Annotated in this window: 103 protein-coding genes, 4 tRNA genes and 2 pseudogenes (2 of these 109 only partly in view); 55 read left to right on the plus strand and 54 right to left on the minus strand. The window is 70.4% G+C overall.

Annotated elements, in window-relative coordinates; translation table 11 throughout:
- A protein-coding gene (lxmK, locus tag ACWENQ_RS09925) for a class V lanthionine synthetase subunit LxmK (protein WP_452413643.1) crosses the window boundary here: on the minus strand, positions 1-327 show its 5' portion. 762 nt of this gene lie to the left of the window's left edge; the window shows 327 of its 1089 coding nt (coding positions 1-327); it begins with the start codon at positions 325-327; the stop codon falls past the left edge of the window.
- 443 nt (positions 328-770) lie between these two features.
- Between lxmK and ACWENQ_RS09930 the strand changes: the two genes are divergently transcribed.
- A complete protein-coding gene (locus tag ACWENQ_RS09930; RefSeq protein WP_452413645.1) occupies positions 771-2114 on the plus strand; it encodes a carotenoid oxygenase family protein in 1344 nt (447 codons plus the stop codon).
- A 33-nt stretch (positions 2115-2147) separates the two neighbouring features.
- Positions 2148-2660: an SRPBCC family protein gene (locus tag ACWENQ_RS09935; RefSeq protein WP_452413647.1), complete on the plus strand. Its 513-nt coding sequence runs from the start codon at positions 2148-2150 to the stop codon at positions 2658-2660.
- Between the two features lie 7 nt (positions 2661-2667).
- Here the strand turns inward: ACWENQ_RS09935 and ACWENQ_RS09940 are convergent, their stop codons facing one another.
- Positions 2668-3135: an HPP family protein gene (locus tag ACWENQ_RS09940; RefSeq protein WP_452413649.1), complete on the minus strand. Its 468-nt coding sequence runs from the start codon at positions 3133-3135 to the stop codon at positions 2668-2670.
- A complete protein-coding gene (locus ACWENQ_RS09945) occupies positions 3132-3998 on the minus strand; it encodes an alpha/beta fold hydrolase (RefSeq protein ID WP_452413651.1) in 867 nt (288 codons plus the stop codon). The genes ACWENQ_RS09940 and ACWENQ_RS09945 overlap by 4 nt, the downstream gene beginning before the upstream one ends.
- Before the next feature lie 82 nt (positions 3999-4080).
- Between ACWENQ_RS09945 and ACWENQ_RS09950 the strand changes: the two genes are divergently transcribed.
- The 4 genes from ACWENQ_RS09950 to ACWENQ_RS09965 all read left to right on the plus strand — a co-directional run bounded on the left by ACWENQ_RS09950 (position 4081) and on the right by ACWENQ_RS09965 (position 8278).
- Positions 4081-4608 (plus strand): CGNR zinc finger domain-containing protein, encoded by a 528-nt coding sequence (locus tag ACWENQ_RS09950; RefSeq protein WP_452413653.1) that lies wholly within the window; start codon positions 4081-4083, stop codon positions 4606-4608.
- A gap of 155 nt (positions 4609-4763) precedes the next feature.
- Positions 4764-5930 carry a low temperature requirement protein A gene (locus ACWENQ_RS09955; RefSeq protein WP_452413654.1) on the plus strand — a complete coding sequence of 389 codons (1167 nt, stop codon included), beginning with the start codon at positions 4764-4766 and terminating at the stop codon, positions 5928-5930.
- Between the two features lie 197 nt (positions 5931-6127).
- Complete coding sequence (locus ACWENQ_RS09960) at positions 6128-7225, plus strand: VanZ family protein (protein ID WP_452413656.1); 1098 nt, start codon at positions 6128-6130, stop codon at positions 7223-7225.
- Positions 7226-7459: 234 nt separating this feature from the next.
- On the plus strand, positions 7460-8278 hold the full coding sequence (locus ACWENQ_RS09965) for a phosphotransferase family protein (protein WP_452413657.1): 819 nt from the start codon (positions 7460-7462) through the stop codon (positions 8276-8278).
- Positions 8279-8324: 46 nt separating this feature from the next.
- On the opposite strand, the gene ACWENQ_RS09970 is transcribed toward ACWENQ_RS09965, so the two are convergent.
- On the minus strand, positions 8325-8609 hold the full coding sequence (locus ACWENQ_RS09970) for a hypothetical protein (protein ID WP_452413658.1): 285 nt from the start codon (positions 8607-8609) through the stop codon (positions 8325-8327).
- Positions 8610-8883: 274 nt separating this feature from the next.
- Between ACWENQ_RS09970 and ACWENQ_RS09975 the strand changes: the two genes are divergently transcribed.
- Complete coding sequence (locus tag ACWENQ_RS09975; protein ID WP_452413660.1) at positions 8884-9249, plus strand: hypothetical protein; 366 nt, start codon at positions 8884-8886, stop codon at positions 9247-9249.
- A gap of 63 nt (positions 9250-9312) precedes the next feature.
- Here ACWENQ_RS09975 and ACWENQ_RS09980 read toward each other — a convergent pair whose 3' ends face one another.
- Complete coding sequence (locus ACWENQ_RS09980; RefSeq protein WP_452413662.1) at positions 9313-9879, minus strand: DUF6461 domain-containing protein; 567 nt, start codon at positions 9877-9879, stop codon at positions 9313-9315.
- 167 nt (positions 9880-10046) lie between these two features.
- On the minus strand, positions 10047-11249 hold the full coding sequence (locus ACWENQ_RS09985; RefSeq protein ID WP_452413663.1) for a hypothetical protein: 1203 nt from the start codon (positions 11247-11249) through the stop codon (positions 10047-10049).
- Between the two features lie 262 nt (positions 11250-11511).
- Here ACWENQ_RS09985 and ACWENQ_RS09990 point away from each other — a divergent pair, with 262 nt between their 5' ends.
- On the plus strand, positions 11512-12033 hold the full coding sequence (locus ACWENQ_RS09990; protein WP_449921745.1) for a hypothetical protein: 522 nt from the start codon (positions 11512-11514) through the stop codon (positions 12031-12033).
- 250 nt (positions 12034-12283) lie between these two features.
- Positions 12284-13096 (plus strand): hypothetical protein, encoded by an 813-nt coding sequence (locus ACWENQ_RS09995; protein ID WP_452413665.1) that lies wholly within the window; start codon positions 12284-12286, stop codon positions 13094-13096.
- A gap of 81 nt (positions 13097-13177) precedes the next feature.
- Here ACWENQ_RS09995 and ACWENQ_RS10000 read toward each other — a convergent pair whose 3' ends face one another.
- The 3 genes from ACWENQ_RS10000 to ACWENQ_RS10010 form a co-directional block, all read right to left on the minus strand.
- On the minus strand, positions 13178-15331 hold the full coding sequence (locus ACWENQ_RS10000; RefSeq protein ID WP_449921742.1) for a peptidase domain-containing ABC transporter: 2154 nt from the start codon (positions 15329-15331) through the stop codon (positions 13178-13180).
- Positions 15328-15498: a hypothetical protein gene (locus ACWENQ_RS10005; RefSeq protein WP_354915855.1), complete on the minus strand. Its 171-nt coding sequence runs from the start codon at positions 15496-15498 to the stop codon at positions 15328-15330. The genes ACWENQ_RS10000 and ACWENQ_RS10005 overlap by 4 nt, the downstream gene beginning before the upstream one ends.
- A gap of 146 nt (positions 15499-15644) precedes the next feature.
- A complete protein-coding gene (locus ACWENQ_RS10010; protein ID WP_354915858.1) occupies positions 15645-15791 on the minus strand; it encodes a hypothetical protein in 147 nt (48 codons plus the stop codon).
- Positions 15792-15950: 159 nt separating this feature from the next.
- On the opposite strand from ACWENQ_RS10010, the gene ACWENQ_RS10015 reads away from it, so the two are divergent.
- Both ACWENQ_RS10015 and ACWENQ_RS10020 read left to right on the plus strand, forming a co-directional pair.
- Positions 15951-18626 carry a BTAD domain-containing putative transcriptional regulator gene (locus tag ACWENQ_RS10015; RefSeq protein WP_452413666.1) on the plus strand — a complete coding sequence of 892 codons (2676 nt, stop codon included), beginning with the start codon at positions 15951-15953 and terminating at the stop codon, positions 18624-18626.
- Positions 18627-18704: 78 nt separating this feature from the next.
- Positions 18705-19544: a DUF4344 domain-containing metallopeptidase gene (locus ACWENQ_RS10020; protein WP_452413668.1), complete on the plus strand. Its 840-nt coding sequence runs from the start codon at positions 18705-18707 to the stop codon at positions 19542-19544.
- A gap of 46 nt (positions 19545-19590) precedes the next feature.
- On the opposite strand, the gene ACWENQ_RS10025 is transcribed toward ACWENQ_RS10020, so the two are convergent.
- Genes ACWENQ_RS10025 through ACWENQ_RS10035 form a run of 3 tightly spaced genes read right to left on the minus strand, consistent with a single transcriptional unit; the run spans position 19591 to position 24166 of the window.
- Positions 19591-21405 carry a CASTOR/POLLUX-related putative ion channel gene (locus ACWENQ_RS10025; RefSeq protein ID WP_452413669.1) on the minus strand — a complete coding sequence of 605 codons (1815 nt, stop codon included), beginning with the start codon at positions 21403-21405 and terminating at the stop codon, positions 19591-19593.
- Positions 21402-22325, minus strand: a complete 924-nt coding sequence (locus tag ACWENQ_RS10030) for a hypothetical protein (protein WP_452413671.1) — start codon at positions 22323-22325, stop codon at positions 21402-21404. Before ACWENQ_RS10030 ends, ACWENQ_RS10025 begins: the two co-directional genes overlap by 4 nt.
- Before the next feature lie 2 nt (positions 22326-22327).
- Complete coding sequence (locus ACWENQ_RS10035) at positions 22328-24166, minus strand: BTAD domain-containing putative transcriptional regulator (RefSeq protein WP_452413673.1); 1839 nt, start codon at positions 24164-24166, stop codon at positions 22328-22330.
- A 210-nt stretch (positions 24167-24376) separates the two neighbouring features.
- Between ACWENQ_RS10035 and ACWENQ_RS10040 the strand changes: the two genes are divergently transcribed.
- Entirely contained in the window at positions 24377-27256 is a 2880-nt protein-coding gene (locus ACWENQ_RS10040) for a BTAD domain-containing putative transcriptional regulator (RefSeq protein ID WP_452413675.1), read from the plus strand.
- Positions 27257-27278: 22 nt separating this feature from the next.
- On the opposite strand, the gene ACWENQ_RS10045 is transcribed toward ACWENQ_RS10040, so the two are convergent.
- The 3 genes from ACWENQ_RS10045 to ACWENQ_RS10055 form a co-directional block, all read right to left on the minus strand.
- On the minus strand, positions 27279-27692 hold the full coding sequence (locus ACWENQ_RS10045; RefSeq protein ID WP_452413676.1) for a hypothetical protein: 414 nt from the start codon (positions 27690-27692) through the stop codon (positions 27279-27281).
- A gap of 273 nt (positions 27693-27965) precedes the next feature.
- The gene (locus tag ACWENQ_RS10050) at positions 27966-29162 is read right to left on the minus strand and encodes a cytochrome P450 (RefSeq protein WP_449921719.1); all 1197 of its coding nucleotides are present in this window, start codon (positions 29160-29162) and stop codon (positions 27966-27968) included.
- Between the two features lie 40 nt (positions 29163-29202).
- Positions 29203-29694: a GbsR/MarR family transcriptional regulator gene (locus ACWENQ_RS10055; protein ID WP_452413677.1), complete on the minus strand. Its 492-nt coding sequence runs from the start codon at positions 29692-29694 to the stop codon at positions 29203-29205.
- A 179-nt stretch (positions 29695-29873) separates the two neighbouring features.
- Here ACWENQ_RS10055 and ACWENQ_RS10060 point away from each other — a divergent pair, with 179 nt between their 5' ends.
- From ACWENQ_RS10060 to ACWENQ_RS10075, 4 genes are all read left to right on the plus strand, one after another.
- A complete protein-coding gene (locus ACWENQ_RS10060; protein WP_449921717.1) occupies positions 29874-30257 on the plus strand; it encodes a YbaB/EbfC family nucleoid-associated protein in 384 nt (127 codons plus the stop codon).
- Complete coding sequence (locus ACWENQ_RS10065) at positions 30254-30553, plus strand: hypothetical protein (protein WP_449921714.1); 300 nt, start codon at positions 30254-30256, stop codon at positions 30551-30553. Before ACWENQ_RS10060 ends, ACWENQ_RS10065 begins: the two co-directional genes overlap by 4 nt.
- A 6-nt stretch (positions 30554-30559) precedes the next feature.
- Complete coding sequence (locus ACWENQ_RS10070) at positions 30560-36466, plus strand: WXG100-like domain-containing protein (RefSeq protein ID WP_452413679.1); 5907 nt, start codon at positions 30560-30562, stop codon at positions 36464-36466.
- A gap of 869 nt (positions 36467-37335) precedes the next feature.
- Positions 37336-38202: a hypothetical protein gene (locus tag ACWENQ_RS10075; protein WP_449921705.1), complete on the plus strand. Its 867-nt coding sequence runs from the start codon at positions 37336-37338 to the stop codon at positions 38200-38202.
- Between the two features lie 322 nt (positions 38203-38524).
- Here the strand turns inward: ACWENQ_RS10075 and ACWENQ_RS10080 are convergent, their stop codons facing one another.
- On the minus strand, positions 38525-38725 hold the full coding sequence (locus ACWENQ_RS10080; protein WP_452413681.1) for a hypothetical protein: 201 nt from the start codon (positions 38723-38725) through the stop codon (positions 38525-38527).
- A gap of 216 nt (positions 38726-38941) precedes the next feature.
- Between ACWENQ_RS10080 and ACWENQ_RS10085 the strand changes: the two genes are divergently transcribed.
- Positions 38942-39142 carry a hypothetical protein gene (locus ACWENQ_RS10085; protein ID WP_452413683.1) on the plus strand — a complete coding sequence of 67 codons (201 nt, stop codon included), beginning with the start codon at positions 38942-38944 and terminating at the stop codon, positions 39140-39142.
- Positions 39143-39416: 274 nt separating this feature from the next.
- Entirely contained in the window at positions 39417-39962 is a 546-nt protein-coding gene (locus ACWENQ_RS10090; RefSeq protein WP_449921700.1) for an EF-hand domain-containing protein, read from the plus strand.
- 141 nt (positions 39963-40103) lie between these two features.
- Here ACWENQ_RS10090 and ACWENQ_RS10095 read toward each other — a convergent pair whose 3' ends face one another.
- Positions 40104-41297: a cytochrome P450 gene (locus ACWENQ_RS10095; protein ID WP_452413684.1), complete on the minus strand. Its 1194-nt coding sequence runs from the start codon at positions 41295-41297 to the stop codon at positions 40104-40106.
- Positions 41298-41982: 685 nt separating this feature from the next.
- Here ACWENQ_RS10095 and ACWENQ_RS10100 point away from each other — a divergent pair.
- The 7 genes from ACWENQ_RS10100 to ACWENQ_RS10130 all read left to right on the plus strand — a co-directional run bounded on the left by ACWENQ_RS10100 (position 41983) and on the right by ACWENQ_RS10130 (position 53184).
- Positions 41983-42828 carry an SAM-dependent methyltransferase gene (locus ACWENQ_RS10100; protein ID WP_452413685.1) on the plus strand — a complete coding sequence of 282 codons (846 nt, stop codon included), beginning with the start codon at positions 41983-41985 and terminating at the stop codon, positions 42826-42828.
- A gap of 1 nt (position 42829) precedes the next feature.
- Positions 42830-43732 carry an NAD(P)-dependent oxidoreductase gene (locus ACWENQ_RS10105; RefSeq protein ID WP_449921692.1) on the plus strand — a complete coding sequence of 301 codons (903 nt, stop codon included), beginning with the start codon at positions 42830-42832 and terminating at the stop codon, positions 43730-43732.
- Between the two features lie 9 nt (positions 43733-43741).
- Positions 43742-45616: a non-ribosomal peptide synthetase gene (locus tag ACWENQ_RS10110; RefSeq protein ID WP_452413686.1), complete on the plus strand. Its 1875-nt coding sequence runs from the start codon at positions 43742-43744 to the stop codon at positions 45614-45616.
- Complete coding sequence (locus ACWENQ_RS10115; RefSeq protein WP_452413688.1) at positions 45613-50148, plus strand: SDR family NAD(P)-dependent oxidoreductase; 4536 nt, start codon at positions 45613-45615, stop codon at positions 50146-50148. The genes ACWENQ_RS10110 and ACWENQ_RS10115 overlap by 4 nt, the downstream gene beginning before the upstream one ends.
- On the plus strand, positions 50145-50981 hold the full coding sequence (locus ACWENQ_RS10120) for a thioesterase II family protein (RefSeq protein WP_452413690.1): 837 nt from the start codon (positions 50145-50147) through the stop codon (positions 50979-50981). The genes ACWENQ_RS10115 and ACWENQ_RS10120 overlap by 4 nt, the downstream gene beginning before the upstream one ends.
- A 98-nt stretch (positions 50982-51079) precedes the next feature.
- Complete coding sequence (locus ACWENQ_RS10125) at positions 51080-52186, plus strand: cytochrome P450 (RefSeq protein ID WP_452413692.1); 1107 nt, start codon at positions 51080-51082, stop codon at positions 52184-52186.
- 53 nt (positions 52187-52239) lie between these two features.
- Positions 52240-53184 carry a methyltransferase domain-containing protein gene (locus ACWENQ_RS10130; protein ID WP_452413694.1) on the plus strand — a complete coding sequence of 315 codons (945 nt, stop codon included), beginning with the start codon at positions 52240-52242 and terminating at the stop codon, positions 53182-53184.
- Positions 53185-53425: 241 nt separating this feature from the next.
- Here ACWENQ_RS10130 and ACWENQ_RS10135 read toward each other — a convergent pair whose 3' ends face one another.
- The 4 genes from ACWENQ_RS10135 to ACWENQ_RS10150 all read right to left on the minus strand — a co-directional run bounded on the left by ACWENQ_RS10135 (position 53426) and on the right by ACWENQ_RS10150 (position 56308).
- Positions 53426-53983: a DinB family protein gene (locus tag ACWENQ_RS10135; RefSeq protein WP_452413696.1), complete on the minus strand. Its 558-nt coding sequence runs from the start codon at positions 53981-53983 to the stop codon at positions 53426-53428.
- 359 nt (positions 53984-54342) lie between these two features.
- A complete protein-coding gene (locus ACWENQ_RS10140; RefSeq protein ID WP_452413698.1) occupies positions 54343-54600 on the minus strand; it encodes a hypothetical protein in 258 nt (85 codons plus the stop codon).
- Positions 54601-55237: 637 nt separating this feature from the next.
- Positions 55238-55468: a hypothetical protein gene (locus ACWENQ_RS10145; protein ID WP_452413700.1), complete on the minus strand. Its 231-nt coding sequence runs from the start codon at positions 55466-55468 to the stop codon at positions 55238-55240.
- 174 nt (positions 55469-55642) lie between these two features.
- Positions 55643-56308 (minus strand): Crp/Fnr family transcriptional regulator, encoded by a 666-nt coding sequence (locus tag ACWENQ_RS10150; RefSeq protein ID WP_452413701.1) that lies wholly within the window; start codon positions 56306-56308, stop codon positions 55643-55645.
- A 60-nt stretch (positions 56309-56368) separates the two neighbouring features.
- Between ACWENQ_RS10150 and ACWENQ_RS10155 the strand changes: the two genes are divergently transcribed.
- Positions 56369-56638 (plus strand): YciI family protein, encoded by a 270-nt coding sequence (locus ACWENQ_RS10155; RefSeq protein WP_449921670.1) that lies wholly within the window; start codon positions 56369-56371, stop codon positions 56636-56638.
- Between the two features lie 374 nt (positions 56639-57012).
- Here ACWENQ_RS10155 and ACWENQ_RS10160 read toward each other — a convergent pair whose 3' ends face one another.
- Positions 57013-57240: a hypothetical protein gene (locus ACWENQ_RS10160; protein ID WP_354915924.1), complete on the minus strand. Its 228-nt coding sequence runs from the start codon at positions 57238-57240 to the stop codon at positions 57013-57015.
- 52 nt (positions 57241-57292) lie between these two features.
- Here ACWENQ_RS10160 and ACWENQ_RS10165 point away from each other — a divergent pair, with 52 nt between their 5' ends.
- Positions 57293-57529 carry a hypothetical protein gene (locus ACWENQ_RS10165; RefSeq protein WP_452413702.1) on the plus strand — a complete coding sequence of 79 codons (237 nt, stop codon included), beginning with the start codon at positions 57293-57295 and terminating at the stop codon, positions 57527-57529.
- Positions 57530-57918: 389 nt separating this feature from the next.
- Here ACWENQ_RS10165 and ACWENQ_RS10170 read toward each other — a convergent pair.
- Both ACWENQ_RS10170 and ACWENQ_RS10175 read right to left on the minus strand, forming a co-directional pair.
- A tRNA-Lys gene (locus tag ACWENQ_RS10170) sits at positions 57919-57994 on the minus strand.
- Positions 57995-58046: 52 nt separating this feature from the next.
- Complete coding sequence (locus tag ACWENQ_RS10175) at positions 58047-59216, minus strand: acyl-CoA dehydrogenase family protein (protein ID WP_452413703.1); 1170 nt, start codon at positions 59214-59216, stop codon at positions 58047-58049.
- A 65-nt stretch (positions 59217-59281) separates the two neighbouring features.
- On the opposite strand from ACWENQ_RS10175, the gene ACWENQ_RS10180 reads away from it, so the two are divergent.
- Positions 59282-59620, plus strand: a complete 339-nt coding sequence (locus ACWENQ_RS10180) for a PspC domain-containing protein (protein WP_449921663.1) — start codon at positions 59282-59284, stop codon at positions 59618-59620.
- 14 nt (positions 59621-59634) lie between these two features.
- On the opposite strand, the gene ACWENQ_RS10185 is transcribed toward ACWENQ_RS10180, so the two are convergent.
- Together ACWENQ_RS10185 and ACWENQ_RS10190 are read right to left on the minus strand one after the other, a co-directional pair.
- Positions 59635-60921, minus strand: a complete 1287-nt coding sequence (locus ACWENQ_RS10185) for an MFS transporter (protein WP_452413705.1) — start codon at positions 60919-60921, stop codon at positions 59635-59637.
- 117 nt (positions 60922-61038) lie between these two features.
- On the minus strand, positions 61039-61389 hold the full coding sequence (locus ACWENQ_RS10190; RefSeq protein ID WP_449921657.1) for a metallopeptidase family protein: 351 nt from the start codon (positions 61387-61389) through the stop codon (positions 61039-61041).
- 84 nt (positions 61390-61473) lie between these two features.
- Between ACWENQ_RS10190 and ACWENQ_RS10195 the strand changes: the two genes are divergently transcribed.
- The 5 genes from ACWENQ_RS10195 (at position 61474) to ACWENQ_RS10215 (ending at position 63624) form a co-directional block, all read left to right on the plus strand.
- Positions 61474-63006 carry a metallophosphoesterase family protein gene (locus tag ACWENQ_RS10195; RefSeq protein WP_354923288.1) on the plus strand — a complete coding sequence of 511 codons (1533 nt, stop codon included), beginning with the start codon at positions 61474-61476 and terminating at the stop codon, positions 63004-63006.
- Positions 62984-63056, plus strand: a tRNA-Glu gene (locus ACWENQ_RS10200). Before ACWENQ_RS10195 ends, ACWENQ_RS10200 begins: the two co-directional genes overlap by 23 nt.
- A gap of 93 nt (positions 63057-63149) precedes the next feature.
- Positions 63150-63224: transfer RNA gene (locus ACWENQ_RS10205), tRNA-Asp, on the plus strand.
- A gap of 5 nt (positions 63225-63229) precedes the next feature.
- Positions 63230-63306, plus strand: a tRNA-Phe gene (locus ACWENQ_RS10210).
- A 129-nt stretch (positions 63307-63435) separates the two neighbouring features.
- Positions 63436-63624, plus strand: a complete 189-nt coding sequence (locus ACWENQ_RS10215; protein ID WP_452413707.1) for a hypothetical protein — start codon at positions 63436-63438, stop codon at positions 63622-63624.
- 371 nt (positions 63625-63995) lie between these two features.
- Here ACWENQ_RS10215 and ACWENQ_RS10220 read toward each other — a convergent pair whose 3' ends face one another.
- Both ACWENQ_RS10220 and ACWENQ_RS10225 read right to left on the minus strand, forming a co-directional pair.
- Positions 63996-65054, minus strand: a complete 1059-nt coding sequence (locus ACWENQ_RS10220; protein ID WP_452413709.1) for a zinc-dependent alcohol dehydrogenase family protein — start codon at positions 65052-65054, stop codon at positions 63996-63998.
- 520 nt (positions 65055-65574) lie between these two features.
- Positions 65575-65637 carry a hypothetical protein gene (locus ACWENQ_RS10225; RefSeq protein WP_452413808.1) on the minus strand — a complete coding sequence of 21 codons (63 nt, stop codon included), beginning with the start codon at positions 65635-65637 and terminating at the stop codon, positions 65575-65577.
- Between ACWENQ_RS10225 and ACWENQ_RS10230 the strand changes: the two genes are divergently transcribed.
- Positions 65617-65781, plus strand: a complete 165-nt coding sequence (locus ACWENQ_RS10230; protein WP_452413710.1) for a hypothetical protein — start codon at positions 65617-65619, stop codon at positions 65779-65781. The genes ACWENQ_RS10225 and ACWENQ_RS10230 overlap by 21 nt on opposite strands.
- On the opposite strand, the gene ACWENQ_RS10235 is transcribed toward ACWENQ_RS10230, so the two are convergent.
- Positions 65773-66093, minus strand: coding sequence for a replication initiator (locus ACWENQ_RS10235; RefSeq protein WP_452413809.1), 321 nt, complete (start codon positions 66091-66093; stop codon positions 65773-65775). The genes ACWENQ_RS10230 and ACWENQ_RS10235 overlap by 9 nt on opposite strands.
- Here ACWENQ_RS10235 and ACWENQ_RS10240 point away from each other — a divergent pair.
- Positions 66051-67805 carry a hypothetical protein gene (locus ACWENQ_RS10240; protein WP_452413712.1) on the plus strand — a complete coding sequence of 585 codons (1755 nt, stop codon included), beginning with the start codon at positions 66051-66053 and terminating at the stop codon, positions 67803-67805. The genes ACWENQ_RS10235 and ACWENQ_RS10240 overlap by 43 nt on opposite strands.
- Before the next feature lie 6 nt (positions 67806-67811).
- On the opposite strand, the gene ACWENQ_RS10245 is transcribed toward ACWENQ_RS10240, so the two are convergent.
- Positions 67812-68666 carry an isocitrate lyase/PEP mutase family protein gene (locus ACWENQ_RS10245; protein WP_452413714.1) on the minus strand — a complete coding sequence of 285 codons (855 nt, stop codon included), beginning with the start codon at positions 68664-68666 and terminating at the stop codon, positions 67812-67814.
- 136 nt (positions 68667-68802) lie between these two features.
- Here ACWENQ_RS10245 and ACWENQ_RS10250 point away from each other — a divergent pair, with 136 nt between their 5' ends.
- The 3 genes from ACWENQ_RS10250 to ACWENQ_RS10260 all read left to right on the plus strand — a co-directional run bounded on the left by ACWENQ_RS10250 (position 68803) and on the right by ACWENQ_RS10260 (position 70729).
- Positions 68803-69792 carry a DUF5937 family protein gene (locus ACWENQ_RS10250; protein ID WP_452413715.1) on the plus strand — a complete coding sequence of 330 codons (990 nt, stop codon included), beginning with the start codon at positions 68803-68805 and terminating at the stop codon, positions 69790-69792.
- A gap of 284 nt (positions 69793-70076) precedes the next feature.
- Positions 70077-70337 carry a type II toxin-antitoxin system Phd/YefM family antitoxin gene (locus tag ACWENQ_RS10255; protein WP_452413717.1) on the plus strand — a complete coding sequence of 87 codons (261 nt, stop codon included), beginning with the start codon at positions 70077-70079 and terminating at the stop codon, positions 70335-70337.
- Complete coding sequence (locus ACWENQ_RS10260; protein WP_452413718.1) at positions 70322-70729, plus strand: PIN domain-containing protein; 408 nt, start codon at positions 70322-70324, stop codon at positions 70727-70729. The genes ACWENQ_RS10255 and ACWENQ_RS10260 overlap by 16 nt, the downstream gene beginning before the upstream one ends.
- 29 nt (positions 70730-70758) lie before the next feature.
- On the opposite strand, the gene ACWENQ_RS10265 is transcribed toward ACWENQ_RS10260, so the two are convergent.
- From ACWENQ_RS10265 to ACWENQ_RS10275, 3 genes are read right to left on the minus strand one after another with little or no spacing between them, the layout of a single operon-like run.
- Positions 70759-71241: a hypothetical protein gene (locus ACWENQ_RS10265; RefSeq protein WP_452413720.1), complete on the minus strand. Its 483-nt coding sequence runs from the start codon at positions 71239-71241 to the stop codon at positions 70759-70761.
- Positions 71238-72656, minus strand: coding sequence for an ATP-binding protein (locus ACWENQ_RS10270; protein ID WP_452413722.1), 1419 nt, complete (start codon positions 72654-72656; stop codon positions 71238-71240). The genes ACWENQ_RS10265 and ACWENQ_RS10270 overlap by 4 nt, the downstream gene beginning before the upstream one ends.
- A complete protein-coding gene (locus ACWENQ_RS10275; protein WP_452413724.1) occupies positions 72653-73327 on the minus strand; it encodes a response regulator in 675 nt (224 codons plus the stop codon). The genes ACWENQ_RS10270 and ACWENQ_RS10275 overlap by 4 nt, the downstream gene beginning before the upstream one ends.
- 136 nt (positions 73328-73463) lie before the next feature.
- Between ACWENQ_RS10275 and ACWENQ_RS10280 the strand changes: the two genes are divergently transcribed.
- The 6 genes from ACWENQ_RS10280 (at position 73464) to ACWENQ_RS10305 (ending at position 79179) form a co-directional block, all read left to right on the plus strand.
- Positions 73464-73964, plus strand: coding sequence for a hypothetical protein (locus ACWENQ_RS10280; RefSeq protein ID WP_449921614.1), 501 nt, complete (start codon positions 73464-73466; stop codon positions 73962-73964).
- A gap of 317 nt (positions 73965-74281) precedes the next feature.
- Positions 74282-74890 carry an NAD(P)H:quinone oxidoreductase gene (gene wrbA, locus ACWENQ_RS10285; protein ID WP_452413725.1) on the plus strand — a complete coding sequence of 203 codons (609 nt, stop codon included), beginning with the start codon at positions 74282-74284 and terminating at the stop codon, positions 74888-74890.
- Positions 74891-75026: 136 nt separating this feature from the next.
- The gene (locus ACWENQ_RS10290) at positions 75027-75455 is read left to right on the plus strand and encodes a YybH family protein (protein WP_452413727.1); all 429 of its coding nucleotides are present in this window, start codon (positions 75027-75029) and stop codon (positions 75453-75455) included.
- A gap of 104 nt (positions 75456-75559) precedes the next feature.
- Positions 75560-76009, plus strand: coding sequence for a helix-turn-helix transcriptional regulator (locus tag ACWENQ_RS10295; RefSeq protein ID WP_452413728.1), 450 nt, complete (start codon positions 75560-75562; stop codon positions 76007-76009).
- 5 nt (positions 76010-76014) lie between these two features.
- A complete protein-coding gene (locus ACWENQ_RS10300; protein WP_449921605.1) occupies positions 76015-76425 on the plus strand; it encodes a VOC family protein in 411 nt (136 codons plus the stop codon).
- A gap of 363 nt (positions 76426-76788) precedes the next feature.
- Complete coding sequence (locus ACWENQ_RS10305; RefSeq protein WP_452413730.1) at positions 76789-79179, plus strand: ATP-binding cassette domain-containing protein; 2391 nt, start codon at positions 76789-76791, stop codon at positions 79177-79179.
- A 159-nt stretch (positions 79180-79338) separates the two neighbouring features.
- On the opposite strand, the gene ACWENQ_RS10310 is transcribed toward ACWENQ_RS10305, so the two are convergent.
- Positions 79339-79746, minus strand: a complete 408-nt coding sequence (locus ACWENQ_RS10310) for a VOC family protein (RefSeq protein WP_452413731.1) — start codon at positions 79744-79746, stop codon at positions 79339-79341.
- 63 nt (positions 79747-79809) lie between these two features.
- Here ACWENQ_RS10310 and ACWENQ_RS10315 point away from each other — a divergent pair, with 63 nt between their 5' ends.
- The 4 genes and pseudogenes from ACWENQ_RS10315 to ACWENQ_RS10330 all read left to right on the plus strand — a co-directional run.
- Positions 79810-80286: a MarR family winged helix-turn-helix transcriptional regulator gene (locus tag ACWENQ_RS10315; protein WP_452413733.1), complete on the plus strand. Its 477-nt coding sequence runs from the start codon at positions 79810-79812 to the stop codon at positions 80284-80286.
- A gap of 585 nt (positions 80287-80871) precedes the next feature.
- Positions 80872-81153, plus strand: a complete 282-nt coding sequence (locus ACWENQ_RS10320; protein ID WP_354919847.1) for a hypothetical protein — start codon at positions 80872-80874, stop codon at positions 81151-81153.
- A gap of 103 nt (positions 81154-81256) precedes the next feature.
- On the plus strand, positions 81257-81892 hold the full coding sequence (locus ACWENQ_RS10325; RefSeq protein ID WP_452413735.1) for an alpha/beta fold hydrolase: 636 nt from the start codon (positions 81257-81259) through the stop codon (positions 81890-81892).
- 65 nt (positions 81893-81957) lie between these two features.
- Positions 81958-82371: pseudogene (locus ACWENQ_RS10330) on the plus strand (ATP-binding protein); the annotation flags it as partial.
- Positions 82372-83273: 902 nt separating this feature from the next.
- Here the strand turns inward: ACWENQ_RS10330 and ACWENQ_RS10335 are convergent.
- A complete protein-coding gene (locus tag ACWENQ_RS10335; protein ID WP_452413737.1) occupies positions 83274-83543 on the minus strand; it encodes a hypothetical protein in 270 nt (89 codons plus the stop codon).
- 179 nt (positions 83544-83722) lie between these two features.
- Between ACWENQ_RS10335 and ACWENQ_RS10340 the strand changes: the two genes are divergently transcribed.
- From ACWENQ_RS10340 to ACWENQ_RS10350, 3 genes are all read left to right on the plus strand, one after another.
- Entirely contained in the window at positions 83723-84751 is a 1029-nt protein-coding gene (locus tag ACWENQ_RS10340; protein WP_452413738.1) for a helix-turn-helix transcriptional regulator, read from the plus strand.
- An 85-nt stretch (positions 84752-84836) separates the two neighbouring features.
- Positions 84837-85712 carry an NAD-dependent epimerase/dehydratase family protein gene (locus ACWENQ_RS10345; RefSeq protein ID WP_452413739.1) on the plus strand — a complete coding sequence of 292 codons (876 nt, stop codon included), beginning with the start codon at positions 84837-84839 and terminating at the stop codon, positions 85710-85712.
- Between the two features lie 165 nt (positions 85713-85877).
- Positions 85878-86399 (plus strand): SET domain-containing protein, encoded by a 522-nt coding sequence (locus ACWENQ_RS10350; protein ID WP_452413740.1) that lies wholly within the window; start codon positions 85878-85880, stop codon positions 86397-86399.
- A 272-nt stretch (positions 86400-86671) separates the two neighbouring features.
- Here the strand turns inward: ACWENQ_RS10350 and ACWENQ_RS10355 are convergent, their stop codons facing one another.
- The 6 genes from ACWENQ_RS10355 to lepB form a co-directional block, all read right to left on the minus strand.
- Positions 86672-88504: an ABC transporter ATP-binding protein gene (locus ACWENQ_RS10355; RefSeq protein WP_452413742.1), complete on the minus strand. Its 1833-nt coding sequence runs from the start codon at positions 88502-88504 to the stop codon at positions 86672-86674.
- Complete coding sequence (locus tag ACWENQ_RS10360) at positions 88501-88995, minus strand: hypothetical protein (RefSeq protein ID WP_452413744.1); 495 nt, start codon at positions 88993-88995, stop codon at positions 88501-88503. Before ACWENQ_RS10360 ends, ACWENQ_RS10355 begins: the two co-directional genes overlap by 4 nt.
- A gap of 14 nt (positions 88996-89009) precedes the next feature.
- Positions 89010-89531 carry a MauE/DoxX family redox-associated membrane protein gene (locus tag ACWENQ_RS10365; RefSeq protein WP_354919874.1) on the minus strand — a complete coding sequence of 174 codons (522 nt, stop codon included), beginning with the start codon at positions 89529-89531 and terminating at the stop codon, positions 89010-89012.
- A 59-nt stretch (positions 89532-89590) separates the two neighbouring features.
- On the minus strand, positions 89591-89785 hold the full coding sequence (locus ACWENQ_RS10370; protein WP_449921573.1) for a hypothetical protein: 195 nt from the start codon (positions 89783-89785) through the stop codon (positions 89591-89593).
- A 74-nt stretch (positions 89786-89859) separates the two neighbouring features.
- The gene (locus ACWENQ_RS10375) at positions 89860-92742 is read right to left on the minus strand and encodes a BTAD domain-containing putative transcriptional regulator (protein ID WP_452413745.1); all 2883 of its coding nucleotides are present in this window, start codon (positions 92740-92742) and stop codon (positions 89860-89862) included.
- Positions 92743-92753: 11 nt separating this feature from the next.
- The gene (gene lepB, locus ACWENQ_RS10380; RefSeq protein WP_354919882.1) at positions 92754-93191 is read right to left on the minus strand and encodes a signal peptidase I; all 438 of its coding nucleotides are present in this window, start codon (positions 93189-93191) and stop codon (positions 92754-92756) included.
- Between the two features lie 178 nt (positions 93192-93369).
- Here lepB and ACWENQ_RS10385 point away from each other — a divergent pair, with 178 nt between their 5' ends.
- Together ACWENQ_RS10385 and ACWENQ_RS10390 are read left to right on the plus strand one after the other, a co-directional pair.
- A complete protein-coding gene (locus ACWENQ_RS10385) occupies positions 93370-94122 on the plus strand; it encodes a DUF2127 domain-containing protein (protein WP_449921570.1) in 753 nt (250 codons plus the stop codon).
- Between the two features lie 152 nt (positions 94123-94274).
- On the plus strand, positions 94275-94652 hold the full coding sequence (locus tag ACWENQ_RS10390; protein ID WP_452413746.1) for a hypothetical protein: 378 nt from the start codon (positions 94275-94277) through the stop codon (positions 94650-94652).
- Between the two features lie 109 nt (positions 94653-94761).
- On the opposite strand, the gene ACWENQ_RS10395 is transcribed toward ACWENQ_RS10390, so the two are convergent.
- The 4 genes from ACWENQ_RS10395 to ACWENQ_RS10410 all read right to left on the minus strand — a co-directional run bounded on the left by ACWENQ_RS10395 (position 94762) and on the right by ACWENQ_RS10410 (position 100259).
- A complete protein-coding gene (locus ACWENQ_RS10395) occupies positions 94762-97179 on the minus strand; it encodes a GEVED domain-containing protein (RefSeq protein ID WP_452413811.1) in 2418 nt (805 codons plus the stop codon).
- 35 nt (positions 97180-97214) lie between these two features.
- Positions 97215-98393 carry an NAD(P)-binding domain-containing protein gene (locus ACWENQ_RS10400; protein ID WP_452413748.1) on the minus strand — a complete coding sequence of 393 codons (1179 nt, stop codon included), beginning with the start codon at positions 98391-98393 and terminating at the stop codon, positions 97215-97217.
- Between the two features lie 45 nt (positions 98394-98438).
- Positions 98439-99458, minus strand: a complete 1020-nt coding sequence (locus tag ACWENQ_RS10405; RefSeq protein WP_452413749.1) for a carboxylate--amine ligase — start codon at positions 99456-99458, stop codon at positions 98439-98441.
- Between the two features lie 522 nt (positions 99459-99980).
- The gene (locus ACWENQ_RS10410; protein ID WP_452413751.1) at positions 99981-100259 is read right to left on the minus strand and encodes a hypothetical protein; all 279 of its coding nucleotides are present in this window, start codon (positions 100257-100259) and stop codon (positions 99981-99983) included.
- Here ACWENQ_RS10410 and ACWENQ_RS10415 point away from each other — a divergent pair.
- Positions 100249-100401 (plus strand): annotated as a pseudogene (locus tag ACWENQ_RS10415) (glycosyl hydrolase family 26); the annotation flags it as partial. The gene ACWENQ_RS10410 and the pseudogene ACWENQ_RS10415 overlap by 11 nt on opposite strands.
- A gap of 257 nt (positions 100402-100658) precedes the next feature.
- Here the strand turns inward: ACWENQ_RS10415 and ACWENQ_RS10420 are convergent.
- The 9 genes from ACWENQ_RS10420 to ACWENQ_RS10460 all read right to left on the minus strand — a co-directional run bounded on the left by ACWENQ_RS10420 (position 100659) and on the right by ACWENQ_RS10460 (position 111924).
- Positions 100659-102254: a glycosyltransferase gene (locus ACWENQ_RS10420; protein WP_452413753.1), complete on the minus strand. Its 1596-nt coding sequence runs from the start codon at positions 102252-102254 to the stop codon at positions 100659-100661.
- Positions 102251-102847: a hypothetical protein gene (locus tag ACWENQ_RS10425; protein WP_452413754.1), complete on the minus strand. Its 597-nt coding sequence runs from the start codon at positions 102845-102847 to the stop codon at positions 102251-102253. Before ACWENQ_RS10425 ends, ACWENQ_RS10420 begins: the two co-directional genes overlap by 4 nt.
- Before the next feature lie 2 nt (positions 102848-102849).
- Complete coding sequence (locus ACWENQ_RS10430; protein WP_449921560.1) at positions 102850-103944, minus strand: glycosyltransferase; 1095 nt, start codon at positions 103942-103944, stop codon at positions 102850-102852.
- Positions 103941-104633 (minus strand): polysaccharide deacetylase family protein, encoded by a 693-nt coding sequence (locus ACWENQ_RS10435; RefSeq protein WP_449922139.1) that lies wholly within the window; start codon positions 104631-104633, stop codon positions 103941-103943. Before ACWENQ_RS10435 ends, ACWENQ_RS10430 begins: the two co-directional genes overlap by 4 nt.
- Positions 104634-104638: 5 nt before the next feature.
- On the minus strand, positions 104639-106132 hold the full coding sequence (locus ACWENQ_RS10440) for a lipid II flippase MurJ (RefSeq protein ID WP_449921559.1): 1494 nt from the start codon (positions 106130-106132) through the stop codon (positions 104639-104641).
- The gene (locus ACWENQ_RS10445; RefSeq protein ID WP_452413756.1) at positions 106129-107382 is read right to left on the minus strand and encodes an O-antigen ligase family protein; all 1254 of its coding nucleotides are present in this window, start codon (positions 107380-107382) and stop codon (positions 106129-106131) included. The genes ACWENQ_RS10440 and ACWENQ_RS10445 overlap by 4 nt, the downstream gene beginning before the upstream one ends.
- Before the next feature lie 12 nt (positions 107383-107394).
- Positions 107395-108630 carry a sugar transferase gene (locus ACWENQ_RS10450; RefSeq protein ID WP_452413758.1) on the minus strand — a complete coding sequence of 412 codons (1236 nt, stop codon included), beginning with the start codon at positions 108628-108630 and terminating at the stop codon, positions 107395-107397.
- A 470-nt stretch (positions 108631-109100) separates the two neighbouring features.
- Positions 109101-110879 carry a GTP-binding protein gene (locus tag ACWENQ_RS10455; RefSeq protein ID WP_452413760.1) on the minus strand — a complete coding sequence of 593 codons (1779 nt, stop codon included), beginning with the start codon at positions 110877-110879 and terminating at the stop codon, positions 109101-109103.
- A 139-nt stretch (positions 110880-111018) separates the two neighbouring features.
- Positions 111019-111924: a LysR family transcriptional regulator gene (locus ACWENQ_RS10460; protein ID WP_449921549.1), complete on the minus strand. Its 906-nt coding sequence runs from the start codon at positions 111922-111924 to the stop codon at positions 111019-111021.
- 73 nt (positions 111925-111997) lie between these two features.
- Between ACWENQ_RS10460 and ACWENQ_RS10465 the strand changes: the two genes are divergently transcribed.
- Positions 111998-112034 carry the 5' end (the start) of a DMT family transporter gene (locus tag ACWENQ_RS10465; RefSeq protein WP_452413762.1) on the plus strand. Its footprint extends 878 nt past the window's final position, so 37 of the gene's 915 nt are visible here — the first part of the coding sequence; the start codon lies at positions 111998-112000; the stop codon falls past the right edge of the window.

A 112034-nucleotide genomic window follows, 5' to 3' on the forward strand; every position in this document is an offset into this window, starting at 1 on the left:
CAGCAGGGTGAAGGCCATCAGGCCGGACGCGGCGTCGCCGCCCAGGAGCCTGGGCGCGTTGATCGCCGCATGCCCGTCGAGCAGCGTGCTCATCGCGCTGGACCGCGTCACCTTCCGGCGGACCAGGTCCGCCTGGCCGAGGGTCTTCTTCACGAAGACCGGGACACCGGCGTCGGTCACGCCCGCCCAGCTGTCGTTGCGGCCGAGGAACGCGGTGACCGCGTCCTGCCGCAGCGTTCCCAGACCGAGCCTCCGGAGGAACGCCGTGACCTCGGGCACCTGGTCGAGCGGCACCGGCGGCCGCGTCGGCCGCTCACGTACCGCCATCGCGGGCTCCCGGGACAGGGGCCGAGGGCGCAACCCGTACGCGTTTCCTGTGCATGGTTCCGTCTCCCCGTCATCGGAAGGGACGTCTGCGATCAACCCGACGGAACATGACCTCATCACGGTCTCCTGACGGCCATCAAGGCATCGAGATGGCGACTTCATGCCGTGCTGGGAGCGACCGCGGTCGCGGGTGGCTGGGACGAAGGCAGGCGTTCGACGGGGGTTTTCGCAGGTCACGTCGGATGAAGCGGTCGAGAGGCGCGCGAGCCCGTTGTGCCGGGGCACAAGCGTGTTCGGCACCGGTTGACGCCCTTCGGTGATGCTTGCATACTTTAGTTATAGCTTCTAACTAGCGAAAGGAGCTGTCGCCATGGTGCTTTCGGCGCCGGGCGGCGGCCCCCACCTCCTGGCGGCGACCGTCGCCCGCTGAAAGGACGCACCTGGTGAACACGCCCTACCTGACCGGTCACTACGCCCCCCACGTCGACGAGATCACCGCCCGTGACCTGGTGGTCGAGGGCAGCCTGCCGGTCGAGCTGAACGGCCGGCTGGTCCGCAACAGCCACAACCCCAAGCCCGGCGTGACCCCGACCCACTGGTGGAAGGGCAGCGGCATGGTCCACGGCATCCGGCTGCGCGACGGCAGGGCGGAGTGGTATCGCAACCGCTGGGTGCGGACCCCCGCCCTGGACGGCGCGCCGTACATGACCGAGAGCGGCCCGGACCTGACCGCCAGCACGGCCGGCACGCACGTGATCGAGCACGCGGGCAAGCTGCTGGCGCTGTGCGAGGCGAACTACCCGTTCGAGCTGACCGCCGAGCTGGAGACCGTCGGCGCCTACGACTTCGCCGGCAAGCTGACCACGGTGATGACCGCGCACCCCAAGAGCGACCCGGTCACCGGTGAGCTGCACTTCTTCGGCTCCTCGCCGTTCCCGCCCTACCTGACCTACCACGTGGCCTCGGCGGCGGGCGAGATCGTGCTCAGCGAGGAGGTGCCGGGGGCGACGGCCTCCCTCAAGCACGACTTCGCCATCACCGAGCACTTCGTGGTGTTCGTCGAGGGGTCGGTGACCTTCGACCACACCGAGACCTCCGGCATCCCGTACGCGTGGAGCGACGCCCAGGCCACGCGCATCGGCGTGATGCCGCGTGGCAAGGGTGGAGCCGCGAAGGTGCGGTGGTTCGACGTCGAGCCGGGCAACCTGCTGCACACCGCCAACGCCTACGAGGACGCCCAGGGGCGGATCGTGGTCGAGGGCCCGGCGATGGACCGCGCGGGTTTCGAGCAGTCATGGAAGTGGTGGGCGGGCCTGCCCGGACGTGGCGTCGTGCCGAACTCGCGGTCGCTGACCCGGCGGTGGACCGTGGACCTGCGTGCCGGCACGGTCGCCGAGGAGGTCGTCGACGACCTGGTGGTGGAGTTCCCGACGATCAACGACGACCTGCTCGGCCGCGAGCACCGCTACCACTACGCCGTCTCCTTCCCTGACGAGCGCGGTGTGGGCGGCTACGGGGTGGTCAAGTACGACCGGGCCACCGGTGGCCGCCAGATCCTGCCGGTCGGCGACGGGCGCCTGCCCAGCGAGGCGGTCTTCGTGCCCGCCCAGGGCGCGACCCGCGAGGACGACGGCTACCTGCTGGCCGTCGTCAGTGACCTGCACGCCGACGCCTCCCAGCTGCTGGTGCTGGACGCCACCGACCTGAGCGGGGCGCCGGTGGCGACCGTGCACCTGCCCCGCCGGGTCGTGGCGGGCATCCACGGCTCCTGGATCGCCGACAACTGACACCCCGCCATCACCGACAGCGAAGGATCCCCCATGGACATCGACCTCCAGGCCCCCGTCATCGTTGAGCACCAGACCCTCGTGCGCGCCCCGCTCGACCACGTCTGGCGGCTGCACACCGACATCGACGCCTGGCCCACCTGGAACACCGGCATCGACACCGCGGCCCTGCGACAGGAACTCGCGGTCGGCGCGGTCTTCGACTGGGAGACCCACGGCCTGGGCATCAGCTCCACCGTCGCCGAACTCGTCCCGCGGCGCCGCATCGTCTGGGGCGGCCCGGCCCACGGCATCGACGGGGTCCACGTCTGGACGTTCGAGCCGGTGGACGGCGGGGTGCTGGTGCGCACCCGCGAGTCCTGGGCGGGCGCCCCCGTCGAGGCCGACCCCGAGGGCATGCGCGCGGCGCTCGACGCCTCGATCCGTGCCTGGCTGGCCGACCTCAAGAGGACGGCGGAGCTGGGCACCGACCTCAAGAGGACGGCGGAGCTGGGCACCGACCTCAAGAGGACGGCGGAGCTGGGCACCGACGAGCCGCGACTGTGACCGGCCGTCACCGCCAGGAGGCCGGGTAGCGGTGGCCCGGCAGGATCCGGCCGAGCACCACGCCGCCCGCGATCACGACGGCGCTGGCCGTGACCACCGGGCTCAGCAGGAACAGCGGCGCGGGGGCGGTGAGGCCGACGAGCGCCGCGGTGGCGCCGGCCGGCGGGTGCGGAGCGCGCAGCAGCATCATCGGCGCCGTGGACAGCGCCGCCGCGACCGCGGCCGTCCACACCGACGGGCCGGCCAGCGCGGTGAGCGCGAGCGCGACGACCGTCGCGCTGACGTGCCCGAGCACGATGCTGCGCGGCTGCGCGAACGGCGCGCTCGGCGCCAGCGCCACGATCCCGGCGGTGGCCGCGAACGGCAGCGCGAACAGCGCCAGCCCGGTGAAGCTGGTGACGGCGGCCAGCAGCAGTAACCCGGCCAGGGCGGCCAAGGTCGCCGTCAGCACGCTCTTCAGCTGGACCCCGTTCATAGCGAGGTTCGCAGCGAGCGGAGGAAGTCGCGGATCAGGGCGGCGCTCTGCTCCAGTTCGGTCGTGAGCGGGAAGTGGCCGGCGTCCAGCAGGTGGATGCGCGCCTGCTTGAGATCGCGGGCGAAGGCGCGCGCGCCGTCAGGACCGAAGATCTCGTCGTTGCGTCCCCAGACGGCCAGCAGCGGCGGCTGGTGGGTGCGCAGGTAGTCCTGCCATTCCTGGTAGCGGGGCGGGTTGGTGCCGTAGTCCAGGAACAGGGCGAGCTGGATCTCCTGGTTGCCGGGCCGGTCGAGGAGCGCCTGGTCGAAGGCCTCCTTGTCGGGGTTGACCAGCGAGGTGTCGGGCACGCCGTGGGTGTACTGCCAGTGCGTGGCGTCCCGGGTGAGCAGGCCGCGCAGGGCGTCGCCGTTCTCCTTGGACGGCTCGGCCCAGTAGGCCCTGATCGGCTCCCAGAAGGGGGTCAGGCCCTCCTCGTAGGCGTTGCCGTTCTGGGTGACGATGCCGGTGATCCGCTCGGGGTGGCGCACCGCGAGACGGAAGCCCACGGGGGCGCCGTAGTCGTGCACGTAGACGGCGTAGCGGGTCACGCCGATCGAGTCGAGCAGCCGGTCGACCACGTCGGCGAGGTGGTCGAAGGTGTACTCCCAGTCCTGCGCGGAGGGCGCCGAGCTGTGCCCGTAGCCGGGGTAGTCGGGCGCGATCAGATGGAACTCGTCGGCCAGCTCGGCGATCAGCTCCTGGTAGGCGATCGACGAGGTCGGGAAGCCGTGCAACAGGACAAGCGTGGGCGCCGAGGGGTCCCCGGCCTCACGGTAGAAGACGTCAAGCCCGTCGATCACCGCGGTGCGGTACGAGATCGTCATCATTAACTCCCTAAACGAGGTTTGATGGTTAAGTGATAGCATGGCTGACGTTAACCGGTCAACTCATCTTGAGGGGTTAGTTTTGAGGATCCGGCCGCTCCGCGACGAGCCCCTGGGGCTGGACCTGGTCGACACCGTCTGGGTGGAGAACGGGGCGCTCGTCGACCAGTTCGACACGCCCGAAGGGGTGCTGGCCTGGCTGGCCGACCACGACCTGCCCGGCGGCGACGACCTCGAGCGGGTCCGCGACCGCCTGACACAGGCCAGGGCCGCCATGCGCGACCAGCTCGAAGGGCGCGGCTCCGCGCCGCTCAACGCCGTGCTCTCCCACGGCGGCCGGCGGCCCCAGATCGGCGACGGCGGGCCGTACGAGAAGCTGGTGCTTGACGACCCGTCCTGGCACTCCGCGTGGACGGCGGCCGCCGACCTGGTGCGCGAGCTGGGCGAGCGCCCCGAACGGGTACGGCCCTGCGGCAACCCGCGGTGCGTGCTGTGGTTCCTCGACGTGAGCAAGAACCGCAGCCGTCGCTGGTGCCGGATGGACGTGTGCGGCAACCGGGCCAAGGTCGGCCGCTACAACCAGCGCCAGCGGGCTTCCGGACAGGCCTGACGCGAACATCAGGGGGCCGGTGTCACTAAGGTGTGCCGCATGTCGCTCCTGATCGATGTCCGGCGCAGCGCCGGGCCTGACTCCTTATCGCAGACGCCTGCGCCCGAGCCCGCCGCCGGGGCCCGCGGCGCCCGCCAGGAAGGCGTCACGCCCCGATGAGCGTGCTGCGCCTCCACGCGGAGGGCCCCAGGGTCGCCCCCTTCGAGCTCTTCTTCGACCTGGTCTTCGTCTTCGCCGTCACCCAGCTGTCCCACCTCCTGCTCGAACACCCGACAGCCGGGGGCGCGCTGCAGACGCTGTTCCTGATGCTGGCCGTGTGGTGGGCGTGGATGTACACCGCGTGGACCACCAACTTCTGCGACCCCAACCACCCGGTGATCAGACTCACGCTGGCCGGGCTCATGCTGGCCAGCCTGGTCATGGCGGCCGCGGTGCCCGAGGCGTTCGGCGACCGGGCGATCTGGTTCGCGTGCGCCTACGTGGCGATCCAGATCGGCCGTACCATCGTGGTCGCGCTGCTCACCCGCGGACACGCGCTGCAACGGGTGTTCCTGGGGGTCGGGTTCTGGTTCGCCCTCTCCGCGCTGTTCTGGATCGCGGGCGCGATCCTCGGCGGCACCGCGCAGGCGGCGCTCTGGGTGGTCGCGCTGCTGATCGACTATGGCGCGCCGGCGGCCGGCTTCCGCACCCCCGGGCTCGGACGTTCCACCACCACCGAGTGGACGATCGACGGCGGGCACATGGCGGAGCGCTGCCAGCTGTTCGTCATCATCGCGCTCGGCGAGTCGATCCTGGTCACCGGCACCACGCTGGCCGACGCCAGGACCGACGCGCTGACGTTCGTCGCCTTCGCCGTCTGCCTGCTCGGCAGCATCGCCATGTGGTGGGTGTACTTCGACCTCACCGCCGACCTCGCCGCGGAACGCATCGAGAGCTCCGACGACCCCGGACGCCTCGGACGCTCCGCCTACACCTACATGCACATCCCGATGGTGGCCGGCATCATCGTCTCGGCGGTCGGCGACGAACTGGTGATCGCGCACCCCGGCGGGCACTCCAGCCCCTGGACCGTGCTGATGGCGCTCGGCGGGCCCGTGCTCTACCTGGCCGGGCACACGATGTTCAAGCGGGCCGTGTTCGGCGCCCTGTCGACCGGCCGGATCGTCGCGATCGGCGTGCTGTGCGCGATGGTCGTCGTGGGGCTGCTGGTGCCCGCCGTCCCGCCGCTCGCGCTGACCGTCGCCGGGCTGCTGGTGCTGGCGGGCGTCGCCGTCTGGGACACGCGCGTCTTCCGCCGCTCACAGGCGGAGCCGGTGACCTGACCCCGTCTCCTCGCCGCCGCCCCGGCCGGGTGCGGCGGCGAGGGCTCTCGGGCGCCCCGCTTCCCCGTGCACGGCGTGCGTCTTCGGCGCGGTCGCGTCGACGAACGGGCGAGCACGGCGGCAGAGGACATGTGGGGCGGATGCGGTCTATGCGGAATTTAGGGTGATATGTCCTTTCTGGCTAGACTCCGCCCCTTGTGGAGATCTACCTGACCCAGGCGAAAATCGCCTTGCTGCTCGCCCCGCTGGCCATCGCGTTGCTGCTGCTGCCCTTCGTGTCCCGGCAGTACGGCCGTTTCGGGCGCATCGGGCGATGGTCGGGGTTCGTCACGGCGATGCTCGTCCTGTACGCCTGCGGCGTGGTGGCCTTCACCCTGTTCCCGCTGCCCGAGGTGACGCCGGACTTCTGCGCGATCCGGCAGAGCCTCGCGACGCCGCGCTGGCAGCCGCTGTCGAGCGTCCAGGACGTGATCAGGGAGAACGCCGGGCAGGGCCTGTTCGCCGCGCTGTACAGCAGGTCGATGCTGCAGATCGTGTTCAACGTCGCCCTGTTCGTGCCACTGGGTTTCCTGCTGCGCTACCGGCAGCGGCTCGGCCTGCCGCGCACCCTGCTGATCTCCTTCGCCGGTTCGCTGGCGATCGAGCTGACCCAGCTCACCGGCCTGTGGGGCCTCTACCCCTGCGCGTATCGGCTGTTCGACCTGGACGACCTGATCATCAACACGGCCGGCGCCGGACTCGGCTGGGCACTGGGAGTCCCGGCCGCCCGGCTGCTGCCGGATCCGTGGCCGGCGCCCGTCCCGGACCTCGCGCCGCCCACCATCGGACGGCTGACACTCGCCATGCTGCTCGACGGCGTGGTGTGGTTCTTCGCCTCGCCGCTGTTCGGGCTGCTCGCCGTCCAGGCCCACCGGCTTCTCACCGGCGGCCCGATGCCCGCCGACGCCCTCCTGCGAGACCTCCTGCCCGGCCTGTCGTACGCGGTGACCGGGCTGGTCATCTTCATCCTCATCCCGGCGGCGCGAGAGGACGGCGCCACACCGGGCCGGGCGTCCGTACACGTCACGTTCCGCGACGCGCAGACCGGACGGCCCGCCCCGGCGCTCCGGCGCCTCGCCCGCTCCGGCGCGCCGTACCTCGCCCTCCTCGCGGGTGCGGTCGTCGGCAGCGCCGTACCGGCCCTCGGCCTCCTCGTCGTCCTGGAACTGGAACGCCGCGGCGTCATGGCCCGGTGGACCCGCACGCGCATCGTCACCCGAGCCGCCGCCCGCACACCCGCCACCGCCCCGCGCTGATCCCCGTGAACGCGAGAATCTGGACCAGTAGGCTCCCTGCGATCCAGACGAGCGCGAGAATTTCCAGCGCCGACCCGACCTGCGCTGGGACCGCTCGGGTTTCGTGCCTGTTGGACGGTGGAAACGAGCGGCGGTGAGCAGTGCGCCGCACGGGACGTGGAAGCGTCGCGCGCGGCCTCGGTGGCGGCGGCGAACCTTCCTCCCGCACGGCGGCAGAAGGGGCGGAGCAGGCGCATGACGGCTGACCGATTCAGCACGCACGACCTCGAACTCGGCGACGACGTCGTGACCAAGCGATACACATCCTGGGGACGAGGAGAACCTCACCGGGAATGGGCGGCGCTCACGCTCCTCGCCGAACACGCGCCCGGCCTCGCGCCCAGCCCCGTCCGCGCCGAGTTCGACGGCTGTCCTCCCGCGATCGTGATGACCAGACTGCCCGGACGCGTCCTTCGCGGTCAGCACGCCACCGATGAACAGATCCGCGCGATGGCCGCTGCTCTGAACCGGTTGCACCAGGAGATCCCCATTCGCGTGGTCGAGGCGGTCGAGCCGGCCGCGTGGGGGCCTGCCGCCGCCGTGCGCAAAGTCCGCGCCTGGGCCGACAAGCAACCCGACCTCGGCGAGGACCCTGCGGTACGGCAGGCGTTCCGAGCGGGCGCCGCATGGCTTGCCTCCTCCGTCCCGGACGAACTCGCCACGAACCCGCTGCCGCCCGTCCTCGGCCTGGCTGACGGGAACCACGCCAACTACCTGTGGGATGAGCATCGGGTGCGGCTCATCGACTGGGAAGACTCCGGACGCAGCGATCGCGCCTTCGAACTCGGCGAGGTGGCCGAGCACATCTCCCGCGTCGACGGCACCCTGGACGCGGAGCGGCTGCTGGCCTGCGTCGACCTGACCCAGCGGGAAGCCCAACGCGTACGCGGGTTTCGCCGCCTGTTCGCGCTGGGGTGGTTCCTCATGCTCGGCCCCGATGGGCCGGCCACACCCCACAACCCCGCAGGCACCTTGGAACGTCAGGCCGAACGAGTTCTCCACCTTCTCGACTGACACCCGCTCCGGCAGTGGGATCGAAGCGCCTGCTGCGCCGGTGGTCTCAATGTTCGTGGAATCGCGCCTCCATGACCGCGAGAGCGCATTCCTCAGGAGTCAGCCAGCGCAGCACGACGTCGTCGAACAGGTCGGTGTCGATGCTGCTCAGACTGTCCTCGTCTGAGTCGTCAAGCCGCCGCCAGAGCACCTGGGGCAGGACTGTGACACCCGGTTCGGCGATGCACGTGACCACGCAACGCGCGGGGCGGATGCCGTTCTGGGGGTCCATCTCGTACTCCAAGGCATGTTCGAACCACATGCCCTGCTGCGGGAGCACGCTCTCGGCCACGTCGTCATCCTCCTTCGGGCGAGGGCGCACGCGCGGGGAAAACGATCGGCCGGTGCGCAGAAAGTTCGGTCCACCCGTCCTGTTGGTCCGCCCTACCCGATCCAAAGCACTCGAAGATCGAGAAACCGGGTCACAGGGCACTCGAGCCCCCGTACGCTCCCGGACCTGACCGCCACATGGCTGGACTCCGACTGCCCGGAAAGCCCTGAGCAGGTCGCCACGTGTCGGCCGCGTCGGCACGCCCTTGGCGTTGAAGAACGGTTACCTTGGCGATATGGCCGATCACGAGCGCACGCTGTCCGAGGAGGAGCAAGCCGTCATCCTGGCCCTTCTCGCTCAGGACTTTCCTGGCGTGGACGAGCTGCGAGCGCAGGTTCCTGAGGTGATCGTCCTGCGTCGATGCGGCTGTGGTTGCGCGACGCGGGACCTCGGTCCAGGAACTGCTCGCCGTTCGGACGCGTCCCCGGTGCGGGACGGCGTGCTGGTCTCCGCCAGTGTGACGGGTTGTGGTGACGGTGTACTGCTGTTCGTCAAGGACGGCTACCTGTCGTGCCTTGAGGTCTACTCTCTCGACGATGATCCGGCTCCGCTTCCCCGCGTTCAGGACCTCGTCATTGATCCCGTCGACACCCGCGAGTAACCGCTGCAAGCCGGACGCGACCCTTAAGGATGATCCCAGGTCAGTGCTGACCAGCGAGGGGCGTCACCGGTAGGGGTCGAGGTGGTCGGTGGGCCCGACCAAGGCGGGGCCGGCGTAGCGGGCGGGCGACAGATGGACGCCTGTGACGCGTTCGGCGAGGGCGAGGGCCCGGGGGACGGGATCGTGAGGGAACTCAGGCAGCTCACCGTCGGCGTCCAGGCCGAGGGCTTCGACATCCGCTTGGAGCCGGTCGGGGTCGGTGCCCGTTCGGCGGGGGTAGGAGTACAGGCCGAACGTGGTGACCAGCCGGCCGTCGAGACAGTAGGCGAAACCGTCGCTCTCGACGGTGGCGAACACGGCGGCCGCGGCCGTGCCCGCGGACAGCAGGTCGGCTCTGTCGTAGCTGATTCCCGCCCAGCCGCATTCGATCAGTACGGTTCCGCCGGCCGCCGAGTAGGCCGCGACGCCGAATCCGGAGTCGCCCAGCGGGCCGGGGATGACACCGATTCGTCGCAGGGCGTCTTGGGGGGAAAGGTTTCGGACGAAGGTGGTGTGGAGCCACGTGTCGTCGGCGTCGTCGGTGAACTCCTGGTAGAGCCATTCGTACGTCTCCGCTGTCGCGCCGCTCATCCGTGCGCCTTCCGTAGGGGGCGTATCGCGGTGATCATGGCAGAGGCGGCCGACAGTTCGTCCGCCGGCGGATGATCGAGCCCGACGGCGCCTACGGGCTCTGACCCGGGGCCGTGAGCGCCGGCCGGGTCTCGAACCAGGCGGCCCGTGCCCGTAGCCGGCGTCGGTCACCAGCGCAGCGTGGGGCTGAGGACTTCGCCGATGAACGCCGGGCCGTTCTCGATCTTCCAGGAGCTTCTCGCGGCGTAGTCGCGCCCGGAGAGGGTCCGGACCGCGAAGTACCCGCACGACTGCACCTGACCCTCTACCGTGATGTACATCTGGTGGCACTTGAGCTGCTGGGAGACCGGCAACTCGGTCATCGGGTCGTACAGCTGGACGGCCATGTCGGTCTTGATCCCGACGGGTCCCCGCAGCCGCGTCCGTACCATGAGGGTCTCGTCGCTGACCTTGATGCAGGGCTGCAGCCGCACGCCCTGGCCGGCGTGCGTCCACGCGCCGCAGCGTTCGGTGCCCTCGCCCGCGCGGCGGTCGGTGCCGCCGACGAGGGTGCCGCCGTAGAACGCCAGCCCCGCCAGGACGACGGCGGCCAGCGCGGCGTGTGTCACCGGCACCGTCCGGGGGGTCCTGCCCCGGCCCCCGGTTCCGTCGCCGTGGTTGCGCTCCGGGTCGGCCAGGACCCCGACGTCTCGCGTGTCCACGGGTACGGCACGCGCATCCCTGACGTCGGGCTGCCACGTCCCGGCAGCGCGCGGCGGTGCGGCGGCGATGGATGCCGTCACGGACACCGGGGCGCCGCCGGACGAGGCCGCAACGGATGGCGGCGCCGCGGAGAGCGCCCCCGCAACGGGCGGCGACGTGGGGGAGCCGGCCATCGAGCCCACGGTGGCCGCCGTGGAGCCGACCACGGGTCCCACCGCGGCTGTCGTGGCGTCGACCGCCGATCCCATGGCGGCTGTCGTGAAGTCGATCGTCGATCCCACCGCGGCGGTCGTGGCGTCGACCGCCGCTCCCGCCGGAGCTGTCGTAGCATCGACCGTCGATCTCACCGTGACGGTCAGGGGGTCCGGCGAGACGGCGGACGGCGGTGCGTCAGCGGACGGCGGCGGCGCGTCAGGAGACCCCGTTGCGGCGGAGGCGATACGGCCGGCAGCGTTCTGGCGCCATCCACGTCCGGTCTTCTCCAGGGCGCCGCGAAGGTCGTCGATCCGTTCGCCGATGGCCAGCAGCCGGTCGGCACGATCGCCGGACACCTCGAGGGCGGTGACGATGTCGCGCATGTCCTCGACACCCGGCAGCCTGGTGCCCTTGGTGAGCTGGCGCTGACCGGACAACCAGTTCGACACCATCGAGGCCGTGGCGTTTCTCACGCGATGCACCAGGTACTTCTGCTGTTTCCCTGCGGATTCCAGCGCTTCGCGTAAGCCCGCGGCCGCCTCGTCCAATGCATGGCCGAGCGCGTCGGCCGTTTCATCCACGTTCACGCGATCCCCCGTGTAACCGTTGCCGGGCCGCTGAAACAGCAGGTCAGAGCGCTGTATGGGCGGTGGGACAGTTCAAGTCCCAAAATCCTTCCACCGATGTCGTTTCCTGGCCAACCTGTCTGGCATGCCAACGACACGAGGAGAACTCATGCGTGCCGCGTTCATAGGTCTGCTCACCGCCGGACTGCTGGTCTCACCGGCGGCGGCCTCGGCCCAGCCGGCGCAGTCGGCCCAGTCGGCGAGCTGCGAAGGCGTGCGCATCCTGCACACGCCCGTGCGGATCCAGAGCGGGGACACCGCCGCGTACGTCCACGTCTTCTACGACTCGCGGACGGCCGTCGCCTGCGCGTACCTCAATTCCAGCAACCAGACCTGGGGCTATTCCAAGCACATGACCATCCAGCTCAAGCACTGCCAACGGCCCAGCCAGACGCGCGGGGTGTGCAACGGTCAGCTGCAGTCGACGGCGGTCGGCGGGTGGAGCAGCGGACGCAGTAACGCGGTCACCCTGCGGATCACGGACGGCTACATCATGGGCGTCGGCCGGATCTGGTGGAACGACAACTACGGGACCAACCAGTCACGGGCGATCGCCAGGGTGAGCAGCGCCCGTGTCGCCCAGCGCGATGTCGAAGAGGCCGTCAGGGAAAGCAGCGAAGCCACCCGCTGACCCCCGCCGCTGCCCGCCTCCGACGACGTCGATACGGCGGGCGGCACCGAGCACGACGAGGCGGCGCGCGGCGCACGGCGCCGCGCGAACCCCGCCCGAGCCCCGCCCGAGCCCCGCCCGAGCCCCGCGCGAACCCGGAGCACGAAGCCCGCGCGAACCCCGCCCGAGCCCCGCGCGAACCCGGAGCACGAAGCCCACCCGACCCCCGACCGGCAGACACGACTGCCCGAACACCTTGAAGAGGACCACCATGTACGGACCCGGCTGGCGCCAGGACCCCCAGGGCAAGACCCGGTGGAGCGAGAACGGCCAATGGGGTGACCAGGTGCGCGACTCGTCCGGTGGCGTGTACCGCGACCACCACGTCCCCAGCACCCCGCCCCGCATGTCGGCCCCCAGGCTGTCTCATGCCGACCCGCCGCCTGGCGGCGGGTCGAGCGTCATCGACGAGCTGGCGGCCAAGAATCGCCAGGTCTGGGGCGATCAGGCTCCCGGGGCGGTGCAGCAGGCGCTGGGCGGGATGGGAACGGGCGGGTTCGCCGCGATCCTGGTCGGGCTGGCCGTCATGGTGTTCCTGTTCACCGTCGTCAGCTTCGTCGGAGTGGTGGTCCTGCCGATCGTCGGGTTCGTCCTCTACCGGAAGGGGACGCTGCGCGGGGTCAAGCCGGCGGTCCTGGGGGTCGTCTGGTTCCTGTGTCTGACCACGACGCTGACCACCGTGGACCGGTTCTCCGGAAGCGGGCTGCCGGAGGAGGTCGAGCAGGCGCAGGCGTTCCTCAGCCTGATGGGCAGCGACTCCATCTCGCGTATCTGCACCGAGCCTTACATGACCGAGCAGGCCAGGGCCGCGATGGCGGCCAAGGAGGGGGTGTCCGGCTGTGCGGAGGCCGTGGGGAGGATCAGGCAGCGGCTCGACGAGTCGGCCTTCGAGGATCTGGGCCAGCTGGACATGACGAGGACCGATCGCGGCACCTACCTGCTGGAGGACAATCCGCTGGGCTGGCGGGAGATCACCATCAGCACCCAGGAGACCTACGGCATCCTGTTTCACGCGATCAGCTGACCCGCCCGTGGTTTCGGGGTCGCTGGCACGAGGAGCGAAGGGGCGCGGGCGCCGGCCGCGTGGACCTGCGGGATCCGCCCGTCAGGACTGATCGCGGGTGATCGCAGCGGAGGCGTCATGGCCGACCAGCGCCGCGTATCGGCCTCTCCGGCTCATGAGGTGGTCGTGGTCGCCGACCTCCGCGACGCTGCCCTTGTCGATGACGAAGATCCGCGCGGCGTCCCGTACCGTGCTCAGCCGGTGGGCGATCACGATGCGGGTGATCGGCAGATGGCTCAGGTTGTGCTCGATGATGGCCTCGGTCCTGGTGTCGAGATGGCTGGTCGCCTCGTCCAGCAGCAGCACCGCAGGCTCGGTGAGCAGGGCGCGGGCGAGGGCGATGCGCTGGCGCTGGCCTCCGGAGATCAGCCCGCCGTCGGTGAGCATGGTCTCGTACTTCATCGGCATGGCGTCGATGGTGTCGTGGATGTGGGCCAGCCGGGCCGCTCGCACCATGCGCTCGTAGGAGGCGTCAGGGTCGTTGAGGCAGATGTTCTCCCTGATGGATCCGCTGAACAGGACGGGCTCCTGGTTGACGATGCCGAAACGGGTGCGCAGGTGCCTGATGTCGATCTGGGAGGCGGGCTGCCCGTTGTAGAAGATCTCGCCTTCGTCCGGCTGGTAGAGGCCCAGCAGCAGCCGGGCGAGCGTGCTCTTGCCCGATCCGGAGCTGCCGACCAGGGCGATCTTCTCTCCGGGGCTGATGCTCAGGTAGATGTTGCGCAGGATCCACGGGGACCGCTGGTCGTAGCGGAAGCTGACGTCGCGCAGCCGGATGAAGCCCACGGCCGACGGCCGTTCCGCCTGGACGGGAAACGTCTCGCGCGGGGTGGCGGCGATGTCGTCGAGCCGCTCCACGTGCGCGCCCACGGTCTGGAGCTGGTGCAGGCTGCCCATCAGCGACCCCAGCGGGGTGAGCGCCGCCACGGCGATCGCGTTCAGCGCCAGGACCTGTCCCAGGCTCAGGTCCCCGGACAGGACCTGCCAGGCCCCCATCCAGAAGAACGCGGCCGGGGCCGCGAACCGCACCGTCGCCGTCGCCGAGGTGACCGAGCCCGCTGTCAGCCCGCCGAGCTGCGCGGCGGCCAGCTGACGAGCGAACGCTTCCCGCCAGCGGCTCAACGCGCGCTGCTCGGCGCCTGCCGCCTTGAGGTTCTCCATGCCCTTGATGGACTCGATCAGCTTGGTCTGCGCGTCGGCCTGGGCGATCTGCTCGCGGGTGATGAGCTCGCCGACCCTGCGCTGGGTGAGCAACAGCGCGAGGATCTCCAGGCCCGCGATCATGATCAGGCCGAGTCCGAAGCTCGGCTCCATGGCCAGCAGGAGGACGAGATAGCCGGCGGCCATCGGCCCGTCCAGCATCGCCGCGACGATCTGCCCGCTGAGCAGGGCACGTACCTGGGCCAGGCTGGCGGTCCGCGTCACCAGGTCCCCCGCTCCCCGCAGGGCGAAGAACCGGTACGGCAGCGCCATCAGATGGGCGACGATCCCTTCGGTCATCTCCCCGTCGACGCGTGTGCGCAACATCGCCAGCAGCAGCGTCCTCAGCTGCCCCACAGCCAGATGGGTGAGCACCCCGACCGCGAGCATGATCCCGAGAAACGCCAGCAAGCCCTCATCGCCTCCCGGCAGCACCCGATCGGTGATCACACCGGAGGCCGCGGGAAGCAGCAACCCCATCACCTGCAGCAGCGCCGACGCGGCGATGATCTGCGCGAACAGCGCTTTCTTGTCGCGTACGGCGGCGCGCACCACGGGCGAGTGCCACCATCCGCGAGCCCGGGGCTGCCGGGTGAAACCGGGTCCCGGTTCGAAGGTCAGCAGCACGCCGGTGAAGTCCCTGGCGAACTCCCTCCTGCTGAGCGTCATCCTTCCTGCCGCCGGGTCCACGATGGTCACCTGGCGGGGCGTCCACGCTTCCACCACCACGAAGTGCTCGAACCGCCAGTGCGCGATGGCCGGAAGTGGCTTGCCGGCCATCGCCTGCGGTTCCAGCGAGAAGGCCCGCGTCTTGAGCCCGTATCCTCGGGCGGCGCGCATGATGTCACGCGCCGACAGGCCGTCCCTCCCGACCCCCGTCCTGTCCCGCACGTCGCGCAGCGACACCCCGTGGCCGTGGTGGTTGAGGACCATGGCCAGGCAGGCGGCCGCGCAGTCCACCGCCGTGCTCTGCTGGACCAGCCGAACCTTCCTCACAGCTTCCCCGCCACCCGCAGGCTCATGACGACCAGGGCGAGGATCAGCGCGGCGACCACCGCCCACAGGGTGCCGATCCACCCCCGGGGAATCTCGCTGGACGAAGGAACCTGAGCTTGCGCTCGCCGGTGATGTCGTAGCGCTTCCTTGCGGTACACCTGCCGCATCAACTGACTCCTCACATGACGAGCGCCGCCGGGTTGCCCCGGCGGCGCTCTTTCCAGCCCTTGCCGTCAAACGGGGCGCGAGCCTCTCAACACTGATCCGAGCCCCTCAGACGCGGGCCCGGGTCCCCTCGGACAGGCCCGAACCGCTAGTACAGGTTCGGCCGGCCCGGGCAGAGGCAGCCCCTGCCGTGGCCGATCTCGATGTAGTCCGGCAGGCTGAAGTCCAGATCCGGCCACACACCGCCGACGACGGACGCGAGTTCGGCGTCGGTCAACTCGATCTCGTTGCTCATCAGTTCTCCTTGAGCGTGTTCTCAACGGACGAGCTGGAGCTTCACAGGGCGGCATTGACAGGCGATAACCGGTCCCATTGCCGCGATCTGTCCCGGTATTTATCCCCGCCCTGCCGGGACTGCCGGATTCGTCGTATGTCGCAACCTACGATGTGATCTGTGCGTTTCGAGGTGCTTGGGCCGGTTCGTGGCTGGCGGGGCGAGGAGGAACTCCAGCTCGGCTCCCCGCAGCAGCGGTTGACCCTGGCGGCCCTGCTGCTGGCCGAGGGCCGATCCTTGACCGTCGACCAGCTCGTGGACATCGTGTGGGCGGACGAGCCGCCGCGGACCGGGGCGGCCACCGTGCGCACGTACCTGTCCCGCCTGCGGGCCGTGCTGGGTGAGGGAGCCATCCGTTCGGTCGGCGGAGCGTATGGCTGCTCCGCCTCCCTGGACGCCTCCGACTTCACCACGTTGGTCCGGCAGGCTCGGCAGGCCCCACCGGCCGAGGCCGGCGACATGCTCGCGAGCGCGCTGCGACTCTGGCACGGGGAGGCGCTGGCCGGACTGCCCGGCGCGTGGGCCGAAGGACAGCGGGCCCGCTTCGCCGAGCTGCGGCTGTCCGCTCTCGAGGCCAGGATCGAGGCCGATCTGACGCTCGGCCGCCATCAGTACCTCGTGGCCGAACTGACGGAGCTGACCCGCGCCCACCCGGCCAGGGAACGCCTGGTGGGGCAACTGATGCTCGCCCTGTACCGCTCCGGCCGCCAGAGCGAGGCCATCGGCGTCTACACCGACACCACGAGGTTCCTGGCCCGCGAGCTCGGCGTCGCCCCCTCGACGGACCTCGCCGCCCGTTACCAGCAGATCATCTCCGGTGACCCGGCCCTGGCCGCTTCCCATCGCCATGCCGGTGAGCGGCGACCGGCCCCGCCTGTTCCCTGCCGGCTACCGCCCGACATCCCTGACTTCACCGGCCGCGCGGCGCAGACGTACAGCCTCCTCGGCGCGTTGCGGGCAACCGGAAGGCAGGCGCCCCCGGTGGTCGCCGTCTCCGGGATCGGTGGGGTGGGCAAGACCACGCTTGCCGTGCGCCTGGCCCACGCCCTGCGGCAGGACTATCCCGACGGGCAGCTGTACGTGGACCTGCGGGGCGCGGACCCGGCTCCGCTGGACCCCTCCTCGGTGCTGGCGTCGTTCCTGCACGCCCTGGGCGTGGGCGACGAGCGGATTCCCGAGGGCGTGCAGGAGCGTTCCGCGCTGTTCCGCTCGCTGCTGTCCGACCGGCGGATGCTCCTGGTGCTGGACAACGCGCGGGCCGCCGCTCAGGTGACCCCGCTGATCCCCGGCAGTCCCGGTTGCGCGGTGCTGGTCACCAGCCGGCCCAAGCTGCCGGGCCTGGGTGGCGCCCACGGGGTCGATCTGGCCACGCTCACGCCCGGGGAGGCCGTCGATCTGCTCGCCCGGATCGTCGGTCATGAGCGGGTGGCGGCCGAGCGGGCCGCGGCCGAACGGCTGGTGGCCCTGTGCGCGCATCTGCCGCTGGCCATCCGCGTGGTGGGCGCCCGGCTGGCGCTCAGCAGCCTCAGGACCGTCGAGTCCATGCTCGCCGAACTCCTCGACGAGCGCGGCCGGCTTGACGCGCTCCGCGCCGGAGAACTGGACGTCCAGAGCACCTTCGAGATGTCCTACCGCCAGCTCACCCCCGCGCAGGCGCGGGCCTTCCGGCTGGCGGCCGCGCCGGACTGCGACGATCTGCCGCTGGACGCGGCGGCGGAGCTGCTCGCCCTGGACGAGGACGAGAGCGAGCATCTCCTGGAGTCGCTCGTCGACCTCAGCCTGCTGGAGTCGCCCGTTCCTGGCCGCTACCGCTACCACGACCTGCTCAAGGTGTACGCCCGCCGGCAACCCGATCCCGAGCGGGAGGAAGCGGTCGACCGGCTGGCCGGTCACCTGCTGGCCACCCTGCAGAACGCCTGCACGGCATGGGGGCTCGGGCGATCCTGGTCCGGCTCGAGCCCCCGGCCCGGCCTGAGCTTCTCCGGCGAGGAGGAGGCCTCCGCCTGGCTGGAGACCGAGCTGGCAGGCATCTGGCCGCTGCTCGGGCAGGCCGCCGACATCCATCTGGCGGTCCGCCTCCTGCGCCTGCTGGAGGAACGGGTGGACCGGGTCGTCCACCACCGCGAGTTCAGCGGCGCGGCGGAACGGCTCCGCCAGGCGGCCAAGGACCGGGGAGACCGCGAGACCGGAGCCGGCGCCGCGTGCGTACTGGCGAGCGTGCTGTACTCGATGGGGCGCAGAGCCGACGCCGAGCCGCTCCTGCGCGAAGCGGTCGGGCAGGCGGCCGACGGGATCCTCCTCGCCGAGAGCGGCACGCTGCTCGCCCTCACCATCGCCACGCGGCAGGACTGGCCGGAAGCGGTCCGCGTGGCACGGCGCGCCGTGGCTACGGCCCGCCGGTCCGGCGACCCGCGCGTGGAAGCCAGGACGCTGACGTACCTCTCCCAGATCCTTCTCCGTATCGGGCAGGCGGAAGAAGCCCTCGGCCATACCGAGGCCGCCATCGCGCTGGCGGCCTCGGTGGGCGTCGCGGCCTTCGAGATCTCGATCAAAGGCGTCGTGCTCACCGCCCTGGGGCGATACGAGGAAGCGATCCCCTGCTACGCCGAGGCTCTGGCCGCGTACCGCAAGCAGGGCCTGATGCAGATGGCGCTGGAGAACGCCTCCAGGCTCGCCGCCGCGTACCGCCAGGCCGGCCACCCCGATCTGGCGCGGAAGTACGAGGAGGAAGCCCGCGCGCTGTCCCAGGAGATCGCCGACTCGGCTCTCCTGGATCCCGGCCCCGACGGCCGTTGACGATCTGGTACGTCGCCGCGCAGCGGCCCACGGCCGGTGTCTACTGACTGTCAATGCCTGACCGGCAGGGTTTCCCGCATGACCCTGAAGATCAGAGAAATCGCCGTCGCGGCGCTCCTGGCCGGGACGATGCTCACGGCGTGCGGCGCCGAGCCGACGGCTGCCCGGCAGAAGAGCCCCGCGGCGTCCGGCGGTCACAGCGGAGCGAAAGGCGCGTTCTCCGTTGTCGTCGCGGATGCCGAGGACGAGGTGAACCAGGCGATGGCCAAGAATTTCAAGGACGAGAAAATGCTGGAGGAGGCCGCCGACCTGTTCAATGACGTGCTGAAGCTGCCGGAAGGGGACTACACCCTCGCGGCCGAGGAATGCAAGCAGGCCAACGCCTTCTGGAGCCCCGACGAGAAGAAGATCACCATCTGCTACGAGCTGCTCACCGACGCTGTCACCAAGGCCGAGGAGAATTTCAGCACCGACCAGGAGAAGCAGGATTACATCGCCGGTGTCCTGATGGACACGCTCTTCCACGAGCTCGGCCACGCCGTCATCAGCATCTTCGACCTTCCCACGGTCGGCAAGGAGGACGACGCCGTCGACCAGCTGTCCGCGATCTTCATGATCCAGGCCGGCGAGGACGGGGAGAACTTCGCGCTGCAGGCCGCCCAGTCGTACTTCATCGCCGCGGCCGACACCGACCGCGACTCCCTGCCGTTCTACGACGAGCACTCCATGGACGAGCAGCGGGGCTACAACTACGCCTGCCTCGTCTACGGCTCCGACCCCGAGAAGTTCGCCGATCTGGTGGGCGAGGCGGACGACTCCTTCCTGCCGGCGGCCAGGGCGGAGCGCTGCCCGCAGGAGTGGGAGAAGGTCAGCGCCGCCTGGGCGAAGCTCCTGGAGCCGCATCTGAAGGCCGCATGACAACCTGACGAGGCCGTCCCTGATCAGGGACGGCCTCGTCAGGTTGTCACCTGTCGGCCACCACGACGACCTGGTCGCCGGGCCGGAACGCCAGGTGCTCGGACTTGGGCGGGTTGAGCCGCACGCCGTAACGGGGCGCTGTGGCGCTGTCCGACGACAGCCGGTACCCCAGGGCCGTCTCGCCGCGCCGGCGGGCCGCCTCGATCACGGTCGCGAAAGTCGAGGACGCGCCGAGCGTGATGTAGTTCTCCGCCGGCTCGAGGTAGATGTCCGGCCCGTCGTGCTCCAGCAGCGCGTCGAAGACCTGGCCGAGGTGCCGGTTCTCGGCCAGCTGGGCGAGCAGCATGCTGACCAGCCGACCGCCCACCACGAAATCGTCGGCCTCGGCGACCTGGGCCAGCAGCCGGTTCCGCTCGTCGTTCATCTCGCTGACGATCGCCGCCCCCGTGTCCATGTCACGCAGGTGCAGCAACGTCACCATCGTGCGGGCGTCGGCCTTCTGGGGCTCGTACGCGTCACACGACAGCACGATCACCTGGTCGTAGATCCCGGGATTGAGCGCTTCGAGGGTGGCGCGGTCGGTGATGTCTCCCTGCTTCGCCGTGACGAGGACGTCTCTCGGCAGCGGGACATCCTCGGCGACCGGGCCCACCAGGTGGATCTCCGAACCGGGCAGCAGGTGATGCCCGAGCTCCCGCAGGATGCGCCGTCGGCGGCGGTTGTCCCCCAGGATCAGCGTCCTGGCCGGTTCCGCCTGGGGGACCGGTGGTAGCCCGATGGTGTTCGGCAGGACGGCGGGCGGCGCGGTGGCCAGCCGGATCTCCGAATCGTCGGCGGCGATGAGGATGAGCTGGTCGCCCTCGCCGATGACGGTGTCGCTGCGCGGGTTGAGGACCACCCGGCCGCCGCCCAGCCGCAGCCCGACGACCGTGGCGGTGTCGAAGGCGAACAGCGCCTCGCCGTACATCCGGCCCACGAGCATCCGCTCGGTCCACATGTAGATCTCGTCCCCGTCGAAGTCCAGCAGCTCGGTGTAAACCGCCGACAGGCCGGACTGCCGGCAGGACTGGACGACCAGCCGTGCGGCGAGGTTCTGCGAGTCCACCACTTCGGCGTGGGGGCCGGCGGCGATGCGGGCGGCCGTGAGGTTGCCGCTGTCGGTGACGGCGGCGACGACCGACGGACCCGATGCCGTCCGCCGCCTGCTGCCCAGCGCCAGGAGCGTCTTGACGAGCTCGGCGTCGTCCGACGAGAGGATCAGAATCGAGCGCGCCGCGTCCGGGCTGACCAGGGCCAGCGAGGACGGCTCGGCCGGATCGCCGGACCTGACCACCAGGCGGGTTCTGCCGATCTCGCCCAGCCGGGCGCGGAGCTCCTCCTCCATCTCGACCTTGTCACGGTCGGCCAGGACGGCGATGACCGGCCTGCGCTCGCTCTTCTTGGCCTTGACCAGCTCGGACACGACGGCGAAGATCTCCTCCGACCAGCCGAGGACGACGGTGTGCTCCCGCTCGACCACGCGGGAGCGCCCCTTGCGCAGCTCGTCGAGCTTGGTGTCCAGGCCGGCGCTGAGCACGCCGACCAGGGCGCTGACGATGAAGATGCCGCCCAGCGTGACCACGAGCATCATGAAGACGAAGAACCAGTTGCCGTCGTCGCCTCCCATGGTGCCCGGATCGAGCGTCCGCAGGAGACCCATCCAGGCCACCCGCCACGGGCTGAGCCCGTCGGCGAACGGCCAGGCGGCCAGGGTGACGACGGCGACGAGCAGCGCCGAGGCCACCGCCAGCCAGCCGATGAGGGCAGGGGTGCCCTTCGACATGGTGGAGTCGAACCAGTAGCGCAGGCGCTCCCTGGTCACTGCTGCTCCGTCAAGTAGCCGCAGGCCATGGGCTCCTCGGTACCGCCGTTGGTGAAGTCAGGGTCGATCTCGAACTGGCCGAGAACGGTCGCCTCGACCGGGCGGCGGTAGGTGATCTGGTCACCGCAGTTGTAGTAGACGTAGGCACCCTCCTTCTCGCCCAGTATCAGCACGCGATCGTCGTCCTTGACGACCGGCTTGCCGTCGCCGTCATGGACGGTGGCCCACTGGTTCTTGAATCCGACCATGTCGAGGAAGCCGTTGCCGTTGCCGTTGACGTAGATGTCCGCCGCTCCCATCACCATCTGGAGGACGAGGAGGAAGCCGAGACCGACGCCGACGAGCGCACCCGTGATGACCTTCATGCCGGCCCGGGTGGACCCGCGCTGGCGCATGATCCGGTACGGCGCCAGCAGGCCGAGGAAGGCGATGGCGACCGCCGGCAGGACGGCGGAGCCGTAGTCGATGTCCAGGTCTTCGGACACGCCGTTGGTGGTCGTCAGGTAGGCCCAGTAACCGATCGCCGAGAGCAGCGCCGCGAGGGTCGCGGCGACCCATGACTTCTCGCGGACCCAGGCGAGCGCCCGCCCGGCCGCGCCCCTGGTCAGCAGGTTGACCAGCCAGAAGAGCGTGACGATGACGCCGACGACGGGGAGCAGGTAGAGGAAGATCTCCACCAGCGTGCCGACGAGCCTGGCGAAGACGGTGGCCTGGTCCAGGCCGGCCTGCTCGGGCGTGATGCCGAAGATCGCGTAGACGTGCTGGAGGCCCAGGTAGAGCATCGCGTACAGGGCCACCGCGATCGGCACGGCCACCGACCCGATCTTCTCGACGACGTCCAGGATGCTGCCGCGATCCGGCTGCGGACGTTCCTGGGGCGGAGCGACCTGCTCGACAGGGGTGTATGTCTGGGTGTGCATGGTTAGAAGGGTGTTCGGCCGATATAGATGGCACATTGCGAAGCGATAAGCGCCTCGTCGAGGACGGTCCGCTGGACCACCGGGTGCACGAAGCGCAGCGGCGAGCCGTCTTGCAGCAGGCCCATCTGCACCAGGACGGACAGCACGGCCGGGAAGCGGGCGCAGCTCAGCTCGGCCATCCCGGCCACGGCGTCCGGCGTGGCCTGCTCGCCCAGGACGGCGACGGCCCGTGCGAGCTCGGCGGCCCCCGGGCCGGCCGCCCGCAGCAGGCCGGACACCCATCGGGCGATCGTCTCCGGACGCTCGCCGCGGTCCAGCGTCCTGACGTGCTCGGCGAGCAGGAAGGCGTTCCCTCTGGTCTCCGCGATGCAGCGGGAGACGAACGCCGGGTCGGGTTCGGCGCCCGTCTGCTCCGTGACCAGCGCGGTCGCCGCCTCCTGCGGCAACGCGCCCAGGCGTACCGACGGCATCATCGAGCACGTCGTCTCGAGCGTGTCCGGCCAGTCCGAGGGCACGCCGGCCGCGCGGGAGACGACCAACGCCACCGGTACGCCGTGCAGCCGCCGCAGCGTGTAGGCGAACCATCGCAGCGACTCCGGATCGCACCACTGCACGTCGTCGAGCACGATGAGCAGCGGGGTTCGCCGCGCCAGCCGTACGGTCACCCAATAGAGCCCGTGCAGCACCTCCGCGAGATCGCCCCCGCGCCTGTTGCGCCAGATCACGTCGGCAGCCGGGAGCGTCACTCCTTCCAGCACCCGCGCGCGTTCCTCCTCGGGCAGTGCCGCCAGCATCGGCTCGAACAGCTGCCGGGCGATGCCGAAGGCGTAGCCGCTCTCCAGAGGGCAGGCCGTCGCCCAGGCGACCTGCAGGCCGCGCAGCCGTGCCAACGCCTCAACACTCCGCAGCAGCTGGGTCCTGCCGGTGCCCGGCTCGCCCGCCACCAGCAGCGCACCGCCGTCACCCGATTCGGCCGCGCCCAGCACGTCGCTGGCGGAGTCCAGCAGATGGTCGCGGCCGAGGCAGCGGATCCGCACCGGCGCGGCCGGTTCACGGACCGGCGCGGCCAGTTCACGGACCGGCGGGAGCGGTGGCGCGCCCAGGCCGGGCACCTGGGCGAGGATGTCGGCCTCCATCTGCCGCAGCGCAGGGCCGGGATCCAGGCCCAGCTCCTCCGCCAGGTGTCCGCGTGCGCGGCGCAGCACGGACAGCGCGTCGCCCTGGCGGGCGGAGCGGTACAGCGCCAGAGCGAGCAGCCGCCACCCCTCCTCCCGCATCGGATGGGTTCGCGTGAACGCCTCCAGGTCCGGGATGGCCTGCGCGTGCAGTCCCAGCGCCAGCAGCGTCGCCAGCCGCCGCTCGACCGCCGCCAGTTTCAGCTCCTCCAGCCTGGCGATCTCCACCTGGGCCCACGTCGAGTGGGCGAACTCCGCGTAGGCCGGCCCGCGCCACAGCTCCAGGGCCGGATCCAGCAGCTCGAGCGCGGCCGCCGGATCACGCTGCGGATCGGCCTGCCTCACCAGCCTCTCGAAGACGTCCGCGTCGAACTGGTCCGCCGAGGCGTCGAGCCGGTAGCCGCGCGGCTCGGTCAGCAGCACCGTGGGCTTGTCCGCCGGCTCCAGCACGCGCCGCAGCCGGCAGACGAACGTCCGCAGCGAGGCCAGCGCCTGGCGTGGCGGCTCCGCTTCCCACAGATCCTCGATCAGCCTGTCCAGTGGCACCACCCGGCCCCGCGAGAGCAGCAGTCGCGCGAGTACCGCCCTGCTGCTCGGCGAGCCCAGGTCGAGTTGCCCCTCGTCACGGTGGACCTCCACCGTCCCCAAGACGCCGAACCTCATCATTGACCCCCCATGTACAAACATGCGGCATCACTTTCAGGGAACCCGATCTACGTCCTGTATACGATTCGTCAACGCTTTCATTAGGCGGCCGCACCAGGTTGACGCCATGCAGATCGACATCAGCTTCCCTGGATCACGCGTCGCCTGCCGCCGCCGTCCCGCAGGCGGCGACATCGTTCCCGAGCACGATGCCGTCCGCCGGTGAACCACATGCCACTCACGGAGACGCGCTTCGAGCTTCTCGGCCCGGTGCGGGGCTGGCGGGCGGACACGGAGCTCGACCTGGGATCGCCGCAGCAGCGGTTGACGCTGGCGGCCCTGCTGCTGGCCGAGGGGCGGATGCTGAGCGTCCAGCAGCTGGTGAACGTCCTGTGGGCCGAAGCCCCGCCGCCGACGGCCGCGAGTACGGTGCGCAACTACGTGTCACGCCTGCGAGGAGTGCTGGGCGACGGCGCGATTCGCTCGTTGCGGAGCGGCTACAGTTCCACGGCCAGGCTGGACGTGCGGGAGTTCGTGGCGCTGGTGTCACGCGCGCGAGACGCGCCGCCGGCCGAGGCCAGGGACCTGCTGGAGCGGGCGGTGCGGTTGTGGCGCGGCGAGCCGCTGGCGGGATTGCCGGGGGCGTGGGCCCGGCGGCAGCGCTCCCGTCTCGTCGAGATGCGGTTGTCGGCGCTGGAGGCGCGCGCGGAGTGCGACCTGGCGCTGGGGCGGCACCACGAGTCGGTGGCGGAGCTGACGTCGCTGATGACCGCGCACCCGGCACGGGAGCGGGTGTGCAGGCTCCTGATGCTGGCGCTGTACCGGTCCGGACGGCAGGCGGAGGCGATCGGGCTCTTCACCGACACGCGGCGGCTGCTGGCCGAGGAGTTCGGGGTGGATCCCTCGCCGGAGCTGGCCTGCCTCTACCAGCGGATCATCACCGGCGACCCGACGCTCCACGCGGGCAAGGTGGCCGCCGAGCCCGCGGCGGTGACCTTGCCGGTACCCCGCCAGCTGCCGCTGGACGTGGCCGACTTCACCGGCCGGGACGCCGAGGTGGCGAAGATGGTCGGATCGCTGCGCTCGGGCGACGTGCGGACGCTGCTGATCTGGGCGGTGTCCGGCCAGGGCGGGGTGGGGAAGACCACGCTGGCGCTGCACGTGGCGCACGCCGTGAAGGACCTCTTCCCTGACGGCCAGCTCTTCGTGGATCTGCAGGGGGCCGGCCCGGATCCGATACCTCCGGCGACCGCGCTGGCCGGGTTCGTGCGATCGCTGGGCCAGGGCGACCTCCCTGACGGGCTCGCCGAACGCGCCGCGCTCTACCGGTCCCTGCTCGCCGACCGCCGCATGCTGGTCGTGCTGGACAACGCCCGCGACGTGGCCCAGATGACCCCGTTGCTGCCGGGATCGGCCGGCTGTGCCGTGCTGGCGACCAGCCGTGCCAAGCCGATCGGCCTCGATGGAGCGTTCCAGGTGGGGTTGGAGGTGCTCAGCGCCGACGAGTCGATCCGGCTGCTCGGGACGATCCTCGGACAGGAACGGGCGGCGGCGGAGCCGGAGTCCGCGCTGGAGCTGGTGACCGCCTGCGGGTTCCTGCCGCTGGCGATCCGGATCGCCGCCGCCCGCCTGGTGACCCGGCCCATGTGGTCGATCGCCCAATTGTGCGCCCGCCTGGCCGACGAGCGCAGGCGGCTGGCCGAACTCCAGGTCGGCAACCTGGCTGTGGAGGTGAGCTTCTCCCTCGGTTACGAACAGCTCCGCCCTGAGCTGGCGCGGGCGTTCCGGCTGCTGGCCGTTCCCGACGCGGCCGAGCTCACCACCGTGATGGCCGCGCGCCTGCTGGACCTGGCCGAACCCGAGGCCGAGCGGCTGGGCGAGGAACTGGTCGACCTCAGTCTCCTGCAGTCACCCGCGATGGGCCGTTACCGGCAGCACGACCTGCTGAAGTTCTTCGCTCGGGCCCGGCTGGAGGAAGAAGAGGAGGACGACGCCCGGCGGGCGGCCCTCGTCCGGCTCCACCACTACTTCGAAGCCTGCATGGCAGGCGCCCTCCGGCTCGGCTCCCCCGGAAACCCGCTCGCCGACCGGCTCGAACAGCAGGCGGGGGAGACGATCGCCTTCGCGGATCTGGCGGACGTCGGCGCGTGGCTGGACACCGGCTGCGACATCCTGCTGAACTGCGTGAGCCAGGTCACCGACCTGCCCGGCAGCGACCTGTACGGGCTGGCCCGGCTGATGAACGCGCTGGGGGAGCTCCGCACTCTCGGCCAGCCGTACGTCGAGCGCCTCGACCAGTTGCTCGCCGCGGCGACGAGCAGGGGAGACCGCGCGGCGGAGGGCTACATCCACCTCATGCAGGGCCTGGAACACATGGACGGCTCGCGGTCGGCCACCGGCCTGGACGCCGACGGGCACGGGCGGCTCGCCGTGACGCTCGCCGAGGCCGCAGGAGATCTGGGCGTGCAGGCCCACGGGTGGGCCCTGCTGGGCTACCAGGCCGGTTTCCGGCGGGACAGCGCCCGTGCCGCGGAGTGCTTCGAGCGCGGCATGACACTGGCGCGCGCGGCGGGGGATCGCCGTCTCGAGGCCGCGCTGCTCGGCCGCATGGGCACGACCTGGTCGGCGATGGGCCGGAAGGAGGACGCCCTGGCCGCGGCACGGCGGGGCTTCGACCTCCAGATCGAGATCGGCGACGGCAAGGTCGAGCCGATCACGCCTTACCTTCTCGGCTTCGTGCTGGCCAGGGCCGGTGAGTACGAGGAGGCGCTGGAGCATCTGGAGTCCGCGCTGAGCCTCGCGACCGCGCTGGGCTACCTGTTCTGGACAGCGACCGCCCAGATCGCGATCGCGCGCGTGAAGACCCACCTCCACCAGCCGGAAGAGGCGCTGGCGTACGCCGAGGCGGGCCTGGCGGGGCTGGCGACCTACCCGAACGAGCGGGGCATGGCCGAGGCGCTGACGGAGATCGGCCGGGCGCTGTCCACGCTCGGCCGGCACGGGCGTGCCAAGGCCGCGCTGACCGGCGCCGTCGCGATCTTCGACCGGTTGGGCGTCACCGACGCGTACGACACCGGACAGCTCCTGGACGCCCTGCCGGAGGAGGTGTAGCCGGCCCCCGCCCGGCGCGGGGTCAGATCTTGCCGCACACCTTGTCGATGAGGGCGTCCGACTCGTCGATCTGGGTCTGGACGGTCTCGAACGCCTTGTTCGGGTCGTCGCCGGCGGCGACGGACTTCTCGATCGAGCCGGCCACCTCGGTGTTGAGCGTCAAGGCCCTGATCAGGTCGGTGTTCTTTGTCTTGCCGATGAGGCCGGCGCTGAGGTCGCCGACCTGGAGGACGAGCCCGACCACGTCGGGTGCGCCCTCCCGGTCGACACCTTCCTGGAACTTCTTCAGCTCCGCGCAGACCGGGTCGGGCCGCGCGGGCGCGGTCGAGGCGGGGGCGGACTCGGCCGCGGGGGCGGCGGAAGGCGCGGCCGTGGAGGCGCACCCGGTCAGAGCGACGACGGCGGCCGTTCCCGCGAGCGTGAGCTGTTTGCGCATATGTCATCCCTTCAGGGCATTCGAGGTACGCCGGAGACCTTCGCGCAGGCGGATAGCCGCACGATGGACACCGGGTAGACGACCCTTCGCGGGATCCCCTCAGACGACAGCGCAGACTGCCCCACCCTCCAACGGCCGGCACTTCACCACCCGTCCCTCCGGCGTGGGCCCACCCTCGACCTCACGCAGCAGGGACGCTTCCTCGGCGAGACGACCTGGAGCGGGCGGCTCCGTGTCCGCCCGCGCTCCTACAGGACGTGTCCGCCCGCGCTCCTACAGGAGCGGAAGGCGGCGCACCCCCGTCATGGTCGGCGCGGGGATGAACTGCACCGGGTCCTCCGGATCGGTGCGCAGGGGATCGAACCGGTCGAGCAGGATGTTCAGCGCGACCCGCCCCTCCAACCGGGCCAGGGGCGCGCCCAGGCAGAAGTGGATGCCGCGGCCGAAGGCGAGATGCGGGTTCGGGTCGCGATCGGGATCGAACGCCTCGGGGTCGGGGAACTGCCGGGGATCCCGGTTGGCCGCCGCGAGCCAGCACATGACCATCTGATCGGCTGGTATCACCACGCCGCCGAGCTCGACCTCGCGCGTCGTGGCACGGCCGAGGGCGGCGAACGGGGTGAGGAGCCGCAGCGACTCCTCGATGACGGCCGGGACCGAGGCGCGGTCGGCGCGTACCCTGTCCTGCTGGGCGGGGAAGGCGTCCAGGCACAACACCGTGTTGCCGAGCAGCATCGTCGTGGTGATGTGCCCGGCCAGCAGGAGCACGATCGCGAAGTTGACCACCTGCCCGTCGGGCAGGCGCTCGCCGTCCACCTCGGCCGCGACCAGCCTGGTGAGCAGGTCGGCGCGCGGCTGCCGGCGGCGTTCGGCGGCGTGGCCGGCGAGATAGGCGCTCATCTCCCGCCACGGCTTCATCGTGGCTTCGAAGGCGGCGTTCCGTTCTTCGGCGGACTGGTTGAGCGAGACCGCGGCGTCACGCTGGAACAGCGCGTCCGCCCACCGCTTGAACAGCGCACGATCACTGCTGGGCACCCCCAGCAGCTCGGCGATGACGATGACCGGCAGCGGATAGGCCAGATCGCGCACCAGCTCGAACCGCTCGCGCTCCCGCGCCGCGTCGAGCAGTTCGTGGGTGATCGCGGCGATCCGCGGCTCGAGATCCGCGACGACCTTGCGGGTGAACGCGCTGCTGACCAGCTTGCGCAGCTTGCCGTGATCCGGCGGGTCGATCTGGGTGATGAAGCCCTCCAGCGAGAAGTCCTCGTCCGGCATCATGCCCTTGGGGACCACGCGCATCGTGTCGGAGGAGAAGGTCGCGGGGTCGCCGAGGACCTCCTGCATCTCCGGGTAACCGTAGACGTTCCACATCCCGGCCTGGGCGTCGAACTCGACGGGCGGGCCCGATCGGGGTCCGTGCAGCCAGAAGTGTTGCTTCGGGATGTCGTACCGCTCGACGAAGTCGGCCATCGCCTCTCCTTGGTTGAGGATCTCTCTGTCGAGATGTACGTCACGACGACTTCTTGCGGTGTTCCTCCCAGCGCTGGAGCATCCCGTCGGCGTCCCGCAGGACGAAGGCGAAGAACTCCCGGGTGTCCGCCATCCGGGCGCGCCGTTCGGGCAGGTCCTCGCCGCCGAGGACCGACAGCCCGAAGTCCAGCGTGTCCAGGCTCATCCGGACGCCGGCGAGCTGGACCCGCATGACCTGTGTCCACCCGCCGACGGTCATCCGGTAGCGGTGCTCGCGGGAGGCCGTGGGCACGCGCTCGATCATCCCGCCCGCCTCCAGTTGCCTGGCGACCGTGCTGACCGCTGTCTTGCTCACGCCGAGCTCCGCTGCCAGGTCGGTGAGGGACCGGTCGGGCGGATCACAGATCATGAGCCACGCGTACAAGCGGCCCATCGTGCGCGTCCCGCCCAGACGCTCCATGTCCAGCCCCATCCGATTGACGAACTCGATCTCCGGAGGCTCCACTGGCGCCAACTCCGCGATTGTCGTCAAGCACGTACTTCATGAAGTGTACGTCGCGATGCCGCCGGACGACGGTGGTTGGTTGCGACTTCATGTGTGCTCAGTGACAACTTCGTTAACAGCGGCGCAAACGGTGTGAGTCATCGGGATCTTGGGGGGAAAAGTAACTTAAGATGCCATTTGGCAGTGGACGTACGGAAGGTACATCTGTGGCGGATGCGTTCGAGGTAGAGATCGGGGAGCTCGCGGGCGAGATCAATCAGCAGATGGCCCGCATTCGCGAAGCGTACGGAGAACTTTCCGATATGGAGCACACGGCCCGTTCAGCCGACGGGCTGGTGAGCGTGACCGTCGGCCGCCACGGTCAGATGCTCGGCATCGAGCTGAACCCCAGGGTGTACCGCACCCTGTCCCCCTCGCAGCTGGCCGACGCGATCATGCATGAGGTCGACAAGGCCACCGCCGCGGTCTCCGAGCAGAGCAAGGAGCTCTTGGAGCCCCTGATGCCGGAGAGCGTGCCGTACGAGGAGGTCTTCGGAGAGCGGGCCGTGCTCGACGCGTTCTTCCCCAGGCCCGTGGAGCCGGCCCCGTGACCGGCTTCTCCGTGTGGTGGGAGTCGCTGCACCGACAGGCCAAGGTCTACGACCAGCTCGCGCACAACGCGGAGGAGGTGCGTGCCGAGCTGCGCGCCGCCTTCGACCGGGACAGGAACACGCTCGGCGACGACATGTACGGCGCCGAACTGGCCAAGAAGATGCCCGAAATGGAAGGAGGCATCTTCGACGCCCTGAAGGCGCACATCGACGAGCTCGAGCGTGTCGCCTCACGCCTGAACGCCACCGCTCGCAACTACGAGGGGGCGGAGCATCCCCCGGTCGAGCGCGGCTGATCGTCCATGGGGTTCGACGGGTTCCTCGTGCCCGACTTCGCCAAGCCGTACGTCGGCTGGGTGGTCGGCATGGACTGGCCGGAAGGCGACGAGTCCGGCTGCTTCCGGTTGGCCGACGCCTGCGTGAAGGCCGCGCACCGGCTCGTCGAGGGCACGGGGGCCGACCAGCCGGGAAGCGCGACCAAAATCGGCGCCGACTGGGACGGGGAGGCCCATCTCGCCTTCGCCGCCCATGTCGACCGGGTCGCCGGCGGTCAGGTCGCCGCTGTGGTCAAGCGGCTCGTGGAGACCGCTGTCGCGCTCAACGGCGTGGGCGTGCAGATCCAGTACACCAAGTACATGATCGAGGTCACCGTCTGGCTGCTGGTCGCCCAACTGGTGTATCTGCTGGGCGCGGCCCTGGCCAGTGGCGGGGCGAGTCTGGCGCTCATCCCAGTACGTGTCCAGCTTGCCCGGCTGACGGTCAGGCAGATCGCCAAGCAGTGCGTGCGCAACATCCTGCTGTTCGCCGGGATCGTCGCCGGCATGGACCTGGGCCTCCAGATCCTGCAGATGGTGAAGGGTCGCAGGGACGAGATCGACTGGTGGCAGTTGGGGACCTCGGCGCTGACCGGTGGTGCCATGGGCGGGCTCATGGGGGCGCTCTCTGTCGGGCTGAACGCGCTGGCCACCTCGGCCCTGCGGTCCGGCCTGACCAGGGCCGAGATGACCATGGCCGAGAAGCTGCTGGCCGCGGCCACGTCGTCGTTGTACGGGCAGGCCGCGCAGTATGCCGTGGCCGGCGGGATCACGACCGCGGGAACCTTGGCGGTCCAGGGGGACTTCAGCTGGGACATGTTGGCCAAGGGCATCACGTCCAGCGCGCTCGGGGCGGACGGGCAGCACGGGGGCGCGGCCCTGCTCCGTGGTGCCGACGGTTCGCCCTCGCCCCACCCGACCTCTTCGTCCGAACATCCTCCGTCTTCGTCCGAACGTCCTCCGTCCCGCCCGGATGCCGGCCCCGAGCGCGGGCCCGAGTCCAGCGCCGAAACGACGCTGGCGGCGATGAGGCATAACCAGGAGGCCATCAAGTCGCCTGCCTGGAACAGCCACGACGTGCTGGTCCCGCAGGCGTCGCGGCTGGCTTCCGGCATGGAGACGCCGCAGCCGGTGACGTACGCCTCCGCGCCGTTCCGGCCTGACGGTTCGCCGGCGTGGCGGGTCGACGGGTCGCGGTCGGCGGGGGTGAACGCCGGGCAGTCCGCGGGTGGGCCGATGTCGCGGCCTGATGGTTCGCCGACCTGGAAGCAGCTTGACACGTCGGTCAAGCCCGTGATCCATCCGCCGCGCACCGTCGAGATCGGCGCCTTGGGCGAAACGGCCGTCCACGACGTCAAGGTCCCGGAGAACGTGACGACGGCGGCTCGGGCGCTGACCGACGGCATCACGGGTGTCACCCCGCGGGAACGGCGCGCGATCCGCGAATGGCTCGAGGAGGCGCTTTCCGACAGCGACCGCGACACCTGGACCGATCATCTCCAGAGAGGCGTCGCGCTCAGTGTCAAGGACACCGTGATCTACCTCAAGCTGAAGCCGAGCGAGCTCACGCACGTGGAGCACCCGAGCCTGGCGCCCGAGAAGCCGGTCGCGTTCGGCGGGGACGGTGTGGAAGGCAAGTCCTCGCGCGCCTCGTCGCTGGACCGGAGCGCGGGTCTGATGCGAGGGCTGTACCACTCGCCGGACGAGGCCGAGGCGAGCGCCCTGCCCCGTATCGGCGTCAGCAGTACGTCGCGCACGACCCACACGAACGGCATCGAGGTCATCAGCGGTCACAAGGCCGTTTCCCCGACGCACGACTACTTCGCCGCGGACATCTCCCTCGACGTCTACCGCAACGGTGAAAGGGTCACAGAAACCGCGGCGGTCCCCGACCTGTCCCTGACCCTCCCCTTTCCCCAGCAGTTCACCAGGGAAGGGCCGCTGCTGTCCGCCGACCACCCCCCGTCGCTGCCCCGCCACGAGGTCCCGGTCGGAGCCGAGCACAAGTTCCGCGATCACGGAATCGCCATCACCGGGATGGACGTCACGCCTCTGGTGCTGGAGGTGCAACGTCGGGCGTTGTCGGCAGGCGTGCCCGCGGGCGAGGTGGTCAAGATCGTTGAGCACCTCACGTCCACCGTGCTCAGCGAGCAGGGAATGAAGAACCGCAGCCAGTCGATGCTGTCGAGCGGGACCGCCTCCGAGGCGGTCCGGTACAAGAGTTCCGCGCTGGGATCAGCGGAGGAATCCGTCAAGGTCACCGGCCGGATCACGCGGATCGAGCCTGTCGACGGAAGCGCGCGGCCACCGATCGAGACGATGTTCCGGGACGACATGGGGCGGCGCGAGAGCGAGGGGACGTCACATCGGCAGGGCACGAGCGTCAATGTCCATGCGGGTGGCAAGTTCGGCGTGAGCCTGGGAGAAAAGGTGGAGGTCGTCGCACGCCTCATCGGCGGGTTCGGCTTCGGCACGGACCATGTGACGTCCAGCAGCCGGGCGCACGGCAACCACACCGTCCTGACCAGGATCGATGACGTCACGATGTACGACGCCCACATGCTGCTGCAGGTCGAGACCGAGCGGATGGGCACCTTCGAGGTCGAGGTGAAGGCCGAACTGGTCGTACCGGCCCGCGACGCGCCCCGGATGGAGCAGGACGTCTTCGGGCACGATCTCCGGCCGCCAGGGGAATTCAACGACATCCGGCAGAAACTCGCCGATCTCCACCGGGAGATGGACGACGTCCGTGCGGAGTACGTGCGGAGCGAGCCGCTCGCCGAATACCCGCCCAGGGGCGAGCATCCGAACGGCGGCTACGACCCTCACGTGCTGGAGCCGGAGACGCTCGCGGCCGGGCGGGGAACAGGATTGGGCAGCGGCATCCGCGTCCACTCCGAGACGCTCCTCAGCACGGAGATCAGCCAGGCCGTCGACCAGGCGCTGCCCGACCTCCCGCCGGAGATCAAACGGCAGATCATGCGGGACATCGACAGCCGCTTCGGCGGCCCGGCCCTGGAAGCCGACCTGACGCATGCTCTGCACGGCATCAGGTACGAGAAGACGATCGGCGGCTACACCTTCGAGATCGCGGCCGAGGGCGCTCTCGGCCGGCGGCACGAGGTCGGCTCGACCGACATGACGGTGAACGAGCGCAGGATCACGTCGCAGACCAACACCAGCCAGCGGGAGACCTCTGTCTCAGGCCGTGGGGAGGTGCGTGGTGTCGCGCGCCTCGAAGTGAACGACGGGCTCAAGGTCGACCCGGTGAACCTGGCTCTCACCGGCAGCAGCACGAAGGCGGAGGGCGCCGGCTTCTCCGCAGGTAGCACGAGGTACGACCGCACGGAGACCAGGGGCGGCTTCACCTTCACGCGGGATCTCTCCTTCGACGTCAGGATGAGGATCTCGCGAAACGGCACAGAGGTGACGAACACCGGGTGGGAGGTGCACGGAAGCAAGGCGGAGGTCCTCGTACCGAACGTCCACCTGCCGGAGTCGCCCGTGCTCGCGCAGGACGTCGCGCACGTGGGACGCATCGAGTCGTCGACGGAGCCGCCCGGCGACGTGTGGCGGCCTCGTGAGGGCGAGCTGTCCGCCATCGTCCGTCTGGGCGCCATGCCTGACCTGCCCATGGCGGTGGCCGAGGCGTACGCCAGATGGGCGGGACTGCCGGTGCCCGCGGAGCGTCTGGACGTACCGCATGCGTTCGAGACCGCGACTGATGTGATCAAGCTGGAAACCATGGTCACCTCTCACCCCGACGGCCTGTACTACACCGTGTCCGATCGCGGGGGGACGCGCCACGACGTGCATGTGAAGGTCCACGTGGCCGACATGAAGCACGTCAAGTCGGAGACCGGGGTGGAGCACGAAAGCTACTCGAACAGCAACTCGAGGGCGACGGACGGCGAGCGCAGCAGACAGTCCCTGGGCGGGCACGCCCGGACCGGTCTGCGCGTCACCCTCGGCGGCGACGGCGAGCAGGCAGGTCACGCGCGAGGAAGCGAGGAAGGCGGCGGAACCGAGCGCAAGGTCGTCGCGCGAGCGGGCGTGCACGGCACCGCGAAGCGGATGACCCAGGAAAGCTCCTACCTGGGTGGCAGCGACGTGGCCCGGGTCACCTACTCGGACGGGAGCACCTCGCACTGGTACCGCGCGGACCTGGTCGTGGAGGTGACACCGACCAAGACCGACGGGACAACGGTCGAACGGGGCCCGACCACGTACGTCCGGGTGGAGGACATCATGGACCTCGTCCTTCCGGACGAGGTGGCACGCCGTAACGGACTGGAAGGTCCGAAGCCCGTGGAACCCGTGGAGCCCGCCCAGCAGGCGGGGGACACGACCCGCGCCTACGCCGCGTCCGAGGCGGCGATGAGCACCGCCTCCGTTCTGTATCTCGACGCGCAGGCCGTACTCCCGACGATCTTCAAGATGCTCCGAGACGAGCAGCTCCTCCTTCCTGACCAGGAGTTCACGAACCACCCCGTGGCCGAGCACCTGCGTGGCCTCTACGGCCAGGACGCGCTCGGCACGAGACTGGGGGAACTCCGCGGGAACGGAGTGTCCTCCTGGCTGTTCATCACCGACGAACACGGCCGGGTCATCGAACGCGTGGGCATCCGGGTCAAGGCCCAGCCCGGCGAGGGCGTACACGTCGGTGAGCGTTCCGACACCGGCCTCATGCTCCGCAGCGAGCGCCTCAGCGGTGACCTGCAGGTGCACGAAAGGGGCTCGGACCGCGGCACGGAGCTGCTCGGGCGCTACCTGGAGTCTTCGGACGACGTCAGGGGAGCCGAAGCGGGGTACGCGAACTACCGCGACTCCCACACCGTGGACGCGCACGGAACGATCGGGAAAGCGATCAACCGTTACCAGACGCGCGAAGCTCCGCACGAGTTCAGGCATCCGGTCGCGTACGAGATCACGCTCGAGCGCGTCCCGGTCCGCCCTGTCCTGGAACCCGTGCAGGGCGCTGCCCGCAAGGTGCTGCTCAAGGTGGGCGAGGTGACCGGACACGACGGAGCCGGGAGGTTCTTCGACCGGCATGTCGGGGTCACCTCGACGTCCAGAGCGGTCGTGAGCGGCGAACTCGGCGTCCTGGTGCCGGGACACCTCACCACGGAGGTGCCGCAGGGAACCCCCGTCACGGCGCACACGCCGGTCGTCGCCGCGGACCCGCGATGGGCGGAGACGGCAGGGCCCAACAGCATGTCCAGCACGCTCGGGAAGGGCGTCCCCAAGGGAGACGTCAGCCAGGTCGCGTTCCCGGCCGCCGGTCTGGTGGAGGAATGGGCACCGATGGCCGCGGTACCGCCGAAGCTCCGGGCGGAGGTGCCCTCGCTGGCCGACCGGCCCAACGGATACGAACTCTCTCGCCCGGCCGGCATGTCCGTCGCCGAGGCCACCAAGGAAAGGACCATGCGCGCCCATCTCGAGCAGCTGCTCGCGCATGAGTACGAGATCCCCGGGATCGGCAAGGTGGGGATCGACGTCACGGGGGCCCACGAGGTCGCCAGCGCGATGGTCAAGCAACGCGTCTACGAGCAGACCATGAGCACGAGCGGGCACGGCCAGGAGCAGGGCCGGGGCCAGTCGGTCCGAGGTGGCGGGTCCGCCGGATCGACCGGCGACGGGACGCTGGGCTTCGGCGGCATCGGCGGCAGCGTGAAGACGGCGGACGAAGCCGCTTCGCGGAACGCCAACATCGTCGAACGCAACTTCCTGGAGAAGCAGCACGAGAACACCTACCTCGCGTTGGACGTCTCCGTCGTGGTCTATGGCAAGGGCAAGCCTCTGGTGGTGGACGTTCCCGGCGGCCTCTACCTGAGGCTCACCCCCGAGGGGCTCGCCGAGTTCGACGCCGCGCACCCCGGGGTGATCAGGCGCTGAGCCTGGGGCCGGTCCGGGGTACGGCGCCGGCGAACCCTCGGGAACGAGGTCACGCCCGGGAACACCGGCAAGGCCGTCCCGGTGGGCCTGCGCGGTCCGGTGGCCTCGCGCGATCCGGTGGCCCCGGCGATCGGGTGGGCCGCCGGGGCCGCCCTCGACCTGGTATTGGTGACGTCACAGATCGTTGTACATGGTGTCAACGATCTTGTTGGTGTAGTGTTCCGGGATCATCGCCGCTGGTTGCCGAGGACGGAGCGGACGAGGGCGGGAGAATCCGGCCACGAGCGTGGAACCCCGCCGAGCGAGCTGCGTCCTGCGGCGGGTGGGTCAGGAAAAATCACCTGTAACCTCCGGTGGCCTCGGAGCACTTCCTGGTGTCGAGGGAACCTCTGGGCTGAAGGAGGCGGGTCCTGCCGGACCGCACAGGGGGCTCGACCCGCCGGTAACGCTCACAACCGACTGCACCGGAGTACAAGATCAAGAAATTATCCAGCCGAGGCAGCTCTCCGCTCGCCCGCGCGTTCACCCGCAGCGGCCTCGCCGCCGTCGCCGCTCTCGCGTTCCTCGCGCCCGCCCTGCCGGCGAGCGCCGTCGCGCCTGCTCTGCCCGCGAGCGCCGTCGCACCCACCCCGTCGGCAAGCGCCGTCACGCCGACCCCGTCCGCGAGCGCCGTCCCGCCCACGCCGTCCGCGAGCCCGGTCGCGAACGGCGGGCCGGCGAAGCCGGTTCCGGGCTTCGGCGCCCGGCCCAACGACGGTTCCGGGGTCTGGCCCGACTTCTCGAACACCGGTTACGCCAACACGCCGGCCAACGCCGGAGGCCTGGGCCTGGGCAAGTACCTCGGCAAGCTCACCGACCACGCGCCGAAGATGAGCGACACCAAACCGCTGACGCTCAGGTTCCCCGACAACAGCGTCATCTCCTTCAAGCGTTTCCGCGCGTTGAAGATCTATATCTACGGCGACAACCTCACGTTCGTCGGCTGTCTTTTCGAGGGCACCAACCCCAACGACAACCTCGTCCAGATCTACTCGGACACCGGCATCAAGTTCCTGTACTCGACGTTCAAGCCGAGTTCCTACTCGAGGCCGCCGGGCAACAACGGCACCGTCTCGTCGGCCCACTCCAAGCCCGGTACTCCTTTCAAGAAGTCCTGGCAGCTCGCCACGACGATGAAGGAAGCCGTGGCCGTCATGGACCACAACGACATCTGGGGCAACGCGGGCATGGAAATGGTGACGGGCTTCCCCGGCCGCCCGTCGACCTGGACGAACAACTACATCCATGACATGGCCGACACGGCTCGCGACGTCTACCATCACGACGGCATCGGCCCGCAGAGCGAAGGCAACGGCGGTCCCATGATCGTCCACCACAACACCCTGGCCTCGGTGGGCAACACCAACGCCCTGGCCCTGCAGGGCAACGGCGTCTACCAGAACATCAAGGTCACCAACAACTACGTCTCCGGCTGGGGATACGCCATCAGCATCGGTGTCACCAACAACGCCAGGAACATCACCGTCACCGACAACGTGTTCTCGGCGGAACTCGAGCAGCTGTACGGCTTCCTGTACGGCAATTTCTGGAGCGGATCGGCCCGCGGCTCCACCTGGCGCCGCAATCTCATCCAGGCCCGTCCGGGAGACGGCAACAGCAACTATTCGACCGCGGACCACGGCAGATATCTGTGGCCGACCGGCTCCGAGACCCACACCACCGACTACAAAGGCTGAACCCGTCACCAGATGACGGCGCCGCAGCACACGCGCCGCTCTTCACGCGCCATGCCGCGCAAAGAGCGGCGCCCCCTTCCCTCCAGCACGAGAGGCGGGCCGGCTCGGTGCGCCGTTCGGGTGTGCGCTGCTCGGGTGGTTGGTCTCGTTCATTCCTGAACGGCGTCGGCGCGCCCGCCTGGTAGCGCTGTGGCTCATACCGCTCTGGCCGCTGTCGCTCGCGGTGGGCGCGGTGTTGGCCTACACGCTCTACTGGCCGTTGTCCGTGTGACAGTTAGCGCAAGGCGCTCGAGTAGGCGCGTCGCGTCTTCTGTTCGGTCATCTAGCCGGCGCAGGGGCAGGCGGGCCCGAGAGCGGGGTCGGGGTCGAGCTGGTCGGCGGCGCGGCGCAGAGCGCGGGCCACGCGGACCCCGACGCGCTCCACGTCGCCGCCCGGTCGCCGCGGCGCTCCGGGCTGGGCGCAGCGCAGCCCGTCGGAGAACCCCATCGCGGTCTGGTGCGCGAGCCCCTGCATGGCATCCATGTTCCCTCCTTAATCCATTAAGACCTTAACTGATTACGAAGCGGGCGCCAGCTCTGAAGCGGCACAAGAGATCTTCTGGGGATCCTCGCAGGACTGCTGCTCCTGATCGCCTACGGCGTCGCGAGAGGCACGGCCAAGCGCCGCCGGGCTCGCCGTGAGCATGGGGCCCGTACCGCCGCCCGGCTGGCTGAGGTCAGGGCCGAGCTGGCCGAGGAGGTGACGCGCTTCGGCGAGGAGATCGACGCCGCGGACGACCGCGCGCGGGAGGCGAGCGCCACGGACTGGCACCGCGTCCTGGACGCCTACGAGCAGGCCAGGGAGCAGGTGGACAAGGCGACCGTGATCGGAGACCTCAACCAGGCGCGCGACACGCTGACCCGGGGACGCAAGGCGCTGAAGCGGATCACCGGCACCTGACGGAACGCGCACGGCTCCCAGCGCGTACGTCTACCGGCTCGTCGACCGCCGGAGCGGCGGCATCCCGATGACCCTGCCTTTCACGCAAGGCAGAAGGGCCCGGCGAACCTACCGGGCCTCCGGAATGGCGGCCGCGGGTACCCCGCCGGCCGGATTCCGCTTCGCCGACGGTTTGCGATGAACAGCCGTCCTCTTTGTTTTTTGCGGCGACCGGTGCGGGCATGACAATCAACGGGCTTATTCGGTCCGATCGCAATCTCAATGGGAGGTATAAATGGCTGTCGGCGCTGTTGCCCGCAAGTCAGACCACTGGTTCAACCTGGTTGACGTCAACGGCGATAACAGGATCGAGCGCAGCGATCTCCAGGCCCTCGGAGAGAGGATGCTGAAGCGCTTCAACCTGGACAAGACGTCCGTCAAGGGAAGGCGGATCACCGAGGCGTACGACCGGTGCTGGACGATCATGGTTGAGGCCATGGACACGGACAGGAACCACGCCATCTCCAGGGAGGAGTTCCGCTCCTACATGGAGAACAACGCCAAGAGGGAGAACGCCGACGAGTTGCTGCGTCCCATCACCGACGCCGAGTTCGAGGTGGCCGACGTCGACGACGACGGCTACCTGTCCCGGTCCGAGTACGGGGCGCTGCTGGCCGCCATGGGGCTGTCCGAGAATGACGCCCAGGTCGGTTCGCAGAGCATCGACACCGACGGTGACGGTCGCATCAGCCCCGAAGAATACTTCCGGGCGTGCCGCGACTTCTTCGTCGGCAGCGAAAACCTCGGAGCGCGCAGCAGCAAGACTTTCGGCGCGGTGTGACATCTGCTAGATAGCCGGAATCGGCGGCCACGGAACGACGTGGCCGCCGATTTCATGTTTCAATTCTTCCGAATTTCGCCGAACAATTTCTGTCCTGCGGACAGTCGGGCCGTGCAGCCTGACCTGGTCCGGGTGAATGGATCACCAGGTGACAGGCAAGGACTCCAGGCGCCGGATCAGGAGATCCGACCGCCACGCCAGCAGTTCCTCCGGTACGGCGAGGCACATGGACGGATGCTGCGTGAGGGAGGAGGCCATGACCCTCATCAGCATGCGCACCAGGGGGGGACCCATGCAGTGATGCGTACCGTGCCCGAAGGACAGATGCGGGTTGGTCGTGCGGTGGAAGTCGATCTCTCCGGGATCGGGGAACGCGGACGGATCGTGATTCCCCGCGGGAAGGGCGGGCAGGACCTGCTCTCCTGCCCGTACCAGGGTTCCTCCCACCTCGATGTCCTCCGTGGCGTAACGGGAGAAGGTGGCGTGGGAGGGGAACGGCGCGTAGCGCAGGAGTTCCTCGACCGCCTGAGGGATCAGTCCCGGATCGGCCTGCAGCTCCCGCAGGTGGACCGGCGAGGTGATCAGCAGGTAGGCGGCGTTCGTCAGTTGCGTCGTGACGTTGTCGATCGCCAGGAGGATGTCGTTGACCAGTTCCTTGATCTCCGGCTCGGTGAGTTGTTTCTCCCGATAGGCGGCACCGGTGAGAGCGCTGACCAGATCGTTGCGAGGCCGGTTCCGCCGCTCGGCGATGAGACGGTCGGTGTAGTCGGAGATCTCTTCGACCCTGGCCGCCACGACGTCGGCGGAAAGCGCGGTGCTCGCGAATCCCTCGAACCAGTTCAGGAAGATCGACAGGTCCTGCTGGGGGATGCCGATGACGGGACACAGGATCTCCACGACCAGCGGCTTGATGTAGGCGTCGACCAGATCGAGCGGGGGCGACCCGGCCAGAAGCACGGTCATGAATCTGCGGGAGTGGCGCTCCGCCAGCTCCTGGAGTGCATGGACGCGCTCGGTGTTGAACCCCAGCCCGCCGGCCACGGCTTTACGCAGTCGGGTCTGCTGGGGCGGGTCGGTGTTGAGGATGCTGTCCTGGAGGGGGAGGACGGTCAGGCGGGCCTCGTCGCCCCCGGGAGGGGGCGTCCGGACGAAACGTCGGTCGCGCAGCACGAAGCGGATGTCATGGAAGCGGGTCACCAGCCAGGCGTCGTCGCCGTAGGGCGGGCGGACCTTGACCAGCCCCGGCCGTTTGCGGCACCGCGCGTATTCCGGATGGACGTCGAGGCGGACGGGTTCCCCGAAAGGATAGTCGGCAGGTTCAGAAACAGTGTCCATATTCTCTCCGGTCTTGGAATCGTTCGTCGGCGACACGCGAGGGGCGGTATCCCGGCCCGTCGGCCGCTCATCGCTTCCGGAGCGTCGGCTCGGGACTCCCGAACGGGCTATACCCTTCTGAGGATCTGTGACCGACTGCCTGCGCCTTTCGTTGCACGTCGGCGGGACAATTGATTATCGGTTACGCACTCAGGCCCGGATCGAGCAAGTTTTCCATCCGTTTCCTGTACCGTCGCGGATATTAGCTTGACGGTATGGGGTCCCGGCCTGCGTGATCGCTCCCTGGAGCCCGCCACCGGCGGACCCGTATCGATGGTCGGCGTCCGATGCGGCGTCGGCGATGGATCTTCCTCTCCTTGGGTTTGACGACGTGCGCGGAGTGGGAGATACCAGGGGCGATGGCACCGGCTGTTCCACCGTGAGCACCGGGTTCGCCACTCCGGCCCATGGGTTCGTCGCCATTCTTGGGTGACTGCCGTTTTTCATGGACCTACGGTCGCGGAATCAATTTCCGGTGAAAGTGGCTCCCTGGGCGCGCCGACCCGATGCAATACGTGTCAAAACTTCACCTGCGTGACGGAGTGTCGCCGCCCGGGCCGGATCAGTCGATGGACGATGATTCACATCGTTGTTCTCGGAAAAGGCTGTCATGTCAAGCCCTGAACGGATATGAGAAGCATCTCGCATGAGCATGGAAAGTGACCGGTTGATTTCGCGCGCACGCTCAGAGACCGAGGCGGCGTACAACGGAATCGCGGCCTTGGTGGACGCGGCCGCCGGACCCGATCGCCATTACGGTTTCTGGGCCGGATCGCACGACGGAGCCTCGATCGAGGAGGCCACCGAGCGGCTGACCGACCTCGTGGCGTCCAAGCTGCATGTGGGGCCCGGGTCTCATGTGCTGGACGTGGGCTGCGGAAACGGCCGCCCGGCGGTACGGATCGCACAGACTTCGGGGGCGCGGGTCACCGCGATCGACGTCGACCGGCATGCACTGCGCAACGGTGCCGAGCACGCTCGGTCGCGGCAGGTGGACGCTCTGGTGGAGTTCCGGCGGATCGACGCGTCGGACCTTCCGTTCCCTCCCGCTTCGTTCGACGCGGTGCTGGCGTTCGAGAGCACCCCGCATTTTGAGATCGCCCCGCTCTACCAGCGCATCTCCCGGGTTCTGCGCCCCGGAGGCCGCCTGGTGGTCGAGACCCCGTACGTTCGCACGCCGATGACCGAGGAGACCTGGCGGCGGATCGGCCCCTATCTGACCATGCTGAACGCGGTATCGCTCGACTCGCCCGAGCAGCACCTCTCGGCGGCGCGCGCGGCCGGAATGGCCGCCGTGGAGCTCGTCGACATCACCGACAACGTCCGCCACTCCTTCCCCCGCCTGGTGCGAGGGCTCCGGGAACACAGGACCGACCTGGAGGCTGTCGGCGGTGCGGCCGAGGTTGACCGGCTGCTGGACACCTTCTCCGCGTGGGCGGACGCCACCGAGATCGGCGGCGTGATCATGACTTTCACCAGGATGGAGCTCTGATATGACGGACGTCACGGTCATCGGGACCGGAGTGATCGGTTCGGCGGTCGCGCGGGCCTGTGCGCGGTCCGGACTGGAGGTCTCGGTCTGGAACCGTACGCGCGAGCGGTCGGACGTGCTCGTCGAGGAGGGGATCCACTCCCACGCGACGGCGGCCGACGCTGTCGCGGCCTCACCGATCGTGCTGATGTGCCTGCTCAACTACGACATCACCCATCGGGTCATCGACGAGGCGGCTCCGAACTTCTCCGGCAGGCTCGTCGTCCAGAACGCCAGCGGCACTCCCGAGAACGTCACCCCGCTGCGCGGGCGGGTGGAGGCCGGGGGAGGGGCGTACATGGAGGCCGCGATCCTCAACTACCCCGACGCCATCGGGACCGAGGATTGCTTCACGGTCTACGGCGGGGCCGTCGAGGACTTCGAGCGGTTGAAGAGCGTGACGTCCGCGCTGGGCGGCAGGCAGGCCTATCTCGGCGCCGATCCCGCTTACGTGAAGGCGTACCACGTCGTCTCCAGCGCCTTCTACTACGCGTTCATCAACGGCTTCCTCGAATGCTCGGCCATCGCGGAGGCCATGGGCGTCCCGCTGGCGGATTTCGCTGAATCCGTGCCGCTCTACGACCCCGGTTTCCAGAACACGATCGAGGTCGGCCTCGACCTCATCGATCGCGGGGACTACACCTACGAACAGGCTCCGCTCACCTCCCACCTGGACGTTCTCGACAACCTGACCCGCATCGCGGAGCAGGCCGGGATCGACCGCTCCTACCTCGGCGTGATGCGCGAGCGCGTGCGCGAAGCGATGGACCGGGGCTACCGGCGCGAGCACATCGCGGTGCTCACCACGTGGTTCCGTGACCGCCGCGAATCGTCCGCCGGCCGAGTGCCCGTCGGCGGCGGGTGAGGCGGAAACATGCGCGGTATCGATCCGAGCGGTGAGAAGGTCGGCGCGCACCATCTCTTCGCGACATGGGCGCGGACCGTGCCCGACCGTGACGCCCTCGTCCACCGGGGCGGCCGGATGACCTACGCGGAGCTGGAGGAGCGCGCCACCATCCTGTCCGAGGAACTCGTCGCAGCGGGGGCGGGCGCGGGTGACGTGGTGGGCGTCCTCACGGAGCACTCCTACCTGCTGCCCGTCGTGGTATTGGCTGTCTGGAAGGCCGGTGCCGCCTATGTGCCCCTGCCTCCCGCACACCTGTCCAGGCGCACCGAACTGGTGCTGGCCGACACGGGTGCCCGGCTTGTCGTCTCCGAGCTTGACCCGCACAGCGTCCTGCCCGGGCGCGGTGTGCGAACCGTACGACCGGACGCACCCCGCCGTGCGGGAACAGGCGCCGCCGGGCGTAAGGATCCGGACGGCGGCGCCGCCGTACCTGATGGGGAAGACCTCGCCTACCTCCTCTACACCTCGGGATCGACGGGCGACCCGAAGGGGGTGATGGTGGAGCACGGTGGCGTGACCAACTTGGCTGAGGGGCTGCGGGACCTGTTCGGCGACCTGGAGGGGGCCAGGGTCCTGCAGTTCGCGCCGTTCACGTTCGACGCCTGGGTGTGGGAGTTCTCCATGAGCCTGCTCAACGGGGGAACTTTGTGCGTCCCTTCGGCAAGGTCGCCGCTGTGCGGCCCGGAGCTGAGCCGGGTCCTGCGCGAGTTCGGCGTCACCCACCTGTCCGGCGCCCCGTCGCTCCTGGCGACCTTGCCGGACGATGAGTCGATACCGGTCACCACCATGACGTCGGGCGGCGAACCGCTGCCGGAGTTCCTGGTGGAGCGGTGGGGGAGGCGGTTGCGGGTGTTCAACGCCTACGGCCCGACGGAGGCGACCGTGTCCGCGACGGCGGGACGCTGCCTGCCGGGAGGGGGCAAGCCCTCCATCGGCCATCCGATGAGGGGAGTCGAGATCCACATCCTCGGCCCGGCGGGTGACCCCGTACCGGACGGTGAGACCGGTGAGTTGTGCATCGCAGGACGTGGGGTGGCGCGGGGATACGCGAACCGGCCGGACCTGACCCGGGAGAAGTTCGTTCCCGACCCGTTCTCCGGTCGCGCCGGGGCACGTCTGTACCGGACAGGTGACCTGGCCCGGCGGCTGCCCGGAGGCGTCATCGACTTCATGGGGCGGATCGACGGGCAACTCAACATCCGGGGGTACCGCATCGAGCCGGGCGAGGTCGAAGCGGCGCTGATGTGCCATCCTCGCGTCACCGGGGCTGTGGTGACCGCGACCGGGGAGGCCGAAGCCGTCAGGCTCACCGCCCATGTGCAGCTCACGGCAGGGCTGCCGCTCTCCTCAGGAGAGTATCGGGACTTCCTGACCGATCTCCTTCCGGCGTACATGATCCCGTCGGTCTTCGTCACGATGGACCGGCTTCCGCTGACGTCCCACGGCAAGGTCGACCGCGGTGCGCTGCCCCGCCCGGAGGTCCGGCCACGGGCAGCGGGCGGGGACACGGTCCCCGCCTCCGTGCGTGAAAGGGAGCTGGCCGAGGTCGTGGGACGGCTCCTGCACCTGGACGACGTCGCTGTCGAGGAGAACTTCTTCGATCTCGGGGGCACCTCGGCCGATCTCGTCAAGCTCCAGGCCGACATCAAGAAGCGCTGGGGGGTGCTGGTGCCGATCGCCGACCTCATGGCGACTCACAACGTGCGGCTGCTGGCGGCGTTGCTCGACGAGCACGACGGACACGGTGAATGCAGGGCCGAGAGGCCCGCCGGGAGCAGGAAGAGACTGCACGACGGCGGGCGCCGGCTCGGGGAGCGTCTCGGAAAGGAGCAGACGAGGTGAGCCCGACGAGCACCCGTGGGCCGGAGGCGGCGGAGCGTGATCCCGCGGGCACCGACATCGCCGTTGTCGGCATCGCCTGCAGGTACCCCGGTGCCCGTGGCCCCGCCGAGTACTGGCGGCTCATCCGCGACGGTGGCCGGGGCATCCGCGAGCTCACCCAAGAGGAGCTCGCGGCAGGCGGCGCGGGTCGGGAGCGGATCGCCGATCCCGCCCTCGTCCCCGCGGCCGGCGTGCTGTGGGACGCCGAATGCTTCGACGCGGTCTTCTTCGGTTATCCGGCGCGCGAGGCAGCCCTCATCGACCCACAGCAGCGCATGTTCCTCGAAGAGGCGTGGCACGCCATGGAGGACGCCGGTCACACGCCCGAGCGGTTCGCCGGCACCGTCGGAGTCTACGCGGGCCAGACCCTCGGCACCCACCGCGCGAGGAACCACCAGACCTTCCTCGGTACGTCCGCGGACCTGCTCATGGCGGCCGACGACAAGGACTTCCTGCCCACCCGGGTTTCCTACAAGCTGGGCCTGACCGGGCCGAGCATCGCTGTGCAGACCGCCTGCTCCACGTCCCTGGTCGCGATCCATCTGGCCTGCCGGGCGCTCATCACCCATGACTGCGACATGGCTCTGGCCGGTGGGGTCTCCTGGACCCCTCTGCGCCGTCAGGGCTACCTTCATCAGGAAGGCGGCGTCTGGTCCGCCGACGGCCAGGTCCGCTCCTTCGACCGGGACGCCTCGGGCTTCGTCCCCGCCGACGGCCTCGGCATCGTGGTCCTGCGCAGGCTCGACGACGCGCTCGCCGACGGGGACCGCATCTACGCCGTGGTCAAGGGGAGCGCCGTCAACAACGACGGCTCGGACAAGCTCAGCTACGCGGCGCCGGGCGTGCGCGGCCAGCAGGCGGTGGTGGAGGCGGCGCTCGCGGTCGCCGCGGTCCGCCCGGACACCGTCTCCTATGTCGAGGCCCACGGGACGGCCACCGCGATCGGAGACGCCGTGGAGGTCGCCGCGCTGACCCGGGCGTACCGGGCCGCCGCCGCGGTAGGCCGGGGGTACTGCCGGGTGGGTTCGGTGAAGTCCAACATCGGACATACCGATGCGGCGGCCGGGGTGGCGGGTTTCATCAAGGTCGCGTTGATGCTGTACCACGGCCGGATCCCACCGAGCCCCGTCACGCCCCTGCGCCCCAACCCCGAGATCGACTTCGAGACGAGCCCGTTTCGCCCCGCGGTCGAGGCGGCGGACTGGCCGGAGACCGGCGCCCCGCGCAGGGCGGCCGTCAGCGCCTTCGGCATCGGAGGCACCAATGCCCACGCGATCCTCGAACAGCCACCGGCCCTCCCGGCCCGGCCACCCGCCGAGCCGTGGCAGCTCGTGGCCCTGTCGGCGCGTGACGACGCGGCCTTGGCCGAGCTGACCCGATCCTGCGCCGACGCGCTCCAGGACGCCTCCGACACCGAGTTCGCCGATCTCGCCTACACCCTGGCAGCCGGACGCCGCCACTTTCCCCACCGGTACGCGGGAGTCTTTCGCGACCGATCCGCCGCCGTGGCGGCCCCGCGGGAGTGGGTGACCGCAGGGCGGCTCTCACGCGCCTGGGCGACCCGAGACGACGTGGTGTTCATGTTCCCTGGAGGGGGGACGCAGTATCCCTCGATGGGGCGGGAGCTCTACCGCGACGAACCGGTCTTCCGCATGGCCGTGGACGAGTGCCTGCGTCTGCTGCACGACCGTCCCACCGCCGAGCGGCTGCACGCCCTGTGGGCCGCGCCGGATGCGAGGAGCGCGGCCGAGGAGACCGACCCTTCACTGGCGCTACCGGCCGTGTTCATCATGGAGATCGCGCTGACCCGGCTCATCGGATCCTTCGGGGTCAGACCCGCCCTGCTGATCGGGCACAGCCTCGGGGAGTACACCGCGGCCTGCGTCGCCGGCGCGCTGTCGCTGCGCGACGCCCTCGCGATCGTGGCCAAACGCGGTGAGCTCCTGTCCCGGCTGCACGACGGTGCGATGCTCGCGGTCTCGGCCCCGGTACGGCAGGTCGAGCCGTTCCTCGGCGAAGAGGTCTGCCTGTCGGCGGTCAACGGGCCGGGAGCGTGCGTGCTGGCCGGCCGGTCCGCTCGGATCGCCGAGGTCGGCCGGTCGCTGGACCGGCAGGGGATCGCCTGTCGGCTGCTCCCGCTCAGCACCGCCGCCCACTCCCACCTGGTCGATCCCGTCCTCGACGAGTTCCGCGACTTCCTGAACGGCATCGAACTGCAGGCCCCGTCGGTACCCGTGGTCTCCAACGTGACAGGGGATGACGAGGCCGATCTCAGTGACCCCGAGTACTGGGTCTCCCACCTGCGCCGGACGGTCCGGTTCGACGCGGGGCTCGACCACGTCCTGGCACGGGGCCCGAAGGTCCTCATCGAGATGGGGCCCGGCACCACGCTGACCACGCTGGCCGGAGCACGGGCCGGTCAGGACTCCGTCGTCATCAACACCACCCGCCATCCGCTGGACGAGCGCCCCGACAGAGAGGTCCTGCTCCGCGCGCTGGCCCGGCTGTGGGAGGCCGGAGTCGACGTCGACCTGCCCGCGCTCTGGCCGCAGCCGCGCCGACGGCACCCCGCGGCGCTCTATCCATTCGCGTCCACCCTGCACCTGCCCGAACCGACACACGCCCCGGAACCCGCGCCCGCTCGGCGCTCATCTGAAGGGCTCTACGGGGTCAGCTGGAAACGCGCCGTGGAAACGGATCCGGCGGATCCCGGGACGGCCCCGGACGAGACGGGATGGATCCTGTTCTCCGATGTCTCACCCCTCGCCGAGGCGATCACCGCCGAGCTGGAGGAACGGAGAGCGTCCGTCACCGTCGTCACCCCGGGACGAGAGTTCCGGCGCGGGTCCTCACGCCGGGCCACGACCATCCCGCGGCACCCCGAACACTACGAGATCGACCCTCAGCGTCCCGAGCACTACGAACAGCTGCTGAAAGCGACCGAACAGGGACCGGGCAGACCGCTGCGGATCATCTGCCTGTGGGGAGCGACGCTCCCCGCGGACGTGGGCGGGCCACTGAGCGAGATCGTCGGCCTGGCCCACGCGCTGGGCGGCCGCCTCGGGAAGACGGATCTCTGCCTGGTCACGACAGGAGCCCTGGAGATCACCGGAGGCGAACTGCTCGATCCTCGGGCAGCTCTCACGATCGGAGCCGCCGGACCGCTCCGCTGCGAACTGACCGACGTGCCCGTCCGGCTGGTGGACGTGGACGCCGACGACAGCGCAGACTACAGGCGACGGGCCAGGCAGATCCTCGGCGAGTTCTCCCGCCCTCCGCGGCAGGACCCCGTCGGTCTCCGGTCAGGCCACCGATGGCTGCGGGGATTCGAGGCGCTGGAGACACCGCCAGGGGCGGGTCCCTCGTTCCGCCCCGGCGGAACCTATGTGATCACCGGCGGAACGAGCGGGATCGGCCTGCGACTGGCAGAGCATCTGACACGCCGCCATTCGGCGCGGCTCGCCCTCATCGGGCGGGGCACGCGTGACGCGTCTCCCACGGGCGAGTCCGGTGTGGATGTGCGAGCGCTGCTCGCCGGGCGTGAGAACGACATCCTGCTCCGCCACGCGGACGTCGCCGACCCGGCGGCCCTCGGCGAGATCCTGCGCGAAGTCCAGATGAGGTTCGGCACGATCCACGGCGTGATCCACGCCGCCGGCGTGCCAGGCGGCGGCATGGCGCAGTTCCTGGACCGGGAGAGCATCGACGCCGCCCTGCGGGCGAAGACCGTGGGAACCGCCACCCTGGTCTCCGCCCTCGCCGAGACAGGCGCGCGCCCCGAATTCATCCTGTTGTGCTCCTCGCTCGCGTCCTTCTCCGGCGCTCCCGGCCTGTCCTGCTACGGCGCGGCCAACGCCTTCCAGGACACCTTCGCCCTGCACACGCGTCGCGACGGGACACCGATCCTGTCGGTCAACTGGGACCGCTGGAACGGCGTCGGGATGGCCCGCGACGTGGAACGCCACCATCACGCCCTCACCGGCGAGGCGCTGATCGGCGGGCTGAGCCCCGACGAAGGGATCGCGGCCTTCGAAAGGTGCCTGGCGGCCGTCCCCCTGGGACAGGTCATCGTGTCCTCCAGCCCTCCCGGAGCTGCCCACGCCCCCAGCCCGGAGTCCGCCACCGAGCCCCGGCCTGCGCGCTGGTCCGCTCCCGCCGTACCCGCGGCCGACACGTCCGGCCGCTCCGGCGACACCGGTGACTGGAGTCCCCACGAGCTCGAACTCCTGACGGTGTGGCAGGAAGTGCTCGGTGCCAGCGCCATCGGCAGACACGACGACTTCTTCAGCCTGGGCGGACATTCGCTCAGCGCACTCCAAGTCGTCCAGCGCTGCAGGGAACGGTTCGGGGCGCGGCTTTCGGTGAAGGCGCTCTTCAGCGCCCCGACGATCGAGGGCTTGGCCAGAACGCTCGCCGAGGCCCCGGCGGCCGGCGACGACACGCCAGGCGAAGGGCGGCTCCTGATGGATCTCGAAGGAAGTGACGTCCCATGACCGAAACGATCCCGGGCGTCTCCCGGCTCTGGCTCCGCCGGCAGCGGACGCTCCCCGAGCCACGGCTGCGACTCGTCTGCCTGCCCCACGCCGGCGGAACCCCGGCCTTCTACCGGGGCTGGCAGGCCCGGATCCCCGCGGACGTCGAGTTCGTCGCCGTGTGCTACCCAGGCCGGCAGGACAGGTTCAACGAACATCCGATCACCCGCATGGACCTCCTGGTCGACCACATCTGCCAGGCGCTGGCGCCCCTGGCCGACCGGCCTCTCGCCCTGTTCGGGCACAGCATGGGCGCCGTGGTCGCCTACGAGGTCGCCGTCCGGCTCATCACCCAGCAGGGCATCACTCCGCACGCGCTGCTGGTGTCCGCGCACATCGCGCCACCCGCGCACGCAGACGGCACCTGGAAGGTCCCGCTCAGTGATGACGAGCTCGCCGAGCAGGCGCGCTCCGCGGACCCGCTGCTACGGTACGCCCCCGAGCTGATGAGCGTGGTGATGCCCGCGCTACGGGCGGACCATGATCTCCTTCACGCCTATCGGCCCACGCGCTCGCCGCGGCTCGCCGTTCCGGTCGTCGCCTACCGGGGAGCGGACGACGAGCAGGTGAGCCAGGAGGACATGCGCGCCTGGAACCAGGTCACGGATGCCGGCGTCGAGTTCCGTACCTTCCCCGGAGGGCACTTCTACCTGCTGCAGGCGGAAGCGGACCTCGTCGCCGACATCGGTAACCGTCTCAGCTCGATTCCGGCCTCGGGCGCCGGCACGCGGCGCCTCGGCCGCGAGGAGCCCTCCGAGGTCGGCCCGTTCGTGAAAGAGGTTCCACGCCCGTGACCCCGCCCCGCTCGACTGTCCCGATCTTCGTCCGCCGATCGAGCACCTGCCCGTTCGACCCGGCCGAAGAACTCGCCCGTCTCCGGGCCTCGGAACCGGTGACCCGCATCACCCTGTCCACCGGAGCGAGCGCCTGGATGGTCACCCGCTACACCGACGTGTTCCAGGTGATCTCCGACCAGGCCCGGTTCAGCTCCGAAGCCGCGATCGACGGCCCGATTCCCATACCCATGCCGGAAGGAGGCTTCCCCCCACCGCGTCCGGGGTTCTTCTCGACGTACGGTCCACGCGAGCACGGCCGCGTCCGGCGGATGCTCAACGCCGAGTTCAGCGCGCGCCGGATGCGGGAGTTCCTCCCGCGGGTCGAGAGCGTGGTCGACGACTGTCTGGACGCGATAGACCGGGTGGGACCTCCCGCCGACCTGGTCGCGGACTTCGCGCTCGCTGTCCCGTCACGGCTGTTCTTCGAACTCCTCGGGATCCCGGAATCGGACCGGCCCAGGCTCCTGCCGCACGTGGACATGCTGCTCGATTTCACCGCAGACCCGCAGGACCAGGCGGTCGCGTTCGGCGAGCTGGACACGTACATGAGCGGCTTCGTCGGGGAGTGCCGCCGTCGTGCGGTTCCCGGGCTCGTCGGCAGACTGATCACCTCGCACGGAGCGGAGCTGTCCGACTCCGAGGTCGCCGGCATCGCCGCCCAGCTGCTGCTCGCGGGATACGCGACGACGTCCGGGACGATCGCTCTGGGCGTCCTGCTGCTGCTGTACCACCCCGACCAGGCCGCCGCGCTGCGTGACGGCTCCGCCGACACGGACCACGCCGTCGAGGAGTTGCTCCGCCACCTGTCGGTGGTGGCCTTCGGGAAGGTGTTCACCGCCGCCGAGGACACCACGGTCGGTGGCCAGGAGGTCAGGGCCGGAGAGTACGTCCTGTGCCACCTGCCGTCAGCCAATCGCGACAGGGACCTGGGCCCCGGATTGGACCGGTTCGACATCAGCCGCGAACCGCCGCCCCATCTCGCCTTCGGACACGGCCCGCGCCACTGTCTAGGAGCGGAACTGGCCAGGATGGAGATACGGATCGGCATCTCCCGCCTGCTTCGCCGCTTCCCCGGCCTGCGTCTGGCCGTCCCGTTCGACGAACTGCGGTTCACCCCGATGAACGCGGCATACAGCGTCGAATCGCTTCCGGTGGCGTGGTAGCACCGCGCTGGGAACCAGCGGCCATCCGGACCGGACGGCGAGCGGAAACCCATGTGCGCCGGTCTCCGCGCGGCAGCGCGGCGACGGTCGCCTGTCGCTCTGTTGTGCCGGCGGCCTGCAGCGGACCCCTTTCAACGGATGGAGGAGAAATGTCGAGCGGATCGCTTCCCGGAACCGAAGACATCGCCGGCTCATACGAGTACCTGGCCGCCCTGACCGAGAAGGTCGGCGGACCCGACCTGCACTACGGGTACTGGTCGGGACCGGAGGACCGGTCCTCGATCGAGGAGGCCACCGAACGGCTGACCCGCGTGGTGATCGAAAGGCTGAAAGCCGTCGCCGGCGACCACGTGCTGGATGTCGGTTGCGGGAACGGGCGCCCCGCCGTGGCGGTAGCCGAGACCACCGGAGCGCGAGTGACGGCGATCGACGTCAACGAGCACGCCCTGGAACGTGGAAGGGCCTGGGCGCGTGAACGCGGCGTGGAAACGTCGGTGTCCTTCGAACGGTGCGACGCCCTGGCCACCCCGTACCCCGAAGCCTCGTTCGACGCGGTGCTGATTCTGGAGACGACACCACATTTCATGCCGGAACCGCTGTTCGCGGAGGTCGCCCGGGTGCTGCGGCCCGGCGGACGGGTGGTGGTCGAGACCCCGTACCTGCGCGCCCCCCTCACCGACGAGATGCGGTCACGGTTGGCGGCGTACTTCGACATGTTCCAGGTCCTGTCCATAGAACCCGAGGAGGCCTACACGAGGGCCCTGCGCATAGCGGATCTCGAGATCGAGTCCACGGAAGACATCAGCGAACACACCGAACCCTTCTACGGCCGGATCCTTGAGAGATTCGACCGCCACCGGGACGAGCTGACGGCCGAATACGGAGTCGAGGCCGTGGAACGCGTCGAGAGCGCGATCGCCAACTGCGCCGCGATGTCCGGAATGGGCAGCATCCTCCTCACGGCGTTCAAGCCGGTCCTTCCCCCGTCTACCAGCTGAGCCGTTCGGACTCGTGGCGGGGCTGAGAGCGGCCTGCGGGCGGTGGGCGGTCACAGTGGCGCACTACCGCGACAGGTACAGCACGGTCTCCGCCCGCACGGACAGCGCGGCGGTGTATGTGACACCCATGATGGCGCGGGGCTCCTGTGAAGTTGATCTGTGGTAGGACCATCTTCATATGCCGGAGTCCTGCGTCGTTCCGTCGTACGTCAACGGGGTCGGCGCGCCCTACCCGTGATCATCACTGGCCAATGCGTCCGTCGATCCGCTCGCGCAACAGGTCGACGTGACCCATGTGGCGGCCGTACTCCCAGATCATTCCGACCAGCACCTCGCGCAGCGACATCGCCCCTCCACCGCCGCCATGCTGATTCAAGGGATCGTCGCCGGTGATGTCGAGACTGGGCGCCTCGGCCACGAATCGCGTGGCGAAGTCCACCTCCGTACGCCATGCCTCCCACGCCTGCGTGACCACATGGGGGTCGGGGACAGCACCATCGAAATCACCGTCACGGTCGATGTCGGAGCAGAACAGCGGGGGCACGTCCTGTCCCGCCATCATCTCCCGGAACGTTCGACGCTCCATCTCGGCCAGGTGTCGCACCAGCCCCAGGAGCGACATCGTCGATGGTTCAACGGCACGCCGCGCCATGGCCTCCGCATCAAGCCCTGAGCATTTCATCTCCAATGTGAGGCGTGCACAGCGCAGGGCTTCGACCAGCGTGACGCGCTCGTCGCCCAACGTCGGTCCGTTCTCACGCGGGTCGTCGTCGGACGGCTTGCCGTCCTCGGTGAACATGTCGGCTCGTCGAGTCGTGGCCATGGCCGCAATCATCGGCGATGCGCATGGCGGCCGGCAACGGATTAACGACACCTGCAGCCATGGTCAACGAGTTCGGGCGTGGCGTCTGCAGCATATCTCCGAATTCGGCTGTCCGGAACCTGCTTACAAATCTATTTAAACGCAGGCGTCTGGAGAGAGGGGGCTGCAAAGCTATTTGACCCTCACCAGGGATGTCTCGCGCTCAAGTATGAAGTAGTAACTCAACCACATCGATTGACACATGAGATGCTGCAAGTCAAGGCTTGAGCGATCTGCTCGCCGTATGCAACTCTCGTCCCGTCTCAACCTGAGGCTCCTACCCCTCATGAAAGGAGTCAGGTCATCAAGCGCTTCATTGCCTTATGTTCCGTCCTGGCAGCAGCCCTCTCCACTGCCATGCTGACCGTCCCGACAGCGGCTTCTGCCGCCACCGCGACTATTTCCAGCACGTCGGCCGCGCCATGCACGATCCGCCTCTTGGATGCTGGACGCACGTCACGCGCATCCTGTACCCCCGGATCGTATATCCATGAGGTGTACTGCTCTGGCAGTAATGGGGACGAGCAATACTTCGAACCCTTCACGACCACCAATGAGATCTCCTGCTCATTGGGCGGCGACGCTCGTGTCAAATCGCACACCATCCACCGGGCTGGAAGAGCTCTGGTGACGGCCGGCGAGCAGCCGGAGGTTCCCGCGGCTAAAAAGGCGGCTCCTGACGGATGCTACTCCGGAACCCTTGATGGGGGCCGCACAGCCTATGCCTCCTGTGCGCAGTACCTAGGCGAATGGCAGCACTCCGTGCAATGCACTTATGGCAACGCCAGGTACCTGAAGCACTTCCATCCCCTCGCGGCGGGCTCGCGCCACGAGTACACCTGTAAGACCAACTACCGGGTAACCTGGCAAGAAGTATACGTCTTCTGAGCCAGCGCGCCTGATGGGCCTCGGCATCCTTATGGCCGAGGCCAATTTCATTGCCCGGACATGGCGTGTCCGCGTGCCCGGCACGACTGCGTCCCCGGCTGCGGGCCGGGTCATTCAGACGATGAAATGATGGATCGGGAGGGCTGTCGGGCGCGTTTTCCGGTCCGAGACCGGGATGGGAAATTCCCGGCCGAGCCCTTTTCATCTTGAGTCCGGTTTCGCCGCCGCGTACGCCGCGGCTGCGGCGATGTCGCGGGCCGAGGTGGAAGACCTGATCACCGCGATCATCACCGCGCCGGTCAGCTAGATCCACCCCGCCTTGGCGTCCTCCGGTGCGTCGCCGTCCTCCAGCAGGCGCACGGCATCCCGCAGCCACTCCTGCAGGTCCTGCACCGTCGCCGTGCGGGCGCAGGACAGCAGCGGGCTGTCCGCCAGCTTGGCCTGGTCATGGATGTGGGCCAGGGCCAGGCCGACATCCCGGCCTGTCGGGCCCCGGAGGCCGACCCCGTCAGCGGCGGGGACGAGCCGCTCCACCCAGTCGGACAGCGCGTCCTGGCACGACAGCCCCGCTACATCTGCGACTGATGCTGATCATCCATCTCAAACACGCCACCGGTGTGGCGGTCAGGCTGAGAGGGAGGCCTCGGAGGTGGCGGGACTGCGATAGCCGGGGCTGCTGTGCAGCACCAGATTTCTGCAGCGGGAGGTTCAGCTTCTACGGGACATGGCGCTGAGTCGTCTGGGATCTAGCACCACGATGACGCCGGGCTCGACGCGGATGGCGCCTGCCTCGGCGAGAACTCGCAGGGCGCGGTTGACCGTGACCCGCGACAGGCCGATCTCCTCGCCGAGTCCTTGTTGCGCCCCTGGCAGCGTGATCCGGCTCCCTTGTTCACGCATGGACTCGGCGACCCAGTCTGCGATCTGGACGACCGGTCGCGGCGCGGCCCGGCGGACATGGGCCCGCCGGTCACGGTTCACCTGCCCTGACAGGTGGCGCAGTACGTGGTCGCGTAGCGCCGGCACTTCGTCGATGAGACCTCGAAGGAGGCTTACCGGCAGGAAGCGAACCCGGCAGGTGGCCGAGGCGGTCCAGGTGGCCGTGTGCGCTCCGCCGTCCAGCACCGCGGCTTTGTCGATCACGCAGGGCCCCGTCACCGTCGCGAATCGAACCTTCGAGCCGTCACCGGTGTCGTAAGTGGCAGACAGGGTCCCCTGCTCGAGAATGACCAGATGCTGAGCCGGGTCACCGAAACGCGCGACAGTGGCGCCCGCGGGGACTTCCCGCGGCGGGCACTGCTCGGCGAGCCGCTCGAGGCGCGCATCCTTGAGCATTGAGAACAGAGGCACCGCCGCCAGTTCCCCCTTGTCCACATCTGGGAGAGTATCTCGCGATACAGACGCGCGGGCGAGGAGTCCGTACCGTTCCCCTCCATGATCTGCGTAGAACTGTCCTTCACCAACGACCGCGCGCGTCTGGCGGCGCGGCCCGCTCACCGGGAACGGTTGCGCGCGCTGCACGAGCAGGGCGCTCTGCTTCTGGCCGGCCCTTGGGAGGACGACTCGGGAGCGTTGCTGGTCTTCACCGTTGACCGTGCGCGGGTGGATCGGATCATGGCCGAGGACCCGTACTACACCACGGCGGGTGTCGACGTCGTCTCGCTGCGCGTGTGGTGTCCCATTCTGAAGCCTGAACATGGTTGAAAAGAACTGATCTGGTGATATCCGCAGATCTCCTGGCAATGCCGGTGATTGTCATGGTGGCGGCCTTCGCTCAGGGAATCACAGGGGTTGGGTCCGCGCTGGTCACTGCGCCCTTGCTGTCGCCTGGGCATAGCGGCTCCAGAGGCGCGGTCAGCCTGCCGTACAGGCTGCCGCTGATCGCCCAGCCCGCCACGAAAGGCAAGAGCAGCGAGGCGGCGCACAGGGCAGGGAGGCGCGTGTGATGCGCTCCATGGCCGGGTCGTCGAGCAACTCGGAGACGTAGCGGGCGGCGGGAACGGGCTCGTCGAGGAACAGGTGGGCGGGCGCCGGCGTGGATGTGCTCGCGCTGTGTGTTTCCCCGTGGTGCAGTGGTCTCAGAGCTTGTACAGCTTGTTGAATGGCGTTGTGATTCGTTCCCGCCGTGATCCGAAATCGACGAACACGGCGATCTCGTCTTCGACACCGACGACGACGCCAAGGCCATACCGATCGTGGGTCACTTGGTCGTTGAGGCTGAACCGCTCGGCAGGTGGAGCGGGGGGCGCGGGTTTGAAGGGACTTGTGGGCAGGTGACGGCGGGGACCGCCGCTAGCTGGCTTCATCCCCTCCAGTATGCGCCTCCTGCGGAACCGGTCGCTATCCTGCGCTCCAAGATTGGGGATCTTCGTGAAGCCCAAGGGCAAGGGCAAGGCGCGTACCCGGGACAAGGGGAGCATGACCCGGGTCTCGCTCACCCCGCTGACCGTGGCCGACGCCGACGAGATGGTGGACGTCCTGAGCGGTGACGATCTCTACGCCTTCGTCGGCGGTTCGGCCCCCACGCTGGACGGCCTGCGTGCCCTCTACACGCGGCAGGTCGTCGGCCATTCTCCCGATGGGCAGGCGGAATGACACAACTGGATCATCCGCAGGGTAGCCGACGGACAGGCGGTCGGCCATGTACAGGCGACGATCACTGAACGGGGCCGCAAGACTCGGCACCGCGCGGCTCCTGATCGAGTGCCGTGGATCTGTCGCTGGTTTGAGGAGCGCGGCTTCAATCGCGAGTGGCTGTCGGAGCCGGATGCTGGCTTCGGCGTCGGTGTGCACCGCTTCACGGGTCAGTCCCGCCCCCTGATCTGGGGACGGCGTATGTTCAGCTTCGTCGGCTATGACGTACTTAGAACCGAGAGCGGCGAGACATGAGGAATTTCCTCAGCGGTTGTGGTCATGTGCCCGTGTGGGCGACGGCGCGTCCCAGGCCGGCAGTGCGGCTTGGGCGCGGAATTTGAGGTCGAGAGTGGTAGGGCGCCCGGGGCTCGAACCCGGAACCTACGGATTAAAAGTCCGCAGCTCTGCCAATTGAGCTAACGCCCCTCGCAAGATGCAGGGTACAGAGGCTACCGCCCCCCGCGCGACGTCAGGCACATCACCTGTACGCCGACAACCCGGTCAACGCCTCTCCCAGCACCAGCGTATGGATCTCCTCAGTCCCCTCGTACGTCAGCACGCTCTCCAGGTTCGTCATGTGCCTGATCACCGGGTACTCCAGTGTGATCCCGTTTCCGCCGAGGATCGAGCGGGCCTGCCGGGCGATGTCCAGCGCGGCCCGCACGTTGGCGAGTTTCCCGAAGCTGATCTGCTGGGGCGTGAGTGCCCCCGCGTCCTTCAGGGCTCCCAGGTGGAAAGCGGTCAGCGACGACTGTGCCAGTCCGACGTACATCCACGCAAGCTTCTCTTGTGTGAGCTGGAATCCGGCGATGGGCCGGTCGAACTGGACGCGGGTGCGCGCGTAGTCGAGCGCCGTCTCCAGGCAGGCGCGGGCGGCGCCGACGACGCCCCAGAGGATGCCGAAGCGGGCCTCCGACAGGCAGGAGAGCGGCCCGCGCAGGCCGGTCACGCCAAGCAGGACGGCCGAGCCGGGCAGGCGGAGGTCGTCGAAGTAGAGCGAGGAGGTCACCGACGCGCGCAGCGACATCTTCTTGTGGATCGGGGGCGCGGAGAATCCGGGCGTGTCGGTCGGGACGACGAAGCCGCGGATGCCGTCGTCGGTCTGGGCCCAGACGACGGCCACGTCGGCGACGGACCCGTTGGTGATCCACATCTTGGATCCGTTGAGAATCCAGTCGGAGCCGTCGCGCTTGGCGAAGGTGCGCATGGCGGAGGGGTCGGATCCGTGGTCGGGTTCGGTGAGGCCGAAGCACCCGATGGCCGACCCTGAGGCCATCAGGGGTAGCCATTGCCGCTTCTGCTCGTCGGACCCGTACTTCCAGATGGGGAACATGGCCAGCGAACCCTGGACCGACACGAACGAGCGCAGCCCCGAGTCGCCCGCTTCGAGCTCGCGGCAGGCCAGGCCGTACGAGGTCGCGTCGGTGCCGGCGCAGCCGTACCCCTCGAGGTGCATGCCGAGCAGCCCCAGCTCGCCGAGGGCGGGCGCGAGCTCGCGGGCGGGGAAGACGGCCTCTTCGAACCAGTCGCCCACGTACGGCAGGACGCGGTCGGCGACGAACGACCGGACGGTGTCCCTGATCAGTTTCTGGTCGCCGGTGAGCCTGTCGTCGACCCGTAGCAAGTCGACCCGTAGCAAGTCGTCCATACCCCAGGGTTCTACCAGGGGCAATCCCGATGTGGAAACAGCGGGCCCGGGGGCAGTCTTGAGCCATGAGCGAATCGAACTTCAAGCAGCTGCGCAGGACCCGCCAGGGCAGGATCATCGCGGGTGTCTGCTCGGGCATCGGCGACTACGTCGGCATCGACGCCAACCTGGTCAGGATCGGCCTGGCGATCGCCACGCTGTTCGGCGGCGCCGGCATCGGCGTCTACGCGATCGGCTGGCTGCTCATGCCCGAGGAGGGCAAGAACACCTCGATCGTCCAGGACCTGATCAACAACAAGCAGGCCAAGGACACCTGGCACCAGGCGACCCCCGACTACAGCCCGGCCGCAGGCTGGCAGCGCCAGGAGCCCGGCATGCCCGGTGACCAGAAGCCGCAGGCGTGACCGTGCCGGCGGGCTCAGGCGGCGGCCTGGGCGCGCACTCTGGCGACGATGTCGCCGCGAGACTCGGTCCACATCATGGCCAGCACGGCCGCGACCGTCACCCCGCTGATCCCCGCCAGGGCGACGACGGGCTCGGGGCCGAGTCTCTCGGCGGCTATGCCGCCGATCAGGATGCCGATGCCCTGCGCGGCCATCAGCCCTGACTGCACCAGGCCGAACGCCTGGCCGCGCCGCTCGGCCGGGACGCACTGGACGAAGGCGGCGTTGGCCGCGAGCTGGTAGGCGCCCCCGATCCCCGACAGGACCCACAGGGCCAGCACGACCGCCAGCGACGGCCGCATCGCGCACACGATCAGCGGCGCGCACGTGAGCATCGACAGCCACCCCATGGCGCGCAGCCGCCCCGCGGGCGAGACGAACCTGCTGAGGAGGAAGGCTCCCAGCACCGTCCCCGCCGGCATGGCCGCCATCAGCAGGCCGGTGATCACCGGTACCGGCAGCGAGGCGTCCTTCGCCAGCTCCACGGCGTACGGCACCGCGATGCCCTCAGGCAGCACGTAGAACCCGCACAGCCAGGCGAACAGGACGAGCGTGCGCAGCTTCCTGTCACCGAAGACGAGCACGGCTCCGGCGCGCGTCATGTGCCACATCGACGGCTTCTTCCCGTCCGTACGGCCGGCGGCCGGCCTCCGCCGTACCCCTGAGACGAGGATCAGCGCGGAGGCGAGGAAGGTGGCCGCGTCCAGCGCCAGCGCCCGGTAGGGCCCGAGGAAGGCGATCGCGGCGCCGCCGGCGGCGAATCCGAGCATTTGGACGGCCTGGTTGGTCATGTTCTGCAGGGCCGAGCCCATGACATAGCGGTCGCCCTCGAGCACCTCGGGCAGCAGCGCCGCCCTGGCCGCCGAGAACGGCGCGCTGAGCAGCACGACGAAGAACACCAGCACGCACAGCACGGCGAACGGCATGCCGGGAACGGCCATGACGGCCACGAGCAGCGCGCGCAGGAGATCGCACACGATCATCACCCGGCGGCGCGCGAAGCGGTCGGCCAGGCCCGCGAGCAGCGGCCCGCCGAGGATCGACGGCAGGTAGGTCAGCGCGTAGACGGCGGCCGTGGCGAGGGCGGACTGTGTCCGGTGGAACACGAGCACGGCCAGCGCCACCTGGGCGAGCTGGTCGCCCAGCAGGGAAAGGCCCTGGCCGTACCAGAGCGCGCGGAACTCACGTAGGGCGAAGACCTCGCCGTACGTGGCCCGCCGTTCAGGGGCACGCCTGTGCCTCCCCGGAAGCCTAGCCCCCATAGGTCCCCGCTGAACCTGACTCAGTGTGCTCGCTATGTGACCTAAGGTGCCGGGGAGGGGGCTGCTGCGCAACCGAAAGCAGCCAAGCTCTTGCAAACTGTAATCGCGGGCCCGCGATCACCAGCCCAGCTGATGGAGCCGCTCGTCGTCGATCCCGAAATGGTGCGCTATCTCGTGGACGACCGTGATCTGCACTTCCTGCACGACCTGTGCCTCGCTGTCGCACATTTCACAGATGGGGTTGCGGTAGATCTCGATGCGGTCGGGCAGGACCGCCGAGTACCAATCGCCGCGCTGCGTCAGGGGAACACCGGTGTACAGCCCGAGAAGATCAGGCTCCGGCGGGTCGTCCACGACCACCACCACGACGTTGTCCATCACGCGGGTCAGGTCGGGAGGGATCGTGTCCAATGCTTCGGCCACGAGTTCTTCGAACTTCTCCCGGGAGACCTCTATCACGGTTGCCATTCTGCCCCGTCCGTCAGGTAGGCAAGAAGGCGTATGAACGTCATCAGAACCGTCATACGGTCGCGGCCTGCCCGGGTCGCGGCGGTGCTTCTCGTGTCCGCGGTCGGCGCCTGGCTCGGCATCATCCTCAGCGGGACGGTCCGCGCCCAGGTCGGTCCCGTCGAGACGGGGATGTCGCTCAGGCCCGCGTTGACCGGTGAGACCGTGGTCGACGCCCACCCGCTCGGCACCCTCAGGTTCCGCAGCCACGACGCGCCGCTCCGCCTGCGCATCACGCTCGAGAACATCGACCAGGACAAGGCCAGAGCCTTCATCGACGACCCGAAGCTCGCCACCCGGCTGCCCGAGATCATCGAGGACGACCTGCGCGGCGGAGTCCAGGCGTTGGTGATCCGTTCCCTGCTGTGCGCCGCCGCGGGAGCGCTGCTCGCCGGATACCTCGTCTTCCGCCGGCCCAGGGTCGCCCTCTACAGCCTGCTCGCCGCCGCCGTCGCCCTCGCGGGCACCGGCGCCGTCGCCGCCCTCACCTTCCGCCCCAGCTCCCTCGTGGAGCCCCGCTACTCGGGGCTGATCGCCGCCGCGCCGTCACTCGTGGGCAGCGCCCAGTCGATCGTGACCAAGTTCGAGTCGTACCGCCAGCAGCTCACCAAGCTCGTGACGAACGTCTCCAAGCTGTACGACACGGTCTCCGCGCTGCCCACCTACGACCCCGCCCCCGCCTCCATCAAGGTCCTGCACGTCTCCGACATCCACATCAACCCGATCGCGTGGAACGTCGTCCGCTCGCTCAAGGAGCAGTTCATGGTCGACGTCATCGTGGACACCGGCGACATCTCCGACCACGGCACCAAGGCCGAGAACGCCTTCATGGAGGAGATCGGCAAGCTCCGCGTGCCGTACGTCTTCGTGCGCGGCAACCACGACTCCAAGGTCACCGAGCGCGCGGTCGCCGCGCAGAAGAACGCGGTCGTCCTCGACGACGACTCCACCACCGTCGCCGGGCTGCGCATCTACGGCCTGGGCGACCCCCGCTTCACCCCCGACAAGTCGGTGCCGGCCGACAACGATCCGGCCCGCATGCGTGAGTTCGGCCGCGAGCACGCCGTACGGCTGCCACAGCCCTCTCCCGTCGACCTGGTCGCCATCCACGACCCCGACGCGGCCAAGGGCTTCTCCGGATTCGCTCCGCTGGTCCTGGCCGGCCACTCCCACCGCCGCTCGACCACGCTCCTGCCGTCCGGCACCCGCGTCCTCGTCCAGGGCTCCACCGGCGGCGCCGGACTCCGCGCCCTCGAACACGCCGAACCGACACCCGTCCAGGCATCGGTTCTGTACTTCGACAAGACCACGCACAGGCTCCAGGCCTGGGACGACATCACGCTCGGCGGCCTCGGAGAGCAGTCGGTGCACATCCAGCGTCACGTCGAGCCGGACCCTCGACGTATGATTTCCCCAGCACCAACGACGTCCCCGTCGCCAACGGGAAGCGTCAGCGGAGCTTCCGGTGGACAACCACTTTGGCACTTGGGGCACTCGTCCCCTATGCTTCAGAGGTCTCCAACGGAAGACGTCAGGAACGGGACGAAAGTCCCGGGCCCCCATCGTCTAGCGGCCTAGGACACCGCCCTTTCAAGGCGGCGGCACGGGTTCGAATCCCGTTGGGGGCACACGGCGACACCAGCCGGACGGAAGGTCGAAGACCTCCGAAAGACTGGTAAGCTAAGCGAGGCGGTTCGGCCGGAAGGCCGGAACGAAAGCAAGGTCCTGTAGAGCAGTTTGGAGTGCTCGCCACCCTGTCAAGGTGGAGGTCGCGGGTTCAAGTCCCGTCAGGACCGCTCTGGGTCAGGTAGCTCAGTTGGTACGAGCGTCCGCCTGAAAAGCGGAAGGTCGGCAGTTCGACCCTGCCCCTGACCACCATTCCTGAGCTGCAAAGAAGCCCCGAAGCGTAAATCGCTCCGGGGCGTTTTTGTTTTTCTTGCGACAGTATGTCTCGGCTGGCGCGGTGATTGCCGGAACAATCGTCCTGCGAGCTGTACAGGCAACACGATGCCGTTGCGTATCCAGCGGCAAGATGGGCGGACCTTCCGGCGCGATGTGGGCGGCTCCTTCAAAGGCATCGGTGTCGACACCAATATCGCCGAGCGGAAAGCGCGTCAGCGCGTCCGGCTCACGCTTCTTCGTGGAGACGAACCCGAGCCCACCCGTCACCGCCATGCCGAGAAGTGGCACTACTGATCACGACAAAGCGCCCCGGGACGATCCGGAGCGCTTCATGGTGGTGGGTGACTATCCCAGGGCATCGCCGAGCTTGCCGAGGGCCTTGCGCTTCTCGTCGCGGGAGGCGTGCGCGTAGATCGTCGGAGTGTCCGACGATCTCTCTGACTTTGTGGGGTGGTACGCCCAGGTCCAGAAGGAGGCGGACGCAGGTGTGCCGGAGGTCGTGAAGCCGCATCTCGCCGAGGTCGGCGGCCCTGCATATCGCTCCCCGACTTCGGCAGTGGCGATCATGGTAGAGCACCGTGTAGTTGCCATAATCGCGCCCGGGGTAGGGCAGACCACCGCCGACGGCCCGCCCGCGACAGGCGCCGCCATCCAAATACCGCGTCCTACCTCTCGTCGTTGTCCCAGCCGTCGCCGAAGACGAAGAGTGGCTTGGCGCCACGTGCGGGTGTTTCGGCGAGCGAGATGGCTTCCATGAAGCGTTCGAGCGGGAACGGCTGGCCCTGGGGGATAGTCAGCACTCCGTCCGCGACGAGACTGCGAACCTCGGAAAGCGCGCCCAGCGCATCCGCAGGTGAGGCAGTGCCGAACCAGCGGTTCAGCCAGAAGCCACGGACTGCTTTGGTCTCGTAGATAACCGAGCGTGCCTGCAGCGGGATCGTCAGCGCTGCCGGGTCGGTCTGCCGATGGGTGGAGAGCGCGCCGTAGACCACGAGCTCTCCTCCCGGAGCCAATGCGTGGGATACCTGGGCACCCACGTGGCCCGCGACACAGTCGATGGCCTTGCGCACGCCAGCCGGTCCTGCTGTTTCAGCCACACGCTGCAACAGGTCCTCGTCCTCAGTGCAGATGACCTCGTCACCACCAAGCGCTTCGATCTCCTCGACGGCATCGCGCCGCCGCACGACATTGATCGTCGGAATGCCCAGATGCCTGGCCAGCTGAATGACGAGCCGGCCGACGGTGGAGCCCGCGGCTGTCTGCAACAACCATTCACCCGGCTGTACGTCGAGTTCGCGTGTCACCAGCAGCAGCGCGGTCAACGGGTTGACGGCGAGTTGGCAGGCGTCGGAGTCGCTCAGATGGTCGGGGACCGGCAGGAGCCTTCGGGTGTCGGCGACAACGTATTCCTGCCAAGTGCCGGCCGTACGGGGCCCGGGTATCGCCGGGACTGCAACGGTCACCACGCGCTCGCCGATCTCCAGCCCCTCGGTGTCCGGGCCCAGGGCCTCTATACGGCCCACGCACTCCATGTGACCACCAACAGTGGGGAACTCGGGGGAGAAACCGTAGCGGCCACGCAGTACGTGCAGATCGCTGGCGTGAATCGGAGTCGCCTTCACGCGGATCAACGCCTGACCGGCTTCTGGCGTGGGAACAGGCCGGGATTCCAGCCGCAGGACATCGGCCGGCTCGCCGATCTTTCCGGCTACGAGCGCGCGCATGGATTGTGGCATGGCCATGAGATCCCCTGGTACTCGTAGAGAGTGCGCGCATAGGCCGGCACCGTGCGAACGTCCTCGGCCCGCCGCACGATCCCGTTCAGAACCGAGCCCCCCATCGTCACCTCGTCGGCAAGGTTGTCCAGCCAAGGGGGGTAGTAGTCCGTGCGCTGCCGCGCCGGGTCGCCGGTGTCCAGATACGTCGGTGTCGTCTTGTCGGTCTTTTTCCAGCTGTTCTAGTGGAAAACCAGCTCCTGCGAGCCGACCAACGAATCCGGAATAATCGTAACACCGTCACCTATTTCTTCCTGGTTCTGCAACGGTGCCGGGTGACTCGGACGGGCCAGGCCGTAGCGAGGGGCCGGTGGTGGTTGCGGCGACCTGGTCGGGACTTGAGATCGGGGCGTGCCGGCCTGGCGGGAAGGCTGGTGGGTGATCAGCGGGCAGCCGGTCGTCGACGCACTTTCCGTCCAAGAGCCTCACGTGGCCGCTCTGCCGGCGGAGTCTGAGTTCTTGGCGGGCGTTACGGAGGGCGGGTGTAGTAGCGGCGGGACTTGGTGGAGAAGTGGCCGCGGAAGCCGAGCATGTGAGCCCACTGGGTGAGGCGCAGGTCGGCCAGATCGTCGAGGGGGTTGATGCGGCGATCGAGTGTGCCGACGCCTTCGGCGGCTTGGGTGGCGCACTTGGCGATGTAGGCGGCGACGGCTTGCTCGGGGAGGCGTCATGGTGATCGGGCGGACGTCGGGTTGGTACCCCAGCGGAGCGTCGTTCCCGTGGCTGGGATGTCGACCGAGACGGCCCCCGCCGCGTGCCGTACGGCTTGCGTGAGGGCGTCTGCGGTGGCCCAGGCCGGGGGAGGTGTGGACGGGCCGGTGGGGCCGTCGAGGCGGATGACGGCGTGGAAATGGACGACGCCGCGCCGCCGGCATTCGGCGACCTTGGCGAAGGGAATCATCACCTCGTCGGGCACGCGGAGGCCGACAACGGCCGTGGATCGTGGTGCTCGACCAGTTCCGGGGGAACTACGCGGTCGTACTACGATCGGGCCTCATTGTGCGCATAGATCGTTTAGCGACGTCTGTCTACCTGGTCATCACTCTCGGTTCGATCGTCCTCAGCCTGGTGATCGGCACCGCGACACCCGCATGGCTGGTCACCATGTGGTACCCGCCCGGCGAGGCCGTCGGGAAGTCTCCTCTGGTGCCGGTGCTGGGCGGGTTGCTGCTTGTCGGGCTGGTGAACTCGTGGATGCTGTGGCAGATTCTGCGGGGACTCGCGCCTACGGCGCTGCCGATGCGTCGGGCGGCCACGTGGCTACGGCTGCTGCTGTACGCCGACGTGGTGTGGCTGCTGATCCCCTCGTTCCTCCCAGACCTGGTTGAGACGGTCATCGGACTGGCGCTCTGGGTGCCTGCGCTGGTGCTGCTCACGGTGGTGCTCACCGGGTCAGGTCGGCCCTTCCGGCTGGCTCTGCTCCTGTTCGGACTGGCGGGACCGGCCATATCGCTCGCGGGCGACCTGATGGACGATCTGAAGCCCGAGCTCTTCATGAGTCCGGCCGATCGGGCGAGTGTCATGGCCGCGGGAGTGGCCGCGTTCGTCACGATGGTGCTGCTGCTGGTCGCTCAGCGGCGTGACGGACGCTGGAGCCGGGTGACGCTCCTCATCGGTCTGGGCACGTTCGCGAGCGCGTTCCTGGTGGAGCTCGTGGATGGCCTGACGCGCGGCAGCACGATCGAGTCGATCGCCGAGGCGATGGATGTGCTCTACATCGTCTGGCTGGCGCGTACGGCGCACGAGCTGAACCGTGAGCGGAGGCAGAAGACGGCGCTGCGAGTGCCCACGGCGGTCGCGGCTGTGGCCGCGGTCCTCCCGCTGATGGTCGTCGGACCCGAGGGCCGTCCCCATCTCGTCTACACCTGGCAGAGCGGTGACCTCATGGACTGTTGGGCGTCGTCGGCACCGCCACGTGTCGCGGACATCCCGGCCCACGAGCGCGACCGGGCCTACATGTGCAGCGTGAACAAGCCTTCTGACCTGCGTGTCTCGGATCAGGAACTGCTCGGCAAGGGCTGGGCCGCGTGCGCCAGGTTCGCAGCCGGGGAGCCGGTCAAGGCCCGGCCCGCGCTGCTCGCGCTGCTCTGTCCGGAGGTGATCGGACGGAAATATCCGGATCTGTTGCTGTCGTCCGCTCAGATGCGCCGGCAGCAGGCAGAGAAGGAGAACGCCGAGCGCAAACGGCGAGAGCGCGAGGCGCGCAAGGAGGACGCCATGTGCCGCGACCCGTGGCCCGCGCTACGTACTCGGTTCCAGGCGACCGCGTCCTATTACGACTGGGACGGCATGCCGTACGGCATCGACGACCCGGAAGCGGACACCGAGGAACATTCCCAAAAGATCTGGAACGCGGAATCGGTCGGCACCCTGGCGGCCAGCGGTCCGCTGGCCCTGGTCTTCACGCCCAGCCAGGACTGGGCGACCTGCGTCACGGTGAAGGCGCTGCGCTCGGCCCCGCCACCCCTGCGACGCAAAGGCTGGGAGCAGGTGGTCGAGGTGGACATCGTCAGCGAATCGGGTCGCCTGGTGATGCAGACGCTGTCGGCGAGCAAGGTGCGCTTCCCCGATCTCGCGCGCGGCGGTCCTGGCGTCTACCGGCTGCGCCTGTATACGCGTCAGAGCGTGGATCTCATTCTCAGCTATCCGGTCAGGAGAGCGGACGCCGCCCTCGATCGCCTGCCCGAGCCGTCCTCCTAGGCTCGGTCAACGACGGAACAGGACGTCGAGTTCGCTGAAGTCCAGTGAGCCGTCCAGGGCTGTGAGGCTTCCCGTGCCGAGCAGTTCCGCGGCGGCTCTGCGGGCCGCGGTGTAGGCGGCCTGAGCCAGCCCGGTGCCCAGGCTGATCCTGCGCACCCCCGCCTGCGCGAGCTCGGTGACACGTGGTCCACCGGCGACGGCCATCGCGTTGACCGGCAGTGGCGACTCGGCGCAGAGAGTGCTCAGCACGTCCAGATCGAGCAGGCCGGGAACGAAGATGCCGTCGGCTCCCGCCTCGGCGTATGCCGCCGTGCGCGCCAGCACCTCGCCCAGTCGGGCGTCGGACGGACCGATCGCGAACAGGAAGACGTCGGTGCGTGCGTTGATGAACAGTGTCGGCAGGCCCGCCGCTGCCGCGGCATCCCTGGCGGCGCGCAGCCTGGCGCTCTGCTCGGCGACGTCGAACAGCGGACCGCCGACAGCCGTGGAGTCCTCCAGGTTGACGCCCACCGCACCGGCCTCGACCACCGCCCGCACGGTTGTGGCGACATCCGCCGGGGCCGGGCCGTACCCTCCCTCCACGTCGACCGTCACCGGCAGGTCGACGGAGTCCACGATGCGCCGCGCGGCCTCCATCATCTCGCCCCGGCTGAGCCGTTGCCCGTCCCCGCGACCCAGCGACCACGACACGCCACCGCTGGTCGTGGCTATCGCCGTGGCGCCGGCCGCGGCGATCACCGTCGCGCTGGCGGCGTCCCAGGCGTTGGGCAGCACCAGCACGGACTCGGTGCTCAAGGCGCGGAACAGCCGGGCCTTCTCCTCGGTCGCGGCATCAGGGGTGGGGGAGAGGTCAACAGACATGTGCATGACCGCCTTCGTGTCGTTCTGCTTCGCGGCGCCCCGCCTCGTGGGCACCCGCAACGGGATGCTGCCGGGCGGGACGGCGAGCGTCCATTGATTAAGCTCGGACCGAATCATGGGACGCAAGGGAGGCGGTATGAAGGCGCGGCTGACCTTCTCGGTGAACGATCTGGCCGAGACCCGGTTCGCCGTCTCGCCCATGTGGGAAGTCGTCACCAGTCGCAGAGTGTTGACCGCCGCCGCCGTGGCGGACCCCCATCGGGGCTGGGTCGACCAGGTACGCCCGCGGCTCGCGGCCGCGGGTCTCGACCGCGGCTGGCTGGCTGACATGATTCCGCCCGTCGGCCACCTCCCCGACTTTCTCAACCCGGCACCGGCGACCGCGTCCCCCGACCTTTCCGACGAACTGGCCGCCATCGAGGCCACCGACCCCGAGCAGGTACGGCGGGACCTCGACTGCCTGGCCGCCGAGCGCGACGGCCGGTTGTCCCCCCGGCTGCGGAGCCTTCACCGGACCCCCGGGACCTACCTGCCCAGGATCGTCGCGGAGATCGAGGCCTACTGGCGGCTCGCGATAGCGCCTTACTGGGCCAGGATCCGCGCGGTGCTGGAGGCGGACGTCTTCCATCGGGGCCGCCAGGTGGCCGAGCAGGGCACGGCCCAGGTGCTCAACGAGTTGCACCACACGGTGCGTTGGGCCGGCGGCGGCCTCCACCTGGTACAGCGGCACTGCGCCATCACCAGGATCGAGACCGGGGCCGGGCTGCTCCTGGTGCCGTCGGTCTTCGCGTGGCCGCGAGTGCTGACGCGTTCCGTCGCGTCGGAACCACCGCAGCTGGCCTACCCGGCACGCGGGATCGGCACGTTGTGGGAGCGTCGGACACACGAGCGCGTGGAAGCCCTCGCCGCAGTGATCGGCCGGTCCCGCGCGCTGATCCTGACCGAACTGGACTCACCCGCCTCGACCACCGAACTCGCCCAGCGGTCGGGCCTTTCCGCGGCGGGCGTGTCCCAACACCTCACCGCACTGCGGGCCGCTGGCCTGACCAGCACCCACCGTGCGGGCCGCTCGGTGCTCTACGCCCGCACCGGCCTGGCCGACGCCCTGCTCACCGCCCAGACGTGAAAGCCCGCTCGACGCCGGGTATCGCTGAACTCGCCCCCGATCTCGCCGCCGGCCACGCCGGGCGGACGGTCGTTCGGAGGCATCCGGCGGTGCCTCTCACACGAGGCACCGCCGGCGGTCACGGTGAGCACCGGTCCTGCTGATGCGCGGCCTGGCGAGGGCGATGTGACTGGTGGCCTGGCTGGAGCGGATGGCCGATCAGAACTCGATGAGCCGAGGGAGCGGGGGACGTGACGCGTCCGCATACGCGTACGCGAGGGCATCGAATCAGATAATCTGATTTCATGAAGGTGATGACTGCCACTGAAGCGTCTCGGAGCTTCGCGACGGTCCTCGACGAGGCGGAGCGCGGGGAAACGATCGTGGTGACCCGTGGCGGGAAGCAAATCGCCGTGATCGGCCCCGCGCCCACTGCGCCGGGGCGTATGGTCAAGGCGTTTCTGGCCAGAAGCGCGGGGACACTGGACGCGGATTTCGAGGCTGATGTCGCGGCGGCCCGCGAGTCCGTCACGGACGAGATGAGGGGCACGTGGCCCGACGCCTGATCCTGGACACGGGTGTGCTCATCGCCGCTGAGCGAGGCAAGGCGTCCGTGGACACGGTGATCGACGATGCCGATGATGTGGCGATCGCCGCGATCACCGTGGCTGAGCTCCTCGTCGGCGTGGAGATGGCCGATGCGGCCCGACGCCCCGATCGACAGGCCTTCGTGGATGAAGTCCTGGCCTTGATTCCCGTCGAGGAGTACACGACAGACGTCGCCAGAGTTCATGCTCGGCTCATGGCGCATGTTCGTCGAGAAGGTAAGTCCCGGGGCGCGTACGATCTGCTGATCGCGGCGACGGCCGCAGCCACGGCGAGAACAGTGATCACGATGGACGCCTCGGCCGCATTCGACGGTCTCCCTGGCGTCCGCGCTCAGGTGGTTCCCCGCTGATCTTCGACGGCGAACCCCCGGAGCGTCGCTCATGTGAAGTCCGCGCAGCGCGCCTGACCTTCGTCCGGTACGGTCACCCGCACGTCATCCACGTCCACGCCGCGCTTGGCGGCGGTGGCGGCCGCGATCGTGCAGACGAGCTGCCCGGTCGCCATCCGCGACAGGCGGGAGACCGGCGGCAGCCATCGGCCGCCCACCAGCATCGGGGCGCCCTTCTCCAGCGCGAACCCGTCGTCGTGCACCCGGACGGCGATGTTCTTGGGCAGGCGCGTGTCGAGGGAGCGCTCGCGCTCCTTCGAGGTGGGCCCGCCGGCCAGCAGCTCGACGGCTTCGGCGGCGTCCAGCGGGCCCTCGGGGCGGCCGACGGAGACGAGGCGGTCGTCCTGCACGAAGTACAGGCGGGTGCCCTGGGCGAAGCCGCGGGCGGGCTCTCCGGCGCCGACCACGCCGGTGGGGCCGACTCCGCAGGCCGTACAGGCTGCCAGGAGCAGGGCGAGGGGCCAGGTTCTCACGGGTGGTTCCCCGATGGGGTGGTTGGCGGTTCCCCGGCAGGGCGGTTCCTCGGCAGGGTGAGGGTGAACACGGCTCCGGGGCCGGGGGCGACGGTCAGGTCGCCGCCGTGCAGGAGGGCGTTCTCGCGGGCGATGGCCAGGCCCAGGCCGCTTCCTTCGGAGCGGGCGCGGGCGGCGTCGGCCTTGTAGAAGCGCTCGAAGACGTGCGGGAGGACGTCGGCGGGCAGGCCCGGCCCATGGTCGGCGACCTCGATGGCGACGGCCTGGCCGGTGGCGCGCACCCGGACCGTGACGGGCGGCGTGCCGTGCCGCAGCGCGTTGCCGACGAGGTTGGCGACGATGACGTCCAGGCGGCGCGGGTCGAGGGGGACGCGGATGTCCGGCGGCAGGTCCGTGGTGACGTCGGCACTCCAGCCGCGTGAGCGCAGGCAGGCGGCGACGGCGGCGCCGACGTCCACGTCGTTGAGGTTGAGCACGGCGGCTCCGGCGTCGAAGCGGGAGATCTCCATCAGGTCGTCGACGAGCTTGGTGAGCCGGGCGACCTCGGCGGTGACCAGCCGGGCGGCGGTCCCGGCGTCGGCGTCCAGCCGGTCGGCGCCTGCTTGGAGGACGTCGGTGACGGCGGTGGCGGCGGCCAACGGGGTGCGCAGCTCGTGGGAGACGTCGGCGACGAACCGCCGCGACCTGGCCTCCATCTCGCGCAGCTCGCCGACCGAGCGTTCCAGCGCCGCGGCGGTCTCGTTGAACCGTCCCGCCAACCGCGCCAGCTCGTCGCCGCCGCGCACGGGCAGGCGGGTCTCCAGCCGGCCTTCGCCCAGCCGCCGGGCCGCGCGGTCCAGGTCGGCGACCGGCCGCAGCACGCCGCGCGCGGCCAGCAGTCCGGCCAGCACCGCCAGGAGCACGACGGGGAGGGCCGCCGCCTGCGCGGCGCGCAGCACGGCCGCCTCGTCGGAGGCGGCCTGCGCGAGCGACTCGACGAGGTAGACGGTGATCCCCGACGGCGTCCCGCCCGCGAGGAGCATGACCCTGCTGCCGGCCACCAGGTACGGCACGCCGTCGCGGGTCACCCGCTGCCAGGCCAGCTCCGGCCGCCGCAGAACGCTGGTGCGCAGTTCGGCGGTGATGCGGGCGTCGCTGGGGATGGCGCCGTCCCTGACCACGTACACCTTGCGGTCGCCCACCTCGAGGTCCTCGGCCAGCAGGGCGAGCTCCCCGTCACTGGCGGGCAGCACGACGTCGCGCGACAGCAGCAGCACCCGGTTCCTGAAGTCCTTCAGCAACCGGTCCTGCGCCCCGGCAAGCAGGTTGTTCTGCGCGGTGTAGTAGGTCAGCCCGGCGGCCCCCACCGCGCTCAGCCCGCCGACCAGCACGAACGTGATCACCAGCCGGGCCCGCAACCCCCGGAGCCAGGTCATACCGGCCCGAAGCGGTAACCGAATCCGCGCACGGTCTGCACGTACCTCGGCTCGGCCGGCACGCTCTCGATCTTGGCGCGCAGCCGCTGCACGCACGCGTCCACCAGCCGCGAGTCGCCCAGGTAGTCGTGCTCCCACACCGCCTCCAGCAGCTGCTGCCGGCTGAAGACCTGTCCGGGTGTGGCCGACAGGTGCAGCAGCAGCCGCAACTCCATCGGTGGCAGCGCGACCTGCCGCCCGTCCCTGCTCACGGTCAGGCTGGCGCGGTCCACGCACAGCGCGCCGTAGGACTCCACGGGCGAGGGCACACCGTCGGTACGGCGCAGCACCGCCCTGATCCGAGCCTCCAGCACCTGCGGCCGCACCGGCTTGACCACGTAGTCGTCCGCGCCGGCCTCCAGCCCGCCGACCACGTCGAAGTCGTCGCCCCGCGCGCTCAGCATCACGATCGAGGTGGAGGTGGTCGAGCGGATGCGCCGGCAGACCTCGAACCCGTCGATGCCGGGCAGCATGAGGTCGAGCACGACCACGTCGGCGGCGAAGCGTGCCAGCCGCTCCAGCCCTTCCTCCCCGGATGCCGCCGATTCGACCTCGTGATCCCTGCCTTTGAGGGCGAGCGTCAGAGCGTCCCTGACGTTCGGGTCGTCCTCGATCAGCAACACGCGAGCCATGCGGTCCAGTATCGGCGGCTCCGACGTGCGGTTCGTCCGGGCTTGGAAGCTATTACACGTTCATGACATGGCGCGGACGGGCCGCTCACAGGGGCGGGCCAGGGTGATGGGCAGTCACAGACCTGTTGGAGGACATGTGTTCATCACCAAGCGGCGCCTCGCCGTCCTGGCGGCCCTTCCCACCCTGGCGCTGAGCGCGGCGTGCGGGGCCCAGAGCCTGGCCAGCACGTCGAGCCCTGCGCCCGGCTCCGCCAAGCCCAGCTGGCACGAGACCGCGGTGAAGTTCGCCGGGTGCATGCGGGAGAACGGGATCGACATCCCGGACCCGGTCAAGGGACAGGATCTCGACACCAGCGCCGTCACCAAGGTCAGCCAGGCCAAGCTCGACGCCGCCATGAAGGCGTGCAAGGAGTGGGACTCGGTGATCCTCGGCAGCGCCGAGCCGTCCTCTCCCGAGGACGAGGCCAAGTTCGCCGCGTGGGCCCAGTGCCTGCAGAAGGGCGGCGTCTGGCAGCCCGTCGGTAAGGAGGAGAAGCCTGCCGGGTTCAAGCAGGTCAAGCCCGGCTCGGCCGCCGAGAAGCAGGTCTTCGAGGGGTGCGCCTCCCTGCAGCCGCCCGCGCCGTACGAGGAGAACTAGCCACCCGCCCGCTCTCGCCGGGCCATGCCTTTCCCTCCGCTCCCGGCGCGGGGACGAGGGGAGGGTCGGAGGGAGCGCGGGCCGGTCCCGGCTCCTCGCGTCAGGAGCCGGGACCGGCCGAGTGACCGGCAGTGCGACAGGGGGTGGGACCGGCCGAGTGACCGGCAGTGCGACAGGGCGGGGTGGTGCTCCGGGAGATCCGGTCGTCGGCGGCGGTTCCCTGTCGCGCCGGCCGGGGAGGCCGGCGGGTCGCCTCACATCGCGCAGGGCTGCGTCGTCGTATCGATGAACCCGAGCGCGAAGGAAGTGAACCGATCATGGAACCCGTGAACGTCGCGATCATCTACTACAGTGCCACCGGCCACGTGCACGCTCTGGCGCAAGCCCTCGCCGAGGGCGCGGAGAAGGCCGGCGCGAACGTGCGCCTGCGCAAGGTCGCCGAAACGGCCCCGCCCGCGGCGATCAGCGCCAATCCGGCCTGGGCCCGACACCTCCAGGACACCGTCGACGTCGCCGAGGCCGGCCACGACGATCTGGACTGGGCCGACGCGGTGCTGTTCGGCACGCCCAGCCGTTTCGGCAACCCGGCCGGCCAGCTCAGGCAGTTCATCGACACCACCGGCCCCCTGTGGTACCAGGGCAAGCTCGCGGGCAAGGTGTACTCGGCCTTCACCGCCTCCAACACCGCCCACGGCGGACAGGAATCCACTCTCCTGGCGCTGGGAAACACCTTCTACCACTGGGGCGGCATCATCGTGCCCCCCGGCTACACCGACCCCATCCAGTTCCAGTCAGGCAATCCCTACGGCACCTCCCACGTGGCCGGCGATGGCCCGGCCGGTGAGGTGACCTTGCAGGCGGCCCGTCACCAGGCCCGCCGCGTCGTCGACACCACGGCCGCGCTCAAGACCGGCCGCGCCGCCTGAGGAAACGGGCCTGGTACGGCAGGTCCGTCGGCCTGCGGCACCTCACATTCCTGAGGGCTGCGTCGTCGGACCACTGAGACCACAGGGACCGCGCCGGATGAGCTGGTCGCGGTCAGATTCGTGAATGGAGGATGCGATGACGTCGAACGATTCCGAGGTCAGAGAGTTCTTGGAAAGCCGGGTCGAGGCCTGCCGGACAAAAGACATTGATCGCCTCATGTCACATTATTCTCCCGACATCGTGTATTACGACGTCGTTCCCCCGCTCCGGTTCGCCGGATCCGATGAAGTCCGCGGCAACTTCGCGCGGTGGTTCGACGAATACGACGGCCCCATCGGCTTGGAAACGCACGACCTCACCGTTGCGGCGAGTGGGGATGTGGCGTTCGCCCACATGCTTCACCTGGACAGCGGAACACGCAAGAACGGGCTCCAGAGCGCGATATGGGTACGATCGACCGTTTGTTTGCGGCGGTCACGGGGCCAGTGGTTGATCACGCACGAACACATCTCGGTGCCGATCAACCCTCAGAACCTCCAGGCCTGGTTTCCGCCGGAGATGTGAGCCGGCCTGATCGTTCATCGGAGAAGACCGCCTGGGTGTGCCCTCGTCCTGCTCGGCGCCGGCGGCGCTGGGCAACTCCGGTGTGACGTGACACGATTTCGCAGGTGAGCAGCAGACCCGCCGCGGCGCAGCACCTGCGCGACCTCGCGCGACTGCGCCGCGTCCGCGACCGGATCGACAGGGAGTACGCGCAGCCGCTGGACGTGGAGGCGCTCGCCCGTGGCGTCAACATGTCGGCCGGGCACCTCAGCCGCCAGTTCCGGCTCGCCTACGGCGAGTCGCCGTACGGCTATCTGATGACGCGGCGCATCGAGCGCGCGATGGCGCTGCTGCGCCGTGGCGACCTCAGCGTCACCGAGGTCTGCTTCGCGGTCGGTTGCTCGTCGCTGGGCTCCTTCAGCAGCCGCTTCACCGCGCTGGTCGGCATGCCGCCCAGCGCCTACCGGCGCCACGCGGCGCGCGCGACGGCCGGGATGCCGTCGTGCGTGGCGAAGCAGGTGACCAGACCGGTCAGGAATCGAGAAGCGCGGGTCACGGAGTCGCACCTAACCTGACCGACATGGGCATCACCATTCACGCGAGCTTCCTACCGCATGACGACCCGGACGCATCGCTGGCCTTCTATCGCGACGCCCTCGGTTTCGAGGTCCGCAACGACGTCGGATACGGCGGGATGCGCTGGATCACGGTCGGCCCCGCCGACCAGCCGGGCACGTCCATCGTCCTGCAGCCGCCGGCCGTCGACCCCGGCGTCACCGACGACGAGCGCCGCACGATCGTCGAGATGATGGCCAAGGGCACCTACGCCGGCGTCGTCCTGGCCACCCCCGACCTCGACGGCACCTTCGAGCGGCTGCAGGCCGGCGACGCCGAGATCGTCCAGGAGCCGACCGAGCAGCCGTACGGGGTGCGCGACTGCGCCGTCCGCGATCCCGCGGGCAACCTGATCCGCATCCAGCAGCTGCGCTGAGCCGTCCGGCGATCGCGGCCATGAGCTGCGACAGGCGGCACCGTGAAGGGGCGCGCGCGTCAGTGGCGGCCGTCCGGTGGTCACCGTCACCGGCCGCCTAGCGTGCTCCGGCCCGCCCCGCGTGCTCGGGCCTGTCTTGCGTGCGCCGGCCCGCCTGCGTGCGCCGGCCACGCCGTACCAGTGGTTCCGCATCTGCCCGCGTCGCAACCCCAGGATTGAACGGCAGGCTGACGCGTCGGCGGGCACGCCGCGTGGCCGGGGCCCACCGGCTCCATGCGGAAGCAGCGTGGCTGCCTTGGTATCTTGCGCCGAGCGTGACCCCGGCGACCGCGAAGGCGGCCCCGCCCAACAGATGGAGACACCATGAGCATGGCCACGAGGACGGACACGCAGTCGCCTGCGCCGCACGTTGCCGACAGCCACGATGTGATCCGCGTGCACGGCGCGCGCGAGAACAACCTCAAGGACGTCAGCATCGAGCTCCCGAAGCGCAGGTTGACGGTGTTCACCGGCGTCTCCGGCTCGGGCAAGAGCTCGCTGGTGTTCAACACGATCGCGGCGGAGTCGCAGCGGCTGATCAACGAGACCTACAGCGCCTTCGTGCAGGGCTTCATGCCGACGCTGGCGCGGCCCGAGGTCGACGTGCTCGACGGGCTGACGACCGCGATCGTCGTCGACCAGCAGCGGATGGGTGGCGACGTCCGCTCCACGGTCGGCACCGCCACCGACGCCAACGCGATGTTGCGCATCCTGTTCAGCCGGCTCGGGCAGCCGCACATCGGCTCGCCCAACGCGTTCGCCTTCAACGTGCCGTCGGTCCGGGCGAGCGGTGCGGTCACGGTCGAACGGGGTGCCGGTAAGACCGTGAAACAGACCTTCACCCGCACCGGCGGCATGTGCCCGCGCTGCGAGGGCCGGGGCACGGTCTCCGACATCGACCTGACCCAGCTCTACGACGACTCCAAGTCGATCGCGGAGGGCGCGTTCACCATCCCCGGCTGGAAGTCGGACAGCTTCTGGACGGTGCGCGTCTACGCCGAGTCGGGCTTCCTCGACCCGAACAAGCCGATCCGCGAGTTCACCGAGAAGGAAATGCGGGACTTCCTCTACCGGGAGCCGACCAAGGTGAAGGTCGAGGGCGTCAACCTCACCTACGAGGGGCTGATCCCCAAGGTCCAGAAGTCGTTCCTGTCCAAGGACAGGACGGCGCTGCAGCCGCACATCCGGGCGTTCGTGGACCGGGCGGTCACCTTCACCGCCTGTCCCGACTGCGGCGGCACCAGGCTCAGTGAGGCGGCCCGGTCGTCGAAGATCCAGGGGATCAGCATCGCCGACGCCTGCGCGATGCAGATCAGCGACCTGGCCGCATGGGTCCGCGGCCTCGACGAGCCGTCGGTGGCGCCGCTGCTCGCCACGTTGCAGCAGACCCTCGACTCGTTCGTGGAGATCGGGCTGGGCTACCTCTCGCTCGACCGGCCGTCGGGCACCCTGTCGGGCGGCGAGGCGCAGCGCGTCAAGATGATCCGCCACCTCGGCTCCTCGCTCACCGACACCACCTACGTCTTCGACGAGCCCACCACGGGCCTGCACCCCCATGACATCCAGCGGATGAACGACCTGCTGCGGCGGCTGCGGGACAAGGGCAACACGGTGCTCGTCGTGGAGCACAAGCCGGAGACGATCGCGATCGCCGACCACGTCGTCGATCTCGGCCCCGGCGCCGGTACGGCGGGCGGCGCCGTCTGCTTCGAGGGCACCGTCGAGGGGCTGCGGGCCAGCGGCACCATCACCGGCCGCCATCTCGACGACCGGGCCGCCCTCAAGGAGACGGTGCGCAAGCCCACCGGAACGCTGGAGATCCGCGGCGCGACGGCGCACAACCTGCGCGACGTCGACGTCGACATCCCGCTCGGGGTGCTCGTCGTCGTCACCGGCGTCGCCGGCTCCGGCAAGAGCTCGCTCGTGCACGGGTCGATCCCCGCCGGCGCGGGTGTGGTGTCGGTCGACCAGGGCGCGATCCGCGGCTCGCGGCGGAGCAACCCGGCGACGTACACCGGGCTGCTCGACCCGATCCGCAAGGCGTTCGCGAAGGCCAACGGCGTGAAGCCGGCGCTGTTCAGCGCCAACTCCGAGGGCGCCTGCCCCGACTGCAACGGCGCCGGCGTCATCTACACCGACCTGGCGATGATGGCCGGCGTGGCCACCACCTGCGAGGAGTGCGAGGGGAAGCGGTTCCAGGCATCGGTGCTGGACCACCACCTCGGTGGCCGCGACATCAGCGAGGTGCTCGCGATGTCGGTGACCGAGGCCGAGGAGTTCTTCGGCGCCGGCGAGGCGCGCACGCCGGCCGCGCACGCCATCCTCGGCCGGCTCGCCGACGTCGGGCTCGGCTATCTCAGCCTGGGCCAGCCGCTCACGACGCTGTCCGGCGGCGAGCGGCAGCGGCTCAAGCTGGCCACCCACATGGCCGAGAAGGGCGGCGTCTACGTCCTCGACGAGCCGACCGCCGGCCTCCACCTCGCCGACGTCGAGCAGCTGCTCGGCCTGCTCGACCGGCTCGTCGACTCCGGCAAGTCGGTCATCGTCGTCGAGCACCACCAGGCGGTCATGGCGCACGCCGACTGGATCATCGACCTCGGCCCCGGCGCCGGCCACGACGGCGGCCGGATCGTCTTCGAGGGCACGCCCGCCGACCTCGTCGCCGCCCGCTCCACCGTCACCGGCGAGCACCTCGCGGCCTACGTCGGCATCTGACAGCGGCATTCCCGAGCCGCGCGAACGCCCCGAAGCGAATCACTTCGGGGCGTTCGTGTTTCCGCGTCCAGGCATGGCGCGGTCGGCCATGGACTTCGGACTCCCAGCTTCACGGTCGCGTCGCCGGGACGGAGCCGCCGGGCGGCACGAGAAACGTCCTCAGTACGACTGGAGTTCGATCAGGGTGCCGGCCGGGTCGCGTAGGTGAGCGGTCCGGAGATTCGGTCCCCAGGCGGGCCGGTCCGTGGGTGGTACGACCTGTGCGGCGCCGTGCGTCAGGCACAGGGCCAGCCCTTCGTCCACGTCGTCGACCCGGCACACGAACATCACCGCGTCCTGCGCCGGCGCGCTCTTGGAGGGGAGGTGGGCGGTGCCCGCCACCTCGGCCAGGGATGCCCGGTCGAACAACACGAGGACGCCCTCCTCACCGACGTCCCAGTTCGCATACGGCCCCGCCGCGGTGCCCCTGACGCGCCGCGCGCCGACGAGCTCCGGTAGCACGGCGTCGTAGAACCTGAAAGCGGTGGCGAAGTCGTCGACCAGGAGACGGGGATGCAGCACGTCCATGGGCGGCCTACCTTCCAAATAGTGGGTCTGCACCCACTATAGGTCGACACCTACAATGTCGCCATGGGACCAGAAACGCCGGACGCGCTCCCGCCCACGCTGCTCGGCCTCAGCACCTACCTGCTGTCGCTGACCGGCAAGGCGGCGCGGGGCCGCGTAGCCGACCGGCTCGCTTCCCGCGGCCTTCGCCTCTGGCACATGGCCGTACTGGCCGCGCTCGCCGACTTCGGCCCCCACACGCAACGCGGCCTGTGCGCACGCCTTTCCGTCGACCCGAGCGACATGGCCAAGGTCGTCGAGCAGCTGGCCGCCCTCGACTACCTGACACGCGCACGCGACGTCACCGACCGGCGGCGGGTCTCGGTCGGCCTGACCGATGCGGGACGCCGCACCCTGGAAGAGCTCGTCCACGAGGCCCGCACCATCCAGGACGACGTGCTGGCCCCCTTGACGACGGACGAACGAGCCCAGTTGCACGGGCTGCTGCTCAAGGTGTTCACGGCGACACGCCGGCCCGACGCAAGGGCGGATCGGCACTGAAGCGGCCCGGATGGCCACCTGCCGCCCGCTGTACGGCCCGCCTACGACGCGTCGTGTCCCTCGGAACGGCCGCGCGTGGCTCCGCTTCCGGGGCGGCGTCGGGCGCTACGTCGGGCAGCCGAAGCCGCCGGACGTGGCGCGCGCGACCCACCCGGACGGCCCCACCCGGCCGTGGCGGCGGGCGCGGTGAAAGCCGCAGCGGCTGTCGCGGTCGCGGAGGCGAAGCCGGAACGTGCACTCCATGAGGCATACCTTTCGTGCCTGGTTCGCTGGTAAGTCTCATGTGTACGGGAACCCGGTTTCACCTGGGCTTATGTGACTTGACGGCGGCTTTCGCGATGCCTGACGGACCCGGCGCCGGACGCCCGCGCGGGCCGCTCCCTCGGGAACCCCGCCCCCGCGGCGCCGATCGAGGCCCTGAGCGTGACACCTGTGGGACGGACGCTGCCCCTGTGCGGCTGGGGCTTCTGATGCCGCACGCCGTACGGGAGCCAAACTTTACCTTTTGAGGTGTTGGGACGGATGTTGTCCCAGCTTGTCGCGGTCCTAGGATCTGGCGCATAATCCGCGCTGTGACCTGGGGGAATGATGGCCGACCTCGAGCTGCCCGAAGATGTGATCGAAGCCCGGAGGGCGTACGACGCCGCCGACGACCGGGTCAGGGAACTCACCGCCGCGATGCCGTCGTCCGTCGACGTGGCCGAAGGCAGGGCCACGTTCGAGCCGCTGGCGATGGCCGACCTCCTTGAGGCCCGCGCTGAACGGCTGCGCCTGCTGGGCGTCCTCCGTGACCTGCCGTGGTGGGGCACCGTGCCCTCGATGGTGGACGCCGAGAAGCAACTGCGGATCGCCGCTCGGGCCGAATGAAGGCGCGGTCCGCGTGACCGTTCCCGGCAGGAGGGCCGATGAGGAAGAAGGGATCGAGTCGTCGCCGCGCCGGTCCGCGAAGAGGATCACTCGGCCTGGGCCGGTGCCGCAGCCCACCACCTCGAAGGGCGATGTCGCCGACCTGCACGCACTGCTGGAGGCGGCGCGAGTGCCCGGTCCCTACGTGCTTGTCGGCTGGTCGGCGGGCGGTCCGATCGTCAGGATCTACGCCGGCGAGTACCCGCACGAGGTGTCGGGTCTCGTCCTCGTCGACGCGGAGTCGGAGTTCCTGCAGTCGGAGCTCACGCCTGAGCAGTTCGACACCTTCCTCGCGCTGATCCGGAACGACGACGGCAAGCGCGTCGCCCAGTGGAAGGACGTCGAGAGGCAGGACCCCGCGACCGTCTTCGACCAGGTTCGCGCGGCGCCTCCGCCACCGAGGATGCCCGTGGTCGTGCTGTCGGGAGACACCTTCGACGCCGACGCCTTCCGTGCCCGCCTGCCTGCCGGGGGCACCGGCCGACTATCCGGGCGTCTTCTGGCGGGCACAACTGGCGTCCCAGCGAGCTCTCGCCCGGGAGTTCCCCGGCGCGAGGCACGTCACGAAGACCGACAGCGACCACAACATCCACAACAACCGGCCACGGCTCGTCATCGACGCGATTCGCGATGTCGTCGAGCAGGCCCGTCAGCGGAGCGGCACGCCTTCACCCTCGTGAACCCTCGTGAACCCTCGTGAAACGGGGCCGCCGGCACGGCGGGCACGAGTTCCTGCCGGACACCCGCTGGGTAGGGTGGGCGACCGTGTTGAGGGGGAGATCCGCCGAGCTGGCCGTCCTGGGAGAGGTTCTTTCGCGGGCGCGGGCCGGTCACGGCGGCGCCGTGGTGATCCGCGGGGACCTGGGCGCGGGCAAGACCGCCCTGCTGGAGTCGGTTCCCGGCGCCGCGGGGGAGGTCCGGCTGCTGCGCGCGACGGGCGTCGAGTCGGAGGCCGAGTTGCCCTACGCCGGTCTCCAGGTGCTGTTGCGGGAGGTGCCGGGGCTGGTCGACCGGCTGCCGGAACGGCAGGCCCTGGCGCTGCGCGCGGCGATCGATCTGCCGGGGGGCTCGGGCGCCGACCGCTTCCTGGTCGGCGCCGCCACGCTCACGCTGCTCAGCGAGCTGGCCGCGGACCTGCCGGTGCTGGTGCTGGTCGACGACGCGCACTGGCTCGACCTCGAATCGGCGCAGGCGCTGGTGTTCGCGGCGCGCCGGCTGGGCGCGGAGCCGGTGACCATGATCTTCGCCGCCCGTGACGGCTCCATGGTCTTCGACGGGCCGGGCCTGCCGGTGCTGCGGCTGGACCCGCTGACCGACGAGGCGGCGGTCGCGCTGCTCGCCGACCACGCCCCTGACCTGGACGCCGCCGTACGCCGCCGGATGCTGGCGCAGGCGCGGGGCAATCCGCTCGCCCTGGTGGAGCTGGCGGACGCGCTCACCCCCGTCCAGCGTGACGGGCGCGAACCGGTCGACGAGCAGGAGATCGCTGTCCTGCCGGTCTCCTGGCGGGTCCGGCGGATCTTCGACGAGCGGATCGCCGCACTGCCCGCCCCGGCGCGCACCCTGCTGACGATCACGGCGGCGGACGACACCGGCGACCTGGCGATGGTCCTGCGCGCCGGGCAGCTGATGGGCGCCGCGGCCACGGATCTCGAGCCCGCGGCCGAGGCCGCGCTGATCCGGCCGGCGGACGGACGCGTGGCGTTCCGCCACCCTCTGGTACGGGCCGCCGCCTACCAGGGCGCCCCGCTGGCACAGCGCATGGCCGCCCACCGGGCGCTGGCCGAGGCGATGGGCGCCGGTCGGGACGCGGGCCGCCGGGCCTGGCATCTGGCCGCCGCGACCGCCGGCTACGACGAGGAGGTCGCGGCCGAGCTGGCACGCAACGCGGAGCTGTTCAGGTCGCGTGGCGGCCTGGCCGCGGTCGCCGCCGCCTACCGTCGCGCCGCCCAGCTGACGGAGGACCTCGACATCCGCGCCGGTCGCCTGGCCGCCGCGGCGCTGGCCGCCCACGACGCCGGCCAGATCGAGCACGCCGCCGCGCTGGCTGACGCCGCGGCGGCACACGTGCGTGACCCTTCTCAGCTGGCCCGCCTGGCCGCGATCCGGGCCGGCAGGGAACACGCCAAGGGCCGGCCCGAGGTGGCCCGCCTGCTGCTCATCGACGCGGCACGGGAGGTCATGACGCTCGACTCCACGGCGGGCCGGATGATGGCCTTCGAGGCGATGGCCGCGGCCTGGGACACACCCGACCCGGCCACGGCCGCCACGGACACCGCCGCCAGACTGCCCGACCCCGCCGCAGGCACCGCCGCGACGCTGCCCGACCCTGCCACGGCCGCCGCGGGCACCGCCCTCAGGCTGCCCGACCCGGGCATGGGGGACGGCGCCCTGCGCAGCCGGGCTGCTCGGGCTCGCCACGGGGGATCTCGCCGGTGGCGTCGCCGCGCTACGGGAGTTCACCGGCCACGTCGCGGCCACCCGCCAGGACCGCAGCCTGTCCGACCACTCCCGGCTGCAGGGGTGGGAGATGCTGCTCGGCGACTACGCAGGCGTCCACGAGCAGGCCGTCGCGCTGGACCAGGAGTGCCGCGAACAGGGCGCGCTCGGCGTGCTGCCCAGGGTGCTGCTGCGGCTGGCGCGCTGCCGGCTGTTCCTGGGCAGGCACCGCGACGCCTACGCGACCGCCATGGAGGGGCTGGAGATCGCCCGCGACACCGGGCAGCACCACTACGTCGCGATGCTCAGCGCGGTGCTCGCCGTCCTGTCCGCGCTCGCGGGCGACCAGGACGGCTGTCGCCGGCCCGTCGGCGACGATCTGTCACACGGCATCCCGCCGAACCCCACCTGGCACGCGTATGCCCTGGGCCTGCTCGATCTCGGTCTCGGCCGGTACGAGTCCGCGCTGCCCCGGCTCGCCGGTGTCGCCGCCGGCGCCGACCGGCACACCGTGATCGCCCTCCACAGCCTGCCGGAGCAGGTGGAGGCGGCCGCCCGGCTGGGCAGGGCCGCCGAGGCGCGCCAAGCCTGCGACCGGTTCCGGCAGTGGGCGGCGAGCATCAGGACGCCCTGGGCGCGGGCCGTGGCGCTGCGCTGCCGTGCCCTGCTCGAACCGGGCGAGGAGGCCGGGCCGCTCTTCGAGGCCGCGCTGGCCGTCCACGAGGGGGACGGCCGCCCGTTCGAACAGGCGCGCACGCGGCTCCTCCACGGCGAGTGGCGGCGGCGCGCCAAGCGCCGCGCGACCGCCCGCGAGGCGCTGGCATCGGCGCTGGAGTCGTTCGAGCGGATGCGCGCCACGCCGTGGGCCGACCGGGCCAGGAGCGAGCTGCGGGCCGCCGGCACCACCACGGTGCAGGCGCCGGGCAGCGTGGATCCCGCCGCCCGGCTGACCGCGCAGGAGCTGCAGGTGGTACGGCTGGCCGCGACCGGGATGACGAACCGCGACATCGGCGCCCAGCTGTTCCTCAGCCCGCGGACCGTCGGCTACCACCTGTCCAACGCCTATCCCAAGCTCGGCGTGACCGGCCGGGCCGCGCTGGCGCGGCTCGACCTGGCATAGAACCCGGTCATTCGGCAGATCCGGGCCATCCCCTCGCGCCCGTAGCGTCGCCTCCGTTCGATCAACGACGCGAAGGGGAGGACCCGTGAAGGTTCTGGTGCTGGGTGCGACGGGTTACATCGGCAAGGCCGCGGTGCGGCGGCTGCGGCAGGACGGCCACGAGGTGGTGCCGTTCGTGCAGGCCGACGACCCCGCGGCGGCCCAGGCAGGGACGCGCGTGGGTGATCTGTCCGACCCCGGCTCGCTGCGGGCCGCGGTGACGGAGGACATCGACGCGGTGCTGAACATCGCGACACCGACCGGCGAGGAGGCGGTGGACGCCGCCGCCGTCGACGCCCTGCTGGATCGGCTGCGGGGCACCGGACGGGCGTTCGTCTACACCAGCGGCGTGTGGGTGCTGGGCGAGACCGGCGACCGGGTCGCGGACGAGGGCTCGGCGACGAACGCGATCGACATCGTGGGCTACCGTCCGCGCATCGAGCAGCGGGTGCTGGCCGCGGCGGCGGATGACGTGCGCTCCGCGGTGATCCGGCCCGGCATCGCCTACGGCAACGGCGGCGGCATTCCCGCGCTGATGGTGGCCTGGGCCAGGGAGCACGGCCACGGGCGGTATGTGGGCTCGGCGGGGACGCGCTGGCCGATGGTGCACGTGGACGACCTGGCCGCGCTGTACGGGCTGGTGCTGGAGAAGGGCTCCGCGGGCAGCGTGCTGCACGGCATCGCGCTGGAGGCGGTGCCGGCCGCCGCCCTGGCCGCCGCCGCCGACCTGGCCGCGGGCGGAACCGGCAGGGCCGAGCCGTGGCCGGTCGAGCAGGCCGCCGAGACGCTGGGCGTGCCGTTCGCCCAGGCGCTGGCCCTGGACCAGACCGTCTCCGGCAGGCGGGCGTGGGACGAGCTGGGATGGCGGCCGAGCCGGCCGTACGTCACCACGGATCTGACCAGCGGCTCCTACGCCGGGTGAGCACCGCTGCTCGCCACGCTCCCGCTGCGGGCCGGCTGGATTGATCACAGGCGTCGTCAACGGTGGGACTTGATCGGCGAAGATACCTCCGGTGTGGTGGAGGTGCCGGATCCGCGGCACCCGCGGAGGCCCCGAGTCCCACCGTCGCAAGGGAGGATCGCCCGGATGGTCACGAACCGCTACCCGGCCACGTGCTGGCTCACACCGAGCGCGGAGGTCCGTCCCTCGCCTGTCGAGGGACTCGGGCTCTTCGCCACCGCGGAGATCGACCCAGGGGACCTCGTCATGCGGCTCGGCGGACAGGTCATCGACGACGTGACCCTGGCCGGCCTGACCCCGCCCTACAGCAGCCTGACCGTCGAGGAAGGCGTCCACCTGCTCCTTGACCCCGGCCATCCGGTCCGCTACGGCAACCACTCGTGCGACCCGAACCTCTGGCACGACGATTCCACCACGGTGGTCGGGCGCAGGCGCGTCATGCCCGGCGAGGAGCTCTCCCTCGACTACGCCACCCACAGCGGAACGGACGCCTGGGCCATGCCGTGCCGGTGCCTGAGCCCTCTGTGCCGCGGTACGGTCACCGGCGGCGACTGGCGACTCGCCCGCCTGCGGCGCGCTTACGGCACCCACTGGGTGACGCCGCTGCTACGCCGCATCGCGCAGAGCGAGCCCGGCGCGCTTCGATGACGAACCGTCGTTTCCACCACCTCAATGCCTGGAACGGCAGCCCGCCGTCGCCGAGGCCCATATCCGGCACATCGGCCACCCCGTGTCGCCTACCCCGCCGACAAGCTCGAGAACGCGCGGCGTGCTGCATACTGCCGCCTCATGGAGATCTCGGAAGGCGAGCTACGCCGGATCGAGTCCGGGCCGCCGGCCGAGGCAGAGCCGGCGTTCGTCGTGCGCGTGTTCTTCACGGCGGACGAGGCAGTTTGTCGGGAGTGGCGCGGGCAGGGGGCTCAGCCGGCTGCGAAGGTCGCCTGGTCGGCCGCCGACTCGTCCTCGGCGCGGTAGCCGCTGGCCTGGGTCTCGAACAGCCGGGCGTAGCCGTTGCTCGCGGCGATGAGGTCGGCGTGGGTGCCCTGCTCGGCGATCCGGCCGTCGCCGAGCACCACGATGAGGTCGGCGTCCCGTACCGCGCCGAGCCGGTGGGAGACGAGCAGGCTGGTGCGCCCCGCCCGATGTTCGCGCAGCCGCCGGTGCACCTCGTACTCGGCCTCCGGGTCGAGTCCCGAGCTGGGCTCGTCGAGGATGAGCAGGTCGCGGTGCTCGCGCACCAGCGCACGGGCCAGCGCGAGCCGCTGCCACTGCCCTCCGGACAGCACCACGCCGGCGTCGTCCTCCGGTCCGAAGAAGATGCGGCTCAGCATCGTGTCGTACCCCTGCGGCAGGGCCCGCACGGTCTCGCCGGCTCCCGCCGCCTCGGCGGCGGCCTCGATCCTGGTCCGGTCGGGCATCGCCGCGAGCTCGCCGACGCCGATGTTCTCCGCAGCGGTGAGGTCGTAGCTCATGTAGTCCTGGAAGAGCACGCCCATTCTGGCGCGCAGCTCGGCCGGCGGTACGTCGCGGATGTCCACGCCGTCCCAGAGGATCGTCCCGCGGACCGGGTCGTAGAAGCGGCACAGCAGCTTGATGAGGGTGCTCTTGCCGGCTCCGTTGAGCCCCACCAGCGCGACCGAGGCGCCGTGGGGGATCGTGAGGTCGACGCCGCGCAGCACCCAGGGGTGGCTCTCGTCGTAGCGGAACCACACGTCGCGCAGCTCGATGCCGCGCCGGAGCGCCGGCAGCGCCGCGGGCCGGCGCGGCGCAGGGAGGTCGTCGGGCAGCGACATCACCCGCTCGTGGTGGCCGAACAGGAGCAGCGCGTGGCCGGCGTTGGCCGCGTTCTCCACGGTGGCGACCAGCGCGGCCTGGGTGCCGGCGACGGCCGCGGCGAACGCCGTGACGTCGCCCAGGGTCAGCCGTCCGGCCAGGGCCGCGTACCCCGCCCACACCAGTCCGGTGCCGCTGACCAGGGCGGACAGGGCCGCCAGTGACGACTGCGTGAGCGCCTCCCGCCGGTCCAGCCGCCGCTCGCCCGCCTGCATGGTGGTCAGCTCGCCGATCACCCGGCGCCTGAGGAAGTCGCCGAGCCCGAACAGGCGCACCTCCTTGGCCGCCTGCACGTCGGTGATCAGCGAGGAGTAGAAGATCTGCCGCCGGGCCGCCGCCGACTGTCCGGCGATCATCGCGGCCCGCCGCTTCTCCAGGGACATCCTGGCCGCGAGGGTGGGCAGCGCGGCGACCGCGACCAGTACCGCCATCAGAGGGCTCAGGACGGCCAGCGCGCCCAGCAGTCCGGCCAGGGTGATGACGTTGCGCCCGAGGTCGAACAGGCCCGAGGTGATCGGCCCCATCGCGCCACCGGTGGCCTGCGTGGCCATCCGCAGCTCGTCGAGGAAGGCCGGGTCCTCGAACCGCGACAGCCCCTGGAACCCGTTCACCCTCGTGTACAGGCGGTCCTGCAGCAACAGGTCGAGCCGGCGGTCCGATTCGGCCCGCAGGTATCCCGTGACGTGCGGCAGCACCCCCGCGGCCAGGCCGAGCGCGACGAGGCCGGCGACCGGTCCCGCCACCCGTTCCACGAGACCCGCCGCCAGCCCGTCGACGAGCTCCTTGGTCATCCACACGGTGCCCGTGGGCAGCAGCCCGGCCACGATGGTGGCCGCCAGCTGCGACACCGCCAGCACCGGTCCGGCCCGCCAGCACAGCGCCCCCAGGGCGGCGGCGCCGCGCAGCCGTTCCGCGATCACGTCGCCGGCGCCATGGCGGTGAGCTCGGCGAGTTCCGTGTGCGCGGCCACGACCGTGCCCTCCTCGGCGCGCAGGAACGTGGGGAACGCCTCGATGCCGAGCGCGTGCCCGATGCGGTCGGCATCGGCGCCCGTGATCACGCTCGCCGCGCCGCCCAGTACGGCGAGCAGGTCGTCGACCTTCGCGCCGGCGCCGCTGATGACCGCCAGGGCGGGCTGCTTGCCCGCCGCCTCGGCGAACTGCGGCGCCCGCTCGTGGCACGTGCTGCAGCCGACGTCGAAGAAGCCCACCAGTCGCGCCCCCGCGGCGACCTCGGGCAGCGTGCGGCCGACCAGCACGCCGGGGTCGTACGCCATGAGCATCGAACGCCCCGCCAGCCGTTCCAGCTCGGCGGTGTGCTCGCGGAGCCGGCGCAGCACCCCCAGGGTGAGCAGCAGGTTGAACAGGCACAGGACGCCGACGAGCACGACGGCGGCAACCAGGAAAGGCATCGGACAACCTCACTTCAGACGGTGAACAGCTCCATCAGGTCGTCGAGGCGCACCACGAGCAGGGCGCCCACGCCGGCCGCGACGAGCGCGAGGACGACACCGGCCGGATGCGGCGCGGACGTCCCGGCCGTGATCCAGGCGGTGAGCCCGACGCCCCCGAGGGCGGCCAGGACGAGGTTGCGCACCACGTGCACCCGGCCGAGCGGCGTGGCGGAGGCGCCGAAGCACCGGCACGGCGCCTGCCGTCCTCGGCGCAGGGCGGCCAGGATGCCGCCGGTCAGCACGGTGAGCGCCCCGACGGCGGCCGCGAACCCCAGCGGTACGGCCGGCGGGAGCGCCAGCAGGAGGACCACCACGGCCTCGGCCGCCACGAGCGCGTGCGCGGCCACCGCCGACCCGCCTCGCGGAAGGATCCCGAGCGCCACGATGGAGGCCGCGAACTCGTCGAACGCCGCCCGGCCGCGGATCTTCCCCACGAGTGCGATCGTGAAGACGGCGGCCAGCAGGGCCCGACAGGCGATCATGAGATACAGCACGTCGTCACCTCGTCGCCTGGTCTGGCGGCGGACACCGCCGCCAGACCCGCGTGTCCTACCTAGCCACCACAGGTTCTGTACACGTAGCAGGCCCCGCAGTAGGTCTGGCCGCCGATGTTGGTGCAGAGCTTGCGGTAGTCGGAGCGCTCCCTGCAGTAGCAGTGGACGTACCACTCGGAGGCGGCCTTCGCGGACGCCTTGGGCACCAGCTTGTCAAGAATCCGGTCGCCGAGCCTGCCAAGGACAGCGGTCATGGATTCGCTCCTTTCCTAGCGATGCGGTCAGCCGAAACCTAGGGGCGGGGCATACAGCGCCCCATACAGCCGCGCTACAACCGGGCGGTGAGCAGCCGTTCCAGCACCGGATCGCGGCGCTTCGACGGGTCGGAGAAAAGGTCGGCGAAAAGGCCGGCGGCCCTGGCGGCGTCCGCCGCGGCGCGCGGGTCGCCGAGGGCCGCGCGTGCTCGGGCGAGCTGCCGGGTGCCGGCGGCGCGGCCGTACGCGTCGCCGATCTGGTCGGTCAGCTCCAGGACGCGGGCCAGGTCGGCCACGGCCGCGCCCGGATCACCCTGCCGCAGCCGGATCTCGGACCTGCTGAGCAGGACCTCCCACTGGTCCTCCCTGTTGCCGATCTCCTCGCAGCGGGCCAGCGCCTCGGTCAGCACCTCCAGCGCCTTCTCCCGCCGGTCGAGCAGGCAGTAGGCGCGGCCGAGCGCGGCCAGGGTGATGCTCTCGCCGTACAGGTCGCGGTCGGCGCGCCGGACGGACAGGCACTCTTCGAGGCGGTCCGCCGCCTCGGCGTACCGGCCCAGCCGGAGCAGCACCTCGCCCAGGTTGTGGGTGACCAGCCCGATGCGGTTCGACCCGTGCGCCTCCAGCAGGCGCAGGCCCGCGGTGATGTGGTCGAGGGCCGCGTCGAGCTCGCCGGTCTGCATGCACAGCCAGCCGAGGTTGTGCAGCGCCAGCCCTTCCTCCTCGCGCCTGCCCAGGTCGCGCCAGAGATCGAGGGCCCGGCGCAGGAGGTCGTGCGCCGCCTCGGCCTGGCCGGACCTCCACTCCACCAGTCCCAGCGTCACCAGCGTGGACGCCTCCGCGACGCGGTCGCTTTCGCGCCGCGCGACGTCGATGGCCAGCCGCGCGACGGTCTCCAGCTCCCGCCAGTAGCCGCTCTTCATCGCGATGGCCTTGATCAGGGGCATCAGCGCGACGGCGAAGCCGCCCTGGTCCTCTTTCACCGCCTGTACGGCCGCCGCCACCAGGCACGGCAGCTCCGCGTCCAGCCATCGCACAGCGGCGGCGGGATCCGGCGGGGCGACGGCGGAGGCGTCGGCGCCCTCGACGGCGGGCAGCAGGTGCGGCTGCAACACGTGCTGCAGTCGGCGGCAGCCGTCGAGGTACCACTCCAGGGCCCGTCCGACCGCACCCGCGCGCTCCTCCGGCGCGTCATGGCCGCCGGCCAGCTCCGCCGCGAAGAGGCGCAGCAGGTCGTGCATGCGGAACCGGCCGTCACCGACCGGATCGAGCAGGCGCGCCTCGATCAGCTCGTCCAGCGCGCTCTCCGCCGTCGCCCGGTCGGTGTCCATCAGCGCGGCGGCGAGCTCGACGCCCACCTCGGGCACCTCCAGCACGCCGAACAGCCGGAAGGCGGCCTTCGCGGTGCTCGTCAGCGTGCCGTACCCGACCTCGAAACAGGAGCGCAGCCGCAGGTCGGCCGCCTGCAGCTCGTCCAGCCGCCGGTGCTCGTCGCCCAGCCGCTCGCCGAAGCGGGCCAGCGACCAGTCGGGACGGCCCGCCAGCCGCGCGCCGGCGATGCGCAGCGCCAGGGGGTGGTAGCCGCACCAGGACGCGATCTCCGCGGCAGCCTTCGCCTCGGCGGTCACCCGTTCGCCGGCCAGCAATGTCAGCAGGCGCACCGACTCGGCCTCGTCGAGCATGCCGACGGGGATCGGCACGGCGTCCACGGTGGTCAGCGCGACGCGGCTGGTGATCAGAGCCGCGCAGCCCTCGCCCGCCGGCAGCAGCGGCGCCACCTGGGCGGCGCTGACCGCGTTGTCGAGGACGACCAGGACCCGCCGGTCGGCCAGCAGCGACTGGTAGTGGGTGGCCGCCTCCGCCGGCGCGGCGGGAACGTCACCGGGCGGCACGCCCAGCGCGCGCAGGAAGCGGCCGAGCACCTCGGCAGGGCGCAACGGGGGCAGGCCGGGTGTGGATCCCTGGAGGTCGACGTAGAGCTGGCCGTCGGGGTAGTGGTCGGCCACGCGGTGCGCCGCCTTCACCGCGAGCGCCGACTTGCCCGCGCCGCCGGGGCCGTGCAGCGTCACCACGGACGGGCCCGCCTCGCCGTGCAGGACGGTGTGCAGCCGGGCCTGCTCGGCCGCCCGGCCCACGAACACCATCGGCGCCCGCGGCAGCAGGCGGGGACGCGGGCGCCCGTCGTCGGTCGGGACGGCCACCGTGTCACGGTCCGGTGCCAGCAGGCCGGCGTCCCTGCGCAGGATCGCCTGCTGCAGCAGGCGAAGGTCCGGTCCAGGGTCGATGCCCAGCTCGTCGGCGAGGACCCGGCGGGCGGCGCCGAACGCCTCCAGCGCGCCGACCACGTCGCCGCTGCGGTACAGGGCCACCATGAGCTGGCCGTGCAGCCGCTCGCGCAGCGGATACTGCCCGATCACCTCGCGCAACCGGGTCGCCGCCGTCGCGTTCTTGCCGAGCGCGAGCTGGATGTCGGCGTGTTCCTCCACCACGCCCAGGTAGTGGTCGGTGAGGCGGGCGACCACCTCGCGCAGGGTGGGGCCGAGCGGCACGTCTTCGGCCGCCGTCCCGTCCCACAGCGCCAGGGCCCGGGTGAAGGACTCCTCGGCGGCGCTCAGGTCGCGCCTGGCCAGCGCCTGGCGGCCGCGTGCCGACAGCGCCTCGAACTCGAAGAGGTCGAACTCCTCCGGCCCGACGTGCAACAGGTAGCCGACGTCCGAGGTGACCAGCCGTTCCTCGTCCGGCAACAGCTTGCGCAGCTGCATGAGGTAGGTGCGCAGGTTCGCCACCGCGGAGCGGGGCGGCTGCTCGTCCCACACCTCCGCCACCAGCGACCTGATGGGGACGACGTGACCCGCCCGCGCCAGCAGCATGGCGAGGACGGTCCGTTGCTTCGGCGCCGTGATCCTGACCGGGGACCCGTTGACCTGGATCCGCATCGGGCCGAGAAGTCGAAACCGCACGATGGCCGCGGTTACCGGGAGTGTCCGCCAAACCGGCGCAGCGCGACGCCGAGCAGCCGGTCGGCGTCGAAGAACCCGCGCTGGCGGGAGTCGACGCTGTCGCTGTTGTCGCCGAGGACGACCAGCGCGCCGGCCGGTACCCGGGTCACGCTGTCGTCGATGCCCGGCGGCACCGGGTCGCCGGGCAACGCGACGGCACGCTTGATGTTCCACTGCCGGCCGTCCGGTCCCGGCGGACCAGGCTCGGCGGGCGTCGGCGGCGGCTCGAGCACGACCACGTCACCCCTGCTGACCTGGTCGATCCGGCGCCTGAGCACCAGGACGCGATCGCCGTCGGCCAGGGTCGGCAGCATGCTGGTCCCCTCGACGGTGACCACCACGTAGCGCCTTCGCACCCATAACGCGCCCGCGATCGCCACCAGCACGCACCCACCGATGATCAGCTTCATGGCGCTCTTCCGAGGTCGGCCCCTGGGAGGGGTGATTCCTGAGGCGAAACGATCTCCGTTGGAACGTGGCCATGTCAAGGTGCCGCCGCCCCGTACGGCGGGGCGGCGGATCGTCGCCCGTAGAAGGCCCCGCGGCGGGAAGGAACAAGGTGTCCCACGCTGAGGAGTGCCTGTCGTCATGGACTGGAGCCTTCGCGCCTGCAGCCGGCGCGGTCACGTCACCTACGCCCCAGACGAGCCGCATCTGCGACGGCGGCTGCGCGCCGACACCACGCTCGGCGAGGTGTGGCGCTGCCTGCGCTGCGGCGACTTCACCCTCGGACCGCCGCACGGCACCGGCCCCGCCGACGAGGCTCCGCTCGTCCTGCGCGGCCGGGCCCTGCGCGACGCCGCCATCCTCCGGCTCCTCGCGCTCGAACGGTTCGCCAGGGCGCTGCTGCTGTTCCTGGCCGCCTACGGCGTCTGGCGTTTCAAGGGTGGCAAGGAGGCGATCAACAGGGCCTTCGAGGAGTACCTGCCGCTGCTCATGCCGCTGGCCGAACGGCTCGGCTGGCGCCTGGCCGACTCCAAACTCGTCCTCACCCTGCACCAGCTGCTGGCGACCGGCACGAGGACGCTGACCTTGCTGACCGTCGCCCTCACCGCGTACGGCGTGATCCTGGTCGTCGAGAGCGTCGGGTTGTGGCTGCTCAAGCGGTGGGGCGAGTACTTCGCGGTGATCGCCACCTCGGTCTTCATCCCGCTGGAGATCTACGAGCTGAGCCACCGAATCACCTGGATCCGGGTGACGTTCCTGGTCGTGAACCTCGCGGCCGTCGCCTACATCGTCGTCACCAAGCGCCTCTTCGGCGTGCGCGGAGGTCGCGCCGCCCACGAGGCGGAACGGCACGAGGCGAGCCTCCTCGAGGTCCAGACGGCAGGCACCCGCTGAACCCGCCCCGAACGGCCGACGCGAGGTGCACGATGGGTGTTCTTGATCCGGACAGGTCCGAGTGCTCCCAACAGTGAGGCATGGCATGCATGAGCTGGTGCGCAACATCCGCGCGGCCGCCCTTCTCGTCCTGCTGGCGGTCGGCCTGTCGTATGTCGCTCTGGCAGCTGCTCGCCGGGCGGGAGCTGTGCGAGAAGCGAGCGGCCCGGGAGAGTGCGATGATCCGGGAGGCGATCGGACCCGCACTTCTCCCGGCCGGCCGGATCGAGTCCATCGGGGACGGGAACGACTGCGATTCCAGCAGCTACGGGGCGTGGGTCGACGTCGGCCTCCGCGCGGAGGCGAGGGAGGAGGACGTCGTCGCCGGGTTCCTCCGGGCGGGATGGTCCGGAGCCGGGGCCAGCGAGCTGACCAGGACGTTCGGCCATCGTGTCGTCGGAGTGTCGGTCGAGACCAGGTCGGGACGGGTGGAGATCTCGGCGGTCGCGGTCGATGACTGCTGGGACGACCATGGTTACCGCTGCGGCTGACACCGGGGGCGCGGGGAAACCGTGGGGGAAAAGGAAGCGAGGCCCGCATCGGAATGCGGGCCTCGCTGGGAGCCGATCGGCGAGCTCGACGAGCCCGTCGCGGTCATGTCTAGAACTCGGGAAGCCTGCCGATGGCGACGTGCCGCCTCAGCTCCTCCTTGGCGAGTTCCCTGATCTGAGCGGGCTTCCAGGGCGTCTCGCGCCTGCGCGACTCGCCCAGCTGGCGGCGGAACTGCTCCAGGGCGCGCCTGGCGTCGTCGCGCTCGCGCTGACGCTCCCGCCTGGTCTTGGTCCGGTCGTCCTGTTCCCGCCTGGCGTTGGGCTGGTCGTGCCCGCCCACGGCGGCCTGGGCGTTCTTGCCGACCGTCGGCTGGTCGTGCCCGCCCACGGTGGCCTGGTCGTTCCTGCCTACCGTCGGTTGGTCGTTCCTGTCGCTCGTCGGCCGGCTGTTCCTGCCGCTCACGAGGCCGGGCCGCGCGTCGTCGTCGCCTGTGGCGCCGAACCGGTCGTTCCAGTCACGCGTGATGTCGAGCAGGTCGTCGTTCGCCTCGGCCCGCGTGCGCCGGTCCGCCGCCCGCCCGTGGACGGCCTCCGACGCGGTCCGCTCGCTCCAGGCCGCGGCTCGCTGACCGGACTCGGCCTGCTGGTACCTGTCCTCGGCCTGCTGCCCGGTGCCGGACTGCTGCCCGGTGTCGGCCTGCTGCCCGGACTGCTGACCGGACTCGGCCTGCTGGCCGGACTGCTGCCCGGACTGCTGGCTGGACTGGCCGGACTGCTGGCCGGCCCGCTGCCGCCTGGCCTGGGCCGCGGCCTGTCTCCTTACCTCCCTGATCGCGGCCCGCATCTCACGCTCCGCCGCGGCGGTCGCCCAGGGCTTCTTGGTGTCCGTGGCCCGGCCGCGGCCGGCGCGGTCGGTCCCGGCCCGCTCGCGCCTGGCGCGCTCGGGTGCGGGGTCGTGCGCCCCCCAGGCCCGGCGGAGCTCAGGGGCGTGCGCCTGCCGGGCGCGGCCCGGCTCGGCGTCGCCCGCCCGCCGGTTCCGCGTCGCCCGGTCGCCCTCGGCCCAGGCCCGGCGGGCCCCCCGCGTCGCGTGCTCGCGCCGCTCGGCCCGGGAGCCGTCCTTCCGGCTGTGTATCGAGGGCCACTGCCGCTTGTCCGGGCTGACCGTCCGCCAGGTCACCTTCGGCATGCCCAGCTTCGGCCTGATCATCTTCGGCGGGACCGCCTTCGGCGGGTTGACCGCCGCCGGGGTGACCGGCGCCGGAGTGGCCGTCGGCGGGACGACCGCCGGCGCGGCGACCGTGGTGATGGTCGGCGTGGTGCCGGCGGGCGTGTCGGCCTGCGGGGTGATGGCCACGCGCTGCGGCAGGTCGAAGCGGTAGTCCTCCACCTCTCCGCTGTCGGCCCATCCCGTCGGCCGCTCCACCCCTTCGGGCCTGGCGGTCACGCGCAGCCGCATCCACGTGCTGCCGGCCTGCATCGATTCGGGAAGGTTCCAGGTGAGCGTCTCGCTGTCGTCGCGGCGGTCCACCTCCGCGAGCGCCCGCTCCTCGTCGTCGAACCTGCCGTCGCGGTCGAAGTCGATCCACCCCGCCAGGACGGCGTCCGAAGCCGACCTGATGGGCACGGTCAGCGAGTACGCCGTCGCGTCGTCCTCGAGGACGAGCTCGTCGCCGCTCAGCGCGTCGTCGGTGTCGGCGTCCCCTCGGATGGCCCGCGCCTCGAAGCTCAGCGTGTCGGCGTTGTCGGCCGTCGCGTTCTCGCCGATGAAGATGTCGGTGATGGCGTGCGAGGCGGGGCCGTACGAGGAGGGCGCGTCGGAGTCGTCCTCGTGCAGCGACAGCTTGAAGGCGCCCCACAGGTGCGGGGTGCCCGCGTCGCCCCTGGTCCGCACGTTGCGGGCGCGCAGCCGGATCGTGAACGAGGTGACCGTGCCGTTCACCTGGACGGTGCCGCAGGTGTAGACGACGCCGCAGGTGGTGGAGTGGACCCGGTAGACCCGCTCGGGCACGATGGAGGTGCCGGTGACCTCGTAGCCGGGGAAGCCCGCCACGCGGGAGAAGGACGGCATGGTCGGTGTCCCGCTGACCAGCTCCACTCCCGCCCAGTAGTCGTCCCGCCTGCCGGAGAGGTCCTCCGCCCTGCCGCCGGTGCCGAAGACGTGCAGCCGGGGATCGCGGACCGGCCTGGAGAAGGTGAACGTCAGCTCGGCGACGTCGCTCCACTCGTTGGCCTCGACCGTGAAGTTCTCGTAGCGGTCGACGATGCCCGCCTCCGCCTTGGCGTTGACGGGCATGAGGTACTCGTCGGGCGGGGCCGCCGGGTCGGCGCGCGACACTTCGGCGGAGCCCACCTGGCTTCCGTTGACCATCACCTTGCGTACGGTGACCATCACGCCCGAGGGCGTGTCGCCTACGGCCTCGGTCGACGAGTTCGTGAACGATGCCGGGCGCCCGCTCGCGTATGCGAAGGGAACGATGCCCGTGACCCCGACGAAGGCCGCGGTCATCCCGGCGAGGATTACGCGCACACCCAATTTCGCTCCCTGTTCTTGTCCCGAAAGGATCACGTTGACTTGCGGACCTGGCTCACCAGTCCGCGGGTGACTCGTCTGGCGGCGAAGTCGCTGCCGTGGACGAACCTCATGGCCGGGCCGAAGGTGGCGGCGGCGGCCAGTCCGACCATGTAGAGGCCGGGCACCCGGGTCTCGAACGTCCGTGACAGCCGCGGCCGCGGCCCGCCCGCGCTGACGCCGCGGCGCAGGTTCGGGTCGAGGATGTCGATCCTGCCGACGTCGACCTGGTATCCGGTCGCGGCGATCACATGCTCGGTCTCCAGCGTCTTGACCGTGCCCCTGGCGGTGGTCAGGTGCAGCCGTACGGCGTCGCGGTGGTCCGCGCCCTCCAGCCGCACGCCCAGCGTCACCGGGACGGCGCCGTCGAAGCGCTCCTTGAGCCACCACGAGCCCGCGGGCCCCAGCGTGGTGCGCACGATGTGGCTGCGGGCCGCCTTCGGCAGGTACCTGACGGCACCGGGCAGTTCGGACCACACCCACGACGGCCAGCCCGTGCCGAGGCCCGAGCGGGGCGCCAGCGTGCGCGTGAGAACCGAGCGCCGCTCGTCGGGCGTGTCGTTCCAGGCCAGCGACGTGGTCCTGGCGACGATACGCGGCTTCGCCCCTGCCTCCACGAGCAGCGTCGCCGTCTCGAGCGCGGACTGGCCCGCGCCGACGACGGCCACGTGCCTGCCGGCGAAGGCCGACAGGTCGTGGTGCTCGCAGCTGTGCGACGACACCTCCGGCGGCAGTTGCGCCAGCGCGTTGGGCCGGTGCGCGAACGGCAGGAAGCCCAGCGCCAGGACCACCGTCCTGGCCAGCAGGGTGGCGCCGGACGACAGCGTGACGCTGAACAGCCCGCCTTCGGTGCCGATGCCGGTCACGGTCGACTCGTCGAGCGCGTCCTTCACCGTTTGCGCGCGAAACCATTTGCCGTAGGCGATGAACGTCTCCACCGGGACGGGCTCGCCATACGAGTAGCGGCGAAAGGCGTCGAGGCCGTATCGCCGGTCGGGGTCGCTGAGATGGGACGCGTCCGGCTCGGATTTCAACAGCATTCCGCGCGGCATGTGCCATTCCCATGCCTGCATCGGCCGTCCGAAAACCCGGGCGTCGAGACCCGCCGCCAGCGCGTGGGTGGCGACCGAGAGTCCATAGGGACCGGCGCCCACAATTGCCACGTCAATCACCGGCGTCTGCAAAACTTCCCCTCCTGTTCGTTGTCCCCTAAAAGCCTATTTCCGACCCTGTGCGAGGCGGGTAAAGCCACGCTTTATCGACTGTCTAGCCATTGCCACGAAGGGCCAGAAATCGTCCGCGGAAAGCCAGGCGAGTTCGTCTGCCTCCCGTACGGCCCGCAGCCATGCGGTGCAGGTTCGTTCGCGTCCGGCGCGAAATGCGGGGTAAATGTCGTAGTTTTCCACCAGAAAAGTTCGCCCATGGACGAAACGGGCCGGCGGTATGTGTTCCCCGGACAGGTGCAGGTGCATGGCGCGCACGAGGTCGAGCCCGCGGCCGTCGCCGAAGAGACGGAACTGCGCGCCGAGTCGCGGGTTGAAGTCGACGAGGTAGTACACGTCCTCGGCGGCGTCGTAGCGGAAGTCCATGTCCAGCACGCCGCGGTAGCCGAGCGCGGCGGCCATGCCGTGCGCCACGTCCTCGATCGCGGGATTGGGCAGCGCCCTGCCGTACGTGGTGAGGCCGGCGCCGGGCGGGTAGGCGCGCTCCTTCCGTCCCGTGCCGCCGAACAGGCAGCTGGAGTCCTCGTCGTAGTAGCCGTGGAAGAACCAGTCCGAGGTGGGCCCGCCGGGCACGAAACGCTGCAGCAGCAGGTCGCAGTCGAAGCCGTGCCCGAGCAGCCCGTCCGCCTGCTCGGGCCGGTGGATCAGGCTGGTGTTGCGCAGGCCCGCCTGCCTGGGCAGCCGCCACGGCTGGGCCCACTTGGCCACCAGCGGCAGGCCGAGGTCGGCCACGGCGGCGGCGATGTCGTCCGGGCAGGTCACGACGCGGGTCTCCGGCTGCGCCACGCCGAGTGACGTGCACAGGGAGGACAGCGCGGCCTTGTCGGCGAGCCGCCGCGGCAGGCCCGGCGCCTGGCCGGGCAGCAGGAAGCAGTGGCTGAGCTCCGCCGCGTGCTCGGCGACGGCGATGGCGCCGGCGTCGTCCATGGCGACCAGGACGGCCCTGCGGCCGATCCGCTTGGCCACCGCGGTCAGCGTCTCGACGACCTCTCCGCCCGGTGGCCAGGTGTACATGCGGCTGAGGTATTTCGATCGGGAGACGGGTGCGTGCCGTCCCTCGATGATTCCGTGCACTTCCACTCCGGCCCGGCCAAGGGAGCGAATGGCGCCGAGTGTTCCGTGGTGAAAGATATTGTCGTCCATCCGCAGCACTAGTGCGGGAACGGTCGTATCAAGCATGTCGTGCGTTCCATTCCAAAAGTCAAACGCCTCATCTCGGACATTTCTCGGCAACTCGCGAGTCGGATATTGGCTTTTTCGCCGAGCGGGGTATATACGGTGAGACCTGAGACGACATATAGGGACGTTCGCAATGACCGCCAAAAAGGGATACGTGCGCTGTCTTTTCGCGATGCTCGCCGGATCGGCCGCCATGGCGTGGCTTTCCGCGAGCAGCCGCGTCGACGGCGCGCAACGTGAAGAGCCCGAGCACAGACCCGCCGCGCTCGGTGTCTTCCTCGCCTCCGACGAGCGAGGTCCTCAGCGGCTGCCCGGCTTCGAGGCCTGGCTGGGCGCCGAGGTGACGGTCGGCCGTACTTATCTGCCGGGGGAGTCCTGGGACGCGCTGCAGGGGCCCGGATTCATCCTCGAACCGTGGCTGCGCTGGCGCGCCGCCAAGCCGGGCAGGATCCTGGCCCTGAACGTGCCGATGATCACCCCGAACGAGAACGAGATGTCCGACGACGAGGTGGCCGTGCTGCTCCGCGCGGGCGCGAACGGCGCGTTCGACCCGTTCTTCGAGCGCCTGGCGCAGAAGCTGGTGGCGGGCAACGCGGCCGACACCATCATCGTGCTCGGCTGGGAGATGAACGGCACCACCTACTCCCACCGGTGCAAGCCGGATCCGGACGCGTGGAAGGCCTACTGGCGGCGCGTCGTCACCGCCATGCGGTCGATCCCCGGCCAGCGCTTCCGCTTCGACTTCGCGCCCGCCCGCGGCCGCGACGCCATCGAGTGGACGACGTGCTACCCGGGTGACGACGTCGTCGACATCATCGGCATGGACAGCTACGACATGGAGCCGGGCAAGACCTTCTCCCACTACGTCGAGCAGCCGTACGGCCTGCAGGCGCACGCCGACTTCGCCGCCGAGCGGGGAAAGCCGATGTCGTTCCCCGAGTGGGGGCTCTTCCACCACGGCGACCGGCCCGGCTTCGTACGCCGGATGCTCGACTGGATCGCCACGCACAACGTCGTGTATCACTCGATCACCGACTACTGTCCGCACGGCGTCTGGCAGTGCTCGTCGAACCCGAACTCCTCGGAGCTCTTCCGGACGATGGTGCAGTCGCAGGTCCGCGCGACACTTACCCCGCTTCCGGCGACACCGACCCCGGAGATCCCGACGCCCGTGCCGAGCCCGTCCGCGACCGCACCCGGCACGCCCGACCCGACGCTTGCCCCGACGTCTGGCACGGCGCCGTCCTCCACGCCGGAGCCGGTCACGGGACCGGCCACGACGGGGCCCGAGCCCACGGAGCCGGTCACCACAGGCCCGGTCGTCACGGCCCCGGCCACGCGGGACCCGGCCGTACCGACCCCTCTGGCGCCGACCCCGGTCATCCCGGCCCCGGTCACGCCCTCGCCGGTGCTGCCCGTCGCGCAGGCCCCCGGCGCACCGGCCGAGGTCCCCGCCAGCCCGGTCCCGCGGCCGATGCCCGCCCCGCCGCCCACGCCGCCGGTGCCTGCCCACCCGCCGTTCGCCGTTCGCAGCGTGTGCTGGGCGAGCTCGCCGAAGGCGACGGCGGCGTCGAAGGCCGCGGAGCGCGCCGCGGCGGCCAGCCCCTCGGCCGCCGCGAGGCCCGGCTGCGAGAGCCTGAGCAGCAGGGCCTCGGCCAGGGCCGCGACGTCCTCCGCCGGTACGGCGGCGCCCACGCCGTCGCCGACCAGCTCGGCCAGGCCCGGCACGTCGTAGCAGACCAGCGACCGCCCCGTGGCCATGGCCTCGAGGGCGGTCAGCGGCAAGCCTTCCCAGCGCGACGGCAGGACCACCACGTCGGCGGCGACATACCAGGGGCGGACGTCGGCCACGTCGCCGACGAAGCAGACCCCGGGGACGTCCAGCGCGCGCAGCTCGTCGTGCAGGTCGCCGTCGCCGACGAGCACGAGCCTGGCCTGCGGGCAGTCCTCGACGACCCGCTCCCATGCCGACAGCAGCAGGTCCTGCCCCTTCTGGCGGGTGATCCTGCCGACGCACACGGCCAGCGGCGCCGACCAGAGGATGCCGTGGCACTCCCGCGCCGTCGCCCGTTCCTCCTTGCCCGCCGGGCGGAACCGGCGCAGGTCGACGCCGTTGCGCACGACCACCTGGTCGCCGCCCACGCCGTGCCGGCGCGCGAGCGCCGCCTCTCCCTCGCCGACGCAGACCGTCAGGCCGGTCCAGCGGGCGGCGCGGCGCTCCCACGCCAGCGCCGCCCTGGCCACCAGACCCCGGCCGGCCAGCCATGACCAGCCGTGCGGCTGGAAGAGGGTGGGGATCCGGCCGCGGATCGCCGCCCTGCCGGCCAGCCCCGCCTTCGACGAGTGCAGGTGGACCGCGTCGGGCGCGAACGCGTCGACCAGCCGGCGCAGCCGGCGGATCGCCGCCAGGTCGCGCGGGCCGGGGTCCCGTCCGGCGGGCCAGTCGAGCCAGGGCACGCCCAGCTCGGCCAGCCGTCCGCGCAGCGGTCCCGTTCCAGGGCACGCGACCGCGACCTGCCAGCCGCGCCGTACCTGGTCGGCCGCCGCCGCGGCCACGTACGCGCCCACGCCGCCGTCGACGGGCTGCGTCACGTGCAGCACGCGCGGGCCCGTGGACGCGGCGCCCTTCACGCCTCGGCTCCACTCATCGCGGGAGCCTTCTTCTCGTCAGGAGCGGCGTCCGGCTCCCGCCTGCTCCTGGGACGCACGTACGGCGCCCCCAGATAGAGCAGACCGGTGACGAGCGCCGCCGCCGCGCCGCCGACGCTGATGTTGACCAGCAGCACGGGCGACGACGGCGAGGTGGCGACCGAGGCGGTGGCGAAGCTGGTCAGCCGCACCCTGGTGTCGGCGGCGTGCCCGTTGGCGTAGAGGATCAGCGCCGAGGCGGCCTGGTCTGCCCGCGCGGCCGCGTCGAGCGCGGTCGCGGCCTGCGCGGTGAGCCTGATGATGGGCGCGTCGGGCGAGGCCGTCGCGCTCAGCGTCCCGCCCGCCTGCTCGTTGCCGATGATGAAGGGCTGGACGGCGATCCTGGTGTAGGCCTGGGCGAAGTGCACCGCCTGCGCCATGTCGCCTTCCGACACCACCACGACGTAGGCGTCGGAGGTATAGACGGGTTCCTTGGCCAGCGAGTAGAACAGTCCCCCCAGCACACCGAACAGCAGCGACAGCGGCAGCCACAATCGCGCCAGCCACTGCGTCACCTGAGCCCGCTTCGATGTCATCGCTACTCCTTGTCGGCGGCGGCGCCCAGCAGGCGCCGGTAGAGCGCTTCCAGTTGGGCGACCTGATGTCGGATGTCGTAGAGCCGGACGGCTCCAGGAGGCGCCAGCCGGGCGGGCCGCGTCGCGGCCAGCGTCCTGATCTCGGCGCCCAGCCCGCCCCCTGGGACACGCCGCGCTCCGGGCGCGGCGTCAGGGGGCAGGTCGTCGATGGCGGGGCAGGTGTCGTACAGGACGGGCAGCCCCGCGGCCAGCGCCTCGACGACGGCCAGGCCGAACGTCTCCTCCTGCGAGGGCGCGGCCAGCACGTCCATCGCCGACAGCATGGCCCGCATGTCGGCCGACTCGCCGGCGAAGACCACGCGGCGCTCGACCCCGAGCGCGCGGGCCAGATCCTCGAGCCGCCGCCGCACCGATCCCGTCCCGACCAGCAGGAGGAACGCGTCCTCCAGGCCCTTCATGGCCTCGATGAGCAGGTCGAAGCGCTTGCCCGGCTCCAGACGGCCCACCCCGCCGACCACGAAGGCGTCCTGGGGCAGCCCGAGCCGGGCCCTGGTCCGCTCCCGCAGCCGGGGGTCGTAGCGGAACGCGTCGGCGTCGACGCCGTTGGCGATCACCACGATGCGCGAGCGCGGGATCCCCCACGTGGCCAGCCGTTCGGCCACCGACGGGGACACCGCCACGGTGGCGTGGCCGAGAAGCTCGCTGGCCAGGTAGAGCTGCCTGATCGGCATGGTGATGCGCCGGCCCTCGATCCGCTCGTCCCCGAGCGAGTGCTCGGTCGCCACGATCGCGGGGACGTTGGCCAGGCGCGCGGCCAGCCTGCCGTACACGCAGGCCCGGTACAGGTGCGCGTGGACCACCTCGAACCGGCCCGCCCGCATCAGCCTGGCCAGCCGGCCGACCGCCCGCAGATCGCGGTTGCCGCGCATGCCGAGCTGGTGGACCGGGACACCGCTCGCGCTGATGGCCTCGGCCACCACGCCGAGCCCCGTCAGCACGGCGACCTCACACCGCGCGCTCATGTACGGCAGCAGCGTCCGCAGTTGCTGTTCGGCGCCGCCCGCCGCGAGTCCGGTGATGACGTGCAGGACCTTCACGACCCCCACCGCATCCGGTGTCGCAGCCGCTTGGCGTGCAGCCGCAGCGCTCCGTCACGATCGCCGATGTAGGTGCGCGGCAACGCGTGGACGCCGGTGACCTCGGACTTCCAGATGGCGCACGCGTAGCCGTAGCCCGCGTCGCGGACGGCGGCCACCTCGCGGGCGCCGACGTGGCCGTACGGGTAGCAGAAGCCGGTCACCGCGGTGCCGGTGATGTCCTCCAGCCGCTCCTTGCTCGCCACCAGCTCGTGCGCGAGCTCGTCGTCGGACAGGGTGGGCAGCGAGCGGTGCCCCACGGAGTGCGAGCCGACCTCCATGCCGAGGTCCGCCATCCTGCGCACGTCGTCGGCGTCCATGAGCGGCTTGCGCGGGTATCCGGAGTCCCAGGCGTTGTGGCCGCCGAGCTCACCTGTGACAGGGAAGACGGTGGCGGTGAAACCGTGCTGGAGGAGGACGGGGACGACCTCGCCGGCGAAGTCCGCGTAGCCGTCGTCGAAGGTCAGCCCGACCAGGCGGCGTGCCGTACCCGGTCGCCGGGCGGCGAGCAGGTCGCGCATCGCGACCCCGCGCAGGCCGCGGCCGGCGAGCCAGCGCATCTGGGCGGCGAACCGGTCGGGTGAGACGGTGACGAGCAGCGGGTCGCTGTCGTACTTCGTCACCGAGTGGTACATGAGCACGAGCGGCATGGCGGTCACGAACGACCTCGAATCCTGATCATCCTGTTGATCTCCTCAGTTCCCGTGAGTGCTGTCACGGCGCAGAACGTCACCGCCATCGCGAGCGCGGCGAGCACGAGCGCGGCCGCCGACGGCAGTCCTTCCAGCAGCGAACGCGTCCCCCACCCGGCGGCGGCGGTGACGGCGGCGGCGACGAGCAGGCGGACGGCGGGTCCGGCGATCTCCCGCACCGGCATGCCGACGGCGGGGCCGCGCAGGCCGGCCAGCAGGATCACCGCCGTGAGCGTGATGCCCGCCGCGTTGGCCGCCGCGATGTCGGCCGCCTCCGCCGACGGCGTGGCCAGCGCGATCGTGGCGGCCAGGCCCGCCATCATCGCCATCGCGGGGAACCAGCTCGGGCGCGAGCCGCAGAAGAACACCCTGCAGACGACGCCGACCACGGCCTGGCCGAGCAGGCCGAGCGCGTAGATCCGCATGATCTCGGCGGTCGCCGCGGTGTCGGCGTCGGTGAAGGCGCCGTGCTGCAGCAGCAGCCGCACGATGTCGGGCGCGCACACCACCAGCACGGCGGTGGCCAGCAGCACGATCGCGGCGGCGGCCAGCAGGTCGTCGGTCAGGCGCCGCCGGGCGGCGGCGACGTCGCCCGCCGTGATGGCGCGGACCAGGTGCGGGAAGCTCACCGTGGCGACGACGAGCGAGAGCATCATCGGCACCTGGGCGATCTTCTGCGCGTAGTTGAGGTGCGAGATGGACCCCTCGGCGAGCGACGATCCGACGAAGCGCTCGACGAACACCTGACCCTGACGCTCCAGGGTGAAGGCCGCGACGGGGACGAACGCGCCGAGCGGCAGCAGCATCCTGGCCGCGGGCCGGCGCGGCAGGCCGAGCCTGCGGACGAACGAGGGCGCCTGGACCAGCACCATGCCCAGCCCCCCGATCGCCACCCCCACCGCCGCGGCGGACACGCCGAGGTCGTGGAAGCACCACACGCACGCGACGATGCCCACGTTGTAGGCCACGGTGACCGTGGCGGGCGGCCCGAACACGTCGTTGGCGCGCAGGGCGGCGCTCGCGTATCCCGCCAGCCCGAACATGAGGATCGTGACCGAGGTGAACCGCATGCAGCCGACCGCGAGCGCGGGGTCCGCGATGCCCGGAGCGAGCACGCCGACCAGCCAGGGCGCCCCCGCCGCCGTCACCAGGCTCAGCGCCAGCAGCGCGACGCCCATGTGCGGCAGCGTCGCCGAGATCAGGTGTCTGACGTCGTCGTCCAGCTCCGCCGCCCTGCTGAACAGCGGCACCATCAGGAACGCCATGGCGCCCTCGATCAGCAGCGGCGCCGCGGTCTCCGGCACCATCCACGCGACGAGGAAGGCGTCGGTGCCCGAGTCGGCGCCGAAGGTCCTGGCCATGAGCAGGTCGCGGCCGAACCCCAGCAGGAACCCCAGCCCGACCAGCACCGCGGTGAGGCTGGCCGCCTTCAGCCCAGGCGTGCCGGTGGACGTCATCGCGCCCACCCGCCCGCGGCCCACGAGAGCCCGACGCCCAGCACCACGGCCGTGACGAGAGTCGGCAGGCCACCGATGTCGGAGTAGGCGAAGTCGACGCTCACCCAGGTGAGCAGCCCGGCGACGACGAGCCCGGCGCGCGTGACCGCCCACAGCAGGAGCGCCGCGAGCATGAGCGTGAAGGCGACGAGCCCCAGCACGCCCTGCTCGCTGAGCACCAGCAGGTACATGTTGTGCGGCGACAGCAGGGGCTGGCGCTGGAAACCGTGCACGGGGTCGTCGGTGTCGCTGCTCGACGACAGGCTGGCGGGCGCGTAGCTGTCGCGCAGCGCGGCGAACCTGCGCGGGCCCACGCCGGTCACCGGGTGGTCCCGCCACATGCCCGCGGCCGTCCGCCACAGGTCGTAGCGATCGTTGACCGACTGGTCGGGCTGGGTGACCGACGAGGTCATCGACGTGATGCGCTGGCCGATCGTGTCGGCGCCCACGCCGACGCCGAAGACGAGCAGGACTCCTGCCGCGGCGGTCACCATGATCACGCGGGCCGCGGTCCGCGTGCCGTACATGACGAGCATGACCAGCGCGGCGCACGCCATCGCCAGCCAGGCGCCGCGGCTCAGCGACAGCACCAGCGGTACGGCCAGCAGCGCCGCGCCGGCCAGCGCGGCGCCCCTGGACCTGCCCCGCAGGGTCAGCCCCGCGCCGAGCAGGACGATCGCGCCGTAGCTGACCACCGTCGCCATCCCCATGACGTCGAGGGCGCCGAACGTGCCCACGGCCCGCACCCGCTCGCCCCCGTAGGACGCGCCCGTCCCGGTGAGCGTCTGGTAGCAGCCGATGACCCCCTGGACGGAGGCGGCGGCCACCAGCGCGCCCCCCACCAGCCAGGCGTCGACCCTGTCGCGCAGCGTCACCACGACCGCCAGCGGGATCAGCACGAAGATCTGGATGTGCCTCAGGTGTCCCGGCAGGCTGGTGAACATGTCGGGTGAGGCCAGCGTCGCGATCGTCGCCGCGAGGACGACGGGCACGAGCACCAGCGCGCGTCCCGGCAGCGTCGCGCGGCGCGCCGCCAGGCACGCCGCGGCCACGAGGATCAGCCCTACCGACGCGATGTCCGCCGCCGTCACGTGCGCGGCGGCGGCCTGGTCGGCCCGCCCGTCGGGAAGGCAGGTCAGCAGGACGGTCAGGGCCGCGAGAACGCTCGGCCTGCGGACCAGGGTGAGGGGACGCCGGAGGCGGGTGAACACGACGCGCATTTCCTAACTGCCACCAGGGCGAAGCAGGGACCACGCGGTCCTGAGCATGATCTTGAAGTCGGTTCTGAGGGACCAGTCGTCGATGTAGTGGTTGTCGAAGCGGGCCCGGTCCTCGATCGAGGTGTCGCCGCGCAGGCCGTGGATCTGCGCCCAGCCGGTGATCCCCACGGGCACCCGGTGACGCAGGTGGTAGCGCGGCGTCGAGCTGGAGAACTGGTCGACGAAGAACGGGCGCTCGGGCCGCGGGCCGACGATGCTCATGTCTCCCTTGAGCACGTTCCACAGCTGGGGCAGCTCGTCGAGGGAGGTCTTGCGCAGTGCCTTGCCCACGGGGCCGAGCCGGTGGTCGTGCGCGATGCTCCAGCGGGTCGCCGACTCGTGGGCGTCCACGGGCTTGAGCGTGCGCAGTTTGATCAGCTCGATCGGCTCGCCGCCGTAGCCGACCCTGCGCTGCCTGAACAGCACGCCGGGGCCGATCTCCCAGCGCACCACCGCCGCGCACACGGCCAGGATCGGTGCGCTGATCAGCAGGCCGACCATGGCGGCCGTGATGTCCAGCACCCTCTTGAGCGGCCAGGTCACCCGGGCCTGGGGGGCGGGACGCATGCGCAGGAGGGTGAAGCTCCGCACGTGCTCGCGCAGCGGGACGAAGTCGACGATGACGTCGCCGGGCTCCGGTGCGAAGTAGACCGCGCACCCGAGCGACCTGGCCGTCCTGGCGGTCGCCTGGTCGTCCTGGCCCGCGATGACGACGGCGCGCACCCCGTGGTCGCGCAGGATCTCGCGCAGGTCGCCCGGCTTGCCGAGCACCGGCAGCCGCAGCTCGGATTCCTCGCCGTCGTTGATGAAGCCGATCGGCAGCAGGCCGTACTCGGGATGGCCGAGCAGGGTGACGGCCAGGCGCTGCCCGTGCCGGTCGGCGCCCACGATCACGGTGGGCGTGGTGACGCCGCGCCGGCGGGCGCCCCGCACCACGGAATGGAAGACGCATCTGCCGCAGAAGGCCAGGAAGGTGAAGAGCAGGCAGGTCAGGGCGACCACCGTCAACGACGTGCTTCCCCAGAAGGCGGCGAGCGACGCGGCCAGCCCGGAGCCGGCCAGCCAGAACCCCCGGTCGAGGCTCGACGGCAGGATCCGCGGCTCGTAGCCGCGGCCCGCCGCGTTCACCGCCACCACCAGCGCTCCTGCGAGGGCGACTCGCGCGGCCCCCTGTCCGGCCGCCAGCGAGGTGACGGTCATGCACGCCAGGTCCATGCCGACCAGGCCGAGAGGTTGGACTGCCGCCCAGCGTCTCGACCGTCGGTGCCCCGCCCGTTCCCTGGCATGGCGGTCATCCCTAACAGGTACAGCCATCATTTCTCCGGAATAAATCACCTTAAGTCGGGCATGCGTTAATTGCCCGACTAATCCAGTCAAGGATCACCGGCGGCTCTTGTGAGTCTCTTGTCTTTGCTCTTGACGAGGTGCCGATATTTGCCTCCGCATTGCGCGAGAAATGCCGCAACAAAGGCCTTGATCGTAGCCCTCCGGCAATCATCGTTTCCGGCACCGTGCAGGGGAAACGGAAGATTGGCAGGCAAGATTTCATTGACAGTGAGTTGGTGCGGGAAATACCAGTTACTCGTTTATGGTCCCGCGAATGCCGATCGCGGCCGGTAGGCGCCGGCCGCGATCGGGGAAATCACCGTTATTCGGAGCGGATGGAGTGTCTACCGCCGTGTCGGCGGAATCCGGCCCGGCACCGGACGATCGCCCGACGGACGCGACCACCACACGCCCGTGCCCCCGGTCAGCGCCGGCAGCTGCCTCTTGACCTCGTTGACCGAACGGGCGGGCAGCGACCCCGTGACAAGCGTGGGAGAGGTGTCGGCCAGCTCGGCGCCCAGCGCGGCCAGCCTGGCGACGACCTGACCGAGCGCGGCGGAGGGGATCTCCACCTCGAAGGCATGGCACGGCTCGAAGACCCTCGTGCCCGCGCGGGCCAGCGCCGACCGCAGCACGACGGGCGTCAGGCCGCGGAAGTCGCCCGCGGTGCTGACCGGCGACGCGTAGCCGGATCTGGTCAGCGTGACCGTGCAGTCGACGACCGGCCAGCCGTACCGGCCCTCGCGGAGGGTGGCGCGGACGGTGTCCTCGATCGCCTGGTCGAAGCTGGGCGGGAGCGCGCCCAGCTCCACCTCGCGCCGGAACGTGAAGCCCTGGCCCGGCTCGACGCGCAGACCCACGGTGGCCCAGAAGTGGTGCACGGCGTGGTCGTCGATGTCGGCCACGTCCGCGCCCACGCCGACCGGCCGCTCCAGGTAGACGGGCGTGCTGTCGGCGAAGACCGCCTCGACGCCGAACTCGTCGCGCAGCCGCTCGGCCAGCACCTCCTTCTGCACCTCGCCGTAGAGCAGCACCGACGAGCCGCCGCCGGGCAGGACGCGGGTGCTGATGAGCGGGTCCTGCTCGGCCATCCAGAGCAGCGCGGAGTGCAGGCGCGCGGAGTCGGCCGGGTCGACCGCCCGCACGACGGTCTCCAGGCCCGGCGGCGCGAACGCGGAGGTCTCGCCGCCCTCGTCGGACAGCCGGTCCCCGACACGGGCCCGGTGCAACCCCCAGACCTTGGCGATGTTGCCGGCGGTCAGCGTCGGCTCCTCGGCCGCGCCGACCACGCGCAGCGCGGTGACCTGGCCCCCGGCCAGCTTCTGCCGCGGGCGCACCTCGCCGGAGAACAGCCGCAGATAGGCGACCTTCCGCCCGGCCTGGTCGCGCTCCACCGCGAAGATCGTGCCCGACAGCCCCTCCCCCCTCGGCGCGGGCACCGGCAGCAGGTCGCGGATGCCGCCGAGCAGCTCGGCCACGCCCTGCCCGCCGACCGCCGACCCGTGGAAGACCGGGTGGACCTCGCAGCCGGCCGTCCGTACGGCCAGCGTCTTGAGCAGCTCGTCGTGGCTCGGCACCCGGCCTTCCACGAGCGCCTCCAGCAGCGCGTCGTCGTGGTCGGCCAGGGCTTCGGCGTCGATCGGGACGGAGACGACGCGGCCCTGCCGTACCCGGTTCATGGCGATGACGGGCAGCCCGGCGAGGATGTCGCGCTGGAGCGCCCCCCTCCTGTCGATCTTGTTGACGAACAGGAGCGTGGGCAGGCGCATCTTCTTCAGGGTCTTCAGCAGGACCCTGGTCTGCGCCTGGATGCCCTCGACCGCCGAGATCACCAGGATGGCGCCGTCGAGGACGCCGAGCGCCCGCTCGACCTCGGCGACGAAGTCGGCGTGGCCGGGGGTGTCGATGAGGTTGACCCGCAGACCGCCGATCGTGAAGGCGGCGACGGCCGAGCGGATGGTGATGCCGCGGCGGCGCTCGATCGCCCCGCTGTCGGTCTGGGTGTCTCCGCCGTCGACGCTGCCGAGCCGGTCGATGGCGCCCGCGTCGAAGAGAAGTCGTTCGGTGAGGCTGGTCTTACCCGCGTCGACGTGCGCGAGCACGCCGATGTTCAGGGTGGTCATGGATGCGTGGAACCTCGACAGGAAGAAGGACAGGACGCTGGGGTGCCGCGAGGCTCTGCCGCATCTGGTCCTCCCTGAGGTTCGTGGGCCTCCTATCGTGCCGCCGCGCGGCCCGTCGAGTCGACCGGTTTTTCCGCGGTCACCTGCGTACCTGGGCCTCGAGCGCGCGCATGCGCGCCGACGCCAGCTCCAGCACCATGCGGGTGGCGGGGGAGAGCGCGGGCCCGTGCACGATCGCGAACGTGTCGTGCAGCGGCGGGTCGAGCGGCGCCCACCGCAGGTTGCCGGGCAGCCGGTCGGCCAGCCGGTGCAGGACGCCCCGCCACGTCACCGTCGCCGCCAGGCCGCGCGCCGCGATCTCCAGCGCCATCTCGGGATCCTCCACCTCCACCCGGGGCCGCAGCACCTGGCCCGCCGCCTGAAGGGTGCTGGTGAGCGTGCGGCGGGTGGTGTCCTCCTCGCGCCAGCTGATGTTCGGAAGCACGAGCGGGCGGGCGGCCAGCTGCTCGGGCGTGACGGGGTCCGAGGGCTCGGTGCTGACGAAGACCAGCTCGTCACGCAACACCGGCGTCACCGACAGCCCCTCGTCGGCGACCGGCACGGTCGCGACCGCCGCCTCCAGCCGGCCCCTGCGGACGTGGTCGAGCACCTCGGCCGAGTTCTGCCCGATCAGCTCGACGCGCACGCCGGGATGTCGTTCGAGGACGTCGGCGACCAGATCGGCGCCCAGGTAGAAGCGGGCCGTGCCGAACAGGCCCAGCCGTACCGTGCCCGTCAGCATCTCGCGGACCGCGGCCACCGCCCTGCGCGCCTCGTCCACCGCCGCGATGGCGGCCAGCGCGTGCGGGCGGAGCGCGAGCGCGGCCTCGGTCGGCACGACGCCCCTGCCCACACGCAGGAAGAGCGACACGTCGAGGTGCTGCTCCAGCAGGCGCACCTGCTCGGAGATGGACGGCTGGGCGTAGCCGAGCGCCGCGGCGGCGGCGGTGAACGAGCCGTGCTCGAAGGTGGCCAGGAAACAGCGCAGCTGGTGCAACGTGGTCATAGAGGTAATTCCTGCGGATTCCAAAGGAAAGCAAGGCTACCTCGATGGCTCCAGCCTGCCTAGGTTGCCGGGCATGGGAGTGCTGTGGTGCCTGATCTCCGCCGCGGCGT

The sequence above is a fragment of the Nonomuraea sp. NPDC004354 genome, assembly GCF_053602555.1.

Excerpts from the sequence above, each read along its gene's own strand:
- ACWENQ_RS09935 (WP_452413647.1), top strand. The coding sequence starts at position 2,148 with ATGGACATCGACCTCCAGGCCCCCGTCATCGTTGAGCACCAGACCCTC.
- ACWENQ_RS09940 (WP_452413649.1), bottom strand. The coding sequence starts at position 3,135 with ATGAACGGGGTCCAGCTGAAGAGCGTGCTGACGGCGACCTTGGCCGCC.
- ACWENQ_RS09945 (WP_452413651.1), bottom strand. The coding sequence starts at position 3,998 with ATGACGATCTCGTACCGCACCGCGGTGATCGACGGGCTTGACGTCTTC.
- ACWENQ_RS09955 (WP_452413654.1), top strand. The coding sequence starts at position 4,764 with ATGAGCGTGCTGCGCCTCCACGCGGAGGGCCCCAGGGTCGCCCCCTTC.
- ACWENQ_RS09965 (WP_452413657.1), top strand. The coding sequence starts at position 7,460 with ATGACGGCTGACCGATTCAGCACGCACGACCTCGAACTCGGCGACGAC.
- ACWENQ_RS09975 (WP_452413660.1), top strand. The coding sequence starts at position 8,884 with ATGGCCGATCACGAGCGCACGCTGTCCGAGGAGGAGCAAGCCGTCATC.
- ACWENQ_RS09980 (WP_452413662.1), bottom strand. The coding sequence starts at position 9,879 with ATGAGCGGCGCGACAGCGGAGACGTACGAATGGCTCTACCAGGAGTTC.
- ACWENQ_RS09990 (WP_449921745.1), top strand. The coding sequence starts at position 11,512 with ATGCGTGCCGCGTTCATAGGTCTGCTCACCGCCGGACTGCTGGTCTCA.
- ACWENQ_RS09995 (WP_452413665.1), top strand. The coding sequence starts at position 12,284 with ATGTACGGACCCGGCTGGCGCCAGGACCCCCAGGGCAAGACCCGGTGG.
- ACWENQ_RS10005 (WP_354915855.1), bottom strand. The coding sequence starts at position 15,498 with ATGCGGCAGGTGTACCGCAAGGAAGCGCTACGACATCACCGGCGAGCG.
- ACWENQ_RS10010 (WP_354915858.1), bottom strand. The coding sequence starts at position 15,791 with ATGAGCAACGAGATCGAGTTGACCGACGCCGAACTCGCGTCCGTCGTC.
- ACWENQ_RS10020 (WP_452413668.1), top strand. The coding sequence starts at position 18,705 with ATGACCCTGAAGATCAGAGAAATCGCCGTCGCGGCGCTCCTGGCCGGG.
- ACWENQ_RS10030 (WP_452413671.1), bottom strand. The coding sequence starts at position 22,325 with ATGCACACCCAGACATACACCCCTGTCGAGCAGGTCGCTCCGCCCCAG.
- ACWENQ_RS10035 (WP_452413673.1), bottom strand. The coding sequence starts at position 24,166 with ATGATGAGGTTCGGCGTCTTGGGGACGGTGGAGGTCCACCGTGACGAG.
- ACWENQ_RS10040 (WP_452413675.1), top strand. The coding sequence starts at position 24,377 with ATGCCACTCACGGAGACGCGCTTCGAGCTTCTCGGCCCGGTGCGGGGC.
- ACWENQ_RS10045 (WP_452413676.1), bottom strand. The coding sequence starts at position 27,692 with ATGCGCAAACAGCTCACGCTCGCGGGAACGGCCGCCGTCGTCGCTCTG.
- ACWENQ_RS10050 (WP_449921719.1), bottom strand. The coding sequence starts at position 29,162 with ATGGCCGACTTCGTCGAGCGGTACGACATCCCGAAGCAACACTTCTGG.
- ACWENQ_RS10070 (WP_452413679.1), top strand. The coding sequence starts at position 30,560 with ATGGGGTTCGACGGGTTCCTCGTGCCCGACTTCGCCAAGCCGTACGTC.
- ACWENQ_RS10075 (WP_449921705.1), top strand. The coding sequence starts at position 37,336 with ATGAGCGACACCAAACCGCTGACGCTCAGGTTCCCCGACAACAGCGTC.
- ACWENQ_RS10080 (WP_452413681.1), bottom strand. The coding sequence starts at position 38,725 with ATGGATGCCATGCAGGGGCTCGCGCACCAGACCGCGATGGGGTTCTCC.
- ACWENQ_RS10090 (WP_449921700.1), top strand. The coding sequence starts at position 39,417 with ATGGCTGTCGGCGCTGTTGCCCGCAAGTCAGACCACTGGTTCAACCTG.
- ACWENQ_RS10095 (WP_452413684.1), bottom strand. The coding sequence starts at position 41,297 with ATGGACACTGTTTCTGAACCTGCCGACTATCCTTTCGGGGAACCCGTC.
- ACWENQ_RS10100 (WP_452413685.1), top strand. The coding sequence starts at position 41,983 with ATGAGCATGGAAAGTGACCGGTTGATTTCGCGCGCACGCTCAGAGACC.
- ACWENQ_RS10105 (WP_449921692.1), top strand. The coding sequence starts at position 42,830 with ATGACGGACGTCACGGTCATCGGGACCGGAGTGATCGGTTCGGCGGTC.
- ACWENQ_RS10110 (WP_452413686.1), top strand. The coding sequence starts at position 43,742 with ATGCGCGGTATCGATCCGAGCGGTGAGAAGGTCGGCGCGCACCATCTC.
- ACWENQ_RS10120 (WP_452413690.1), top strand. The coding sequence starts at position 50,145 with ATGACCGAAACGATCCCGGGCGTCTCCCGGCTCTGGCTCCGCCGGCAG.
- ACWENQ_RS10135 (WP_452413696.1), bottom strand. The coding sequence starts at position 53,983 with ATGTTCACCGAGGACGGCAAGCCGTCCGACGACGACCCGCGTGAGAAC.
- ACWENQ_RS10155 (WP_449921670.1), top strand. The coding sequence starts at position 56,369 with ATGATCTGCGTAGAACTGTCCTTCACCAACGACCGCGCGCGTCTGGCG.
- ACWENQ_RS10160 (WP_354915924.1), bottom strand. The coding sequence starts at position 57,240 with ATGAAGCCAGCTAGCGGCGGTCCCCGCCGTCACCTGCCCACAAGTCCC.
- ACWENQ_RS10175 (WP_452413703.1), bottom strand. The coding sequence starts at position 59,216 with ATGGACGACTTGCTACGGGTCGACTTGCTACGGGTCGACGACAGGCTC.
- ACWENQ_RS10180 (WP_449921663.1), top strand. The coding sequence starts at position 59,282 with ATGAGCGAATCGAACTTCAAGCAGCTGCGCAGGACCCGCCAGGGCAGG.
- ACWENQ_RS10185 (WP_452413705.1), bottom strand. The coding sequence starts at position 60,921 with ATGGGGGCTAGGCTTCCGGGGAGGCACAGGCGTGCCCCTGAACGGCGG.
- ACWENQ_RS10190 (WP_449921657.1), bottom strand. The coding sequence starts at position 61,389 with ATGGCAACCGTGATAGAGGTCTCCCGGGAGAAGTTCGAAGAACTCGTG.
- ACWENQ_RS10215 (WP_452413707.1), top strand. The coding sequence starts at position 63,436 with ATGCCGTTGCGTATCCAGCGGCAAGATGGGCGGACCTTCCGGCGCGAT.
- ACWENQ_RS10220 (WP_452413709.1), bottom strand. The coding sequence starts at position 65,054 with ATGCGCGCGCTCGTAGCCGGAAAGATCGGCGAGCCGGCCGATGTCCTG.
- ACWENQ_RS10245 (WP_452413714.1), bottom strand. The coding sequence starts at position 68,666 with ATGTCTGTTGACCTCTCCCCCACCCCTGATGCCGCGACCGAGGAGAAG.
- ACWENQ_RS10250 (WP_452413715.1), top strand. The coding sequence starts at position 68,803 with ATGAAGGCGCGGCTGACCTTCTCGGTGAACGATCTGGCCGAGACCCGG.
- ACWENQ_RS10255 (WP_452413717.1), top strand. The coding sequence starts at position 70,077 with ATGAAGGTGATGACTGCCACTGAAGCGTCTCGGAGCTTCGCGACGGTC.
- ACWENQ_RS10270 (WP_452413722.1), bottom strand. The coding sequence starts at position 72,656 with ATGACCTGGCTCCGGGGGTTGCGGGCCCGGCTGGTGATCACGTTCGTG.
- ACWENQ_RS10275 (WP_452413724.1), bottom strand. The coding sequence starts at position 73,327 with ATGGCTCGCGTGTTGCTGATCGAGGACGACCCGAACGTCAGGGACGCT.
- wrbA (WP_452413725.1), top strand. The coding sequence starts at position 74,282 with ATGGAACCCGTGAACGTCGCGATCATCTACTACAGTGCCACCGGCCAC.
- ACWENQ_RS10290 (WP_452413727.1), top strand. The coding sequence starts at position 75,027 with ATGACGTCGAACGATTCCGAGGTCAGAGAGTTCTTGGAAAGCCGGGTC.
- ACWENQ_RS10300 (WP_449921605.1), top strand. The coding sequence starts at position 76,015 with ATGGGCATCACCATTCACGCGAGCTTCCTACCGCATGACGACCCGGAC.
- ACWENQ_RS10305 (WP_452413730.1), top strand. The coding sequence starts at position 76,789 with ATGAGCATGGCCACGAGGACGGACACGCAGTCGCCTGCGCCGCACGTT.
- ACWENQ_RS10310 (WP_452413731.1), bottom strand. The coding sequence starts at position 79,746 with ATGGACGTGCTGCATCCCCGTCTCCTGGTCGACGACTTCGCCACCGCT.
- ACWENQ_RS10315 (WP_452413733.1), top strand. The coding sequence starts at position 79,810 with ATGGGACCAGAAACGCCGGACGCGCTCCCGCCCACGCTGCTCGGCCTC.
- ACWENQ_RS10320 (WP_354919847.1), top strand. The coding sequence starts at position 80,872 with ATGATGGCCGACCTCGAGCTGCCCGAAGATGTGATCGAAGCCCGGAGG.
- ACWENQ_RS10340 (WP_452413738.1), top strand. The coding sequence starts at position 83,723 with ATGCTGCTCGGCGACTACGCAGGCGTCCACGAGCAGGCCGTCGCGCTG.
- ACWENQ_RS10350 (WP_452413740.1), top strand. The coding sequence starts at position 85,878 with ATGGTCACGAACCGCTACCCGGCCACGTGCTGGCTCACACCGAGCGCG.
- ACWENQ_RS10360 (WP_452413744.1), bottom strand. The coding sequence starts at position 88,995 with ATGCCTTTCCTGGTTGCCGCCGTCGTGCTCGTCGGCGTCCTGTGCCTG.
- ACWENQ_RS10370 (WP_449921573.1), bottom strand. The coding sequence starts at position 89,785 with ATGACCGCTGTCCTTGGCAGGCTCGGCGACCGGATTCTTGACAAGCTG.
- lepB (WP_354919882.1), bottom strand. The coding sequence starts at position 93,191 with ATGAAGCTGATCATCGGTGGGTGCGTGCTGGTGGCGATCGCGGGCGCG.
- ACWENQ_RS10385 (WP_449921570.1), top strand. The coding sequence starts at position 93,370 with ATGGACTGGAGCCTTCGCGCCTGCAGCCGGCGCGGTCACGTCACCTAC.
- ACWENQ_RS10390 (WP_452413746.1), top strand. The coding sequence starts at position 94,275 with ATGTCGCTCTGGCAGCTGCTCGCCGGGCGGGAGCTGTGCGAGAAGCGA.
- ACWENQ_RS10405 (WP_452413749.1), bottom strand. The coding sequence starts at position 99,458 with ATGTACACCTGGCCACCGGGCGGAGAGGTCGTCGAGACGCTGACCGCG.
- ACWENQ_RS10425 (WP_452413754.1), bottom strand. The coding sequence starts at position 102,847 with ATGACATCGAAGCGGGCTCAGGTGACGCAGTGGCTGGCGCGATTGTGG.
- ACWENQ_RS10435 (WP_449922139.1), bottom strand. The coding sequence starts at position 104,633 with ATGCCGCTCGTGCTCATGTACCACTCGGTGACGAAGTACGACAGCGAC.
- ACWENQ_RS10440 (WP_449921559.1), bottom strand. The coding sequence starts at position 106,132 with ATGACGTCCACCGGCACGCCTGGGCTGAAGGCGGCCAGCCTCACCGCG.
- ACWENQ_RS10450 (WP_452413758.1), bottom strand. The coding sequence starts at position 108,630 with ATGACCGTCACCTCGCTGGCGGCCGGACAGGGGGCCGCGCGAGTCGCC.
- ACWENQ_RS10455 (WP_452413760.1), bottom strand. The coding sequence starts at position 110,879 with ATGACCACCCTGAACATCGGCGTGCTCGCGCACGTCGACGCGGGTAAG.
- ACWENQ_RS10460 (WP_449921549.1), bottom strand. The coding sequence starts at position 111,924 with ATGACCACGTTGCACCAGCTGCGCTGTTTCCTGGCCACCTTCGAGCAC.